General features: G+C 70.3%; 107 protein-coding genes and 1 pseudogene (2 of these 108 cut by a window edge). 53 read left to right on the top strand and 55 right to left on the bottom strand.

Annotation, left to right across the window (positions count from 1 at the left end):
• The 4 genes in view from J3P44_RS03335 to J3P44_RS03350 are tightly spaced (each overlapping or abutting the next) and all read right to left on the bottom strand, a layout consistent with a single transcriptional unit that may run on beyond the window.
• Positions 1–115, bottom strand: the start of a protein-coding gene (locus J3P44_RS03335; RefSeq protein ID WP_255888810.1) for a sulfate/molybdate ABC transporter ATP-binding protein. The gene continues 857 nt to the left of window position 1, outside the view; the window shows 115 of its 972 coding nt (coding positions 1–115); it begins with the start codon at positions 113–115; its stop codon lies off the left edge, out of view.
• Complete coding sequence (gene modB, locus J3P44_RS03340; RefSeq protein WP_255888811.1) at positions 115–897, bottom strand: molybdate ABC transporter permease subunit; 783 nt, start codon at positions 895–897, stop codon at positions 115–117. Before modB ends, J3P44_RS03335 begins: the two co-directional genes overlap by 1 nt.
• Positions 894–1649 (bottom strand): molybdate ABC transporter substrate-binding protein, encoded by a 756-nt coding sequence (modA, locus tag J3P44_RS03345; RefSeq protein WP_255888812.1) that lies wholly within the window; start codon positions 1647–1649, stop codon positions 894–896. Before modA ends, modB begins: the two co-directional genes overlap by 4 nt.
• Complete coding sequence (locus tag J3P44_RS03350; RefSeq protein ID WP_255888813.1) at positions 1646–2050, bottom strand: TOBE domain-containing protein; 405 nt, start codon at positions 2048–2050, stop codon at positions 1646–1648. The genes modA and J3P44_RS03350 overlap by 4 nt, the downstream gene beginning before the upstream one ends.
• A 163-nt stretch (positions 2051–2213) precedes the next feature.
• Here J3P44_RS03350 and J3P44_RS03355 point away from each other — a divergent pair, with 163 nt between their 5' ends.
• On the top strand, positions 2214–2750 hold the full coding sequence (locus J3P44_RS03355) for a DUF4245 domain-containing protein (protein WP_255888814.1): 537 nt from the start codon (positions 2214–2216) through the stop codon (positions 2748–2750).
• A gap of 22 nt (positions 2751–2772) precedes the next feature.
• On the opposite strand, the gene J3P44_RS03360 is transcribed toward J3P44_RS03355, so the two are convergent.
• The gene (locus tag J3P44_RS03360) at positions 2773–2973 is read right to left on the bottom strand and encodes an exodeoxyribonuclease VII small subunit (RefSeq protein WP_255888815.1); all 201 of its coding nucleotides are present in this window, start codon (positions 2971–2973) and stop codon (positions 2773–2775) included.
• The gene (xseA, locus tag J3P44_RS03365; RefSeq protein ID WP_255888816.1) at positions 2966–4234 is read right to left on the bottom strand and encodes an exodeoxyribonuclease VII large subunit; all 1269 of its coding nucleotides are present in this window, start codon (positions 4232–4234) and stop codon (positions 2966–2968) included. The genes J3P44_RS03360 and xseA overlap by 8 nt, the downstream gene beginning before the upstream one ends.
• A 218-nt stretch (positions 4235–4452) precedes the next feature.
• On the opposite strand from xseA, the gene J3P44_RS03370 reads away from it, so the two are divergent.
• Together J3P44_RS03370 and J3P44_RS03375 are read left to right on the top strand one after the other, a co-directional pair.
• Positions 4453–5451 (top strand): 4-hydroxy-3-methylbut-2-enyl diphosphate reductase, encoded by a 999-nt coding sequence (locus J3P44_RS03370; protein WP_255888817.1) that lies wholly within the window; start codon positions 4453–4455, stop codon positions 5449–5451.
• A 9-nt stretch (positions 5452–5460) separates the two neighbouring features.
• On the top strand, positions 5461–6084 hold the full coding sequence (locus J3P44_RS03375; RefSeq protein WP_255888818.1) for an L-threonylcarbamoyladenylate synthase: 624 nt from the start codon (positions 5461–5463) through the stop codon (positions 6082–6084).
• Positions 6085–6129: 45 nt separating this feature from the next.
• Here the strand turns inward: J3P44_RS03375 and J3P44_RS03380 are convergent, their stop codons facing one another.
• The 3 genes from J3P44_RS03380 to J3P44_RS03390 all read right to left on the bottom strand — a co-directional run bounded on the left by J3P44_RS03380 (position 6130) and on the right by J3P44_RS03390 (position 8809).
• Positions 6130–6573, bottom strand: coding sequence for a DUF6542 domain-containing protein (locus J3P44_RS03380; protein WP_255888819.1), 444 nt, complete (start codon positions 6571–6573; stop codon positions 6130–6132).
• Between the two features lie 22 nt (positions 6574–6595).
• Positions 6596–7762: a DNA recombination protein RmuC gene (locus tag J3P44_RS03385; RefSeq protein ID WP_255888820.1), complete on the bottom strand. Its 1167-nt coding sequence runs from the start codon at positions 7760–7762 to the stop codon at positions 6596–6598.
• Between the two features lie 69 nt (positions 7763–7831).
• Positions 7832–8809: an aldo/keto reductase gene (locus J3P44_RS03390; protein ID WP_255888821.1), complete on the bottom strand. Its 978-nt coding sequence runs from the start codon at positions 8807–8809 to the stop codon at positions 7832–7834.
• A 47-nt stretch (positions 8810–8856) separates the two neighbouring features.
• On the opposite strand from J3P44_RS03390, the gene pdxR reads away from it, so the two are divergent.
• On the top strand, positions 8857–10308 hold the full coding sequence (pdxR, locus tag J3P44_RS03395) for a MocR-like pyridoxine biosynthesis transcription factor PdxR (protein WP_255888822.1): 1452 nt from the start codon (positions 8857–8859) through the stop codon (positions 10306–10308).
• Here pdxR and J3P44_RS03400 read toward each other — a convergent pair.
• The gene (locus J3P44_RS03400; protein WP_255888823.1) at positions 10200–11243 is read right to left on the bottom strand and encodes a GlxA family transcriptional regulator; all 1044 of its coding nucleotides are present in this window, start codon (positions 11241–11243) and stop codon (positions 10200–10202) included. The two genes, pdxR and J3P44_RS03400, sit on opposite strands and share 109 nt — an antisense overlap.
• 70 nt (positions 11244–11313) lie before the next feature.
• On the opposite strand from J3P44_RS03400, the gene J3P44_RS03405 reads away from it, so the two are divergent.
• Positions 11314–12657: an MFS transporter gene (locus tag J3P44_RS03405; protein ID WP_308212213.1), complete on the top strand. Its 1344-nt coding sequence runs from the start codon at positions 11314–11316 to the stop codon at positions 12655–12657.
• Here J3P44_RS03405 and J3P44_RS03410 read toward each other — a convergent pair.
• Complete coding sequence (locus J3P44_RS03410) at positions 12650–13429, bottom strand: exodeoxyribonuclease III (protein WP_255888824.1); 780 nt, start codon at positions 13427–13429, stop codon at positions 12650–12652. The genes J3P44_RS03405 and J3P44_RS03410 overlap by 8 nt on opposite strands.
• A gap of 158 nt (positions 13430–13587) precedes the next feature.
• Here J3P44_RS03410 and J3P44_RS25380 point away from each other — a divergent pair, with 158 nt between their 5' ends.
• Positions 13588–14424 (top strand): M57 family metalloprotease, encoded by an 837-nt coding sequence (locus J3P44_RS25380; protein WP_255888825.1) that lies wholly within the window; start codon positions 13588–13590, stop codon positions 14422–14424.
• 99 nt (positions 14425–14523) lie between these two features.
• Positions 14524–16329, top strand: coding sequence for an acyl-CoA dehydrogenase (locus J3P44_RS03420; protein WP_255888826.1), 1806 nt, complete (start codon positions 14524–14526; stop codon positions 16327–16329).
• 8 nt (positions 16330–16337) lie between these two features.
• Here J3P44_RS03420 and J3P44_RS03425 read toward each other — a convergent pair whose 3' ends face one another.
• Both J3P44_RS03425 and J3P44_RS03430 read right to left on the bottom strand, forming a co-directional pair.
• On the bottom strand, positions 16338–17864 hold the full coding sequence (locus tag J3P44_RS03425; protein WP_255888827.1) for a PH domain-containing protein: 1527 nt from the start codon (positions 17862–17864) through the stop codon (positions 16338–16340).
• On the bottom strand, positions 17861–18364 hold the full coding sequence (locus tag J3P44_RS03430; protein ID WP_255888828.1) for a PH domain-containing protein: 504 nt from the start codon (positions 18362–18364) through the stop codon (positions 17861–17863). Before J3P44_RS03430 ends, J3P44_RS03425 begins: the two co-directional genes overlap by 4 nt.
• A gap of 92 nt (positions 18365–18456) precedes the next feature.
• On the opposite strand from J3P44_RS03430, the gene ychF reads away from it, so the two are divergent.
• A complete protein-coding gene (ychF, locus tag J3P44_RS03435) occupies positions 18457–19533 on the top strand; it encodes a redox-regulated ATPase YchF (RefSeq protein ID WP_255888829.1) in 1077 nt (358 codons plus the stop codon).
• A gap of 381 nt (positions 19534–19914) precedes the next feature.
• Here ychF and J3P44_RS03440 read toward each other — a convergent pair whose 3' ends face one another.
• The 3 genes from J3P44_RS03440 to J3P44_RS03450 form a co-directional block, all read right to left on the bottom strand.
• Positions 19915–20577, bottom strand: coding sequence for a hypothetical protein (locus J3P44_RS03440; protein WP_255888830.1), 663 nt, complete (start codon positions 20575–20577; stop codon positions 19915–19917).
• 51 nt (positions 20578–20628) lie between these two features.
• A complete protein-coding gene (locus J3P44_RS03445) occupies positions 20629–21078 on the bottom strand; it encodes a hypothetical protein (RefSeq protein ID WP_255888831.1) in 450 nt (149 codons plus the stop codon).
• Positions 21079–21407: 329 nt separating this feature from the next.
• Positions 21408–22070, bottom strand: a complete 663-nt coding sequence (locus tag J3P44_RS03450) for a hypothetical protein (protein WP_255888832.1) — start codon at positions 22068–22070, stop codon at positions 21408–21410.
• A gap of 733 nt (positions 22071–22803) precedes the next feature.
• Between J3P44_RS03450 and J3P44_RS03455 the strand changes: the two genes are divergently transcribed.
• Entirely contained in the window at positions 22804–23283 is a 480-nt protein-coding gene (locus J3P44_RS03455; protein ID WP_255888833.1) for a TIR domain-containing protein, read from the top strand.
• On the top strand, positions 23280–24140 hold the full coding sequence (locus J3P44_RS25885; RefSeq protein ID WP_504928401.1) for an HIT family protein: 861 nt from the start codon (positions 23280–23282) through the stop codon (positions 24138–24140). Before J3P44_RS03455 ends, J3P44_RS25885 begins: the two co-directional genes overlap by 4 nt.
• A 42-nt stretch (positions 24141–24182) precedes the next feature.
• Here J3P44_RS25885 and J3P44_RS03465 read toward each other — a convergent pair whose 3' ends face one another.
• The 4 genes from J3P44_RS03465 to J3P44_RS03480 form a co-directional block, all read right to left on the bottom strand.
• Positions 24183–24752: a toll/interleukin-1 receptor domain-containing protein gene (locus J3P44_RS03465; protein ID WP_255888835.1), complete on the bottom strand. Its 570-nt coding sequence runs from the start codon at positions 24750–24752 to the stop codon at positions 24183–24185.
• 1233 nt (positions 24753–25985) lie between these two features.
• Entirely contained in the window at positions 25986–26669 is a 684-nt protein-coding gene (locus J3P44_RS03470; protein WP_255888836.1) for a response regulator, read from the bottom strand.
• Positions 26666–27844 (bottom strand): sensor histidine kinase, encoded by a 1179-nt coding sequence (locus J3P44_RS03475; RefSeq protein WP_255888837.1) that lies wholly within the window; start codon positions 27842–27844, stop codon positions 26666–26668. Before J3P44_RS03475 ends, J3P44_RS03470 begins: the two co-directional genes overlap by 4 nt.
• Complete coding sequence (locus tag J3P44_RS03480) at positions 27841–29976, bottom strand: MMPL family transporter (protein WP_255888838.1); 2136 nt, start codon at positions 29974–29976, stop codon at positions 27841–27843. Before J3P44_RS03480 ends, J3P44_RS03475 begins: the two co-directional genes overlap by 4 nt.
• Before the next feature lie 293 nt (positions 29977–30269).
• Between J3P44_RS03480 and J3P44_RS03485 the strand changes: the two genes are divergently transcribed.
• Positions 30270–30662: a RidA family protein gene (locus tag J3P44_RS03485; RefSeq protein ID WP_255888839.1), complete on the top strand. Its 393-nt coding sequence runs from the start codon at positions 30270–30272 to the stop codon at positions 30660–30662.
• 108 nt (positions 30663–30770) lie between these two features.
• On the opposite strand, the gene J3P44_RS03490 is transcribed toward J3P44_RS03485, so the two are convergent.
• Entirely contained in the window at positions 30771–31004 is a 234-nt protein-coding gene (locus J3P44_RS03490) for a hypothetical protein (protein WP_255888840.1), read from the bottom strand.
• Positions 31005–31161: 157 nt separating this feature from the next.
• Here J3P44_RS03490 and J3P44_RS03495 point away from each other — a divergent pair, with 157 nt between their 5' ends.
• The gene (locus J3P44_RS03495; RefSeq protein WP_255888841.1) at positions 31162–32736 is read left to right on the top strand and encodes a CHAP domain-containing protein; all 1575 of its coding nucleotides are present in this window, start codon (positions 31162–31164) and stop codon (positions 32734–32736) included.
• 142 nt (positions 32737–32878) lie between these two features.
• Here the strand turns inward: J3P44_RS03495 and J3P44_RS03500 are convergent, their stop codons facing one another.
• Positions 32879–34015, bottom strand: coding sequence for a GlxA family transcriptional regulator (locus J3P44_RS03500; RefSeq protein ID WP_255888842.1), 1137 nt, complete (start codon positions 34013–34015; stop codon positions 32879–32881).
• Between J3P44_RS03500 and J3P44_RS03505 the strand changes: the two genes are divergently transcribed.
• Positions 33968–34930 carry an NADP-dependent oxidoreductase gene (locus J3P44_RS03505; RefSeq protein WP_255888843.1) on the top strand — a complete coding sequence of 321 codons (963 nt, stop codon included), beginning with the start codon at positions 33968–33970 and terminating at the stop codon, positions 34928–34930. The genes J3P44_RS03500 and J3P44_RS03505 overlap by 48 nt on opposite strands.
• 292 nt (positions 34931–35222) lie before the next feature.
• On the opposite strand, the gene J3P44_RS03510 is transcribed toward J3P44_RS03505, so the two are convergent.
• Positions 35223–35789, bottom strand: a complete 567-nt coding sequence (locus J3P44_RS03510; RefSeq protein WP_255888844.1) for a TetR/AcrR family transcriptional regulator — start codon at positions 35787–35789, stop codon at positions 35223–35225.
• A gap of 86 nt (positions 35790–35875) precedes the next feature.
• Between J3P44_RS03510 and J3P44_RS03515 the strand changes: the two genes are divergently transcribed.
• Complete coding sequence (locus tag J3P44_RS03515; protein ID WP_255888845.1) at positions 35876–36304, top strand: organic hydroperoxide resistance protein; 429 nt, start codon at positions 35876–35878, stop codon at positions 36302–36304.
• Between the two features lie 232 nt (positions 36305–36536).
• Here the strand turns inward: J3P44_RS03515 and J3P44_RS03520 are convergent, their stop codons facing one another.
• The 4 genes from J3P44_RS03520 to ilvA all read right to left on the bottom strand — a co-directional run bounded on the left by J3P44_RS03520 (position 36537) and on the right by ilvA (position 41753).
• A complete protein-coding gene (locus J3P44_RS03520) occupies positions 36537–37973 on the bottom strand; it encodes a non-reducing end alpha-L-arabinofuranosidase family hydrolase (protein ID WP_255888846.1) in 1437 nt (478 codons plus the stop codon).
• A 309-nt stretch (positions 37974–38282) separates the two neighbouring features.
• Positions 38283–39743, bottom strand: a complete 1461-nt coding sequence (locus J3P44_RS03525; RefSeq protein ID WP_255888847.1) for a non-reducing end alpha-L-arabinofuranosidase family hydrolase — start codon at positions 39741–39743, stop codon at positions 38283–38285.
• Positions 39744–40011: 268 nt separating this feature from the next.
• The gene (locus J3P44_RS03530) at positions 40012–40473 is read right to left on the bottom strand and encodes a PPOX class F420-dependent oxidoreductase (protein WP_255888848.1); all 462 of its coding nucleotides are present in this window, start codon (positions 40471–40473) and stop codon (positions 40012–40014) included.
• A 35-nt stretch (positions 40474–40508) separates the two neighbouring features.
• Entirely contained in the window at positions 40509–41753 is a 1245-nt protein-coding gene (gene ilvA, locus J3P44_RS03535; protein WP_255888849.1) for a threonine ammonia-lyase IlvA, read from the bottom strand.
• 171 nt (positions 41754–41924) lie between these two features.
• Between ilvA and J3P44_RS25385 the strand changes: the two genes are divergently transcribed.
• Positions 41925–42779: a helix-turn-helix transcriptional regulator gene (locus J3P44_RS25385; protein ID WP_255888850.1), complete on the top strand. Its 855-nt coding sequence runs from the start codon at positions 41925–41927 to the stop codon at positions 42777–42779.
• Positions 42780–42789: 10 nt separating this feature from the next.
• On the opposite strand, the gene J3P44_RS03545 is transcribed toward J3P44_RS25385, so the two are convergent.
• The 3 genes from J3P44_RS03545 to J3P44_RS03555 form a co-directional block, all read right to left on the bottom strand.
• Complete coding sequence (locus J3P44_RS03545; protein ID WP_255888851.1) at positions 42790–44400, bottom strand: AMP-binding protein; 1611 nt, start codon at positions 44398–44400, stop codon at positions 42790–42792.
• 38 nt (positions 44401–44438) lie between these two features.
• Entirely contained in the window at positions 44439–45767 is a 1329-nt protein-coding gene (locus tag J3P44_RS03550; protein ID WP_255888852.1) for an MFS transporter, read from the bottom strand.
• A 68-nt stretch (positions 45768–45835) separates the two neighbouring features.
• On the bottom strand, positions 45836–47479 hold the full coding sequence (locus tag J3P44_RS03555) for an ABC-F family ATP-binding cassette domain-containing protein (protein WP_255888853.1): 1644 nt from the start codon (positions 47477–47479) through the stop codon (positions 45836–45838).
• A gap of 77 nt (positions 47480–47556) precedes the next feature.
• On the opposite strand from J3P44_RS03555, the gene J3P44_RS03560 reads away from it, so the two are divergent.
• On the top strand, positions 47557–48345 hold the full coding sequence (locus J3P44_RS03560) for a hypothetical protein (RefSeq protein WP_255888854.1): 789 nt from the start codon (positions 47557–47559) through the stop codon (positions 48343–48345).
• Positions 48346–48352: 7 nt separating this feature from the next.
• On the opposite strand, the gene J3P44_RS03565 is transcribed toward J3P44_RS03560, so the two are convergent.
• A complete protein-coding gene (locus J3P44_RS03565) occupies positions 48353–50584 on the bottom strand; it encodes an MMPL family transporter (protein WP_255888855.1) in 2232 nt (743 codons plus the stop codon).
• A gap of 142 nt (positions 50585–50726) precedes the next feature.
• Here J3P44_RS03565 and J3P44_RS03570 point away from each other — a divergent pair, with 142 nt between their 5' ends.
• The 6 genes from J3P44_RS03570 (at position 50727) to J3P44_RS03595 (ending at position 57647) form a co-directional block, all read left to right on the top strand.
• Positions 50727–51437, top strand: coding sequence for a TetR/AcrR family transcriptional regulator (locus J3P44_RS03570; protein ID WP_255888856.1), 711 nt, complete (start codon positions 50727–50729; stop codon positions 51435–51437).
• A gap of 166 nt (positions 51438–51603) precedes the next feature.
• Entirely contained in the window at positions 51604–52635 is a 1032-nt protein-coding gene (locus J3P44_RS03575) for a LacI family DNA-binding transcriptional regulator (RefSeq protein WP_255888857.1), read from the top strand.
• Between the two features lie 100 nt (positions 52636–52735).
• The gene (locus J3P44_RS03580) at positions 52736–53974 is read left to right on the top strand and encodes a sugar ABC transporter substrate-binding protein (RefSeq protein WP_255888858.1); all 1239 of its coding nucleotides are present in this window, start codon (positions 52736–52738) and stop codon (positions 53972–53974) included.
• Between the two features lie 216 nt (positions 53975–54190).
• Positions 54191–55060 (top strand): carbohydrate ABC transporter permease, encoded by an 870-nt coding sequence (locus tag J3P44_RS03585; protein WP_255888859.1) that lies wholly within the window; start codon positions 54191–54193, stop codon positions 55058–55060.
• A 1-nt stretch (position 55061) separates the two neighbouring features.
• On the top strand, positions 55062–55880 hold the full coding sequence (locus tag J3P44_RS03590; RefSeq protein WP_255888860.1) for a carbohydrate ABC transporter permease: 819 nt from the start codon (positions 55062–55064) through the stop codon (positions 55878–55880).
• Between the two features lie 54 nt (positions 55881–55934).
• Complete coding sequence (locus J3P44_RS03595; RefSeq protein WP_255888861.1) at positions 55935–57647, top strand: amylo-alpha-1,6-glucosidase; 1713 nt, start codon at positions 55935–55937, stop codon at positions 57645–57647.
• A 13-nt stretch (positions 57648–57660) separates the two neighbouring features.
• Here J3P44_RS03595 and J3P44_RS03600 read toward each other — a convergent pair whose 3' ends face one another.
• Positions 57661–58572, bottom strand: coding sequence for an AEC family transporter (locus tag J3P44_RS03600; protein ID WP_255888862.1), 912 nt, complete (start codon positions 58570–58572; stop codon positions 57661–57663).
• 89 nt (positions 58573–58661) lie between these two features.
• Between J3P44_RS03600 and J3P44_RS03605 the strand changes: the two genes are divergently transcribed.
• The 3 genes from J3P44_RS03605 to J3P44_RS03615 all read left to right on the top strand — a co-directional run bounded on the left by J3P44_RS03605 (position 58662) and on the right by J3P44_RS03615 (position 61509).
• Positions 58662–59594: a 2-hydroxyacid dehydrogenase gene (locus J3P44_RS03605; protein ID WP_255888863.1), complete on the top strand. Its 933-nt coding sequence runs from the start codon at positions 58662–58664 to the stop codon at positions 59592–59594.
• Positions 59595–59674: 80 nt separating this feature from the next.
• A complete protein-coding gene (locus tag J3P44_RS03610) occupies positions 59675–60838 on the top strand; it encodes an L-talarate/galactarate dehydratase (RefSeq protein ID WP_255888864.1) in 1164 nt (387 codons plus the stop codon).
• Positions 60835–61509 (top strand): FadR/GntR family transcriptional regulator, encoded by a 675-nt coding sequence (locus J3P44_RS03615; RefSeq protein ID WP_255888865.1) that lies wholly within the window; start codon positions 60835–60837, stop codon positions 61507–61509. The genes J3P44_RS03610 and J3P44_RS03615 overlap by 4 nt, the downstream gene beginning before the upstream one ends.
• A 70-nt stretch (positions 61510–61579) precedes the next feature.
• On the opposite strand, the gene J3P44_RS03620 is transcribed toward J3P44_RS03615, so the two are convergent.
• Genes J3P44_RS03620 through J3P44_RS03640 form a run of 5 tightly spaced genes read right to left on the bottom strand, consistent with a single transcriptional unit; the run spans position 61580 to position 66346 of the window.
• Entirely contained in the window at positions 61580–62845 is a 1266-nt protein-coding gene (locus J3P44_RS03620) for a glucarate dehydratase family protein (RefSeq protein ID WP_255888866.1), read from the bottom strand.
• Between the two features lie 7 nt (positions 62846–62852).
• Complete coding sequence (locus J3P44_RS03625; RefSeq protein ID WP_255888867.1) at positions 62853–63248, bottom strand: universal stress protein; 396 nt, start codon at positions 63246–63248, stop codon at positions 62853–62855.
• On the bottom strand, positions 63245–64765 hold the full coding sequence (locus J3P44_RS03630; RefSeq protein WP_255888868.1) for a tripartite tricarboxylate transporter permease: 1521 nt from the start codon (positions 64763–64765) through the stop codon (positions 63245–63247). Before J3P44_RS03630 ends, J3P44_RS03625 begins: the two co-directional genes overlap by 4 nt.
• Before the next feature lie 12 nt (positions 64766–64777).
• Positions 64778–65314 carry a tripartite tricarboxylate transporter TctB family protein gene (locus tag J3P44_RS03635; RefSeq protein ID WP_255888869.1) on the bottom strand — a complete coding sequence of 179 codons (537 nt, stop codon included), beginning with the start codon at positions 65312–65314 and terminating at the stop codon, positions 64778–64780.
• Positions 65315–65353: 39 nt separating this feature from the next.
• On the bottom strand, positions 65354–66346 hold the full coding sequence (locus J3P44_RS03640) for a Bug family tripartite tricarboxylate transporter substrate binding protein (protein WP_255888870.1): 993 nt from the start codon (positions 66344–66346) through the stop codon (positions 65354–65356).
• A gap of 134 nt (positions 66347–66480) precedes the next feature.
• Between J3P44_RS03640 and J3P44_RS03645 the strand changes: the two genes are divergently transcribed.
• The 5 genes from J3P44_RS03645 to J3P44_RS03665 all read left to right on the top strand — a co-directional run bounded on the left by J3P44_RS03645 (position 66481) and on the right by J3P44_RS03665 (position 71754).
• Positions 66481–67395 carry a LysR substrate-binding domain-containing protein gene (locus tag J3P44_RS03645; RefSeq protein WP_255888871.1) on the top strand — a complete coding sequence of 305 codons (915 nt, stop codon included), beginning with the start codon at positions 66481–66483 and terminating at the stop codon, positions 67393–67395.
• A gap of 142 nt (positions 67396–67537) precedes the next feature.
• Positions 67538–68464 carry a 5-dehydro-4-deoxyglucarate dehydratase gene (kdgD, locus tag J3P44_RS03650; RefSeq protein ID WP_255888872.1) on the top strand — a complete coding sequence of 309 codons (927 nt, stop codon included), beginning with the start codon at positions 67538–67540 and terminating at the stop codon, positions 68462–68464.
• Between the two features lie 39 nt (positions 68465–68503).
• Complete coding sequence (locus tag J3P44_RS03655; protein ID WP_255888873.1) at positions 68504–70018, top strand: aldehyde dehydrogenase (NADP(+)); 1515 nt, start codon at positions 68504–68506, stop codon at positions 70016–70018.
• Positions 70019–70079: 61 nt separating this feature from the next.
• The gene (locus tag J3P44_RS03660; RefSeq protein ID WP_255888874.1) at positions 70080–71402 is read left to right on the top strand and encodes an enolase C-terminal domain-like protein; all 1323 of its coding nucleotides are present in this window, start codon (positions 70080–70082) and stop codon (positions 71400–71402) included.
• An 85-nt stretch (positions 71403–71487) separates the two neighbouring features.
• Positions 71488–71754 carry a helix-turn-helix domain-containing protein gene (locus J3P44_RS03665; RefSeq protein WP_255888875.1) on the top strand — a complete coding sequence of 89 codons (267 nt, stop codon included), beginning with the start codon at positions 71488–71490 and terminating at the stop codon, positions 71752–71754.
• 36 nt (positions 71755–71790) lie between these two features.
• Here the strand turns inward: J3P44_RS03665 and J3P44_RS03670 are convergent, their stop codons facing one another.
• From J3P44_RS03670 to J3P44_RS03685, 4 genes are all read right to left on the bottom strand, one after another.
• Positions 71791–73185, bottom strand: coding sequence for an alkaline phosphatase PhoX (locus tag J3P44_RS03670; protein ID WP_255888876.1), 1395 nt, complete (start codon positions 73183–73185; stop codon positions 71791–71793).
• 93 nt (positions 73186–73278) lie between these two features.
• Entirely contained in the window at positions 73279–74478 is a 1200-nt protein-coding gene (locus J3P44_RS03675; protein WP_255888877.1) for a glycosyltransferase, read from the bottom strand.
• A gap of 113 nt (positions 74479–74591) precedes the next feature.
• A complete protein-coding gene (locus J3P44_RS03680; protein WP_255888878.1) occupies positions 74592–75455 on the bottom strand; it encodes a glycerophosphodiester phosphodiesterase in 864 nt (287 codons plus the stop codon).
• A gap of 153 nt (positions 75456–75608) precedes the next feature.
• Positions 75609–75791, bottom strand: a complete 183-nt coding sequence (locus tag J3P44_RS03685) for a hypothetical protein (protein ID WP_255888879.1) — start codon at positions 75789–75791, stop codon at positions 75609–75611.
• Here J3P44_RS03685 and J3P44_RS03690 point away from each other — a divergent pair.
• The 7 genes from J3P44_RS03690 (at position 75790) to J3P44_RS03720 (ending at position 87941) form a co-directional block, all read left to right on the top strand.
• Positions 75790–77322 (top strand): CYTH and CHAD domain-containing protein, encoded by a 1533-nt coding sequence (locus J3P44_RS03690; protein ID WP_255888880.1) that lies wholly within the window; start codon positions 75790–75792, stop codon positions 77320–77322. The two genes, J3P44_RS03685 and J3P44_RS03690, sit on opposite strands and share 2 nt — an antisense overlap.
• Before the next feature lie 216 nt (positions 77323–77538).
• Positions 77539–81435, top strand: a complete 3897-nt coding sequence (locus tag J3P44_RS03695; protein ID WP_255888881.1) for a Pls/PosA family non-ribosomal peptide synthetase — start codon at positions 77539–77541, stop codon at positions 81433–81435.
• Entirely contained in the window at positions 81432–82718 is a 1287-nt protein-coding gene (locus J3P44_RS03700) for a M1 family metallopeptidase (protein WP_255888882.1), read from the top strand. The genes J3P44_RS03695 and J3P44_RS03700 overlap by 4 nt, the downstream gene beginning before the upstream one ends.
• A 212-nt stretch (positions 82719–82930) precedes the next feature.
• Positions 82931–83173, top strand: a complete 243-nt coding sequence (locus J3P44_RS03705) for a 4'-phosphopantetheinyl transferase superfamily protein (protein WP_255888883.1) — start codon at positions 82931–82933, stop codon at positions 83171–83173.
• A gap of 193 nt (positions 83174–83366) precedes the next feature.
• Positions 83367–84497, top strand: a complete 1131-nt coding sequence (locus J3P44_RS03710; protein WP_255888884.1) for a hypothetical protein — start codon at positions 83367–83369, stop codon at positions 84495–84497.
• Between the two features lie 616 nt (positions 84498–85113).
• A complete protein-coding gene (locus tag J3P44_RS03715) occupies positions 85114–86751 on the top strand; it encodes a metallophosphoesterase (RefSeq protein WP_255889157.1) in 1638 nt (545 codons plus the stop codon).
• The gene (locus J3P44_RS03720) at positions 86748–87941 is read left to right on the top strand and encodes a HupE/UreJ family protein (RefSeq protein WP_255888885.1); all 1194 of its coding nucleotides are present in this window, start codon (positions 86748–86750) and stop codon (positions 87939–87941) included. Before J3P44_RS03715 ends, J3P44_RS03720 begins: the two co-directional genes overlap by 4 nt.
• Before the next feature lie 21 nt (positions 87942–87962).
• On the opposite strand, the gene J3P44_RS03725 is transcribed toward J3P44_RS03720, so the two are convergent.
• Together J3P44_RS03725 and J3P44_RS03730 are read right to left on the bottom strand one after the other, a co-directional pair.
• Positions 87963–88997 carry a hypothetical protein gene (locus J3P44_RS03725; RefSeq protein ID WP_255888886.1) on the bottom strand — a complete coding sequence of 345 codons (1035 nt, stop codon included), beginning with the start codon at positions 88995–88997 and terminating at the stop codon, positions 87963–87965.
• A gap of 93 nt (positions 88998–89090) precedes the next feature.
• Positions 89091–89255 (bottom strand): hypothetical protein, encoded by a 165-nt coding sequence (locus J3P44_RS03730; RefSeq protein ID WP_255888887.1) that lies wholly within the window; start codon positions 89253–89255, stop codon positions 89091–89093.
• Positions 89256–89325: 70 nt separating this feature from the next.
• On the opposite strand from J3P44_RS03730, the gene J3P44_RS03735 reads away from it, so the two are divergent.
• Positions 89326–90333 carry a helix-turn-helix domain-containing protein gene (locus tag J3P44_RS03735; RefSeq protein WP_255888888.1) on the top strand — a complete coding sequence of 336 codons (1008 nt, stop codon included), beginning with the start codon at positions 89326–89328 and terminating at the stop codon, positions 90331–90333.
• Here J3P44_RS03735 and J3P44_RS03740 read toward each other — a convergent pair whose 3' ends face one another.
• Both J3P44_RS03740 and J3P44_RS03745 read right to left on the bottom strand, forming a co-directional pair.
• Positions 90334–90903 (bottom strand): TetR/AcrR family transcriptional regulator, encoded by a 570-nt coding sequence (locus J3P44_RS03740; RefSeq protein WP_255888889.1) that lies wholly within the window; start codon positions 90901–90903, stop codon positions 90334–90336.
• 100 nt (positions 90904–91003) lie between these two features.
• Positions 91004–91369, bottom strand: coding sequence for an SPW repeat protein (locus J3P44_RS03745; protein WP_255888890.1), 366 nt, complete (start codon positions 91367–91369; stop codon positions 91004–91006).
• 245 nt (positions 91370–91614) lie between these two features.
• Between J3P44_RS03745 and J3P44_RS03750 the strand changes: the two genes are divergently transcribed.
• A complete protein-coding gene (locus J3P44_RS03750) occupies positions 91615–92505 on the top strand; it encodes an alpha/beta fold hydrolase (protein WP_255888891.1) in 891 nt (296 codons plus the stop codon).
• 13 nt (positions 92506–92518) lie between these two features.
• Here J3P44_RS03750 and J3P44_RS03755 read toward each other — a convergent pair whose 3' ends face one another.
• Positions 92519–92935 carry a VOC family protein gene (locus J3P44_RS03755; RefSeq protein WP_255888892.1) on the bottom strand — a complete coding sequence of 139 codons (417 nt, stop codon included), beginning with the start codon at positions 92933–92935 and terminating at the stop codon, positions 92519–92521.
• 103 nt (positions 92936–93038) lie between these two features.
• Between J3P44_RS03755 and J3P44_RS03760 the strand changes: the two genes are divergently transcribed.
• On the top strand, positions 93039–93554 hold the full coding sequence (locus J3P44_RS03760) for a hypothetical protein (RefSeq protein ID WP_255888893.1): 516 nt from the start codon (positions 93039–93041) through the stop codon (positions 93552–93554).
• On the opposite strand, the gene J3P44_RS03765 is transcribed toward J3P44_RS03760, so the two are convergent.
• From J3P44_RS03765 to J3P44_RS03775, 3 genes are read right to left on the bottom strand one after another with little or no spacing between them, the layout of a single operon-like run.
• A complete protein-coding gene (locus J3P44_RS03765) occupies positions 93538–94452 on the bottom strand; it encodes a pseudouridine-5'-phosphate glycosidase (protein ID WP_255888894.1) in 915 nt (304 codons plus the stop codon). The genes J3P44_RS03760 and J3P44_RS03765 overlap by 17 nt on opposite strands.
• Complete coding sequence (locus J3P44_RS03770; protein ID WP_255888895.1) at positions 94452–95354, bottom strand: carbohydrate kinase family protein; 903 nt, start codon at positions 95352–95354, stop codon at positions 94452–94454. Before J3P44_RS03770 ends, J3P44_RS03765 begins: the two co-directional genes overlap by 1 nt.
• A 33-nt stretch (positions 95355–95387) precedes the next feature.
• A complete protein-coding gene (locus J3P44_RS03775) occupies positions 95388–95720 on the bottom strand; it encodes a DUF3054 domain-containing protein (RefSeq protein ID WP_255888896.1) in 333 nt (110 codons plus the stop codon).
• 71 nt (positions 95721–95791) lie between these two features.
• On the opposite strand from J3P44_RS03775, the gene J3P44_RS03780 reads away from it, so the two are divergent.
• From J3P44_RS03780 to J3P44_RS03790, 3 genes are all read left to right on the top strand, one after another.
• Entirely contained in the window at positions 95792–96844 is a 1053-nt protein-coding gene (locus tag J3P44_RS03780) for a family 43 glycosylhydrolase (protein WP_255888897.1), read from the top strand.
• A 91-nt stretch (positions 96845–96935) separates the two neighbouring features.
• Positions 96936–98498 carry a peptide ligase PGM1-related protein gene (locus J3P44_RS25390; RefSeq protein ID WP_255888898.1) on the top strand — a complete coding sequence of 521 codons (1563 nt, stop codon included), beginning with the start codon at positions 96936–96938 and terminating at the stop codon, positions 98496–98498.
• The gene (locus J3P44_RS03790) at positions 98495–99103 is read left to right on the top strand and encodes a histone deacetylase (RefSeq protein ID WP_255888899.1); all 609 of its coding nucleotides are present in this window, start codon (positions 98495–98497) and stop codon (positions 99101–99103) included. Before J3P44_RS25390 ends, J3P44_RS03790 begins: the two co-directional genes overlap by 4 nt.
• Before the next feature lie 10 nt (positions 99104–99113).
• Here J3P44_RS03790 and J3P44_RS03795 read toward each other — a convergent pair whose 3' ends face one another.
• Positions 99114–100319: a hypothetical protein gene (locus J3P44_RS03795; protein ID WP_255888900.1), complete on the bottom strand. Its 1206-nt coding sequence runs from the start codon at positions 100317–100319 to the stop codon at positions 99114–99116.
• Positions 100320–100880: 561 nt separating this feature from the next.
• Here J3P44_RS03795 and J3P44_RS03800 point away from each other — a divergent pair.
• From J3P44_RS03800 to J3P44_RS03825, 6 genes and pseudogenes are all read left to right on the top strand, one after another.
• A complete protein-coding gene (locus J3P44_RS03800) occupies positions 100881–101579 on the top strand; it encodes a hypothetical protein (RefSeq protein WP_255888901.1) in 699 nt (232 codons plus the stop codon).
• A gap of 105 nt (positions 101580–101684) precedes the next feature.
• Positions 101685–101966 (top strand): hypothetical protein, encoded by a 282-nt coding sequence (locus J3P44_RS03805; RefSeq protein WP_255888902.1) that lies wholly within the window; start codon positions 101685–101687, stop codon positions 101964–101966.
• 167 nt (positions 101967–102133) lie between these two features.
• A pseudogene (locus J3P44_RS03810) lies at positions 102134–102733 on the top strand (M15 family metallopeptidase).
• Positions 102734–102743: 10 nt separating this feature from the next.
• Positions 102744–103649 (top strand): N-acetyl-1-D-myo-inositol-2-amino-2-deoxy-alpha-D-glucopyranoside deacetylase, encoded by a 906-nt coding sequence (gene mshB, locus J3P44_RS03815; RefSeq protein ID WP_255888903.1) that lies wholly within the window; start codon positions 102744–102746, stop codon positions 103647–103649.
• A gap of 5 nt (positions 103650–103654) precedes the next feature.
• The gene (locus tag J3P44_RS03820; RefSeq protein WP_255888904.1) at positions 103655–104008 is read left to right on the top strand and encodes a hypothetical protein; all 354 of its coding nucleotides are present in this window, start codon (positions 103655–103657) and stop codon (positions 104006–104008) included.
• A gap of 9 nt (positions 104009–104017) precedes the next feature.
• Positions 104018–105772 (top strand): VanW family protein, encoded by a 1755-nt coding sequence (locus J3P44_RS03825; protein WP_255888905.1) that lies wholly within the window; start codon positions 104018–104020, stop codon positions 105770–105772.
• Positions 105773–105815: 43 nt separating this feature from the next.
• On the opposite strand, the gene aspS is transcribed toward J3P44_RS03825, so the two are convergent.
• The gene (aspS, locus tag J3P44_RS03830; protein ID WP_255888906.1) at positions 105816–107126 is read right to left on the bottom strand and encodes an aspartate--tRNA(Asn) ligase; all 1311 of its coding nucleotides are present in this window, start codon (positions 107124–107126) and stop codon (positions 105816–105818) included.
• A 361-nt stretch (positions 107127–107487) separates the two neighbouring features.
• Positions 107488–108420, bottom strand: coding sequence for a GNAT family N-acetyltransferase (locus J3P44_RS25395; RefSeq protein ID WP_255888907.1), 933 nt, complete (start codon positions 108418–108420; stop codon positions 107488–107490).
• Between the two features lie 55 nt (positions 108421–108475).
• Here J3P44_RS25395 and fdxA point away from each other — a divergent pair, with 55 nt between their 5' ends.
• Together fdxA and dapC are read left to right on the top strand one after the other, a co-directional pair.
• Positions 108476–108802, top strand: a complete 327-nt coding sequence (gene fdxA / locus J3P44_RS03840; protein WP_056604759.1) for a ferredoxin — start codon at positions 108476–108478, stop codon at positions 108800–108802.
• Positions 108799–109962, top strand: coding sequence for a succinyldiaminopimelate transaminase (dapC, locus tag J3P44_RS03845; RefSeq protein ID WP_308212214.1), 1164 nt, complete (start codon positions 108799–108801; stop codon positions 109960–109962). Before fdxA ends, dapC begins: the two co-directional genes overlap by 4 nt.
• Before the next feature lie 15 nt (positions 109963–109977).
• Here the strand turns inward: dapC and J3P44_RS25400 are convergent, their stop codons facing one another.
• From J3P44_RS25400 to J3P44_RS03860, 3 genes are read right to left on the bottom strand one after another with little or no spacing between them, the layout of a single operon-like run.
• The gene (locus J3P44_RS25400) at positions 109978–110946 is read right to left on the bottom strand and encodes a VldE C-terminal domain-containing protein (protein WP_372496467.1); all 969 of its coding nucleotides are present in this window, start codon (positions 110944–110946) and stop codon (positions 109978–109980) included.
• A gap of 9 nt (positions 110947–110955) precedes the next feature.
• Complete coding sequence (gene dapD, locus J3P44_RS03855) at positions 110956–111894, bottom strand: 2,3,4,5-tetrahydropyridine-2,6-dicarboxylate N-succinyltransferase (protein WP_255888908.1); 939 nt, start codon at positions 111892–111894, stop codon at positions 110956–110958.
• A gap of 34 nt (positions 111895–111928) precedes the next feature.
• Positions 111929–112474 (bottom strand): DinB family protein, encoded by a 546-nt coding sequence (locus J3P44_RS03860; RefSeq protein ID WP_255888909.1) that lies wholly within the window; start codon positions 112472–112474, stop codon positions 111929–111931.
• Between the two features lie 76 nt (positions 112475–112550).
• Between J3P44_RS03860 and J3P44_RS03865 the strand changes: the two genes are divergently transcribed.
• The gene (locus J3P44_RS03865; RefSeq protein ID WP_255888910.1) at positions 112551–113642 is read left to right on the top strand and encodes a hypothetical protein; all 1092 of its coding nucleotides are present in this window, start codon (positions 112551–112553) and stop codon (positions 113640–113642) included.
• Between the two features lie 7 nt (positions 113643–113649).
• Positions 113650–114218: the 5' portion of an ATP-binding protein gene (locus J3P44_RS03870; protein WP_255888911.1), read on the top strand. Its footprint extends 4 nt past the window's final position; the window shows 569 of its 573 coding nt (coding positions 1–569); it begins with the start codon at positions 113650–113652; its stop codon lies off the right edge, out of view.

A 114218-nucleotide genomic window follows, 5' to 3' on the forward strand; every position in this document is an offset into this window, starting at 1 on the left:
CCTGGAGCAGGGTCGACTTGCCCGCACCGTTGGGGCCGATCACCACGACCACCTCACCTGCCTCGGCGGTGAGGTCGGCGCGGACGCGGCCGGGCAGGTCCACCTCGACGCGCATCATCGTGGCGTCGCCCAACGCTCGCGCAGCAGCACCAGCACCCCGATGGAGAGCGCGAGCAGGATGAGGCTCAGCGTCCGGGCGACGGCGGGGTCGGAGCTGAGGGCGACGTAGATCAGGCTCGGCATCGTCTGGGTGGTGCCGGGGTAGTTGCCCGCGAAGGTGATGGTGGCCCCGAACTCCCCGAGGCTGCGCGCCCAGGCCAGGGCGCATCCCGCGAGGATCCCCGGCAGTGCCAGAGGCAGCGTGACGCGGTGGAAGGTGGTCCACCGGTCCGCGCCGAGGGTGGCCGCCACCAGGTCGTACGACGCGCCGTGGGTGCGCAGCGCCCCCTCGACGGCGAGCACGTAAAACGGCAGGGACACGAACGTGTGGGCCAGCACCACGCCCGTCAGCGTGTAGGGGATGGAGAAGGGGAGGTGCTCGCCGATGAGCCCTCTGCGACCGAGCGCCGTCACCAGGGCGACGCCGGCCACGACCGGCGGCAGCACGAGGGGGACCAGCACGAGGGCTCGTACGACCCGGCGGCCGCGGAAGTCGACCCGCGCCAGCAGCCACGCGAGGGGAGTGCCGAGGACGACGCAGGCGACGACGGTCAGCAGGCTGCTCAGCGCCGTGATGGCGAGTGCTTGGCGCACGACTTCTGACCCGAGGTGCTGCGGCAGGGTGCGCCAGGGGGTGTCGAGGGCCAGGGTGACCAGCGGGACGACCAGCAGGGCCACCGCCACGACCGCGGGGACGAGGAGGACGGCTGGGGCGCGGCCGAGGCGGGGGGTGCTCATTCGGCCTCGTTGAAGTAGCGGGGGGCCTCGAAGCCTGCGTCCCGCAGCACGTCCTGCCCAGGATCGCTCAGGACAAGCTCGACGAAGTCGGATGCGGCAGCGGAGTCGCCCAGTGTGGCGATCTCGTAGACCGTGGACGGGGCGGCCTCCTCCTCCGCCTCGATCGTCTCCACGGCGTCGCCCGCGGCGAGGGCGTCCGTGCGGTAGACCAGGCCGGCGTCGACCTCGCCGCCCACCACGCGAGCCAGGACGGCCTTGACGTCCACCTCCTCGGTGACCGGCTCGGCCTGGCTGGCACGTCGCGCGAGCGCCGTCTCGGCAAGCGCCCCGCACGGCGCGCTGGAGGCGCACTTGGCCCAGTCGACACCGGGCAGCGCGAGGCTGCCAAGACCGCTGATGTCGGCGGGGTTGCCCGGTGGAGTGACGATGACCAGCTCGTTGAGGGCGAACGGCTCCGGCTCCTCCGAGGCGATGTCGGCGTCGACCGCGACCTGCATCGCTCGTGCATCTGCGGTGGCCAGGATGTCGCCCGGTGCACCGTCGGCGGCCTGCTCGGCCAGGGTCGTCGACGACCCGAAGACCAGCTCCACGTCGACCTCGGGGTGCTCGTCCTCGAACCTCTCGGCCAGCTCGGTGAAGGTCTCGGTCAGGCTGGCCGCGGCGAGCACCGTCAGGGTCTGCTCGCCTTCGTCGCCGCCGCACGCCGTCAGGGGGAGCAGCAGCAGGACCGCCACAGCGGTGCGCCCGGTCACGGAACCTCCACGACGACGTTGGTCGACTTCACGCTGGCGATGGCGCGGACGCCGGGCTCGAGGCCGAGCTCGTCGGCCGCCTCGGTGCTCATCAGCGACACGACGCGGTAGGGCCCGCAGATCATCTCGACCTGCGCCATGACCAGGTCGCGCTTGACCCTCGTGACGATCCCGCTCATCCGGTTGCGCGCACTGACGGTGCCTGCCCGCGTGCGGTCGCGCTCGGCGACCTCCCCGGACTCGGCGAGGTGCTCGGCCAGCTCCGCCAGGTCCGGCCCGGTCACGGTCGTACGTCCCTCGGTGCGGCGGGACGGGAGCCGGCCGGCGTCCACCCAGCGACGTACGGTGTCGTCGCTGACGGAGAGGATCTCCGCCGCCTCCGCGATTCGGTAGGTGATCACGGTCACAGTATGCCGCACCTGCGGATGATCTGAGCCTCAATCATCCTCACCTGCGGTCACGCCTCTCGTCCCCTTGGGATAGTCCGCATCAAAAGGCTCGTGAAACAGCGGCGATGACCAGCCGATTGATGCGGACTATCGGGCGGCTGGGAGGATGGGCGCCGTGAGTCAGCAGCCGAGTCGATACACCCGCTCGTTCGGTGGCATGACCGGCGCCCTCATCGTCACCGTCCTCTTCGTGCTGGCCTTCGTGGCGTGGCGCGGGCTGTTCCGCGGCGAGGGCGAGGTCACCCCTGAGCCCGTCGAGTGGCAGGAGAGCGTCGAGCTCGCCGAGCAGGCCGACCTGCAGGTCGTGCACCCGCGCGAGCTGCCGGCTGGGTGGACCGCGACCAGCGTCGAGCTCCGCGCCGGCGACGACCCGCGCTGGGGACTGGGCGTGCTCACCGACGACGACGACTTCATCGGGATCCGCCAGCAGGACGCCTCGGCCGAGGAGCTGGTCAGCCTCTACGTCGACGAGAAGGCCGACCCCGGGGACGACGCGACGGTGCCCTCCGAGGTCACCGACACGTGGCAGACGTGGTCGGACGAGGGAGGCGACCGTGGGTACGCCACCGAGCTCGGGGACGACGCGGTCCTCGTCTACGGCTCGGCGCCGGTGGCGGAGCTCGAGGCCTACCTCGAGCTGCTCACCCGCTGAGACGCCCAGCCCAGCCCAGCCCTCAGTCCGCGCCCTCCGCGCTCATCGCCTCGTCGAGCCGCTTGCGCGCCCCGTCGAGCCACTCCTGGCACACCTTGGCGAGCGCCTCCCCGCGCTCCCACAGGGCCAGGGACTCCTCGAGCGTGGTGCCGCCGGCCTCGAGCGTGCGGACCACCTCGATGAGCTCCTCGCGGGCCTCTTCATAGCTGGGGGCGTCACTCATCGGGGTCCTCCTGCGGCGGGTGGTCGGTCGTGATGGCATCCGGCTCGATGCGGTCGGTGGTGGCGTGGATCCGTCCGTCGGCGACCCGGACGGACACCGCCGTCCCGGTCGTGGCCTGCGCGACGGAGGCAACGACATGGCCGTCGGCGTTCTGCAGGACGGCGTACCCGCGCTGGAGGGTCGCCAGCGGCGAGAGCGCCTGCGCCCGGGCTCGCTGGTGGCCGATGTCGTCGGCTGCGCGGTCGAGACGGTGGGACAGCGTGCGACGGGCCCTTGCGAGCAGCTCGTCGAGCTCGTCGGAGCGGACGGCGAGCAGGTTGCGCGGATCGGCCATCGCCGGACGGGAGCGCACCTGCGCCAGCCACTCCTGCTCCCGGGCGATGCGCTGGGTGATCACCTGGCGCAGCCGGTCGCGCGCCCACGTCACGCCGTGGGCCTCCTCGGCGATGTCGGGGACGACGAGCTTGGCGGCGTCGGTGGGTGTCGACGCTCGTACGTCGGCAACGAGGTCGAGCAGTGGTTGGTCGGGCTCGTGGCCGATCGCCGACACCACGGGCGTGCGCAGGGCGTGGACGGCACGGACCAGCGCCTCGTCGGAGAAGGGGAGCAGGTCCTCGATCGATCCGCCGCCGCGAGCCACCACGATCACGTCGACGGCGGGGTTGCGCTCGAGCCGCTGCAACGCCTCGATCACCTCCGTCGTCGCCCGCTGCCCCTGCATCGCGGCGTAGCAGACCTCGAACTGCACGGCAGGCCAGCGGCGCCGGGCGTTGTCCAGGACGTCGCGCTCGGCGGCGCTGTTGGGGGCGGTGACCAGGCCCACCCGGCCGGGCAGGAACGGCAGGTCACGCTTGAGCTCGGGAGCGAAGAGGCCCTCGGCCGCGAGCAGCTGGCGGCGCCGCTCGAGGCGGGCCAGCAGCTCGCCGAGCCCGACCATCTTGATCTCGCGCGCGGACAGCGAGAAGGAGCCGCGGTTGGCGTAGAAGGTGGGTCGGGCGTGCACGACGACGCTGGCCCCCTCCACCAGGGGCGGGTTCATCGAGTCGAACAGCGACCGCGCGCAGGTGAGGGTGACCGAGATGTCGGCGACGGTGTCGCGCAGCGTCATGAAGACGGTGTTGACCCCGGGGCGGCGGTTGACCTGCGCGATCTGTCCCTCGACCCAGACGCTGCCGAGCTTGTCGATCCACTGCGTGACCGCGTTGACGACGGCCCGGACCGGAGCCGGGGACTCGGCCGTGGCGTCGCGGAGGGAGGGCACGCGGCGAGGATAGGCGAGGGGACCGACGTCCCGCGGCCGCCCCATGGAGACGTGCCGAGGAATCCGCTCTGCTGCGCGCCGCGATACACGCACGCTGGCTGCGTTCTCGTCCCTCGACGGGGAATCCACCCCGCCTTCGCTCCTCGGCCTTGCCAGCGCACGCGTCTCGCGCCGCTCGCGACGACCGGATTCCTCGGCACGTCTCCTAGACTCGCCCCATGACGACCGACCTCGGCCTGCCGCCCGTTCTCGACCCCGAGAGCGCCAAGAGCGTCCTGCTGGCGGCCCCGCGGGGCTACTGCGCCGGCGTGGACCGGGCCGTGATCACCGTCGAGAAGGCGCTCGACCTCTACGGCGCCCCCGTCTACGTCCGCAAGCAGATCGTGCACAACAAGCACGTGGTGGCCAACCTCGAGTCCCGCGGCGCGATCTTCGTCGAGGAGCTCGACGAGGTGCCGGAGGGCCGGACGGTCGTCTTCTCCGCCCACGGCGTGTCACCCGCTGTCCACGCCCAGGCCGCCGACCGCGGCCTCAAGACCATCGACGCGACGTGCCCGCTGGTGACGAAGGTGCACCACGAGGCCAAGCGGTTCGCCAGCGACGACTACGACATCCTCCTCATCGGCCACGAGGGCCACGAGGAGGTCGAGGGCACCGCCGGCGAGGCGCCGGACCACATCCAGCTCGTGCAGAGCCCCGCCGACGTCGCCGGCATCGTCGTACGCGACCCGGCGAAGGTCGCGTGGCTCTCGCAGACCACGCTGAGCGTCGACGAGACGCTCGAGACCGTGGCGGCGATCCGGGAGAGGTTCCCGCTGCTGCTCGACCCGCCGAGCGACGACATCTGCTACGCCACCCAGAACCGCCAGCTCGCGGTCAAGGAGATCTCCCCCAGCGCGGACCTCGTGATCGTGGTCGGCTCACGCAACTCCTCCAACTCGGTGCGTCTGGTGGAGGTCGCCCTCGAGGCCGGCGCGAAGGCGTCCTACCTCGTCGATGACCACACCGAGATCGACGAGGCCTGGCTCGACGGCGTCGAGACCGTGTCGGTGACCTCCGGTGCGTCCGTCCCAGAGGACCTGGTCGAGGGCGTCCTGGCGTTCCTGTCCGAGCGCGGCTTCCCCGACGCCCGGGCCGTCCACTCCGCCGAGGAGTCGCTGATCTTCGCGCTGCCGCCCGAGCTGCGTCGAGACATGCGCGCCGCGCAGCAGGCCTGACCAGCACCGATGGCCCGCTACATTGACATCCACCCCGACAACCCCCAGCCACGGCTGGTGACCCAGGTCGTCGAGGCGCTGCGCAACGACGAGCTGATCGCCTATCCCACCGACTCCGGCTACGCCCTCGGTGCCCAGCTCGGCAACCGCGAGGGGCGCGACCGGATCTTGCGGATCCGCGAGCTCGACGACCGCCACCACTTCACGCTGATGTGCAAGGACTTCTCCCAGCTCGGTCAGTTCGTCCACGTCGACAACTCGGCGTTCCGCGCCATCAAGGCCGCCACCCCGGGGCCCTACACGTTCATCCTGCCCGCGACCGGCGAGGTGCCGAAGCGGCTGATGCACCCCAAGAAGCGGACCGTCGGCGTGCGCATCCCCGACCACCGGCTGGTGTGCGCGTTCCTGGAAGAGCTGGGGGAGCCGATCCTCACGAGCACCCTGATCCTGCCCGGCGAGACCGAGGCGCGGACCATGGGCTGGGAGATCAAGGAGGACCTCGACCACGTCGTCGACGTCGTCGTGGAGTCGGGTGAGGTGACGGCCGAGCCGACGACGGTGATCGACTGGTCCGACGCCGAGCCCGTCGTCGTACGACGGGGGGCGGGCGACGCCGAGCGCTTCGAGGCCTGACCGGGCGCTTCGTGGCGCTGGGATGTGCGCGCGGAACGGGGGAGGTCAGCCGGCCTGGCCGAGCTCGCGGCTCAGCTCGGTGGCCATGTCGGCGTCGCCCTCGCGGTGCAGGCGCCAGGCGAGCCAGCCGAGGCAGAGCGCGTAGCCGACGAAGAGGGCGATGCCGTGGGTGGCGACACCCGAGACGACTGCCTGCAGCACGCTGTCGCTCGCGTCGGCGATGGCGTCGCGGGCGACGAGGGCGATGAAGCCGAAGACGACCGTCAGGAGGATGGGCGGCAGCAGCGCCACCAGGAAGAAGTCGCGCCGGCGCACCAGCGCCGCGAGTCCGATGCACAGCACCACGAAGCACAGGTCGAAGAACAACGTCAGCCGACCGACCAGGAGCACGTCGATGCTCACCGCCGTCAGCGTGACGGCGACGCCGAGGGACACCACCTGGCGGCCTGGCTCGGACCCGACCTCCCAGAACGTGTCGCCCTGTGTCACGGCCCTCAACCTAGGACCGATCTCAGGCGCCCTCGGCGCGGCGCGCCGGGACGTCGTCGGGCTCGTGGAGCTCGTGGGCGACCAGCTCGTCGAGCGTGGGCTCGTCCGTGGCGCTGGGGACACCGTCGAGGGCGGTCATCTCGGGAGCGGCCAGCGAGCGCGGGACGGTCTCGACCTGGCGCGGCTCGGCCAGCGGCTCCGACGTGACGCCGAGCTCGGCGAAACGCCGCGCGGACACCAGCACGCGGCCCTCCAGCGATCCCATCGCCTGGTTGTAGGCGACGACGCTGGCGTTGAGCGAGCGACCCACCCGGTCGAGGTGGCCCGCCATGGACGCCAGCCGCGCATGGAGCTCCTGCCCGAGCCGCTGCACCTCCTGCGCCTGTGCGTTGAGGACCTCGTGCTGCCAGCCCTGGGCGACGGTGCGCAGCAGCGCGATCAGCGTCGACGGCGTCGCCAGGACGACGTTCTTGGCGGCGGCCTGCTCGACCAGGTCGGGCACCGCCTGCAGCGCGGCCTGGAGGATCGCCTCGCCGGGCAGGAAGAGCACGACGAACTCGGGCGTCCCGGGCAGGGCCTCCCAGTAGCGGCGCGAGCCGAGGTCGGTGACGTGCTTGCGGACGTGCTCGCCGAGCCGGGTCAGCGCCCGGTCGTGCTCGGCGGGATCGTCGGAACCGGTCAGGTCGAGGAACGCGGCCAGCGGGGCCTTGGCGTCGACCGCGATCGTGCGCCCGCCGGCCAGCGACACGACCAGGTCGGGACGCAGGCGGCCGTCCTCGACGCGGACCTGCTCGGCGAAGTCGCAGTGGTCGACCAGTCCTGCGAGCTCGACCGTGCGGCGCAGGTGGAGCTCGCCCCACTGGCCACGCACCTGCGGCTTGCGCAGCGCGGTGGCCAAGGTGGTCGTCTCCCTCCGCAGGCTCTCGGTCGACTGCCGCATGTCGGCCACCTGCTGGTGGAGCTGGGCCTGCCAGGCGACCCGGTCGTGCGCGAGGTCGCTCAGCTGGTCCTGCAGGCGCTCGAGCCCGTCCTGCACCACTGCGTGCTCGGCCACCCGCTGCTGGAGCGCGGCGATCGCGGGGTCGTCGGCGGGACGGCTGCGCGCCCACAGCACACCGATCACGCTGCCGAGCACGAGGCCGACGGCAAGGACCAGCGCCAGGGTCAGCAGCAGCGGGAAGGTGTCCATGGATCCAGCATGGACCGGCCCACCGACACTCCGGCGGAGGCGTGGCCCTCGACGTGGCGGTGCCCAGCCTCAGCGGGCCTCGTCGAGCCGCTTGCGGTGCTCGTCATCGAGCTCCAGGTCGAGGGCTGCGAAGTTCTCCTCCAGCTGCGCCACCGAGCTGACACCGACGAGCGGGATCACCTGCGGGTCGTGGCCGAGCAGCCACGCCAGGACCACCTGGTTCGGCGTGGCGCCGAGCTCGGCCGCGACCTCACGCACGGCGGCGAGCCGCCGCGGGGTCCCGGGGTGGTCGTACGCCTCGGCGAGCGGGACGTCCTCGCGCACGTACGAGCCCATCAGCAGCGGCGTGTAGGCGACCAGCCCGAGTCCCTCCGTGCGCACGTAGTCCAGGGTCTCGTCGGTCACGAGCGTGTGCCCGCCGTTGGGCAGGGGGACGTCGTGGCGCGGCTGGAGGTAGCTGTAGCGCTGCTGGATCAGCGACCACCCCGGCACGCCGGCCTGCGCCGCGAGGGCGCGAGCCCGCTCCACCCGCCAGGTCCTGTGGTTGCTGGCCCCGACGGCACGGACCAGGCCCCGGGTGACGCAGGCCCCGAACGCTGCGACGGTCTCCTCGAGCGGGACGCTGCGGTCCTCGACGTGGGCGTAGTAGACATCGACGCGGTCGGTGCCGAGGCGCCGCAGGCTCTCCTCCACCTCCCGCTCGATGACGCGGGCCGAGAGACCCTCGACCGACTCCAGCCCTGCTCCGGGCACGGTGGGACGGGCGCCGACCTTGGTCGCGATGACCATCTCGTCCCGGCAGCCGCGGCTGGTGAGCCAGCGACCGAGCGCCTCCTCGCTCTCGCCGCCCTGGCTCCCGGTGATCCAGAACGCGTAGTTGTTGGACGTGTCGACGAAGGTGCCGCCGAGCTCTCGGTAGCGGTCGAGGACGGCGAAGCCGGTCTCCTCGTCAGTGGTGGTCCCGAACGCCAGCACTCCGAGGCAGAACGGGGGGACGTGGATGGACGTGTCGTGGCCGAGCGTCGCGGCCTGAGCGGTGTGCGTCATGCGCTCAACCGTAGAAGCAAAGTGGTCTGGGCGTACCATCCAATTCCATGGCAGTCGAGCAGACCATTTCGCGCGCCGGCTGGGACGAGCTGGTCGTGGTCGACCGGTCCGACCCGGAGCCGCTGCACACGCAGCTGGCCAGGGGTCTGCGGCAGGCCATCGTGGACGGCCGGGTCCCGGTGGGTGACCGCCTGCCCGCCAGCCGCGCCCTCGCCGCCGAGCTCGAGTGCTCGCGATGGGTGGTGACGGAGGCGTACGCCCAGCTCGCCGCGGAGGGATGGATCGAGGGGCGGACCGGGTCGGCCACACGCGTACGGAACGCCGGGGCCGGGGGTGCGTCCCAGCCCCGGTCCGCCCCACGGCAGGCTCCCGTCGCGGTGCGGTTCGACCTCGCCCCCGGGCTGCCGGACCTCCGCGCCTTCCCGCGGCGGCGCTGGCTCGATGCCGTACGAGTCGAGCTGGCGACCCTGCCCTTCGACGACCTGCGCGAGCTGGATCCTGCCGGCGACCCGCGGCTGCGCAGGGCGGTGTCAGCGCACCTCGGCAGGGTCCGCGGCGCGGTCGTCACCGCGGACGACGTGCTGGTGCTGCCCGGCGTCCGCGCCGGCGTCCACCTCGTCGCCACGGCGCTGCGCGCCTCGGGCGCCGGCGTGATCGCCGTCGAAGACCCCGGCTGGCCACGCCTGCGCGACGCGATCCGCGCGGCGGGGCTGGAGCCGCTCCCGGTCCCGGTCGACGCGGACGGGCTGAGGGTGGACCTGCTCCCTCGGGACGGGTCCGTGCGCGCGGTCGTGACGGCGCCGGCGCACCAGTACCCCACCGGGACCGTCCTGCCCCCGGCCCGACGGGCGCAGCTCGTCTCGTGGGCGCAGTCGGTGGACGGTGTCGTCGTCGAGGACGACTACGACTCGGAGTTCCGCTACGACCGCAGGCCGTACGGCGTCCTGCAGGCGCTGGCCCCCGAGCACGGCGTCCTGCTGGGGTCGGTCAGCAAGACGCTCGCGCCCGCCCTGGCGACGGGGTGGCTCGTGGCCCGGGGCGAGTGGCGTGCCCGCATCGCCTCGGCGTTGGCCTCACCCATCGGCCCGGGCCTGATCGACCAGCTCGCGCTCGCGTCGTTCGTGGAGTCAGGGCAGTACGACCGTCACCTCCGCTCAGCACGTCTGCGGTTCCGCAGACGCCGGGACGCGCTGCTGGCGGCGCTCGCGGTCGCACTGCCGGAGGCCGAGATCTCCGGCTCGGCGGCCGGGCTCCACCTGCTCCTCCGGCTGCCGGGCGGGGCGGACCCCGTGGCGGTCGTCGCGGCCGGAGCCCGGCGCGGCCTGCGGCTCTCGGCGGCGGCGCCGACCGCCGTACGCGCCCGGTCGTACGACGCGTGCCTCATCCTCGGCTACGGCAACCTGGCCGACGCGGCGGTCGGCGAGGCCGTACGCACGCTGGTCGAGTCGGTCAGGGAGGCTGCGGAGGGAGCCGGCGACCCGCGGAAGGCGCGGCGGTAGGCCGAGGGGGAGACCCCGACGCTGGCGCGGAGGTGCTGGCGCAGGGACGCCGACGTGCCCATCCCGGCACGCGCGGCCACCTCGTCGACGGTCAGGTCGGTCGCCTCGAGCAGGTGGAGTGCGTGGCGGACCCGCTGCTGGCTCACCCACGCGCCGGGAGACAGACCGGTCTCCTCGCGGAACCGGCGGGTGAACGTGCGCAGGCTCATGGACGCCCGGCGGGCGAGCGTGGCGAGGTCGAGCGGGGCGTCCAGGTGCGCCTCGGCCCACGCGCGGACCGCCGCGGTCGCCTCGTCCGGCCGGCGCGGCACGCTGCGCTCGATGTACTGCGCCTGACCTCCGTCGCGCCACGGCGGCACGACCATGTGCCGGGCAACGGCGTTGGCGACGGCGGCGCCGTGGTCGCTCCTGACCAGGTGGAGGCACAGGTCGATGCCGGCACTCAGCCCGGCGGAGGTGAGCACCCGCCCGTCGTCGGTGAAGAGCACGTCCTCGTCGAGCGCCGCCCCCGGATAGAGGCGGCGGAAGTCGTCGGCGTACTTCCAGTGGGTCGTAGCCCGGTGGCCGTCGAGGATGCCGGCGGCCGCCAGCACGAACGCGCCCGTGCAGATCGACACCCAGCGCGCGTCGGGGCGCACGGTCGCCAGCGCCGCGCGGAGGTCGTCGGGCAGGCTGCCGTCACGGCGCGGGCCCGCGATCATGGTCCCGGGCACGACCACCGTGTCCGCCGCCGCGAGTGCCTCGGGTCCGGCGGAGGGGGCGATGCCGTAGCCCCGGCTGGCGAGGACGGGTCCGCCGTCCACGGTCACGACGTCCACGTCGTAGAGCGGCTCGCCGTGCGGCCCCCGCGCCTCGCCGAGCACCTGCGGCGGGATGGTCAGGTCGTAGCCGATCACCGGTGGGATGGCTAGGACGACGACGCGGTGCGTGAGCATGGCCGGATTCTTTCACATGTTGGCGTTCGGGCCACTCGTCGTCGCCATCGCCCCACCCGAGACTGGTGCGGTGACGACGACCACGCCGCCCTCGCCTGCGTCCCGCCAGCCCGACGACCCCTCCGGCGACTCCTCCGCCGAGCGCCTGCACTGGGCCTGGGTGGTCGCCGGAGTTGCCTTCGTGACGCTGGTCGGGGCTGCTGCGTTCCGCTCCGTGCCCGGGGTGCTCATCGAGCCGCTTCATGAGGAGTTCGGCTGGTCGCACGGCCTCATCGGATCGGCGGTCTCGCTCAACCTGATGCTCTTCGGCCTGATGTCCCCGTTCGCGGCCGCGCTGATGGACCGCTTCGGCGTACGCCCTGTGGTGACCTTCGCGCTGGCCTTGGTCGCGACCGGCAGCGGCCTGACGGTGTTCATGACGGAGCCGTGGCAGCTCATCCTGTGCTGGGGCCTGCTGGTCGGTCTCGGCACCGGCTCCATGTCGATGGCGTTCGTCGCCACGATCACCAGCCGCTGGTTCGTCGCCCGCCGAGGCCTGGTCAGCGGCATCCTGACCGCCGGCAACGCCACCGGTCAGCTGGTCTTCCTCCCCCTGGTGGCGTGGCTCGCGACCCACCACGGCTGGCGCACGGCGGCGCTGCTGGCCGCCGCCGCCGCACTGTCGGTCATCCCGCTCGTCCTGCTGCTCCTCCGCAACCACCCCGCGGACATGGGTCTACGCGCCCTCGGCGCCACCGATGCCGACCCCGGGCCGCCGCCCCACCAGCACGTGGGCTCGAGCGCCGGGCGGGCGCTCGGGGTGCTGCGCGATGCGGCGCGCAGCCGGACCTTCTGGCTCCTCGCCGGCGGGTTTGCGATCTGCGGCATGACGACCAACGGCCTCATCGCGACGCACTTCGTTCCAGCCGCCCACGACCACGGCATGCCAGCCACCACGGCCGCGTCGCTGCTCGCGGTCGTCGGGATCTTCGACGTCGTGGGCACCATCGCCTCGGGCTGGCTCACCGACAAGTGGGACCCGCGGCTGCTGCTCGTGGGCTACTACGCCCTGCGCGGTGTCGGCCTGATGACGCTGCCGACCCTGATGTCGCCCCACGTCGAGCCCAGCATGTGGGTCTTCATCATCGTTTACGGCCTGGACTGGGTGGCGACGGTGCCGCCCACGGTGGCGCTCTGCCGCGACCGCTTCGGCGCGGCGACCGGCCCCATCGTCTTCGGCTGGGTCTTCGCCAGCCACCAGGTCGGCGCCGCCGTGGCCGCCACGGGCGCCGGCGTCGTGCGTGACGTCACGGGCGGCTACGACCCGGCCTTCTACGCGGCCGCCGGGCTGTGCGCCGTCGCCGCCGTGATGTCGTACGCCATCCGCAGGACGCCGCAGTCGGCCCGGGCTCCGGAGCCGACCGCGGTCATGTGAGGTCGACGACCACCGGCGCGTGGTCGGACGGCGACCCGGTGCCCTGCGCCGGGTCGCGCTCGTCACGGTCGATGAAGGCCCCCGTCACGCGGGCGGCGAGCGGCGGTGACGCGAGCACGAAGTCGATCTTGAGCCCGCGGTCGCGCTCGAAGCGTTGGCGGTAGTAGTCCCAGTAGGTGTAGCCCGGTGCGTGCACACGGGTCGTCTCGGCCCAGCCGTCGTCGAGGAAGCCCTGGAAGGCGGCCCGCTCCGGGGGCGTGACGTGGGTGGAGTTGCGGAACTGCTGCGGGTCGAAGACGTCGTCGTCGGTGGGGCAGATGTTCCAGTCGCCGACCAGTGCGGTGGGCACGTCGAGCCACCCCCGGGCCGAGGCCCGGAGCCGGGCGAGCCAGTCGAGCTTGTAGACGTAGTGCGGGTCGTCGGGCTTGCGACCGTTGGGAACGTAGAGCGACCAGATGCGCACCCCACCACAGGTGGCCGCTATCGCGCGCGCCTCGGAGGCGGCAGGCTCGCCGTACGGCGGCATGTCGGCGAAGCCGACCTCGACGTCCTCCAGCCCGACGCGCGACAGCAGCGCGACGCCGTTCCACTGGTTGAGCCCGGAGACGGCGATCTCGTAGCCGAGCCCGTGCAGACCCATCAGCGGCAGCTGGTCCTCGCGGGCCTTGGTCTCCTGCAGGGCCAGCACGTCGATGTCGTGGCGCTGCACGAAGGCCTCGACGCGGTCGATGCGGGAGCGGAGGGAGTTGACGTTCCAGGTGGCGATGCGCACGACCCCACCCTAAGGAGGGGCGCCACGCGCAAGGTCGTGGGGCGGACGAGCCTTTACGCAGGAAACCCTTTACAGATACGGGGTTGATGGGGGAGGTTCCTCGGCAACGCACTTGTCTCGGGAACTCGTGCTCACCTGCTCGACCTCCGAGATGGCGTGTGTCCACAACCCCCATCAAGGAGAACACCACCATGCAGCGCAGTCGACTCGGGGCGATCGCCCTCGGCGCAACGGCACTCATCGGGACGGCCCTGGCCTCCCCGGCCCTGGCCACCACGGACTCGGAGATCCCGTCCTTCCAGGAGTTCCACGCCTCGACCTTCAAGGACACCGACAACCAGTACATCGTCAACGGTGACGAGCCCGTCACCGACACCGCCGACCTCCGCGAGTTCTACGACTCGATGGTCGCGCCCCGGACCACGCCCGAGGGCCTGGTCGTCAACACCGTCGGCGGCGTCGACGACAAGTGGTCGGCCAGCCAGGTCCGCAACCTGACCTACTGCGTCAGCACCAAGTTCGGCTCCCGCTACACAGACGTCGTCAACGCGATGACCAGCGGCGCCGGACTCTGGGAGGCGGCCTCCGCGGCGGACTTCATCCACGTGCCGTCGCAGGACGCCAGCTGCAACACGCGCAACAAGACGGTCCTGTTCTCGGTCGAGCCCGTGTCGACCACCCAGTACATCGCCCGGGCGTTCTTCCCGAGCACGCCCAAGCGCTCACGCAACGTCCTGATCGACGACTCGATCTGGACCTCGGGCTCCTGGACGCCGACCAACATCATCGGCCACGAGCTGGGTCACACCCTCGGCTTCCGCCACGAGCACACGCGCCCGGAGTCGGGCACCTGCTTCGAGGACAACAACTGGCGCCCGCTGACGCCCTACGACTCGGCCTCGATCATGCACTACCCCCAGTGCAACGGGTCGTCGGACGACCTCAGCATGACCGCCAGCGACCGCGCCGGAGTGGCTGCCCTCTACGGCTCCTGATCGCGTAGGCTGTCAGCAGTCTCGTGCGCCCCCTCCGTCCCGAGCGGAGGGGGCGTTCGTCGTCTCCGGCCGCCTGTCTCCGCGGGGTAGCGTCTGCCCGTGTCCACCTCCACCTCCCTGATCCTCTCCGCACGTGACCTCGAGTTCATGCTCTTCGAGTGGCTCGACGTGGAGCGGCTGAGCGAGCGCCCGCGATTCGCCGAGCACGACCGGGAGTCGTACGACGCGCTCCTGGCGCTCTGCGAACGGCTGGCCACCGACCACTTCGCGACCCACTACCGCAAGAGCGACACGGAGGAGCCGGTCTTCGACGGGGAGAAGGTCCGGCTGATCCCCGAGATCGGCGCCGCGCTCGAGAAGCTCGCCGAGGCCGACCTCCTGACGTTGACCCTCGACGAGGAGCTGGGCGGCCTCCAGGTGCCCCACGTCGTGGCCTCGGCCTGCACGGCGTGGTTCACGGCGGCCAACATCGGCACCGCGGCGTACGCGTTCCTGACGGTGGCCAACGCCAGGCTGCTGCTCGCCCACGGCACCGCCGAGCAGGTCGAGCGGTTCGTGCAGCCCATGCTCGAGGGCCGCTTCTTCGGCACCATGACGCTGTCCGAGCCCCACGCCGGCTCGAGCCTCGGCGACGTGATCACGCGGGCCGTCCCGGCCGACGACGGCACGCACCGGATCTTCGGCAGCAAGATGTGGATCTCCGGCGGTGACCACGAGATGGGCGACAACATCGTCCACCTGGTGCTGGCCAAGCTGCCCGACGCACCCGCAGGGTCCCGCGGCATCTCGCTGTTCATCGTGCCGAAGTTCCTCGTCGGGGACGATGGCTCGATCGGCGAGCGCAACGACGTCGCGCTGGCCGGCATCAACCACAAGCTCGGCAACCGCGGCACGGTCAACACCGCACCGGTCTTCGGTGGCGGCGCCTACACCCCGGGTGGTGCGGCGGGGGCCGTCGGCTACCTCGTCGGGGAGCCCCACAAGGGCCTCTCCTACATGTTCCACATGATGAACGCCGCCCGGCTGGGCGTCGGGATGTCGGCGACCACCACGGCCTACACCGCCTACCTCAAGTCGCTCGACTACGCCCGCACCCGCCCGCAGGGCCGGCCGCTCGCCGCTGCCGACCCGACCTCGCCGCAGGTGCCGATCATCCAGCACGCCGACGTGCGCCGGATGCTGCTGGCGCAGAAGTCGTACGTCGAGGGGGCGATGGCGCTGAACCTCTACTGCGCGCGGCTGCTGGACGAGCAGGCGACCGCCGAGGACGAGGCCGAGCGGCTCGCCGTGGCCCAGCTCCTGGACGTGCTGACGCCGATCGCGAAGTCGTGGCCCTCGCAGTGGGGGCAGGAGAGCAACAGCCTGGCGATCCAGGTGCTCGGGGGCTCCGGCTACACCCGCGACTACGACCTCGAGGCGCACTGGCGCGACCAGCGGCTCAACCCCATCCACGAGGGCACCCACGGCATCCAGGCGCTGGACCTGCTCGGGCGCAAGGTGCTCGGCGGGGGCGGCGCCTCGCTGCTCACCCTCGCGGGCAGGATGGGGGAGACCGTGGCACGCGCGCGTGCCCTCGGCGGCGAGCCGGAGTCGTACGCCGTCGCGCTCCAGGCGATGGTCGACCGGCTCGGCGAGGTCACCCTCGGGCTGGCCGGGCTGGGCGATCCCGAGCGGACCATGGCCAACGCCACCGTCTACCTCGAGGCGGTCGGACACGTCGTCGTCGCCTGGATGTGGCTCGAGCAGCTCGTCGCGGTGGGGGAGCGGGCCGGCGACTTCTACGACGGCAAGAGGGCTGCCGCGCGCTACTTCTTCCGCTGGGAGCTGCCCAAGGTCACCCCGATGCTCGACCTGCTCGCCTCGGGTGACACCACGACGCTCGAGATGCGCGAGGCCTGGTTCTAGGCCCCGTTCTATGCCGGCTCGGCGTCCGACCTCAGGAAGTCCGTCAGGAGCCCGGGAGTCGCGCGGTCGGCCAGTGCCACGGCGACGTCGAGGCGTACGTCGCGCACCAGCACGCTCTCGGCGCCCGCGGCAGTGGTGGCGGTGAGGTCGGCCAGGCCGATCCGGCGCTGCCACCACGACTGGGTGACGACCCAGCCGATGATGCCGTCGGTCTCCAGCACGGTCCGGATGCGGGCCAGTGCGCCCCGGCCGGCGACGAGGTGGTCGCCCGCGAGGGCGTGCCCCAGGTGGCGGTACGACGCCTCGCCGACCGCCGCGGCCACGACGAGCAGGACGACGGCCAGGGCCGCCACCCACACCCACGAGACGTCGAACCACCACGCCGCCGCGGCGGCGACGACGATCACGTCGACCGCCGAGAAGAGCTGGCGGAACCACGCCCGCCGGCGGGCCTTCGGGCCGTGGGCGACGAGGTCCTGCGTGAGCGCCTCGGGCTGCTCCAGCACGACCTCCCCGACACTGGTCGCGACCCCGCGCGGGCAGGGCGGGAGGACCTGCGTGACGCCGTTCTCAACTCCCGTGGCGAGCGTGGAGAGCTCGGCCCCGCCGACGATGCGCAGCAGCACCGGCTCGGTGAGCTCGACACCGCGGACCCGGGCCTCCTCGACCGTGATCGAGCGCGTGGTGAACAGCCCGGTGGTGAGGTGCAGCGAGCCGTGCTCGCGCACGAGGAGGAAGTTCCACCACTGCACGACGTAGCCGGCGACCGAGAGGGCGACCCAGGCAGCGAGGCCGCCGACGGTCAGCACGACCACCACCGCGGCGAGGGCGAACCCGGCGATCCACTCCCAGGCCGACGTGGCGGTCTCCTCGTTCCAGATGGGCAGGTTGTCACCCACCTGGGAGAGCAGTCCGACGGCTCCGGCCAGCAGGACCAGGCGGGCCAGGCTGAAGGGCGCGAAGCGCAGCCACGACCAGTCGATCCGGGCGAGCACCGCGGGAGCCGGCTCGGGGGACGCCGGCGGTGGCGCGGCGGCGGGCTCGGCACCATCGGCCACCTCCACGGGCTGCTCCACCGCGGCGCGGCGGCGCAGCAGCGTCGTACGCAGTGCCTGGGCGTCGGCGGCCGCCAGCGCGTCGAGCGTGATCCGGTCGTCGTCGACGCCGGTGCCGACCTGCACCTTCTGGAGCCCGAGGATCCGGTGGAGCAGGGAGGCCTCGAGGTCGACGCTGCGGACCCGGTCGAGCGGCGCGGTGGAGGTGGTCTTGTTGAGCACGCCGCTGCGCACCTGGATCTGGGTGTCGCTGAGGCGGTAGTGCGTGGTGAGCCAGGGCAGCGCGCCGAGGAGGAGCGGGGCGAGGACCGCCAGCGGGAAGATGAGGGGCCAGTACTTCATGTCGCTCTGGCTGATGCCGACCAGCGCGACCACGACCGGGACGACCGCCTGGCCGACGGCCTTGACCGGGTCGAGCAGGAGCTTCCGGGGGCTGAGCCGGGACCACCCCTCGCCGGGGGAGCCGGGCGAGGGGATCACGTGGCGTCGTCCTCGGTCGCGGCGGTGATCGCCGTCAGCCGTGCCACCACCTGGCGCGCGGTCTCGGCGTCGAGGCAGTCGACGGTGATCGGGCCGGCCGCCGACGCCGTGGTGACGGTGATCGAGGCCAGGCCGAACATCCGCATCAGCGCACCCTGCCGCGAGTCGACGGTCTGCACCCGGCTGATCGGCGCGATCCGGCTCTCCCGCCCGATCCAGCCCTCGCGGGTGTGCACCGCGGTGTCGGTGACCTCCCAGCGGTGCACGCGGAACCGGATGCGCGGCATCAGCACGACGTGGGCGATCGCCAGCACCCCGACCAGCACGACCACCAGCCAGGCCCACCCGGGCACTCCGGGGACGAGGAGGCAGGCGACCAGCACGCCGATCACCAGGAGGGCGTCGCCGATCAGGGCGGACACGGTCCAGAAGGGCACGGCTCTCGGCGAGACCTGGTGTGCAGGCTCGCGCAGGACCGGCGTACCCCCGACGTCACTCATGCGGACGAGTCTTGCAGGTGGGTCCCATGCGTCACCGGCGGCATCCGTCGCCCTTTTCGTACGCCCGTCGCGCGGCCGTAGACTCCCCGCCCGTGGCTCTCACCATCGGCATCGTCGGTCTCCCCAACGCGGGCAAGTCGACCCTCTTCAACGCCCTGACCAAGAACGACGTGCTCGCGGCGAACTATCCCTTCGCGACGATCGAGCCCAACGTGGGTGTGGTCGGAGTCCCCGACGAGCGGCTGCCTCAGCTCGCCGCGGTCTTCGAGTCCGCCAAGGTCCTGCCCGCGACGGTGGAGTTCGTCGACATCGCGGGCATCGTCCGCGGCGCCTCCCAGGGAGAGGGACTGGGCAACAAGTTCCTGGCTCACATCCGCGAGTCCGCCGCGATCTGCCAGGTGACGCGCGTCTTCCGCGACGAGGACGTCACACACGTCGACGGCGAGGTCAACCCCGCCAACGACATCTCGACCATCCAGACCGAGCTGATCTTCGCCGACCTCGAGACGGTCGACCGGGCGATCGCGCGCCTCGAGAAGGAGTCGCGCAAGGTCAAGGACCTCGTCGCCAACCTGGAGGCGGCCAAGGCCGCCAAGGACGCGCTCGAGTCCGGCACGCCGATCATCGCGACAGACATCGACCGCTCGCTGCTGCGCGAGCTGTCGCTGCTGACGGCCAAGCCGCTGATCTACGTCTTCAACTGCGACGCCGACGAGCTCTCCGACGAGCCGCTCAAGGACAGGATGCGCGAGCTCGTCGCGCCGGCCGAGGCGATCTTCCTCGACGCCAAGTTCGAGTCCGAGCTCGTCGAGCTCGACGACGACGAGGAGGCTCACGAGATGCTCGCCGAGATGGGCATCACCGAATCCGGCCTCGACCAGCTCGCCCGCGTCGGCTTCGACACCCTCGGCCTGCAGACCTACCTCACCGCCGGCCCCAAGGAGACGCGGGCCTGGACGATCAGGAAGGGCGCGACCGCGCCCGAGGCCGCGGGAGTCATCCACACCGACTTCCAGAAGGGCTTCATCAAGGCCGAGGTCGTCTCCTTCGACGACTTGATGGCCGCCGGCACCATGCTCAAGGCCAAGGAGGCCGGCAAGGTGCGCATGGAGGGCAAGGACTACGTCATGGCCGACGGTGACGTGGTGGAGTTCCGCTTCAACGTCTGAGCCGCAGTTGACCGTCGCATGCCGGCGGTTGACGCGGCGGAGGCGAGGCACACCATCCCGAGGCACGGCGATGATGGTGATGATCGGCCCGGGCTAGCTCCAGCTGACGAGCGACGAGCCCTGAACAAGCCTGGGGGTCGCGGCTCCCCGCTGAAGTTTGCTGGCACCTGCGGCATTCCGCCCAGAATGGGCTACCCCGCAAGTGCTGATCAGGCAGCCGATCTCACCCGCCCCAAACCCAGCGCTGCACGCCACGGAGAGTGGTTGCTCACGCTCCGCGCGACTTGGGTGTGTCTTAACCTTCAAGGGCATCGCAGAGGCATCTCCAGTTCCGCAGAATCCCAGCTGTTGCGCCACGGCGTGAAAGGAGCGCGCACCCGGTCACGTCGCGGCAGGGTTCTCCCCAGAGGCTCCGCCAGCGGGTTCCTCGAGGTGCCGGTAGCAGAGCTCGATGGCCCTTGCGCCCCAGGCAGTGGTAGTCCAATAGTCCCGCTGAGGGAGGGCCTGCGCGAGCAGCTTGCCGATGTGCTCCGGGCTTGGTGATCCGTTGACTAGGCCGAGTCCCGCCAGTCGCGCGAGAGCACCCGTGATTGGCGCCTCTTCGGTTGCCATTGCGTGCGCGATCGACCACACCGAGATATCGATTCCCGGGTACGGAGCCAGTCCTGAGTACCCGGTGTACGCCTGGCGGAGCACGCGCAGCGCGAACGCATCGAAGGTGACCAGCTGGCCAGCGAGCTGCTCCACCTCGTCGATGCGGGCCTCGTCGCTGAACGCGGCAGCGACTACCCGAGCCAGAGTCTCTCGGTACTCAGGGTCGCTGACACGGGCAGCCTTGTTGATGCCGTCGAGCACCAGATCGTCGAGCCGTTCGTCGTCGATCATCTGAGCCTCGATGGCTTCAGGAGACAGGCCGGCGCTCGCGCAGGTGTCGGTGAGGAATTGCTTGGTCCGGGCCTCCCATCGGCGCTTGTAGCGGACGGAAGCCTTTGCTGTGAACGGCAGGCTGACCTCGGCGCCAACTTCGAACTCGTGCTCCCCCATGGGCGGACAGTAGCCCGCTAGGTCCAGCGGCGGTGGTAGGCGGCCTGGCCGTCACGCGGGGGTGGCTCCAGGCTGCAGGTGCGCGCGGGCGAACGCGGCCAGTCTCTCAGCGTGCCCTTGGTCACTGCCGTGCATCGCGATCACAGTCCCGTCGACCAGCGTGACGCGCCACGTCCGAACGAGCCACGACATCTCGTCCCAACCAAGTTCCTCGAAATCCACAGCCTCAAGCGTGTCGACCGGCGAGCCGTAAGCGGCCGCCTCTACGTGCTCGCCCCTTACCCGCACGTGAACGAGCCGCGACCCCTCCTTCAGGACGCTATTGAAGTCGTCGTCCGGACCGATCCACGAAATGCCCGGTGTGCCGGCGACGGACTCGGGGGCGGCCAGCACCGAGGCGAACCCTTTCGCTAGAAGCCTGCGCGGCACTGTGGGTGCCCCAGTCATCTGAACAGCGGCTGCCTGCAGCGCGTCGCGAGCGAACTCCTGGGTGATCTCCATGGACGTGAAAGTACGCGAACCGCAGACGTCTCGACAGGCCCCAGCCGGTTCGGTTGGCCCCACTTGGCGTGGTGGACGTCCGGTCGCTTCCGGCAGCGAAGGAGACGACGGACCAGTGCGGAAGGACCCAGCCCCGAACAACGAACGGCGCTCCCACCCCGCAATCCGCCGGATGAACGCTCACTGGGAGCGGACCCGAGACTATGCGTCAAAGTCCTGAGCGCCTTTGGACCCGAGGTTGTAGATCGTCCGCGGTCAGACTCGATCGCTCTCCGTCAGCGCCCCGTCGAGGGTGTGAGCAGATTCTGGTCGACGAGACGGCTCGGATGTTAAGAAGCCGCGGACGGGTTTTCGCCGCCGACGTACTCGGCACCGGCACGCGGAAGCTCAGGGCCCGCTACCGCCGCCTCGCCTATCTCGCCAGCCCACCAAAGTAGGGCCCAGCAGAGATGACAAGCCAAGGCAGCAAAACCGATGGCAAGGCACGCAAACCGCGTGGCCCAGGTCTCCATGTCATCAACCGACGTCGTAGCGAGGAACAAGAACGCGACTCCAGCAACGACCAGAGAAAGAGACACAGTTGACAGCGCCAAGTCCAACTCTCGATTACCCGCTTTGCGCACATCCACCGCAAACGCCACCACGCTTAGCAGCGCGCCAGCTGGCGCGATGAAACCAGCAGGTTCATCTGGGAACCTCAGCGGGAGGTCGATAAGTCCAGCGAGACCAGCTGCCACAGCAGTTGCATTCATCACTCGATTGAGATTCTCAACGCGTTGGCTTGAGATGAGGCATGCCTCCCTCAGAATCAGGGTGGCAACGAGAATGCCGAGGCCACTGGAAGCGCCGGCGATCCCTACTGCTGCTACGGCGTCGGTTGTGGAGCCTAGCGCCTTAGAAGCGGTCACCAGCATGAGTAGTAAGGCCCCAGCGAGTAGCACCCACCCCCATATCCCAAGGTCTTTTCTCAGTAGTGCTTGAGACGCAGTCACGGCCCGGAAGTTTGAGGGGAGTCGCGTCAGATCTCAAATCGAGTCTCTGCGACCCCAGTCCCCCACAGTCATCCGCGTCGTCCCGATTCTGGCTACGGGGTGCGGAGACAGGAAGTCGGGATTGCTGGGATCCTTGGAAAGTAGGCAGGTCTCGAAGAGATTCGGTGGCGCCAAGCCGGACTCGTGGTAAGTCAGGCGTGGCTTGACGGCTTTATGCGCACCGTGCGGGGAGGCTTGCCCGTTCGCACCCCTGTCGACATCGCGTCATACCGCTTGACGGCGCATCCTGAATGACTGGATCTGGCACCGGACTGCGTCAGGGCGCGGCCCTGACTCCCAGGCGATGCGCCGACCTTGGCCAGGGCTGGGCCGCTGCGGTCGCGGCCCGAGCTTCTTAGCGTGCTCGTCTCCCCAGACGAGATGGCGGGTGCCGTCAGGTTCCGAAGTATAGCTCCTGCCTTGACTCGCTTTCCGGGAGTCCTTCCGATCTTGCACCCGAACGGTCGCTGCAGGTCGACGTGATCGAAGTGGTCGCTCGGCAGCAACTGCGGCGTTGTTCCGCCGCAATCAACCTGCGTGTGCGTCCGGTGGCTTAGAAGTTCCCGTTGCCGCGTCTTGCAGTTGGCCCTGCTTGAACAGCCGTCCGAATGTGGCGCCGAAGCATGTCTCGCGGGGTGCTGTCGGTGTCTGGCCGTAGGGTCGATACCCCGTCGCCGAATCCTGAGGAACCGCCGTGGCCAAGACCGTCTTTTACAGCTTCCACTACAAGCGCGACGTTCATCGCGTGCAGCTAGTAAAGAACATCAACGCGCTGGAGGGGCAGCCCGTCCTCAGTTCCCAAGCGTGGGAGCAAGTCGAACGAGGCGGATCGAAAGCCATTCAGCAGTGGATCGACGAGCAGATGAAATACAAGCGCGCGGTCGTCGTCCTCATCGGGAGGGAGACCGCCTCCCGTCCGTGGGTCAAGTACGAAGTTCAGAAGGCGTGGCAGGACAAGAAGCCTCTGCTTGGCGTCCGTATCCACGGCTTGTCCTCGATGGGGAGCGTCGATTCCATCGGCGGGAACCCATTCACGAGCGCCGGGCTCGCAGGTGTACCAATTTTCGATCCGACCAAGGTCGATTGGCAGAACAGGATCGACTCACAGGCGACCTACCGTGCCCTCCTTGGCCACATCGAAGCGTGGTCCTCGAAGGGTGCTACGCGGCCGTGACACCGGTAGCATGCGACTTCTGCGCCATCATTCGGGGCACGGACAGCGAAGCCCGAGTGCTATACCGGGACTGCGACGTCACGGCCTTCTTTCCGCTCAACCCGGCCACCCGCGGTCATACGTTGGTCATTCCCAATCGGCACGTCACTGACTTCACCGACCTCACTGAGGCGGAGAGCCGCGTCTTGGGATCTGCCGTTCGGCGTACAGCCCGTGCTGTCCGAGCGGCCGTTTCCCCCGACGGAATGAACATAATTCAGTCCACGGGGAGCGCGGCTACTCAAACTGTTCCCCACGTACATTTCCACGTTGTGCCCCGGTGGAGCCCCGACCCGATGACGCTCGCGTGGCCGGAAGGACCCGCTGAGGATGAGGATGCGCAGGATCAGACGCTCCAGCTAGTTCGATCAACCCTCCCGGCGGCGTCCGAAGAGGCATCTCCGGACGATCGGCGGCAGCACTTGTCCTTCATCCAGGCGATCGTTACCCGAATGTCCCAGGCCTCGTCGTCGGCTAAGACTTGGCTTCTGCCCATCGTTACGCTGACCTTCGGGTACGCGGTCACGAAGGAGCGGGCTTTGATCGCCATGCTGGGCGTCTTTGCCGTTGTTGTCTTCGGAATTCTCGACGCGAATTATCTCAAGCAGGAGCGAGCGTTTCGAAAGCTGTACGACCACGTCGCATCAGGCAGAGACATTCCCACCTTCTCCCTCAACCCAGCGTTAGCAGGTCCCGCTGGGCCCAAAGTGAACTACTGGCCAGACTGGGAAGACATTCGCTCGTGGGCAGTTGCGCCCATATATGGTCCGCTTGTTCTTGTCGGGCTGGCCATAGCCGTTTGGGCGCACTGCAGATAGTCAAGGGAATCGTCAATCGGGTCCTGCGACGGGTTGTATCGGCTACTGCAGTGAAACGTAAGCACCACGTCCCGCAACAAACGAGTCCGGGCGCTCCGCCTGCCGTCCTGACGTCTGGACTATGTATGGACGAAACCCGAGGTTGTCCCGAACCTTCTCTAAAGTCTTGTAGAGCCCCACGTACTCCGCACCCGCGTGGCTACCGAGACCGTCATCGATTGGGCATGTCGCAACACGCTCGGGCCCATGGGTGCCATCGAAGTACCCCAATTCCCACGGCATCCACCGCGAAGTCGATGCGTTCTGGGAGGTCGCGTACACCAGCGATCGGCACGACCGCATCCGCTCCCGCAGTCGCGCGGCCGTTGCCGGACTGACGTTGTTGCGATCAAGATCCGCATCTTCGATCCAGTCCACGTAGACCGTGAGACGTTCGGACTCCAGCAGCCTTTTCAGCCCAAGGACCAACACCGCATCGCGAACACTGTGGCTCAAGAACACGTCAAAGCCGGTTGTTGCCGACTTTGCCGAATGGGAGAGCTCCGATCGCGCTGCGCTAGCGGTGACCCCGCCGGCCCTTTGTCTCAGGTCACCTGCGTTGAAGTAGGTCATTGACACTCCTGTCGCTATTGCGGATTGCCTACCTCGTCGGTGGCGGACTGACTCGTCGAACTCTAGATTGAGCACCGACAGGGGTGAGTAGACCGGAGCGCGCATATCGACGGCGCCCGCGAGTGAGGCCGCTCGCGGGGCGTCCGACGCTTTGAGATGTTGCGTCATTGCGCCGCCTGTCGGTGGACGTCCGGATGTGCCGGATGGGTGCGTCGTGTCCACGGCCGTCGGCGTCGATGACAGGGCACGCGCTCCGTCGTCCATCCGGAGCCGCTGAGTGAAAAGCAGGGGAGAAGATCTGGTAGATCTAGTTTCCGAGCTGGTCCTCCGCGGCGGCGCGGATGCCAAGCCGCACACCGAGGCCGACAACAGCCACCAGCGTGGCCAGCGATCCGCCGCCAATGAGCAGCCACCCGAGCGCTAGGCCGACGCCACTGCCTTCTGCTGATGGTTGGCCCACAGCTTCAAAGTTGATAGCTGGCCACGACAGCCCGAGGGCGATGCCACCTATGAACTGCGCTATCACCCCGCACCAAAGGAGTGTCCAGATAGTGCTAAGGGACCCGCCCTCGACTCCTGAAGCTGCCTTTGCCGTGCGCGGCTTACTCGGTCCGCTGTTACTGGTGCCACCAATGGGCAACAGGCGATCGAGCTCGTCGCTCGGGATCAATCTCTTGAACTGAACGCAATCCGACCTCCCAGCGAATGCGAACTCGAACTGCTCGCCGGACGGTTGCAGAGCGAATGCCACCTTGCTCGGGGTTGGAAACCCGAGCGAGGCCACGCTCGACCATGGCTCGACCAACGCGGTGTCGTTCCCGAAGAGACCCAAGCCAGCCGATCCAACGGCTAGCGCGCGACGCCCGGAACCCGAAACCCAGGCGAAGTCCATATCGGCGGCCTCCAGCTGCTGCCGGGGCCCTGAAGCCAGATTCCAAACCTTGCCTTGAACCGCCACGCCGCACTCCTGCCTTGAGGCCCACCTTTCGCGAGCCGCCGAGTCGAGCGTAAGGACGTCCACAGTTCGCGTCAGGCGAACGGGAGCCTCGCCCTACGAGCAAGCTGAAGTGCTCAATCGAAGCGATCCCGACGGAGGCCGACAGGCCCCGCGTCATTCCGCCGCCAATTGGCGCCCGCCGCGCTACCGGATCTAGCCGACAGACGTGCGACTACTTCCCAACTGGTTCCGTAACCAGACCCGTATCTCGCTCCGGTGCGCGACCGCCATGCCGATCAACCTGCCCCGACGAGCCCCGTCTCGTAGGCCAGCACCACGAGCTGGGGCCGATCGCGGGCATCGAGCTTGAGCAGCAGCCGCGAGACGTGGGTCTTCACCGTGAGGGGGCTCAGCACGAGTCGGGCGGCGATCTCCTGATTGGACATGCCGGTCCCGACCAAGGCGAGGATCTCGCGCTCGCGCGGCGTCAACACATCCAGCCGGGTGGTGTCCCTGACCGGCTCCCGCCCCAAGGTGGATGGATCGTCGGGGGTGGCGGCGACGAAGGCCTCGATGAGCACTCGAGTCACCGCTGGCGCCAGCAAGGACTGGCCGCCGGCGACCAGGCGTACCGCGTCGATCAGGCCCTGCGGCTCGATGTCCTTGAGCAGGAATCCCGATGCCCCCGCGCGCAGGGCACCGAAGACGTAGTCATCGAGCTCGAAGGTGGTCAGCACCACGACCCTCGTCCCGTCGAGGGCGGGATCTGCCACGATCCGTGCGGTCGCGTCGAGGCCATTGAGGCGAGGCATCCGGACGTCCATGAAGATGATGTCCGGACGGGTGCGGGTGGCCAGCTCGATGGCCTCCAGCCCGTCGGCCGCCGTGCCGACGACCTCGATGTCCGCCTCGGAATCGAGCAGCGACCGAAAGCCGGCGCGGACCAGCGGCTGGTCGTCGGCGATCAGGACGGTGATCATGCCCGCTCCTGTGCGAGTGCGGGGGCGTGGTGGACGGAGGCCGCGATCGGCAGCCGCGCGCGGACCAACCAGCCGCCCTCCGGCCGCGGCCCGGCGTCGAGCTGCCCACCGATGGCACGGACGCGTTCGCGTAGCCCCCGCAGTCCGTTCCCCGTCCCGTCGGGAACGGCACCCGACGCCTGGCCACCCTGGTCTTCGACCTCGACCGAGAGGGTGTCGCGGATGCGTACGATCCGCACCCGGGTCGCGCTGCCCGGAGCGTGCCGCAGCACGTTCGTCAGGGCCTCCTGCACGATGCGATAGGCCGTGACGTCAACGGTCGTGGACAGTGGCTCGTCGCCCACGTCCACCTGCAGGTCGAGCTCGAGACCGGTCGCCTGCAGGGTCGAGGCGAGATCGGCGAGGCCGGCGAGCGTGGTGGTCGGCTCGACCGCTGCCTCACCGTCCTCCTCACGGAGGAGACCCAGGATGCCGCGCAGGTCGGTGAGCGTCTCGGCGCTGATCCGGCGGATGTCGAGGAGCGTCTGCCTCGCCGTGGCCGGGTCGGCGTCCATCAGGTGTGAGCCCACCCCGGCCTGGACGATGATGGCGACCATGGAGTGGGAGACCACGTCGTGCACGTCGCGGGCGATCCGCAGCCGTTCCTCGCCCACGCGACGCAGCGCTTCCTGCTCGCGGCCACGCTCGGCCTCCTCGGCACGTTCGACGAGTGCCTGCACGGACTGGCTGCGATAGCGCGCCGCGAGCCCGAGCACGATCGGCAGGGCGATGAAGGCGAGATTCTTGGGCAGGTCGAGGGTGAGCAGCTTGTCGACCCCGCCGCGGCTCATCAGGAACACCACCCACGGCACCAGCAGGACTCCGGCGGTGACCGCGACCCTGGTGCCGCGGGTGCGCGCCAACCAGTAGCCCGCCAGCATCGCGGCGAAGGGCCCGGTGTGGATGACGGGGCACAGGTTCGTGAGCGGCAGCAGGATCGCGGCGCTGGCCGCCAGCGCGATGCCGGGGTGCGTGCGGCGGACCAGAGCCGGCAGCGCAGTGCCGACTACGAGCACCCAGCTCGCCCACGTGAGGGGCGCGTCGTGAAAGGGGAACCACAACGCCTCCGCCGCCATGGCTGCGAGCAGGGCCAGGACGACGGCGGCGTCGCGGAGCGTGATGCGCGGCAGGGTCACACGTGAACCGTAGGTCGCTCCGCGGTGGCTGTCATCGTCTCCTCGGAGTAGGTCCCGCCGTCGGACTCGGTGAACCCGATGCGGTCGTGCAGGCGTCTGAGGGCCATCGGCGCCCACCAGTTCCACCGACCGAGCAGCCCCATCAGGGCGGGCACCAGGAAGGTGCGGACGATGAAGGCATCGACGAGAACACCGAAGGCGACGGCGACCCCGATCTGCTGGATGAACGAGATCGAGCTGGTGCTGAAGACGCCGATCGCGACGGCCAGCAGGATCGACGCCGCGGTGACCACGTGCCCGGTGCGCTGGACGCCCACGGCTACCGCCTCCCGTTCGTCGAGACCGGCGTCGCGCAGCTCCTTGATCCGACCCAGCAGGAAGACGCCGTAGTCGGTGGACAGGGCGAACACCACCGCCGCGGAGATGACGAAGTCGGTGGGCTCGATGCCCCCGTTCGGCGTGTATCCGAGCAGTGACGTGAAGCGTCCGTCCTGGTAGATGAGGGTGAGGACGCCGAGCGCGCTGCCCACGGTCAGCACGTTCATCGCCACCGCCTTGAGTGGCAGCACCACCGACCCGGTCATCAGCCACAGCACCAGCATCGTCAACGCCACCAGCAGGAGCAGGGCCAAGGGTAGTGCGCCTGCGAGAGCCTGCTGCTGGTCGATGAAGGCGGCAGCCGAGCCGCCGACGAGCGCGTCGACATCGCTGTCGATGGCCCTGACGTCGTGCACCAGCTGCTGAGCTGCGTCGTCCTCGGGCGCACCCTCGACCGGCAGATCGAGTCGCCAGGTGTCGGGCCCGACTGCCACGGGCGTCACGGTCGCGCCTACCCGTGCGGCGGCCTCGTCGGCGAACGCCTCGACCGCTCCGTCCGCACCCGGGCCCGTGGCCTCGATCGCGACGGTCACCGAGGTGGTGCCGCTGCCGGCGAAGTCGGCCACGAGCGCGTCGGAGACGGTACGGGCGCTCTGCGACGTCGGGATGACCGACCCGTCGATGGGCGTCCACTGCGTCCGCAGCGCCGGAGCCGCCAGCGCGATCATCACGATGCTCGTGATGATGGCCACCGCGCCGGGGCGCCGCATCACGGCCGTGGCCAGGCGGTGCCAGCCGCCGCCGGTCGTCGACTGCATCGTCGTACGACGGCGTGCGAGCCGACGTCCGAAGAGCATCATCAGGGCCGGGGCGATGACGATCGCCGACAGTGCGGCGACGACCGAGACGACCGCACCGGCCAGTCCCATCGACTTCACAAACCCCTGAGGGAACACGGTGAGCGTGATCATGGCCGCGGCGACGGTCGCGGCCGAGAACAGGACCGTCCGACCAGCGGTGCGCATGGTGACCTCAACGGCCTCCCGGGGTTCGGCGCCGCCCTCCAGCTCGTCGCGGAAGCGGGTCAGCAAAAAGAGCGTGTAGTCGATGGCGAGGCCGAGACCCAGGCCCATGATCAGGTTGAGGGCGAACACGCTCATCGGGTAGACCGTGTTGATCCCGGCGATGACGAGGAAGGTGCCGAGGACGGTCGAGGCGCCCACGACGACGGGCATCACGGCCCCCCGGAGGCCGAAGAAGAGCAGGCAGAGCAGCACCAGGATCGGCAGCGCCAAGAGCTCTGCCCGGGCCAGGTCCTCGCCGACCTGGGCGCCGATCTGCTCGTTGGCGATGAGGGGACCACCTACCGCGAGGTCCGACTCACCCGCGAACGTCGCCAAGACCTCCTCGGTCACCTCCTCGTCGTCGGCCGATGCCGTGAGTGTGCCCGCGATGATCGCGCTCGCACCGTCGGCGGACTCCAGCCCGCCGTCGGGGGCCGAGGACGGCGAAGCCGTCACCCCGATGCCGTCGATGGCGGCGAGCTCGCCCTCGACCTCGGCGATCCGGGGATCGTCTGGACCGTGCGGGGTGTCCAGCAGGAGCACGACGCCTGCTCCTGGCGCGAGCCCGGTCGCCTCGGCCAGTCGCGCGTCCGCCAGCGCCGAGGGCGAGTCGTCGAGCTCGAAGCCGTCGCTGCCCAACGAGCCGGCGACCCCGCCGCCGAGGAACCCGGCGACGACGAGGAAGAAGAGGACCCCGAGCAGGGTCGTGCGGGACCTCGCGGTGATCATGCGAGTGAATGTCGTGGTCATGCGGCCACGCTCCCGTGGCCGACAACGTCCGGGCATCCGGCCCGCGATGTAGAAGAGCCACGGCGACTACTCCACTGGGAGTAGTCGGACCGAGGGCTACGTCGTCGACGAGGCCTGACCGGCTGGGTGAGACTGCCGTCGCTGCTACTTACCGTGTAGGCCGCAAGGAGCCGGCCAACGCTCGTAAGTCCAACGGTAGACGCCGGACGACCCGGCTCGGACCTGCCACAAGCCGCCTTTGAGCGGCGGAAAGTCCTTGGTCATGGTGAGTGACCACGTGACAGGGTGACGCGATGTCGGTTTCCGCGCACAATCCCATCTCTGTCTTCCCGGCCTACCGAAACTACGCGCACGCCGTAGAGGTCCCCGCCGGGGCGCGCACGCTCTACGTCAGCGGCCTGAACGGGTACGAAGCCGACGGTGTGACCATGCCGTCGGACTTCACCGGACAGGCCAAACTCGTCTGGCGTCACCTGGGCACAGTGCTTGCCTCCGCGGGCATGAACTACGCAGACCTCGTCTCGCGTCGGTTCTTCCTCGCGTCTTCCGCGGACGATCCCAGAAACGTCGAGATCCTGAGCGCGCATCTGGAAGACCACGTCTGCGCCCGCACCGTAGTCGTCCAACAGTTGCTCGAGCCCGAGTGGCTGGTCGAGATCGAGGCCGTTGCCGCAAAGCTCGACTGATCGCGCGAAGGCTGCGGCCGGCGAGCCGATGGGCCACCAGCAGCTGCGTCACACCGCCGCCTGTCGGCGCCCTGACCCGCGCCGGTGCGGTCGGGATCAGCGCGGCTCTCAGGCGAGACTGAGATCATCGAGGAGCCCCTTGCCCAGGTTCGTCAGGACGAGGGAGTGCTCCGCGCTCCACGCCGCCGGGTCTGCGAGAAGTGCGCGTGCGTCTGATGCGGCCAATGCGTCCTTGTCTCGGGACGTCATGACCGCGATCAGTCCGTCGTCGAACCATTTGAGCAGGATCGCCGCGCACGCTCCGGCCACCAGCGCCTGACGAATTACACGATTGATCTTCACTCAACGGCGTGGCGGGCTTGACTAACAGCCCATACGATCACTCATCGTGCACCAACAGCCCCATTCGTCACAGGCGTCACAACGCGCCCGCTCGCTTCAGCGAGCGCTCCAACGCGTCGTACGGGGTGCGGGGCGTGCGGCCAAGCTGGTCACCGGCGTGCTTGCGCTCCTTCTGCTCGTCACGCCGACCACCGTCGACAGGATCAACCTGGTCACGTCGACCTACCTGTGCACGGGCTACGCCGGTTGCCAGGATGCCGGGTACGGCAACGCCGGCTACCGGCAGGCGTCGTCCGCGGCGTACTGGCGCATGTACACCGGGCACAACTGCACCAACTACGTCGCCTATCGGCTGGTCCAGTCCGGGATGCCGAACACCCGGCCCTGGGAGGGCAGCGGCAACGCCTCGAACTGGGGTGTGGCGATGGCCAGCATCACGGACCAGACCCCCACGGTCGGATCCATCGCCTGGTACAAGCCGCACGTCACTCCGGCAGGTGCGAACGGCCACGTCGCCTACGTCGAACAGGTCATCTCCGACACCGAGATCATCGTCTCGGAGGACTACTGGGGCGGAGACTTCTACTGGCGGCGCATCACCAAGTCGGGCGGGGGCTGGCCTACGGGGTTCATCCACTTCAACGACCGCGTCGTCGCCCCCACGACCGCTCCTGCCATCGTCGGAACCCCTGCCGTCGGAGCGCCGCTCGAGGTGGTGACCGGCGCGTGGACCCCCACGCCCACCAGCGTCACCGTTCGGTGGCTCGCCGACGGTGCCGCCATCCCAGGCGCAACCGCGCCCGCCTACGTCCCGACGCCCGACGTGAAGGGCAAAGCCCTGACCGCCGAGGTGACGGCCCTGCTGGACGGCTACACCGCCGGGCAAGCGGTCCTCGCCACCGCTCCCGTCGCCCCTGGCAGGTTCCAGCCGTCGGAAGTGCCGGCGATCCAGGGTGTCGCCGAGGTCGGCCAGACGCTGACTCTGACGAACGCGTCGTGGGCGCCGCAACCCGCCAAGGTCAAGACCCAGTGGTACGCCGACGGAGTCGCCATTCCCGAGGCCACAGGGGCGTCCCTCGTCCTGACCCGGGACCACATCGACCGCCGCATCAGCGCACGCGTCACGGCAAGCGCGAGCGGCTACCGGAAGTCGGCCTCGACCGCGCCGGAGACCACCCCCGTGCTCGCCAAGCCCATCACCATCACCAGCCGGTCCCGCGTGAAGGGCACACCTGAGGTGGGCAGCCGGCTCGTCGCCCGGCCCGGGACCTTCAAGCCCGAAGACGCGTCGGTCACGTACGCCTGGCTCAGGGACGGCCGACCGATCGCCAAGGCCACGAACCCCACGTACACGGTCCGCCGGGCCGATCTCGGCCGCGCGCTGTCGGTCCAGATCAGCCTGAGTCGGCGCCACTTCCGCACGACCACGGAATCCGTGGCCGTCGCCCCCGTCACAACCGTTCCCGAGGTGAAGGTGCGCACCGACGCCACGCGGAAGCGCGTCGCACTCGACATCCGCGTCAAGGCGCCAGGGGCGTCAAGGCCGGACGGGGCCATGACGGTCAGCGTGGGCGGACGCACGGTCGAGGTCCAGCTCGTCAGCGGCAGGGTACGGGTCGTCGTGCGCGGCCTCCGGCCGGGCACGAAGCCGGTGGTCGTGCGCTACGCAGGGACAGACGTCGTGCAACCTGCAGTAGCGCGCTCGAGCGTCACGGTGCCGCGCCGCCGCTAGCCGCGATGGTCCGGGCACCTTGGTCGAGGCCGCAGCAGCACTGCAACGTGTGCATAGCCGTCGAGCCCGCGGCGAGGAGACCCGCAGCTTCCTCCCGCGAGACGGTTGGTGGCTTCGGGGCATGTCGCCGGGTTGGATCCGCTCACTGCAGGCTCGGTTGGGCGGATGACAGGGCGCCGCGGAAGGTGCGTCGGTAGGCGAGTGGGGAGACGCCGATGGCTGCTTGCAGGTGTTCGCGTAACGACGTTCCACCGGCGAAGCCGACGTGGCCGGCGATCTGGTCCACGGGTAGGTCGGTGGTTTCCAGGAGATGCCGTGCCCGCTCGACGCGCTGCTTGATCAGCCAGCGTCCCGGGCTCATGCCCACTTCCTCGGTGAAGCGGCGGGCGAACGTGCGAAGGCTCATGTGGGAGTGTCCGGCGAGGTCCGCGAGGGTCGTCGGCTCGTGGAGGTTCTCCAGCGCCCAGTGTCGGGCGGCGGCCGTTCCGCTGTCGGTGGTCTCGGGCACCGGGTGCTCGATGTACTGCGCCTGTCCTCCGTCGCGCCACGGGGGAATGACGCACATACGTGCCACGTGGTTGGCGACTTCGCTGCCGTGGTCCTTGCGGAGGAGGTGCAGGCAGATGTCGAGTCCTGATGCGGCGCCGGCCGAGGTCAGCACGTCTCCGTCGTCGATGAACAGGACATCGGGGTCGAGCGCCACACCCGGATACCACCTGCGGAAGATGTCCGCGACCGCCCAGTGCGTGGTGGCAGGCCGTCCATCCAGGAGACCGGCGGCGGCAAGGACGAAGGCGCCGGTGCAGATCGACACGAGGCGGGTCCCGGGAACAACAAAGGACAGCGCATCGAGCAAGGCCTGCGGCACTTCCCGCGTGAGTGCGGCGGGCATGAAGGAAGGGATGATGACCGTATCGGCTGTGGGGAGCACCTCCGGGCCGTGCTCGACGGTGATCGAGAAGTCGGAGTTGGTACGGACCGGCCGGCCGTCGATGCTGCACGTGAGCACTTCGTAGCGGCCGTCCGCTGCCCCGAAGACGCGGCTGGGTATCCCGAGCTCGAAGGGATAGACCCCGTCGATCGCGAGGACGACGATGCGGTGCGGACGTGCCATGGCGGGATCCCGTCGAAGTCGATAGTTCATGCCAGCATACGCCGTCTGGCCTGATCCCGTCGAAACGTGGCAATCATGCCATTGTCGGCGCAGGCGCGGGCGACGACGCTGGATGACATGACAACGACCACCACGACCATGCGCGCCATCCGCCAAGAGATCCACGGCTCTCCCGAGGTCCTCGAGGAGGTCGAAATTCTCCGGCCCTCTCCGGGCCTCAACGAGATCCTGATCGCCGTCCGCGCGGCCGGCGTCAATCCGACCGACTGGTGGAACCGCGCCCAGGCCATGACGGTCGACCGCCTGCCACTCGTCCTTGGCTGGGACGTCTCCGGAGTCGTCGAGGCGGTCGGCACCGGCGTCACCACTCTCAAGCCGGGCGACGAGGTCTTCGGCATGCTGCCCTACCCCCATGGTGTCGGTTCCCACGCGGAGTACGTGACGGCGCCCGCCCGCGCCTTCGCGCACAAGCCGGCCGGCATCGACCACGTCCAGGCGGGCGCCCTGCCCCTGGCCGCCCTGACCGCCTACCAGGCGCTGGTCGACACTGCCGACGTCCAGCCCGGGCAGCGGGTCCTCATCCACGCCGCAGCCGGCGGGGTCGGCCACCTCGCGGTCCAGATCGCCAAGGCCCGCGGCGCGTACGTCATCGGCACCGCCAGCGAAGCCAAGCACGACTTCCTGCGTTCACTGGGGGTCGACGAGGCGATCGACTACCAGACCGTCGACTTCACCGAGGCCGTCAAGGACATCGACGTGGTCCTTGACCCGATCTCGTCCGACACCGCCGGCCGCGCCCGCTCGCTCGCCGTGATGCGCCCGGGCGGCACGCTCGTCTCGATCATTCCGGTGCCCGTCGACCCGCAGGAGCTGGCCGACATCGCTGAGCGCGGCATCCGCTTCGAGGTCATGTTCGTCGAGGACGACCGTGCCGGCATGCAGGCCATCGCCGAGCTCGCCGAGTCCGGCGCCCTGCGCGCCCACATCGCGGCGACGTTTCCCCTCGCCGAGGCCGCGAAGGCCCACGCCCTGGGTGAGACCGGCCGCACGGTCGGCAAGATCGTGCTGACCGTGCCCTGACGTTGCCTCAGGGTCGTGGTGACCCCACCACGACCCTGGGCCGGGTCTCTCAGGCGCTGATCTACGAACACCGATGCCGGCACGGTCCCTCGACCGGAGCTCCTTCGAGGGAGCCGCTGACTTGCGTTGGAGCTCGGCGTCCGTGGTGACGCCGCCCGCACGTATCCACTGAGGGCGCAAGCCCGTCCCCTGGTGCGCCGGAGCCGTCTGACCCGTGCACTTGCGACCAAGAGATGTGCGTCGTGCAACAAGGTAGCTACGTGGTGCACGCACGAAGCTCTTGGCGCGGCCCTCAGCAGCCGATGACCGAACGGCCGGCGGCGGTCAGCGTCTCGGCCACGGCCTGTGGGGTGCGTCCGACATAGCCCGCGACCATCGCCCCGTCGCGCAGCATCATCAGCTGCTCGGCCTTGGCGCGTACATCGCCGACGCCGAGCTCCATCAGCAGCTCGACGAACTGCCCGACCAGCCAGTCGCGGTGGTCCACGACGACACGGTGGCCGGGGTGGTCAGGCTGGGACAGCTCCGCCGCGGCGTTGATGAACGGGCAACCGCGGAAGCCGGGAGCGCAGGCCAACGCGCCGATCCCTTCGGCGTACGCGCGCAGCACCGCGGCCGGATCGCCCGCGAGCTCGGCTCGCTTCTCGGTGAGCAGCTCCTCCGCGTACGCCACCTGCTGGGAGAGATAGGCGGTGATCAGGTCGTCCTTGGTGGGGAAGTGCCGGTAGAAGGTGACCTTCGAGACGCCCGCCTCGGCGATGAGTCGATCGGCGCTGACCGCGCGGATGCCCTCGGCGTAGTAGTGGCGCGTCGCCGCTTCGAGGATGCGGTCGCGCACGGGGGTCGCGGTGGTCGCCATCGTCACTCCTTCGGTTTGGCATCGTCCCACGACTGTGGTTGTCTATGTAGACGTACTAGTTAGTCTACCTCATTCAGGAGCGTCACATGCCCGAGCAGATCCTCTACACCGCCGTCGCCACCTCCACCGGCGACGCCCGCAACGGGCACGTCCGTTCCACCGACGGTCTGATCGACACCGATGTCCGGTTCCCGGTCGAGCTGGGTGGCGCGGGCGGCGCGACCAACCCCGAGCAGCTGTTCGCTGCCGGCTATGCGGCGTGCTTCCACTCGGCCCTCAAGTCGAGCAAGCAGCAGCACGGAGTCGACGTCAACGACTCCGCCGTCACCGCCGAGGTCGGCATCGGCCCGAATGGTCTGGGCGGGTTCGGCCTTGCGGTCACGCTCCGCGTCGAGATGTCCGGCGTCTCGCAGGAGGACGCCGAGAAGGCTGTGGCGGTGGCGCACGACTGGTGCCCCTACTCCAACGCGACTCGTGGCAATGTCGATGTCGTCCTGGAGGTCGAGGTCGCCTGACCCACCGCGCCCCCACCAGTGAGGCCCCACGTGGGCTGCGTACGAACGCGTCGCCCTCCTCGTGCTGTTGGCCACGCTGCCCGCGCGCGGGCTCGATTCTCCTTGGCGCGGTGACCACGGCTCGCACTGCCTGATCGACTGACTTTCTGGGGGGACGTGCAGCCGGCGCCCCACGAAAGAGAGGAACCCCAGCCGACGCGCGGCTGGGGTTCCTCGAGGCGGTGAGTATCGGTCAGCGTTGCAGGGTGAGCAGGCCCGGCCGGTACGGCAGCGACGTGTAGGGAGCGCCGTCCGAGGAGGGGTTCCTGCCCTGGTAGAGGAGCTGCAGGTTGCAGGGGTCGATGGTCATGGTCTGGTCGGGGTTCTCGCGGATCAGGTCACCGTGGCTGATGTCGTTGGTCCAGGTGGCACCGCTGTTCGCCTTGCCCGCGAAGGGGTTGCTCTCGGTGGCGGCCTGCGGGGTCCACGAGCCGTTCAGGCTGGAGGCCGTGAACGAGCGGAAGAAGCGCTGCTCGTTCACACCCCGAGCCTCGACGATCATGAGGTACTGGTTCTGCCCCTTGACCCTGTAGACCTCCGGCGCCTCGAACAGGTTCTTCTCCGTATCGCTCATGACCGTCGTGAAGGAGGAGCCGAAGCTGCTGGGGAAGTTCCCGATCGGCATGCTCGCCCGATAGATGCTGCCGTTGTCAGCGGCGAAGAACAGGTACATGTTCTGGTCGTCGGCGATCATGGTCGGGTCGATCGGGGCGTCCCTCCGGTTCGGATCGGGGTTCTGGGGGAGGGTGCCGGTGAACAGCGGCTGCTTGGCGGACCAGCCGTTGGGGTTGGTGGGGTCGCTGGACGTGCGGTAGTAGAGCGGCCACTGACTCCACTGGGACACCATCACCCAGACGTTCTTGGGCGCGAAGTAGAACACTTCGGGCGCCACCGCGGACTCGTTCATCGGGGTCTGGGTGGCTGCCCCCATGTCCGACCAGTTCGTGAAGGGGCTGAACACCGTCGAGCCCCAGTCCGTTCCGTTGGAGGTGGTCGCGTAGACCAGGTGCTTGCCGTTGTACGTGGTGGTGCTGAAGTCCTTCAGCGCGACCTGCCCGTTCGCCGGCTGCGCCAGCGGGCCGGTCGAGGTCCAGCGGTAGGTCGACGGCAGGGCGCAGGTGCCGCCCGTGCCGGCCAGGCCGGTCCACTTCTGGTTGGTGCCGCCGTGGCACGACCAGATCTGCACTCCGGTGCCGTTGGTCTTGCCCCAGCCCGCGGCCTCCAGGCACAGCCCGGACTGGACGCCGACGATGGTGCCGTCGGAGTTCACCCGCCATTGCTGGTTCGCGCCGCCGTGGCAGGTCCAGATGTGCACCGGGGAGCCGTTCGTGGTGGCGCCGCCCCGGACATCGAGGCACTTGTTGCCGTACACGGTGATCTGGTTGCTGTCCGTCAAGGTCCACTGCTGGTTGATGCCACCGTGGCAGTCCCAGATGTGCACGTTTGCGCCGTCGGTCTGGCTGAAGCTCGCCACGTCGAGACAGCGGCCGGAATCAACACCGCGCACGTCGCTGGTGGTGGCGGCCTGGGCCGGGTTGGCGACGAGCAGCGCCGCCAGGGCCACGAGGGCCGCAACCGCGGCGGTGAGCGCCGCAGGCAGAGCCCTGGCACCTGACTCTTGTTTGCGCATCTGGGGGTCTCCTTGATAAAGGGACGGAACTGACAGCGGTGGTGTTATCGCTAACATTTGGCACGTCACTGTGACGTGGCTCACATTGAACTGTCAATCACCTGCCGCGCGAACTTCCCATGGTCTCCCGGCAACGGCCGGCACGGAGGGTTCTGTTAGCGCTAACGCCCACAGCGCGCACCGCCCTCCTTGACATGGTCAGGCAAGCTTTGCGCGGCCGGCTCTCGCTGCTGATCCGGAGTGTCACGAGGCGAAGAGAAGAACCCCAGCCGACGCGCGGCTGGGGTTCCCCGAGGTGGAGAGCTCCGGTCAGCGCTGCAGGGTCAGCACACCCGGCCGATAGGGCAGCGTGCCGTACTCGCCGCCGTCAGTGCTGGGGTCGCGTCCCTGGTAGAGGAACTGCAGATTGCAGGGGTCAATGGTCTTGGTCTGGTCGGGGTTGGTGCGAAGCACATCGCCGTGGCTGATGTCCCTGGTCCAGGTCGCGCCGCTGTTGGCACTGCCGGCGAAGGGGTTGTTCACGGTGTCGGCCCCAGCCTGCGGTGTCCACGTGCCGTCGAGGCTGGTGGCCGTGAACGAGCGGAAGTAGCGACCGAACCCTGTGTAGTTCTGGGCCTCGACGATCATGAGGTACTGGTTCTGACCCTGGACCTTGTAGACCTCGACCGCCTCGAACAGGTTGAGCGCCGTGTCGCTCATGATCTTCGTGTACGACGAACCGAAGCTGTTCGGGAAGTTCCCGAGCGGCATGCTGGCCCGGTAGGTACCGCCTTCGCCGTCGACGAAGAACATGTACATGTTCGTGTCGTCGCCGATGAGGGTCACGTCGTACCCGCCCCGGGGTCTCCCGTCGTCCGTGGGGGGGAGGGTTCCGGTGAACAGCTCCTGCTGCGCGGACCAGCCGTTGGGGTTGGTGGGGTCGCTCGAGGTGCGGTAGGAGAAGGTGCCCTGCCCGCCCCCGTTGTAGGCGAGCACCCAGATGTTCTTCGGGGCGAAGTAGAACAGCGTCGGCGCGATGGCACCGAAGGGCATCGTGTGCTGGGTGGCGCCGGCCATGTCGGACCAGTTCGTGAAGGGGCTGAAGGACATCAGTCCCCAGTTGCCGTCGGGATAGGGGCGCGAGCCGTGCGTCGTGGCGTAGACGACCTTCTGGCCGTTGTGGACGACGGCGGTGAAGTCCTTGAGCGCTGCCCACCCCGCCTTCGGTTGTGCCAGGGGGCCGGTCGAGGTCCAGCGGTAGGTCGACGGCAGCGCACACCCGTTGCTCGTCCCGGCCAGGCCGGTCCACTTCTGGTTGGTGCCGCCGTGGCACGACCAGATCTGCACTCCGGTGCCGTTGGTCTTGCCCCAGCCCGCGGCCTCCAGGCACAGCCCGGACTGGACGCCGACGATGGTGCCGTCGGAGTTCACCCGCCATTGCTGGTTCGCGCCGCCGTGGCAGGTCCAGATGTGCACCGGGGAGCCGTTCGTGGTGGCGCCGCCCCGGACATCGAGGCACTTGTTGCCGTACACGGTGATCTGGTTGCTGTCCGTCAAGGTCCACTGCTGGTTGATGCCACCGTGGCAGTCCCAGATGTGCACGTTTGCGCCGTCGGTCTGGCTGAAGCTCGCCACGTCGAGACAGCGGCCGGAATCAACACCGCGCACGTCGCTGGTGGTGGCGGCCTGGGCCGGGTTGGCGACGAGCAGCGCCGCCAGGGCCACGAGGGCCGCAACCGCGGCGGTGAGCGCCGCAGGCAGAGCCCTGGCACCTGACTCTTGTTTGCGCATCTGGGGGTCTCCTTGATGAAGGGACGGAACTGACAGCGGTGGTGTTATCGCTAACATTTGGCACGTCACTGTGACGTGGCTCACATTGAAATGTCAATCACCTGCCGCGCGAACTTCTCGCTCGTTGTTGACCTCGCGGGTCCAGAACGCGCGCATCCAAGCGCGCCGACCACATCGTCGGGCTCAGACGACGCGAGGCGCCGAGGTCGTTGCCGTCGGCGGTTAGCGCTAACATTTCGATGCCACCAACGCGGCGGGCGCGCCTGTCTCAGGCGAGCCGTGCTGGAAAACCCCCAGTGGCGATCGGGCCCCAGTCCGTCGGGGTGACCCTGATCAGGGACTTGCCCTGGTCGAGCATCGCCTGCCGGTACTCGTCCCAGTCCGGGTGCTCTCCCGAGATGTTGCGGAAATACTCGACGAGTCCCTCCACGGCTTCCGGGACGTCGAGCACCTCGGCGCTGCCGTTGACCTGGACCCAGGGGCCGTCCCAGTCGTCCGACAGCACCAGGATGCTGACGCGGGGGTTGCGGCGCGCGTTGCGCGTCTTTGCCCGCTCCGGATAGGTCGACACCACCAGACGGCCCGCATCGTCCACACCGCCGGTCACCGGCGAGGCCTGGCTGGTTCCGTCGGCGCGCTGGGTGATGAGGACGAACCGGTGGCGGGGGCGTACGAAGCCAATGAGCCCTTCGCGATCAGTCCGGGTGTTCGTTGCGACCGTGCGTGGCATCGTCGTCCTCCTCGAGGCGTGGTGGGAAGTTCCGGCTATTGGACGAAGCGGAAAAGGGGGCTGGTGGGTTCGACCAGCTCGACGTGGAGGCGCGAGTGCGACATCCGCTGCATCAGGGGCGCGTAGTCGTCGCGGCGCTGGAGCTCGATTCCGACCAGTGCGGGGCCGGTCTCGCGGTTGGACCGCTTGACGTACTCGAACAGCGTGATGTCGTCGTCGGGCCCGAGGACATCGTCGAGGAAGCGTCTCAGAGCACCGGGCTCCTGCGGGAAGTCGACGAGGAAGTAGTGCTTGAGGCCCTCGTGGACGAGTGCGCGCTCGACCACCTCGGCATAGCGACTCACGTCGTTGTTGCCACCGGAGAGGACGCAGACGACGGTCGAACCCGGGCGCAGCCCGAGGTCCTGTCGCAGCGCCGCCGGAGCGAGGGCGCCCGCCGGCTCCGCGATGATCCCGTCGGTCTGGTAGAGATCGAGCATCTCGACGCAGACCAGACCTTCCGGGACGACCACCATGCGCGGTTCGTGCAGGCGCACTGCGTCGTACGTCGCGGTCCCGACCCGGCGCACGGCTGCGCCGTCGATGAAGCCGTCGATCTCCGGCAGCTCCACCGGCCCGCCATGGTCGAGCGCGGCTGCCATGGAGGCCGCACCCGCCGGTTCGGCGCCGACGATCGTGGTGTCTGGCGATCGCTCCCTGAGGTAGCTGAGAACCCCTGCGAGCAGACCGCCGCCGCCGACGGGTACGACGACCGCGTCCGGCGGCTCCGGCAACTGCGTCAGCACCTCCGCGGCGACCGTGCCCTGGCCCGCGATCGTCCGGAGGTCGTCGAAGGCAGGCACGGGCGTGGCGCCGGTCTCGAGGGCGTACGCCCGAGACAGCGCGGCCGCGTCGTCGTAGGTGTCGCCGTCGACGACGACCTCGACGAAGCTTCCGCCGAGCGTCGCGATCCGCTCGCGCTTCTGCCGCGGAGTGGTGCGGGGCAGGTGGATCCGTGCGTGGACGCCCGTCGTGGCGCACGCGAACGCCACGCCTTGAGCATGGTTGCCGGCGCTCGCACACGTGACGCCTGCCGCCCGTTCGGCTGCGGACAGCTGCGCCACCAGGTTGTAGGCGCCGCGGGCCTTGTAGGACCGGACGTCCTGCAGGTCCTCCCGCTTCAGCCAGATGTCAAGGCCGGTCAGGTCGGACAGGCGCGGAGAGCGGTGCAGGGGGGAGGCGCCGACGATTCCGTCGAGGCGGGCGGAGGCCTCGTCCACGTCCTGCGCGGTGACCGTCATGGAACAAGGGTGGCAGCACGGCCGTGCGCGAGAGTGCTTGACCACCATGCGGGTGCGGTCCGACGCCTGACGCCCTGCCCTCATGCAGCAGCGGCAACGCTTCGAGGCTTGAGGCGTTGCTCCGACGATGCCGCTATCGTGACGGCAATCTTGCGAGGCAGGTGAAGAATCGTGCAAGCAGCGCAGGCCGCGGCCGGCACCGAGACCGCCATGTCGCGCGCGCTGGCCTCGCTACGAGCCAGGGCCCGCATGGACATGGCGTTCGGAGCGAAGGTCGACTCCGACGGCAAGGCGATGACGATCCTGCAGATCAACGGCGGGCTGACCAGGTCGTTGTCCGGGTTGACCATCGCCAACGGCGCCGGCCTGGGCGGCCAGGCCCTGGCGTCGGGGCGACCGGCCCGGGTGCGCGACTACCTGGTGGCCCGCGGGATCACCCACCTCTACGACCACGCGGTCGAGCAGGAGCGGCTGCGTACGGTGGCGGCGCTGCCGGTCCGGGTCGGCAACGCTGTGAGATGCGTCGTCTACCTGGGCAACCGCAGCCCGCTGGACCTCGGCGACCGATGGCTGGATGCGTTGGGTCCGCTGCTCGGCGAGCTCGGGCGCGAGCTGGCCGTGCAGGACGAGGTGCACCGACGGCTACGCCAGCTCGATGCGCCAGGTCGCGGCGAGTCGCCGGGCCTGAGCGCCGCAGAGCTCCGAGAGATCGCCTCGGAGCTGGCCGCACTCGCGGGGGAGGCCGTGGACGAAGCGCTGAGGTCGCGGCTGCACGCCCTGCACCGTCGAATCGCACAGGCACCGATGATGCCGGCGCAGCAGCGGCCAGCGGTCTCGTTGACCGCACGGGAGACCGAGGTGCTGGAGCAAGTCGCCTCTGGGTGCAGCAACGCCGAGGCGGCTGAGCGGCTCGGCCTGCTACCGAACACCGTGAAGTCCTATCTCAAGTCGGCCATGCGCAAGCTCGGCGTCAACAACCGGGTGCAGGCGATCGTCGCGGCCCGTGAGGCCGGACTCATCCGCTGACTGGGAAGACTCACGACAGGCCGAGCTCTCTGGCCGACTGCTCGCGCATCTCGACCTTGCGGACCTTGCCGGTCACCGTCATCGGGAACTCCTCGACGACCATGACGTAGCGCGGGACCTTGTAGTGCGCGAGCTTTCCGGTCGCGAACTCGCGCACGGCTTCGGCGTCGAGCGGCTCGGCGCCGCTGCGCATCCTGATCCAGGCGCACAGCTCCTCGCCGTACTTCTCGTCGGGGACACCGATCACCTGGACGTCCTCGACGTCGGGATGGGTGTAGAGGAACTCCTCGACCTCCCGCGGGTAGATGTTCTCGCCGCCGCGGATCACCATGTCCTTGATGCGGCCGACGATGGTGCAGTAGCCGTCCTCGCGCATCACCGCGAGGTCGCCAGTGTGCATCCACCCGTCGGAGTCGATCGCCTCCGCGGTCTTCTCCGGGTCCTCCCAGTAGCCCAGCATCACGCTGTAGCCGCGGGTGCAGAGCTCACCCGGGGTATCCCGGGGGACGGTCTCTCCGCTGACGGGGTCCACGATCTTGATCTCCACGTGCGGATGCACCCGCCCGATCGTGCTGGTGCGTCTCTCGAGGTCATCGTCGGACCGGGTCTGGCACGAGACGGGCGACGTCTCGGTCATGCCGTAGGCGATCGACACCTCGGACATGTGCATCTCGTCGATGCAGCGCTTCATCACCTCCACCGGGCAGACCGATCCGGCCATGATCCCGGTGCGGAGGGTGCTGAGGTCGTACGACGCGAAGTCAGGGTGGCTCTGCATCGCGATGAACATCGTCGGCACGCCGTAGACCGCCGTGCACATCTCGTCCTGGACCGTCTGCAACGTCACGCCGGGCTCGAACCCCGGACCCGGGATCACCATCGCTGCCCCATGGGTCGTGCAGCCGATGTTCGCCATCACCATGCCGAAGCAGTGGTAGAAGGGCACCGGGATGCAGAGCCGGTCCTGCTCGGTGAGGTGGATCGTCTCGGTGGTGAAGTAGCCGTTGTTGAGGATGTTGCGGTGACTGAGGGTCGCGCCCTTGGGAAAGCCGGTCGTCCCGCTCGTGTACTGGATGTTGATCGGATCGTCGGGATCGAGCTCGTCGACCGCGTAGTCGGCGAGCCGCTCACCGCGGCCGCTCTCCAGGAGTGCGTCCCACTCCGGGTCGTCGAGGAAGACCACCCGCTCCAGGACGGGGCAGTCGTCGCTGACCTCGGCGACCATGGCGCGGTAGTCGCTCGTCTTGAACACCGGGGCGGAGATCAGCAGCCGCACTCCGGCCTGGGTGAGGGCGTACGTCAGCTCGTGGGTCCGGTAGGCCGGGTTGACGTTGACCAGGATGGCCCCGATCTTCGCGGCGGCGTACTGCACCATCGTCCACTCGGCCCGGTTCGGAGCCCAGATCCCGACGCGGTCTCCCTTGCCGATGCCGACCTTGCGGAGTCCGACCGCGAGGGTGTCCAACTCACGGTCGAGCTCGGCGTACGTCCAGCGCCGGCCGGTGGCGACCTCGACGAGCGCCTCCCGGTCGCCGTACCGTGCGACGGTCCGCTCGAAGTTGGCGCCGATGGTCTCCTCGAGCAGAGGAGTGGCGGTCTCGCCGGCGTCGTACGACTCCATGATCAGTCCTCTCTCCGTCTGGGGTGCTTCGACCAGACTCACGCGTTTGCCGGGTCCGTCGTCAGCGGGACGGGCGACTCGTACGTGACGTCGAGCGCGCGGTCCTTGGTCTCCGTCATCATGAGCAGGCACACGGCGCTGATGACGGCGTTGACGGTGAGGAAGTAGCCGATGCCCTCGGGACCCCACTTCGCGATGAGGTCGTCTCCGATGACGAGCGGCAGTGCGCCGCCGAGCACACCGGCGAGGTTGTAGGCCAGGCCGGCGCCGGTGTAGCGGTAGCGGGCCTGGAACTGCTCGGGAAGGTACGCCGCCATCGGGCCGTAGCTGACGCCGAGCACGACCAGCAGCAGGCACATCGCGAGCACGTAGCGGCCGTAAGAGCCCGGCTCCATCGTTGCGAAGGCGATTGGGCCGGCTGCGAGCGCGACCACCATGCCGGTCATCAGCACGGCCTTGCGGCCGATCACGTCTGAGAGGATCGCGGAGCCGATGACCGCGACCGACATGACCGCGCCGGCGATGATCAGGGCGAAGAGGATCTGGTTGAAGGTCAGGCCCACGACCTGGATGCCGTAGCCGGGGAGGAACGCCACACCGGTGTAGAAGGCGGCGAAGACCGTCGACATGATGCCAGCGCCAAGCAGGATCTGGCGCCACTGGTCGCGGATGCAGTCGCCGAAGGGCAGGCGCACCTCGGCCTTCTGCTCCTTGATCTTCGCGAACGACGGGGTCTCGGCGATCTTGATCCGCACCCACATGCCGACGGCGACAAGGACCAGGCTCACCAGGAAGGGCAGCCGCCAGGCCCACGAGACGAAGGCGTCCTGGCCGAAGGTGTTGAGGAAGAGCAGCATGACGCCGGCGGCGAGGATCAGGCCGACGCTCGGCCCGAGCTGGGGGAACATCGCGTAGGCGCCGCGCTTCTTCGCCCCGGCGTGCTCCGTCGTGAGCAGTGCGGCACCAGCCCACTCGCCACCGAGCGCGAAGCCTTGGAGGGCACGGAGGGTGACCAGCAGGGCGACCGCGACGACGCCGATCGAGGTGGCGCTGGGCAGCAGGCCGATCGCAAAGGTCGACAGGCCCATGATCAGCAGCGTGGTCACCAGGGTCACCTTGCGCCCGATCCGGTCACCGAAGTGGCCGAAGACGATCGCGCCGAGCGGACGGAAGACGAACGCGACGCCGAAGGTTGCGATCGAGGCCCAGGTGCCCTCGGCCCCGCCGTACTCGGGGAAGAAGACGGCGTTGAAGACCAGCCCTGCGGCGAGGCCGTAGATCAGGAAGTCATAGAACTCGATGGTGGTGCCTGCCAGGGAGGCAGTGGCGACGCGCGCCATGGAGGTGTTGCTCGTGGGAGTGCTCATGCCGAGGAGTGTGTGGGCGGTCACACGACCCAGATACCCCAGAAAGTGGGTGCTGCCTGTCAACGACGTCAGAGGTGGCGTACGACGACGCGGCCGGCGTCGACCTCCCACCGTTGATCCAGTCGGACGTTCTCCAGCAGGCGGCGATCATGCGAGACCAGCAGCAGCGCCCCGCCGTACGACGCCAGTGCCTGCTCGAGCTGCTCGATGGCCGGCAGATCCAGGTGGTTGGTCGGCTCGTCGAGGACGAGCAGGTTCACGCCGCGCGCCTGGAGCAGCGCCATGGCCGCGCGGGTCCGCTCGCCGGGGGAGAGGCGACCGACCTGGCTGGTGACCTGGTCGGCCTTGAGGCCGAACTTCGCGAGCAGGGTGCGCACCTCTGCCTGCGTCAGCTCCGGCACGACGGCCTCGAAGGCGGCGCCGAGCGGCAGGTCGTCGGCCAGGCCGGTGCGGGCCTGGTCGATCACGCCGATGGCGACGGAGGCACCCAGGGAGGCGGTGCCGGTGTCCGGGGTGGTGCGCCCGAGCAGCAGTCGCAGGAGCGTGGTCTTGCCGGCCCCGTTGGGACCGGTGATGCCGATCCGGTCGCCGGCACTGACCTGCACGGAGACGGGACCGAGGCGGAACTCGCCGAGCCTCCGGGTCGCGTCGTTGAGGGTGGCCACGACCTCGCTCGAGCGCGGTGCGGCGGCGATGTCGAACTGCAGGACCCACTCCTTGCGCGGCTCCTCGACCTCGTCGAGTCGCGCGATCCGCGACTCCATCTGGCGGACCTTCTGCGCCTGCTTCTCGGACGACTCGGTGGCCGCCCGGCGCCGGATCTTGTCGTTGTCGGGGCTCTTGCGCATCGCGTTGCGCACGCCCTGGGAGCTCCATTCCCGCTGGGTGCGCGCGCGCTGGACGAGGTCGGCGCGGGTGTCGGCGTACTGCTCATATGCCTCCCGGGCGTGGCGCCGCGCCACGGCGCGCTCCTCGAGGAACGCGTCGTAGCCGCCGTCGTAGACGGTGACCTTGCCCTGAGCGAGGTCGAGCTCGACGATCCGGGTGACACAGCGCGCAAGGAACTCCCGGTCGTGCGACACCAGGACGACGCCGCCGCGCAGGCCCTGCACGAACGCCTCCAGCCGCGCCAGCCCGTCGAGGTCGAGGTCGTTGGTGGGTTCGTCGAGCAGCACGACGTCGAAGCGGCTGAGCAGCAGAGCGGCCAGCGCCACCCGCGCGGCCTGGCCGCCGGACAGCGCGGTCATCTGCGCGTCGGGGCCGACGGCGATGCCCAGGTCAGCCAGCCCCGGCGCGATCCGGTCCTCGAGGTCAGCCGCCCCGCTCGCCAGCCACCGGTCGAACGCGACCGCGTAGGCGTCGTCCGCCCCGGGCTCGCCCGAGCCGAGCGCGCCGGCCGCGGCCTCCATCGCCGCGGTCGCCTCGGCTGCGCCAGTACGTCGCGCGAGGTAGTGGGCGACCGTCTCCCCGGGCACCCGCTCGTGCTCCTGCGGCAGCCACCCGACGAACGCGTCCCGCGGCGCGCACTCGACGGAGCCGGACACCGGCTGCACCACCCCGCCGAGCAGTGACAGGAGCGTGGACTTGCCTGCCCCGTTGGCGCCGACGACGCCGACCACGTCACCAGGCGCGACCGTGAGGTCGAGCTCCTCGAAGAGGACCCGGTGACCGTGCCCGCCGGACAGGTTCTTCGCGACGAGGGTGGCGTTCACGCGGTGGAGCCTAGCCACGCCCGGGCGGCTCGTCGGTGGCACGGGCTCGGCTTCCTCGCCGGACGTAGGCTCTCGACATGGAGCTGATCCTGCTCGTGCTGGTGCTGGCGGTGCTGGGAGCCGTCGCGCTGGCCGCGTCCCGCCGCAACAAGCACCACGAGCTGGCCCGGCGGGAGGCCGACATCGCTCCGGTGCGGAAGCTGGCCTTCGAGGACGTCACCGCCTTCGGCGAGGACCTCCAGCAGCTCGACGCGGAGGTGAGCGGCCGTGAGCTCGACGCCGGTGCCAGCTCCGACTACCAACGAGCGCTCGATGCCTACGAGTCGGCCAAGGTCGCCGGTGACTCGATCAACCGGCCCGAGGACATCCGGCACATCACGGCGATCGTCGAGGATGGTCGCTACGCCATCGCGTGCGTGCGCGCCCGCGTCGCGGGAGAGCCGTTGCCGACTCGGCGGCCGCCGTGCTTCTTCGATCCCCGTCACGGGCCCTCGGTGGCCGACGTCCCCTACGTCCCACCGGACGGCGTGGAGCGGGACGTACCTGCCTGCGCGCTCGATGTCGAGCGCGTTCGCGCCGGCGCCGAGCCTGACGTGCGCAAGGTGATGGTGGGAGCGCAGCGGGTCCCCTACTGGCAGGGCGGCCGCGCCTACGAGCCGTACGCGATGGGCTACTTCGGTGCCTTCGGCCCCATGACCTGGATGTTCATGGGAGGCATGATGTTCAGCGACTTCGGCGGTGGCTACGACGGCGGCGGCGACAGTGGGGGCGACAGCGGCGACGGCGGAGGCGACGGCGGGGGCTTCGACGGCGGCGGAGGCGACGGCGGGGGCTTCGACGGCGGCGGCTTCGACATGGGCTTCTGAGTCGGCCTCACACGGCCCTCGCCGGCAGGTGGTCCTCCGGGTGCCCCTCGACGTGCAGCTCGGGCAGGACCCGGCCGAGCGAAGCGGGCATCCACCAGTTGGCCCGTCCGAGCAGGTGCATCACAGCCGGGACCAGCAGCAGGCGGACGACCGTCGCGTCGATGAAGATCGCCGCAGCCATGCCCACGCCGATCACCTTGAGCACCACGTCGGGTGAGGGCACGAACGCCGCGAACACCGCGACCATGATCGCTGCCGCAGCGGTGATCACCCGGCCGGTGCCGGCCAGGCCGCCGAGGATGGCCTGCTCGTTGTTGCGCGTGCGCAGCCACACCTCCCGCATCCGGGCGACGAGGAAGACCTCGTAGTCCATCGACAACCCGAAGAGCACTGCGAACATCAGGACCGGCACGAACGCCGGCAGCGGGGTCGGCGTGTCGATCCCGATCAGCTGGCCGGCCCAGCCGCCCTGGAGGACGAGCGCCACGACGCCGTACGCCGCAGCCACGGAGAGCAGGTTCATCACGGCCGCCTTCACTGCCACCGCGATCGAGCGGAACGACGCCACCAGGAGCAGCATCGAGAGCAGCACCACGCCACCGATCAGCAACGGGAGTCGCTTGGCGATGTTGTCGGAGCTGTCGATCGAGGTGGCGGTGACGCCGCCGACATGGACGGTCACGCCCGTGCCGTCAGTGGCACGGGGGAGGACGTCGTCGCGCAACGTGTTGACCAGGTCGACGGTCTCGGCGTCCTGGGGGCCCGTCGTCGGGACGACGGTGACCACCGCGGTGTCACCCTCGGGGTTGAGTGTCGGCGGCGCGACGGCGGCCACTCCGCTGGTCTCGGCGACGGCGGCCGAGATCTGGTCGAGGGCACCGGCCGACGTACCGTCCGGCACCTCGGCCACCAGGAGCAGGGGGCCGTTCATGCCGGCGCCGAAGCCGTCGGCCAGCGTGTCGTAGGCCTGTCGGCTGCTCGTCTCCTCGCGGTTGTTGCCGGCGTCGGGGAACCCGAAGCGGACGTCGAGGAACGGCAGCGCGAGCGCCAGCAGGATGGCGACCCCGACCACCGCGGCCACGATGCGGTGGCGCTCGACGACGCGGCTCCAGCCCAGCCAGGCCGCCGAGGGCTCGACGTGGCCGCCTTCGGCGACGACGACGGTGTGTCCGCGCCCGACAGGCAGGCGGAGCCGGTCGACGTGCTTGCCGAGGTAGCCCAGCAGGGCGGGGAAGAGCGTCACGCTGGCGAGCATCACGATCAGCACGCCGAGGATCGTCACCACGGCCGCGCCGCGCATGAACGACAGGCCCATCGCGAACAGGCCGAGCATGCTGATCACCACCGTGGTGCCTGCGACCATCACCGAGCGGCCGGCGGTGTCGAGGGTGGCCACAGTCGCGGCCTCGGTGTCGAGACCTGCGGCCCGCCACTCGCGGAAGCGAGTGACCATGAGCAGCGCGTAGTCGATGCCGATGCCGATGCCCATCATCGTGGCGAGCGAGGTCGACCAGTCGGGCGCGTCGACGAAGGAGATGACGACGGTGGTCAGGGTGCTGCTCACCGCGAGCCCGGCGACTGCCATGACGATGGGGAGTCCGGCCGCGACGAGCGAGCCGAACATGATCAGCAGGATGATCGCCGCTGCGGCCAGCCCGAGGCCCTCGGAGCCGATCTCACCCTGCTCGGCCTGCACGATGGTCTGTCCGCCCAGGCCGACCTGGAAGCCGTCGCTCGAGGCGTCGTCGGCGATCTCGAGCATCTGCTCGCTGTCCTCGCGCGGCATGTCGACGGGGTTCTCCACGTCGAGGCGCACGTGTGCCAGCGCCGTCGTACCGTCCTGGCTGATGCCGGCCGGGTCCTGGAAGGGGTCGGAGACCGCCTCGACGTGCGCGACTGAGCCGAGGTCTGCGAGCAGGTCCTCGATCGCCTGCTGCTGGTCCTGGACGCCGCCGTCGGCACGTACGACGACATCGACGGTGTCGCCCGCCTGGGACGGGAACCGGTCCTCGAGGAGGGTCTGCGCCTCCTTGGAGTCGGAGCCGGGGGCGGAGTAGTCGGCCTTGAAGTCACCGCCCATCGTCATCGAGAGCAGCACGGCGATCACCAGGGCGGCCAGCCAGGCGAGCACGGTCCGTCCGCGCCGGCGGAAGGTGACTCGGGCGAGCCTGCCGAGCGGGCCGACCCGCGGGGACGAGGTAAGGGAGTCGAGCGGGCGCCCGGGCGACAAGATGGTCATCGGTGATGCTCCTTCGAAAGCGTGATGATGCATAACGAACACTATGCGTGATCACTTGTCAAGCCTTGTTACCTATGTGAAGATACATAACGAATTCCGAGCCTGCCTGCCTGTCTAGACCCTCTCGGGGGAGGAGACCACCGTGACCGTCACCCTCACTCGCCGCGAGCGCCAGCGCGCCGCCACTGTCGAGGAGATCAAGGAGGTGGCGCGCCGGTTGATGCGCGAGCAGGGCACCGTCGACGTCCGGTTCACCGACATCGCCAAGGAGATGGGGATGACCCCGCCGGCGCTGTACCGCTACTTCGCCGACCGGGACGCGCTGCTGACCGAGCTGATCGCCGAGGCCTACCGCGAGCTGGGTCGCCAGGTCGCCGAGGCCCGCGAGCAGTGCGACCCCGACGACATCGGGGGTCGCTGGATCGCGGCCGGGACGGCCTACCGCAACTGGGCGCGACGCGAGTCCGAGCAGTTCGCCCTGATCCTCGGGATGCCGGTGCCCGGCTACGTCGCCCCGGAGGACGGGCCCACCACCGACGCCGCCAAGGACGCGATGGCCCAGATGTCGCTGCTGTTCGTCCGCGCGGCAGAGCTGGGCGTGCTCGGTGAGCCGCTCGTCCGCGACGTCTCCGACGAGATGGCCGCCTGTGCCGCTGACAAGCACCCCGAGCTCGGCGGACTGGTGCCCCCCGAGAGCTTCCAGGCGATGATCCAGGCCTGGGCCACCCTTCACGGCATCACCTGCCTGGACGCCTACGGCCAGTTCGACTGGATGTCGGACGAGGCCCGCGAGGCGTTGTTCGTGAGCACGCTGCGCACCGCCGCCATGGCGGCAGGCATCCCGGCCGACTGACCCGGCGCTCCTGACAGTCCCGCGGCCATGTCGCAGCGTTCCTTCACCGCCAGGTGCGTGTCGGTCGGTACGTTGTGGTGCGGGCGCGCAACGCACGTCACCGGGGGATCGTCTACTCTCCGAGCATGAGAATAGTCGAACCGATTCGACAAGTGGGAGACCCGAAATGGTGAACATCGGCGACGTCGCCCGGGCAGCCGGAGTGTCCCGAAGCACCGCCTCCTATGCGTTGTCCGGCAAGCGAGCCATCTCGGAGGAGGTTCGGCAGCGGGTCGAGGATGCCGTTCGAGACCTCGGCTACACGCCCAATGCCGGGGCTCGCGCGCTGGCGACGTCACAGACGAGGGTGATCGGTCTGCTTGCCCAGTTCCTCCCTGACGAGTTCGCCCCCGCGATGTTGCAATACATCATGGGTGTCTCCAACACGGCTCGTGAGCTCGGCTACGACACCCTCCTCGTCTCGGACGAAGACCACGAGCGTGCGCTCACGCGGATCACCAGGTCCCGCATGGTCGACGGCGTGGTCCTTCTCAACGTCGCGGAGAACGACGACCGCCTGCCCATCCTTCGCGCCGGGACGCATCCGGCCGTCCTGGTCGGTGTGCCCGCCGACTGCACCGGCGTGGATGTGTTCGACCTCGACTTCGAGGAAGCGGGCCGGTTGATGGTGGACCACCTCCATCGACTCGGTCACCGGGAGATCATCCTGATCTCCCCGCCAGAGCACGTGGTTGAGCGTGGAGGTGCCTATGTCTGGCGCCTGCGCAACGCCGCCGTCGAGCACGCCCGACTGCGGGGCATCACGTTCCATGCGGTGTCCGGTCCCGCGCGCCAGCCTGAGATCGGGCGGGAGGTCGCAGCGCTTTTGGATGCGCACCCTGATGCGACCGGGCTGCTCCTCAACAACGAGGCTGCGGTGGCCGCGCTGCCGACCGTGCTCCACGAGCGCGGCCTTCGTTCACCAGCGAACCTGTCCGTCCTGGGTCGCTACTCCGACGAGTTCGCGCGCACGTTCTCGCTCCCGTTCTCCTTCGTGGAGAGCGCGCCGGACCGCCTCGGACGGATGGCTGTGCGCCAGCTGGTTCGACGTATCGAGAACCCCTCAGCGGCCCAGGAGCCGCACGTCATCCGGTTCATCTCACCCGAGATCGTGGACCGCGGCAGCACGGCGGCACCGCACCGCGGCCCGGTTCGCTGACTCCCGTCTGATTCGACGGAACTCCTTGACAAGGTCGGCCCGGGGGGCGAGGGTATGACGCACGTCACTGTCGAACCGGTTCGACAGTAAGGAGGAAAAGATGAACAGCAGACGCCGTTGGGCGATCGCCGCCGGTGCCGTCGTCGCGGTTGCCAGTCTTGCTGCCTGTGGCGGCGGAGACAACGGGGCGGAAGAGGCCCTGACCACCGTCACGTTCTGGGATCCCTATCCGCAGCACGACGAGAACTCGGACTGGGCCACCTACGTCGAGGCGTGCGCTCCCGAGGGCATGTCCCTCGAGCGCACGAGCATCCCGAACGGCGACATCCTCAACGAGCTCACCACCGCCGTGAAGGAGGACACCGCGCCGAGTGTCGTCCTCCTCGACAATCCGGCGGTGCCCGACGCCGCTGTCTCGGGCCTGCTCGCCCCCGCGGAGGACGCGGGCATCGAGACCGAGGGTCCGGACGAGAACCTCGCTGGGCCCGGCACGATCGACGGCACGACCTACGGGGTCCCGATCGGCGCCAACACCCTCGGCCTCTACTACAACGAGACCATCCTCGAGGACGCGGGCGTGGACCCGGCCGGCATCACCTCGTGGGACAGCCTCAACGCGGCTCTGCAGAAGGTGACCGGCGCGGGCCACCAAGGCATCACCTTGGCCGGGATCTCCGGTGAAGAGGGGACTTTCCAGTTCCTGCCGTGGTTCTGGGGCGCCGGCGCGGACCTGAGCGATCCGGGCTCCGACGCCGCTGTCGAGGCCGGCCAGCTCCTGTCGGACTGGATCGGTGCGGGGTACGCACCCAAGTCTGCGATCACTGACAACCAGTCGGCGTCCTGGGACCTGTTCCTGACAGGTGAGTACGCCTTCGCCGAGAACGGCTCGTGGTTCGCCCAGGCTGCCTCCGAGCTCGAGTTCGGGGCGAAGATGATGCCGATCCCGGCCAAGGACGGTGGTGCTGCGCCGGTGCCGACCGGCGGCGAGTTCGCGGTCGCGCCGACTCACAAGGACAACGCCTCGGCCCACTACGCGGCCGCCAACGAGGTGATCGACTGCCTCGTCGGTGCGGGCAACCAGGTCACGACCGATGACATGCTCGGCTACTTCGCGGCCAACGGCGAGGAGCGTCAGCAGCAGATCGACGCGGATCCGATCTGGGAGCCGTGGGCCGACGCCATTACCAGTGCCGAGGGTCGCACGACCGACCTGGGGCCCGACTACACGGCCGCGTCTGGCGCGATCTCCGAGGCCGAGCAGGCTGCGCTCAACGCCGCTGGCGACGAGAAGGCGGTCAGAGCTGCGTTCGAGGAGGCTGCGCAGCAAGTCGCGCAGTAGCGAGCTGGGTGGTGGCGGTCCGCCACTGGCCGCCACCACCCACACCCCGCACCACAACGAGTTCGAGCCGGGAGGTAGCACGTGAGGAACCTGACGGAGCGTAGGCCGACCACCGGGGTCGCCGTTGACCAGCACGACCCGGTGTGGACGGAAGAAGCGGTGGCCGCAGGGAAGCCAGCGAGAAGCGCTCGTCGCACCCGACGATCCCGCTCAGAGATGCTGGCTGGCATCGGATTCATCGCTCCTCTGCTGGCGTACCTGGTGATCTTCTACGCGTATCCCCTGTACGAGAACGTGTCGATGAGTCTTCACCGCTTCACGAGGGCGACGTACGTGACCGGCGAGGCGCCGTACGCCGGCGGAGACATCTACCGAGAGGTGATCTCGTCGGCGCAGTTCTGGCCGACGGTCCTCCAGACCGCGACCTTCGTCGTGGTGTCCTTGGTCTTCCAGTACTCGATCGGCCTCGGGCTGGCGGTGTTCTTCCAGCGGCACTTTCCGCTGTCCGTGGTCATGCGGGGGTTGTTCCTGGTTCCGTGGCTGCTTCCGATCATCGTGTCGGCCACGACCTGGCAGTGGATGATGGACGCCGACTCCGGGATCATCAACCGGCTGATCGGAGTTGTCGGCAGCGACCCGGTCTGGTGGTTGAACAGCGACAACTCGCTGTGGGCGGTCATCATCGCCAACATCTGGCTCGGCATCCCGTTCAACCTCGTCATCCTGTACTCCGGGCTGCAGGGCGTCCCAGTCGAGCTCTACGAGGCTGCCGCGATCGACGGGGCGGGGCGGGGGCGCCAGTTCTGGCACATCACGCTCCCCTTGCTCAAGCCGGTCACGGCGGTCACCCTGCTGCTGGGCTTCGTCTACACCCTCAAGGTCGTCGACATCATCTGGATCATGACGACCGGTACGGGGTCGTCGCAGACGCTCGCGACCTGGGCGTACTCGATGGCGTTCGGCAAGGGCGCCTCCGCGGTGATCAAGTACTCCGAGGCATCGGTGATCGGTTCGATCCTCCTGCTGGTGGCGCTGGTCATGGGCTTCGTCCACCTCTTCGTCCAGCGCCGACAGGAGGCGGTCTGAGATGTCGCGTCTGCGAAGCGCGCCTGGGAAGACCCTGCTGGGGCTGTTCTTCACGGCGCTGATGCTGTTCCCGGTCTACTGGATGGTGAACGTCTCGTTCACCGACCGCGCCGCGATCCGCGACGGCATGCTGTATCCGCACTCGTTCACCTTCGACCACTACCGGGTGGTCATCGCGGATCAGCTGCCCCACCTGCGCACCAGTCTTGTCGTAGGGCTCGGCACGGTGGTTCTCACTCTGCTGGTCGCAGCCCCGGCCGGCTATGCGCTCTCCAAGCTGTTCGTTCCCGGGCGCCGGGTCATCAGCTTCCTGCTGATCGTCGCCCAGATGATTCCGGCCGTCGTGATGGCGTTGGGCTTCTACTCCGTCTACTCCGGCCTCGGCGTGCTCAACACCGTTCCGGGGCTCATCCTGGCCGACTCGACGATCGCGGTGCCGTTCGGCGTCATGCTGTTCTCGGCGTTCATGCGCGGAATCCCGAGGGAGATCCTCGAGGCCGCGCACATGGACGGAGCGTCATACTGGCGGGCGTTCGTCTCGATCGTCCTGCCGATCTCACGCAACTCGGCCGTCACGGTCGGCCTGTTCGCCTTCCTGTGGGCGTGGTCCGACTTCCTGTTCGCCTCGACCCTCAACCGGGATGGCGGAGACCTTCGCCCGATCACGATGGGGCTCTACGACTACATCGGGTCCCAGAACCAGGAATGGGGCAAGCTGATGGCGACAGCAGTGCTCGCGTCGATCCCCACGGCGATCCTCCTCCTGCTCGCTCAGCGCTTCGTGTCGGCCGGACTCACGACCGGCGCCGTCAAGGACTGACATCTGCCGCACGCGCTTCGCCGCTGCTGCACCCTCTGCTCGGAAGGACCGTTGATGCATCCACCCCTCACGTCGTTCGACATCGGTGAGATCCCGTTCTCGATCCGCGGCTCGTGGCTGAACCTCTCGCCGGTGGTCGCGCTGCACACGCGCGCCAGCGACGTGCACCTCGTGTCGCACAAGAACGGGATGCACGCGGTGCTTGCGATGCGGCCCGAGCGAGACGGCGTCGAGGTCGCCACACAGTGGGTGGGCGAACCGTCCCACTTCGAATGGCGAGCGGCCGACGGCGGTGTGGTCACCGCGGCCTTCGACGGCCTCGACGTGGTGCGGCTGCGGGGCACCGGGCTCGGCATGCGCCTGAGTGACGCCGGGGGCGGGCTCACGCCGTTCACCGGTTGCTACCTGTTCACCGACCCCGTCGACGGGGCGCCGGTGTTCACCTCGTACGAGACCGGTCGGCGTTACCGAGTCACGATGCTCAGCGGCTCGAGCCACGTGATCGGAAGCGAGGCTCTGGGCATAGCCGACCGAGGGGTCGTCCTCGGTGGCGCCGGTGACTCCTGGGAGGCCGCAGTCGAGGAGACGACATCAGCCGCGCCGCCGTATCGACGCGAGCGCACGTTCGAGCAGGTGTCAGCGAACGCCGGCGCTGCCTTCCGCAGCTACCTCGAGTCGATCGCACCGTGGCGCACCGACGCCACGCCGGCGGCCGCCCGAGCGGCGTACGTCCTCTGGTCCGCGACGGTCGCACCGGAAGGCCTCGTGAAGCGGGAGTCGATCCTGATGTCCAAGCACTGGATGGACAAGCTCTGGAGCTGGGACCACTGTTTCAACGCGCTCGCTCTGGCTCCCGGGCTCCCGGACGTCGCACTCGACCAGTTCCTGGCGCCCTTCGACCACCAGGACGCCGCCGGAGCGATGCCCGACTCGATCACCCATTCCGAGGTCCTCTACAACTACGTCAAGCCACCGATCCACGGGTGGGCACTCCTTCGGCTGCGGGACAGCCTCGGACGGACGCTGACGACAACAGAGCTCGAGAACATCTACGAGCGCTTGGCGGGGTGGTCCACCTTCTGGCTGGACCGGCGCCGACGACCGGGACACCCGCTCCCGTACTACCAGCACGGCAACGACAGTGGGTGGGACAACGCGACCACCTTCGACCGGGACCGGGTCGTGGAGGCGCCGGACCTTGCGGGATTCCTGATCCTCCAGCTCGAGGTGCTCGACGACCTGGCCATCGAGCTCGGACGGCCCGCGCCACACTGGAAGACCGCGCGGGACGAGCTCCTCGACGCCCTGCTCGGCCAGCTGTGGGACGGGAGCGGCTTCGTCGCCGTGGGAGCCCTCACCGGGCAGCGGAGCTCCAGCACCAGCCTGCTGGCCCTCCTCCCGCTGGTGCTGGGTGACCGGCTTCCCGAGGAGGTGAGGGCGGTGCTCGTCGATCGCCTACGCGACCACCTCACGCCGTACGGACCCGCGACCGAGCCGGTGACATCCGAGCACTACGAGGACGACGGCTATTGGCGAGGACCGATCTGGGCGCCTTCGACCGCGCTCATCGAGGACGGCCTGCGTCAGTCCGGCCATGACGACCTCGCCGACGCCGTCAGAGAGAGGTTCCTGCGGCTCTGTGAACGCTCCGGCTTCGCGGAGAACTTCGATGCCCGGACCGGAGACGGCCTCCGAGACCGCGCATACACCTGGACTGCAGCCGTCTACCTGCTCTTCGCCCGCTCCATCACGGGGAGCACACAGTGACAGCGGACGTGGCTCAGCCGAGCACGACCGCCACGAGCAGCGCCACCGGCAGTGAGGCCAGCGTCGTGATGAGGATGGTCTCCCGGGACACGTCCTCGCCCACGCGGTAGCGGGTGGCGTGCAGGAAGATGTTCTGGGCGGTGGGCAGGGCAGCGGTGATGACGACGCCGAGCAGGACACGCCCGTCCAGGCCGAGCCCGACGCCGACGGCCCACGCGACCACCGGCATGGCGGCCAGCTTGAGGACGCTGGCCAGCAGCACCTCGCCGTTGTGACCCGCCCTGCCGAGTGGCGGGCTGAGCCTCAGCGCTGCGCCGTACGACATCAGCATCAGCGGGATGGCGGCGCCCGCGAGCATCTGGAGCGGGGACTCGACGGCCCGCGGCAGGTCCCACCCGGTGAAGGCGAGCACGACGCCGACGACGGCTGAGATGGTCAGCGGGTTGGTGACCAGCCGGCGCAGCGCGGCGGCCACGCCCTCACCGCGCCCGGTGATCCGGTCGAGCACGATCAGCGCGATCGGCTGGACGAGCATCATCTGCACGAGCAGGGTCGGCACGACGACGGTGATGTCGCCGACGACGTAGGCCGCCATGGCGATGCCGAGGTTGCCGGCGTTGACGTAGGACGACGACAGCGCGCCGATCAGCAGCGGCCCGGTGGACAGCCGCCAGCGCAGGCGCGCCAGCACGACGTACGCCGCGAAGCACGCAGCGAGCGACACCGTCGAGGCCACGAGGTTGTCGGCGGCGGCGTCGAGGTGCACCTGGCTGATCGTGACGACCATCAGCGCCGGGGACGCGACGAAGAAGGCGATCTCGCCGAGGGTGCGCTGCGAGCGGCGATCCAGGACGCCGGCATGCGCCAGTCCCGCGCCGGCCGCGATGACCACCAGGATCGTGGCGAAGCCGATCAGCAGGTCCATGGCGCCGCCCACCCTCTCAGCGATGCATGCCGGCTGCCATGTCCAACGGGCAATGGACGATGCCCGACGGCCGTCCCTAGCGTCGAGGGGTGGGAGACGCGACCGTTGTCATGGTGGGCACGCTGCGAGCCGAGCTCGTGGCCCGGCTCGAGCAGGACTACGACGCGCCCGAGCTGGACGCGCTCGGCCCGGCGGAGGCGGCCGCGGCCCGGGTAGCGGTGACGAGCGGTGTCTGGGGCGTGCGTGCCGAGCACATGGACCGGATGCCCGCGCTGGAGGCGATCGTGAGCTTCGGTGTCGGCTGCGACACCACCGATGTGGACGAGGCCGCCCGCCGCGGCATCGTCGTCGCCAACACGCCGGACGTGCTGTCCGACTGCGTGGCGGACGTGGCGGTCGGCCTCGTCATCGACGTGATGCGCGGCCTGTCGGCCGCGGACCGCTTCGTACGCCGCGGCGAGTGGGCGGGAGGCCATGTGCCGCCGCTCGCCCGCCGGGTCAGCGGGGCGCGCGTGGGCATCGTCGGGCTCGGCCGGATCGGGCTGGCCGTCGCCAAACGCCTCGAGGGCTTCGGCACCACGATCAGCTATCACAACCGCTCTCGCCGCACCGACGTGTCGTACGCCTACGTCGCCGATGTGGTCTCGCTGGCTCATGGGTCCGACGTGCTGGTTCTGGCGGCCGCGGGTGGCGCCACCTCGCGCCACCTCGTCGACGAGCACGTCCTCGACGCGCTCGGTCCGGGCGGCTTCCTGGTCAACGTCGCGCGCGGCTCCGTGGTCGACGAGGCCGCCCTGCTCGCCGCCCTCGCAGAGGGCCGGATCGCGGGTGCCGGGCTGGACGTCTTCGCCGACGAGCCGCACGTCCCCGAAGCAATGCTGGCGCGCGACGACGTGGTGCTGCTGCCGCACGTGGGTAGCGCCACCGTCGAGACCCGGCAGGCGATGACCGACCTGGTGCTGGGCAACGTCGCCACCTACCTGGAGCACGGACGGCTGCTGACACCGGTCGTCCGACACTGAGCGCCTCCCGGGGTTGACTAACTTGTGAAATGAGTTGCACACTCATCATACAAGTTCGCGCTGACCCGAGGAAGCCGCCCATGACGCAGACCGCCACCCCGCCCGCCACGACCGCGGCGGACACGACCGCCGACCGCATCCGGAGCGTCACGCTGTCGCACGTCGTCCTGCCGCTGGCCAACCCGGTGAGCGACGCCAAGGTGCTCACCGGCCGGCAGAAGCCGCTGACCGAGACCGTGCTCCTCTTCGTCGAGCTGACCACGGAGCAGGGTTTCGAGGGCATGGGCTTCAGCTATTCCAAGCGCGCGGGCGGCAAGGCGCAGTACGCCCACCTCAAGGAGGTCGTCGAGGTCGCCGTCGGCCAGGACCCCAGCGACATCGCGAAGATCTACGAGTCGCTGATGTGGGCCGGCGCCTCGGTCGGACGCTCCGGCGTCGCCACGCAGGCCGTCGCGGCCCTCGACGTCGCGCTCTACGACCTCAAGGCCCGCCGCGCCGGACTGCCGCTCGCCAAGATGCTCGGTGCGCACCGCGACTCGTGCCGGGTCTACAACACCTCGGGCGGCTTCCTCCAGGCCTCGGTCGGCGAGATCAAGGAGAAGGCCACCGCGTCGCTGGAGTCGGGTATCGGCGGCATCAAGATCAAGGTCGGCCAGCCCGACTGGGCCGAGGACCTCCGTCGCGTCACCGCCCTGCGCGAGCACTTGGGCGACGGCCCGTTCATGGTCGACGCCAACCAGCAGTGGGACCGCGCCCGCGCCCGCCGGATGTGCCGCGAGCTCGAGCAGTTCGACCTGGTCTGGATCGAGGAGCCCCTCGACGCGTGGGACCACGTCGGCCACGCCGACCTGTCGCAGACCTTCGTCACCCCGATCGCGACCGGCGAGATGCTGACCTCGGTCGCCGAGCACATGGGGCTCGTCGACGCCGGCTACCGCGGGATCGTGCAGCCCGACGCGCCGCGCATCGGCGGCATCACGCCCTTCCTGAAGTTCGCCACCCTCGCTGCGCACCATCGCCTCGACCTGGCGCCGCACTACGCGATGGAGATCCACCTGCACCTCGCGGCGACGTACCCGACCGAGCCGTGGGTGGAGCACTTCGAGTGGCTCAACCCGCTGTTCGAGGAGCGCATCGACATCCGCGACGGCCGCATCTTCGTGCCGGACCGCCCCGGCCTCGGTTTCACGCTCACCGAGAAGATGCGCTCGCTGACCGTGGAGACCGCTACCTTCGGCCGATGAGCTCCACCCTCTCCGCTGCCGTGGTCGCCGGCCTCAAGGACAAGATCCTCGCCGGCGACCTCGCGCCGGGCTCGAAGCTGCCCTCCGAGTCGGAGCTCGTCGAGGAGTACGCCGTCTCGCGGACCGTCGTGCGCGAGGCGGTGACCCGACTGCGAGCCGAGGGGCTGGTCGAGACCCAGCACGGGCGTGGGTCCTTCGTCCTCACGGTCCCGGAGGCGTCGTCGTTCAGCGTCGAGGCCTCGGCCATCCGCACCCATGCCGACGTCATGGCGATGCTCGACTTCCGGATCGGCGTGGAGAGCGAGGCCGCCGCCCTCGCGGCGACCCACCACACCGAGGTGGACGTGGCCCCCATCGAGGAAGCGCTGTCCGGCTTCACCCGTGCCGGGCACGAGGGCGCGGTCGAGGCCGACTTCGCCTTCCACCTCGCGATCGCCCGCGCGACAGGCAACCGCTTCTACGTCGACCTGCTCGGCTCGCTCGGACCGATGATGATCATGCTGCCGCGCACCCGTCTCGGTGAGGCCTACTCCATGACCGACGCCACCCATGTCGAGCGGGTGCAGCGCGAGCACGACAACGTCGCCGCCGCGGTCCTCGCCGGCGACCCGGACACGGCCAGGGCGGCCATGCGGCTGCACCTGGGCAACACTCGCCGCCGCGTCACCTAGTTGATGGCTCGCTCCGCTCGCGTGTCCGCGGCGCTGGAACCCCGGACGTCGCGCGAGTGCCAGCGTCAGCTCACCAGCGGGACGTGTGGGGGGAGAAGTCCGGCCGGATCGAGCGCATGTAGGCCGTGTCCTCGCGCCGGCGTACACCGCAGCCGAGGTACTGCTCGTGCAGGGCGCCGAGCGCGTCGCGGTCGAGCTCGACGCCCAGGCCTGAGGCGGTCGGCACGGCGACAGAGCCGGACTCGAACGACAGCACGTCGGGGGCGATGACGTCCTCGGTCTTCCACGGGTAGTGGGTGTCGCAGGCGTAGGTGAGGTTGGGCGTCGCGGCGGCGAGGTGCACCATCGCGGCGAGCGACACACCGAGGTGGGAGTTGCTGTGCATCGACAGGCCCATGCCCCAGACCTCAGTGATCCCCCCGAGCAGTGCCGACTTCCTCAGCCCGCCCCACAGGTGGTGGTCGGACAGGACGACCTGGACGGCGCCCTGCGCGATCGCCGGCGGCAGGTGCTCCATCGCGATGACGCACATGTTGGTGGCCAGCGGCACGTCGGTGCGCGCCGACACCGCAGCCATGCCCTCGATGCCGGGCGTCGGGTCCTCGAGGTACTCGACCACGCCGGCCAGCCGGTCGGCGACCTTGACCGAGGTGTCGACGGTCCATGCGCCGTTGGGGTCGAGGCGCAGCGGCAGGTCGGGGAACGCGTCGCGCAGCGCCTCGATCGCGGCGCACTCCTCGTCGGGAGGGAGCACGCCGCCCTTGAGCTTGAGGGAGCCGAAGCCCCACCCGTCGACCATCCGGCGGGCCTGGTCGACGACCTGGTCGGGGGTCAGTGCCTCGCCCCAGGCGTCGTCCGCGTGCCCGGGGTGCCCGGCCCACTTGTAGAAGAGGTAGCCGCTGAACGGCACCCGCTCGCGTACGGCGCCGCCGAGCAGGTCGCTGACCGGTACGCCGGCCTCGCGGCCCTGGAGGTCGAGGCAGGCGACCTCGAAGGGGGAGTGGACGGTGTCGACGGCCGAGCTCACGTCGAGCATCCCGCCGAACGACGCACTGGCCCCGCCGGTCTCGCGGCCGAGCACCTCGGTCACCAGGCGGCGCAGGCCGTTGAGGTCGTAGGGGTCGTGGCCGGGGAGGGCGGCGGCGACCGCGTCGAGCCGGCCGAGGTGGGCCTCGTCGGCGTACGTCTCGCCCAGGCCGAGCAGGCCGGAGTCGGTGTGCACCTCGACGATCGCGCGCAGGGCGTAGGGCTGGTGGACCCCGACCACGTTGAGCAGCGGTGGGTCGCCGAACGCGACCGGTGTGACGACGACGCGGGAGATGCGGCTGCGACTCACCCCGGGCTCACCTGGCCGGCTTCACGGCGAGGATCGGCACGTCGAGCTCGAGCAGCAACCGCTGGGCGTCACTGCCCATCACCAGCTTGCCGACGGGGGAGCGGCGGCGTACGCCGATGACGACCATCCGCGCGGACGTGCGCTCGACGACCGTCCGGAACGTGTCCACGAGCTCGGCGCCGTGCTCGGCCTGGTCGACGGTCGCGCTCACGCCCGCTGCCCGCGCGCGGGCGACCAGGTCCGCTGCTGCGGTCTCGTCGATCAGGTCGCCGTCGACGGTGCTGCGGCGACGGGGGCTGTTGAGGATCAGCACGTCGTCGCCGTGTGCCAGCGCCTCGGCCAGGCCGGCCTCGAGCGCGGCATCGCCGACGGGGGTGGGCACGTAGCCGATCACGATGGTCATCGCAGGACGTCCTCTCGCTGGGTGGTCTCGTCCGGGACGGGAGCTCGGCGCCGGTGGCGCACGGCCTGGACGATCGGGAACAGGGCGGCGACCAGGAAGAGCGCCAGGATCGTGCCCGAGATGGGCCGGGTGAGGAAGCCGGTGGGGTCGCCGTCGAAGATCAGCAGGGCGCGGCGCACGTTGTTCTCGAGGAGGGCTCCGAGGACGAACGCCAGCACCATCGGGCCGGGCTCGAAGCCCACCTTCTTCATCAGGTAGCCCAGGATGCCGAAGGCGATCATCACGAAGATGTCGAAGGTCGAGTTGTTGATCGTGTAGACGCCCAGGATCGTGATCAGCGCGGTGATCGGAGCCAGGATCGCCGGCCGCACCCGCAGGATGCGTACGAAGATCCTGACGAGCGGCAGGCTCAGGATGAGCAGCAGCACGTTGCCGATGTACATCGAGTTCACGACGCCCCAGAAGAGGTCCGGGCGCTCCTCGAGGAGCTGGGGGCCGGGCGTGACGCCGAGGACGAGCAGGGCCGCGAACAGCATCGCCATCGAGGCGTTGGCGGGGATGCCGAGGGTGAGCAGCGGGATGAAGGACGAGGTGGCGGCCGCGTTGTTGGCGGTCTCCGGGGCCGCGACGCCCTCGATCGCGCCACGGCCGAAGCGCTCGGGCGTCTTCGAGATGCGCTTCTCGGTGGCGTACGCCGCGAGCGACGACATCACGGCGCCGCCCCCCGGGAGCACGCCGAGGAAGAAGCCGATCACCGAGCCGCGCCCGATCGCCGGCGCGGCCGTGCGCAGCTCCTTGCGGGAGGGCCAGATGTTGTTGACCGCCGCGGGTACGTGCGCCTTGCCGTGCCGCTCCTCGAGGTTGTAGAGGATCTCGCCGACGCCGAAGAGGCCCATGGCGACGACGACGAAGTCGAGGCCGTCGGCGAGCTGCATGCTCTCGAAGCTGAACCGCTGGGCGTTGCTGAAGCTGTCGCGTCCCACGGTGGCGAGGAGCAGGCCGATCGAGGCGGCGATGAGCGCCTTGACGGGATGGCCGCTGCCGATCGTGGCGATGAGCAGCACACCGAGGAGCGCCAGGGCGGCGTACTCGGCCGGACCGAAGTCCAGCGCCCAGCCGGCCACCAGCGGGGCGCTGAGGCTGAGCAGGATGATCGAGAAGGTGGCGCCGACGAAGGATCCGATGGCGGCGACACCGAGGGCGGTGCCGGCCTTGCCCTGCTTGGCCAGGGCGTAGCCGTCGAAGACGGTGACCACCGACGACGCCTCGCCGGGCAGGCGCAGCAGCACCGAGGTGATGGTGCCGCCGTACTGGGCGCCGTAGTAGATGCCGGCCAGCATGATGACCGCCGCCACAGGGTCGACGGTGACGACGACCGGCAACAGGATCGCCATGGTGGCGGCCGGGCCGAGGCCGGGCAGCACGCCGATCAGCATGCCGATGAGCACGCCGATGAGGCAGTAGAGCAGGTTCTCGGGCTGGCTGACGACGGCGAAGCCGTCGAGGAACGCGTCCATCGAGGTCGCCTCTCAGAACAGGTGCGGCAGCGGGATGCCGAGGCCGTAGAGGAACAGGGCGTAGAAGGCGGCGACGGTGCCCACCGACACGGCGGCGGTCGAGCGCCACGACTCGCCGCCGAGGAAACGGAGCCAGACGACGCAGAGCAGCAGGGCCGGGATCTCGAAACCGATCACGGGCAGCAGGAAGGCGAGCCCGACGAACGTGGCCAGCCCGACCAGCGGCAGGACGCTCGAGCGGCTGAACTGCTCGCTGTCGGTGAGCCTGCGGCCGACGACAAGCAGCACGACCGAGAGCGCGATGATCACCGCCGAGATGACGAACGGCCACAGGCCCGGGCCGGGTCGCCGCAGCGACCCGAGCCCGTAGCCGTGGGCGAGGACCGCGCCCAGGACGCCGACGGCAAGGGTGACGAGCCCGGCCACGACCTGGTACGCCGGTCCGCCAGCTGGCGGGCGTTGCTCCTCCAGCTCGTGCGCCACCTCGGCCTCGAGCTCGGCCAGGATGTCCCCCTGGCCGCCGCCGGCGCGGCTGTGCTCGTCACTCATGTCGGCTCCTCGGTCGTGGTCAGGACGTGGCGTCGGCGCTCACTCGGCCAGGTTGATGTCGTACTCCTCGACGAGGTCGGCGTAGCGCTGCTTGTCGGTCTCCAGCGCCTCGACGACCTCGTCGCCGGGGATCTCCATCGGCGTCAGGCTGTTCTGCTCGTTGAAGGCCTGGTAGTCCTCGGTCTCGAAGGTCGCCTGCATGCCCTCCCAGATGGCGTCCTTGACGTCCTGGGGGGTGCCCTTCGGCGTGGTCATGAAGCGGTACTGGTAGACCTCGACGTCGACACCCTGCTCGGTGGCGGTCGGCACGTCCGGCAGCGCGTCGATGCGCTCGGGAGCGAAGACCGAGAGGGCGGTCAGCTTGCCGCTCTCGAGGTTCTCCCGGGCCTCGCCGACCTGCAGGCAGGCGGTGTCGACCTGGTTGCCCAGCAGGGCGGTCAGCGCCGGTGCGCCCCCGTCGAAGGGCACGGCCTCGGCGTCGACGTCGGCCGTCGAGTAGGTGAGCGCGCAGGAGAGCTGCGAGCCGGTGCCCACGCCGGTCGTGCCATAGGTGACCTTCTTGCCGGCGCCCTTGAGGTCGTCGATGGTCGCCCAGCCGTTGTCGGCGTTGGTCACCAGGACGTAGTCGTCGCGGGAGACACCGCCGACGACGTCGAAGTCGTCGATGCTGGTGACCTCGCCCTCGGCCACGGCCAGCGGCGTGATCGCGAAGAGGGAGGCGTTCTGCACGGCGATGATGCTGCCATCGGGCTCGGCCTGCTCGAGCTCGGCCGCGGCTAGCGCGCCGTTGGAGCCGGACCGGTTGATCACGGAGAAGGTCTCGCCCAGCTCGTCCGACAGGCCGGTGGCGACCTGGCGGGAGATCAGGTCGCTCGAGCCGCCGGGGTCCGCGCCGACGTACATCTCGACCGCGCCGGACGGGTAGTCGCCGCCGTCGTCGCTGCCGGTGCTCGTCTCGACTCCGCCGCAGGCGGACAGGACGAGGGCCGCGCCGGTCGCGACGACCGCGAGGCTGAGGGTCTGCTTGCGCATCGTGTGCTCCTTGGTGCTGGCTCGGAACAGCCATCGAGGGTGGTGTGACCACCGACACTAGGTTTGGGCGACGATGCCCGTCCAAGCCCGATTGGGCATGGACTGATCCATCTGGAGCATCGTACTGTCGGCGGGTGATCACCCTCGACCAGGTCCGTTCCTTCGTCGCGGTGGCCGAGGAGCTCCACTTCGGTCGCGCCGCCGAGCGGCTCCGGATGACCCAGCCGCCCCTGTCGCGGCAGATCCAGAAGCTCGAGAAGTCGGTCGGTGCCCGCCTGCTCGAGCGCGACAACCGCCGCGTCGAGCTGACCGGCGCCGGAGCCGCCTTCCTCGACGAGGCCTACCGGCTGCTCAACCTGGTCGAGGGTGCGGGGGACCTGGCCCGCCGGGTGGACGCAGGGGCGGCGGGCGTCGTACGCCTCGGCTTCACCGCCGTCTCGGCGATCTCGATCCTCGGCCCGCTGCTGCGCCGGCTCACCGCCGAGCTGCCCGACGTCGAGGTCGTGCTCTCCGAGCGGGTGACCGGCGCGCAGGTCGACGGGATCCGGCGGGGCGAGCTCGACATCGGCCTGGCCCGTCCGCCCTTCGACACGAGCCTGCTTCGTTCCCGTGTGGTGCTGCGCGAGCCGCTGATGGCGGTCGTGCCGGCGTCGCACGCGCTTGCCGCGGTGGACCGTCCGCTCGCGGCCGGGGACTTCGACGGCGAGGCGGTGATCGGCTACAACCCCGACCAGTCGCGCTACTTCCACGAGCTCTCGGTCCGCTTCTTCGCCAACGCGCACCCACGCGTCGACCAGCGGGTGCACCAGGTGCTCACCGCGATGCTGCTGGTGTCGGCCGAGCGGGGCGTGACGCTCGCCCCCGCCTCGGCCGCCTCGCTGCACGTGGACGGCGTGGTGTTCAAGGAGCTGTCCCACCATGGCGGCGACACGCGCGTCGACGCCGACCCCGACCGGCCCGTCGAGCTGCACGCCATCTGGTCGCGCGAGGCGGTCACCCCCGTCGTACGACGGGTGCTGGACGTCGTCACGACGCGAGAGGGCACCTAGTCACGTCCCGGCGAGCATTCCATGCCGTGATTCCTCAGGAGCATCACCGGATACAAAATGGGGCTTGGACAGGCATCGTCACGTCTTCCTAGGTTGGTGAGCACCGCCACACCACGACCCGCCTCGACCAAAAGGACGCAGCGTGACGAAGTACAGCCCCACCGAGCTCGTCGAGACCCTGGGGAGCGGCCTGCTGTCGTTCCCCGTCACCCACTTCGACGCTGACCTGCAGTTCGACGAGCCTGCCTACCGGGCGCACCTCGAGTGGCTCAGCGGGTACCCGGTCGCCGGGCTGTTCGCCGCCGGCGGCACGGGTGAGGGCTTCTCGCTCACCGCCGAGGAGACCGACCGCGTCGTCCGCGCGGCCATCTCGGGCGCCGGTGGCAAGGTCCCGGTGCTGGCCCCCGCGACCGGCTCGACGGTCAACGCCATCGCGCAGGTCAAGGCCGCCGAGGACGCGGGTGCCGACGGCATCCTGCTCATGCCGCCCTACCTCACCGAGGCCGGCCAGCGCGGACTCGTGGAGCACATCAGCGCCGTGTGCGCCGCCACCGGCCTCGGCGTCATCTACTACTCGCGAGCCAACGCGGTGCTGGGCACCGACGCCCTCGAGCAGGCCTGCCGGCGCAACGCCAACCTCGTCGGCTTCAAGGACGGCGTCGGCTCGATCGAGCAGATGACCCGCACCTACGCCCAGCTCGGGGACCGCCTCGTCTACGTCGGCGGTCTCCCCACGGCGGAGATGTTCGCGCTCCCGCTGCTCCAGCTCGGGGTGACGACCTACAGCTCGGCGATCTTCAACTTCGTCCCCCAGTTCGCCCTCGACTTCTACGACGCCGTACGCCGCCAGGACCAGGCGGTTGTCTACGCGATGCTCAACGACTTCGTCATCCCCTACACCAAGATCCGCGACCGCGAGTCGGGCTACGCCGTGTCGATCGTCAAGGCCGGTCTGACCGCTGTCGGCCGGCCCGCCGGCCCGGTGCGTCCGCCGCTGTCGGACCTCACCGCCGCCGAGCTCGACGAGCTGCGCGCCCTCGTGGACAAGGTGGCAGGCTCGAAGGCTTGATCGACCACCCGCCCCCGCAGGAACATCCGAGAGGACCCCATGACCGACCAGGCCACGTCCATCACCGCTAGCTCGATCGTGGCGGGCACCGACTCCGACCGGGCCGACGTCGCCGCCGCCACCACGGCCGCCGCCGAGGCGTTCGGTGCCTACCGCGCCACCAGCCCCGAGGAGCGCTCTGCGTTCCTGGAGGCGGTCGCCGGGGAGATCGAGGCCGACAAGGACGCGATCATCCGCGAGGCCGTCCGCGAGAGCGGGCTGCCCGAGGGGCGGATCACCGGCGAGGTCGGCCGCACGACGGGCCAGCTGCGCATGTTCGCGGCCGTCGTGCGGCAGGGCGACCACCTCGGCGTCCGCATCGACCCTGCGATGCCGGACCGTGCGCCCCTGCCTCGCGCGGACATCCGCCAGCGGATGGTGCCGCTCGGCCCGGTCGCCGTCTTCGGTGCCAGCAACTTCCCGCTCGCCTTCTCCACGGCGGGCGGCGACACCGCCTCGGCGCTCGCCGCGGGCTGCCCGGTCGTGGTGAAGGGCCACCCCGCCCACCCGGTCACCGGCACGCTCGTGGCCCGGGCGATCACCCGCGCGGTCGAGAAGTCCGGTCTGCCCGCCGGCACGTTCTCGTTCGTGCTCGGCGGCATCGAAACGGGCCAGGAGCTGGTCCGCGACCCGCGGATCGCCGCGGTCGGCTTCACCGGCTCCCGGGGCGGCGGGCACGCCCTCGTCGAGGCCGCGGCTGCCCGTCAGGTGCCGATCCCGGTCTACGCGGAGATGTCCTCGATCAACCCGGTCGTGGTCCTGCCCGGCGCGCTCGACGGTGACGTCGACGCGCTCGCCACGGCGTACGTCGGCAGTCTCACGCTGGGCGCGGGCCAGTTCTGCACCAACCCCGGCCTGCTGTTCCTGCCGTCCGGCGAGCAGGGTGACGCGTTCCTCCGCGCGGCCGGCACGGCCATCGGTGCCGCGTCCGGGCAGCCGATGCTCACCCCCGGGATCGCCGAGGCGTACGCCAGCGGCACCGCCAGCCTGAGCGGCACGGAGGGCATCCGGCTCGTCGGTCAGGGGACCGCGGCCGGCGAGCACGCTCCGGCGCCGGCCATCTGGGAGGCGCCCGCCGAGCTGCTCGCGCTCGACGACAGCACCGTCACCGACGAGGTGTTCGGCGCCTCGGGAGTGGTCGTGCGCTTCGACGGCGTGGCCGACCTGCTGCCGCGCCTCGAGGACCTCGAGGGCCAGCTCACCGCGACCGTCCACGCCACCGACGCCGACACCCAGGACGCAGCCGCGCTGCTCCCGGTGCTGGAGCTCAAGGCCGGCCGGATCCTCGTCAACGGCTGGCCGACCGGGGTCGAGGTCGGTCATGCGATGGTCCACGGCGGCCCGTTCCCGGCCACCTCCGACTCGCGCACCACCAGCGTCGGCAGCCTCGCGATCGAGCGGTTCCAGCGCCCGGTCGCCTACCAGGACGTACCGGCCGCCCTGCTGCCCCTTGCCGTCCGTGACGACAACCCGTGGGGTCTCCTCCGTCGCATCGACGGGACCCTCGAGCCATGAGCACCCCACAGAGTTCTTCTCCTCCGCTTCGCTCCCCCGAACAACTCTGCGGGGACCCCGAATGACCGTCACCGTCGCCTCCGTGGAGGTCGTGCCGGTCGCCGGCCACGACTCCATGCTGCTCAACCTGAGTGGCGCCCATGGCCCGTTCTTCACCCGCAACATCGCCATCGTCACGGACTCCGAGGGCCGCACCGGACTGGGGGAGGTGCCGGGTGGCGAGGCGATCAAGGCGACCATCGAGGACGCGTCCGAGGTGCTGGTCGGAAGCCCGGTCGCCGCGTACCGCTCGCTGCTGCGCGAGGTCGGTGCCCGCTTCGCCGATCGCGACGCCGGTGGGCGCGGCCTCCAGACCTTCGACCTCCGCACGACCATCCACGCCGTCACCGCGCTCGAGTCGGCGCTCCTCGACCTCTCCGGCCAAGCGCTGGGCGTACCCGTCGCGGAGCTGCTCGGCGAGGGCCAGCAGCGTGGCAGCGTGCCGATGCTCGGCTACCTCTTCTACGTCGGCGATCCCGACCGCACCGACCTCCCCTACCTCCGCGAGCCCGACGGCGCGGACGACTGGGAGAGGGTCCGGCGCGAGGAGGCGATGACTCCCGAGGGGGTCGTACGCCTGGCCGAGGCCGCGCAAGCCCGCTACGGCTTCAGCGACTTCAAGCTCAAGGGCGGCGTGCTGCCCGGGGAGGAGGAGGTCGCTGCCGTGACGGCGCTGCACGAGCGCTTCCCCGACGCGCGGATCACCCTCGATCCCAACGGCGGCTGGCTGCTCGCCGACGCGGTCCGACTGCTGAAGGGCAAGGACGGCGTCCTGGCCTACGCCGAGGACCCGTGCGGCGCCGAGGGCGGCTACTCCGGGCGGGAGGTGATGGCGGAGTTCAAGCGCCGCACCGGCCTGCGCACCGCCACCAACATGGTCGCGACCGACTGGCGGCAGATGGCCGACGCGGTCCGCACCAACGCGGTCGACATCCCGCTCGCCGATCCCCACTTCTGGACGATGGCGGGCTCGGTCCGGGTCGCCCAGCTGTGCCACGACTTCGGCCTGACCTGGGGCTCGCACTCCAACAACCACTTCGACGTCTCGCTGGCGATGTTCACCCAGGTCGGCGCCGCGGCACCGGGGGCGATCACCGCCCTCGACACGCACTGGATCTGGCAGGACGGCCAGGGCCTGACCACCGAGCCTCTGCAGATCCGCGACGGCGCGATCAAGGTGCCCGATGCTCCGGGTCTCGGCGTCACGCTCGACCGCGACCGGGTGGCCGAGGCGCACGAGCTCTACCTCGAGCACGGCCTCGGCGCGCGCGACGACGCGATCGCCATGCAGCACCTCGTGCCGGGCTGGAGCTTCGATCCGAAGCGCCCATGCCTGGTGCGCTGAGCGCCGGACATCAGGAAGCCCGACGACGCCACCGTCGAGAAGCGAATCTGGTTGCACGTTCATCTTCAACTCGTACTCTGTCCGGGTGACCATCCCGGACGAGGTCTTGCTGAACAACGCGATCTCCTTCGCAACCTCCGGTGAGGGTCGCCGGTTGCGCGAGAAGGCGGACGCGTCGTTGTTCGAGGTGGCCGCCGCGATCGGGCTCGACGCGCTCACGCTGGTGCGGTGGGAGACGGGCGAGCTCGTCCCCGCCGGACCGCAAGCCGCAGACTGGGCGCGAATGTTGCGCGTCCTGCGGCACCGCGACGAAACGAGCTTCGCCGACGCGGCGTACGACCCGTTGCGGTGATGTCGCGACGGGTCGTACGTCACCCATCCCGGTCGGTCAGAGCCCGCCCTTGCGCCACGGGCCGGTGATCGCGAGCGTGATCCCGGGACTTTGCAGGTTCACGAAGAGCCAGTCGCCGTTCTTGGGCTCGAACACCGATCCGGCCCACTCGGAGCCGCGGTAGTCCGACGCGGCGACGAGCTTGCCGGCCGTGCCACCACGCAGGTCCGCCAGGTTCTGGGCGAAGCGGAAGATCTCACCGTCGGTGGTCAGGCCGTGGACGTACTCGATGCCGCCGCCGTCCTCGCACAGCACCAGTCCTCCCCGAGGGCTGACGCACATGTTGTCGGGAGCGTTGAGGACATCGGCCCCGGGAGAGGCGTAGAGGACCCGGAAAGTGTCGGTGGCCGGGTCGAGCTCGAACACCTGGCCCTCGCCGGCCGGTCCGCCGTTGGTGGTGATGACGTAGATCCGGTCGTTGCCGTACCACGCGCCCTCCAGGCGACCGAAGATCGCAGCGCCCTTGCCCTGCGCCTCCACCCGAACCGTGTCCAGCGCGGGATCCGGCTCATCGATCGTGACCCATGAGACCTTGCCGTAGACCCGGCCATACCCGTCGGCACGGGTGTCCGTCGTGCTGCCGCCGATGACCATCGCCTGCAGCTCGCCGCCGCGTCCGAGGTCACCGGGCACGTTCGGCACGAACCGGTAGAGGCAGGCATCGCCGCGGTCCTCGGTCTCGTAGACGTACCCGGTCACCGGGTCGATCGCCGCGGCCTCGTGGTTGAAGCGGCCCATCGCGGTGTATGGCGTCGGGTTCCCCGGCCCCTCCGAGGGCACCTCGAAGACGTAGCCGTGCCGCATGCCGCCGGTCTCGCTGAAGGTCTCCTCACAGGTCAGCCAGGTTCCCCACGGCGTGGGACCTCCGGCACAGTTTCGGAGCGTCCCGCCGAGGCTGCCGTAGGACTCGCGGAACTCGCCGGCCCCGGGGTCGAACACCATCGTGGTGGTCCCGCCACCGCCTGCAGGGTTGTACGCCGGCGATGCGAACGCCGGTCCCGGATTGCGCTCGTGGTTGCGGACCACGTGCACCAGGTCGCCGTGACGGAACGCAGCCATCCCGTCGTGGGCGTTCGGGGTGGGCACACCGTCCGACATGGCGTCGTTCGTCCAGCCGTAGGAGAGGTACTCGAAGCCCTTCGGCAGTGCCAGCAGCGCCAGGCCTGTGGACTGGTCGCGCACCGGACGCAGCTCGCCGTACCCGGGACCCGCCTGGAGCTTCGACGGGAGAGCGGCTTCGTGCCGCGCCGCAAGTGCCTCGAACGGGATGCTGGCGGCGGCCAGACCGCCTGCCGCGCCCCCCAGGAAGGCGCGTCGGGCCATGCCGATCTTTTCGCTGCTGCGCTGTTCGGTGGTCATCTCGATGCCCTTCGTGGTGGCGGAAGCGGTCACCGTCCATCCGAGTCACCTCGAGGGACGCCCCGATGAACCTCAGGCCACCGAGACGTGGGAAGTGGCTGAACAGGTGGCAGGAGGCGGACGGGGTCAGACAGCGACGCCGAGCCGGCCGGGTTCCGCGTGCGCGGCTATGAGAGCGGCGTAGGCGTCGAAGCAGCGTTGGTCGCTGAGCCGCTGCCGATGGCGTCGGATGCGCTCGGCGTGCTCCTCGCGCTGCTCGAAGGCGGCTACCCACGCCGCGGCCATCTCCTTGGGGTCGCGTCCCACCACGAGGCGCGGGTCAGCCACGATGTCGGCCGCGTCCCCCACGTCGGTGGTCACCGGGACGGCCCCGCAGGCCATGCCCTCCAGCAGCGAGAGGGGCGCGGCCTCTCCGTAGGCACTGCTCAGGGCGACGACGTCAGCGCCGTTGTACAGGCGAGGCATGTCCTCGCGGATGCCCAGAAGGTGCACGCGAGAATGTGCGGCATCCCACGGGCCGAGGATGTCGGCCAGCAGCGCGGTCAGCGCCGGGTTGGCTGGCGACATCCCGGCTCCGCACAGGACCACGTGCGCGTCGCGCCGGGTCCTGGCGAGGACCGCGGAGGCTCTGAGGAACAGCGGGACGTCCTTCATCGGATCGAAGCGAGCCGAGAGCATCACCACGGGTGCATCTCCCTCGATCCCGAGCTCGTTCCGCACGTCGGCCCGGTCTGATGCCGAGGGACGAAATCGGTGCAGGTCGACCCCGTTGGGTATGACCGGCAGCTGCGCCAGCGGGATCCCGGTGGCGGCGTGGTATGCCGACTGAGTCGAGTGGGCGCAGCACACCGCCTGAACCACGATCCCCTGGTCCACCAGAGACACGAGGTCTGCCAGTGAGGGGCCCTGGTGCTGGGGATCGGAGCGGTGCAGGCAGGTGATCACAGGCCGACCGGCGGAGCCGGCCCGTGCGAGCGCCGCCAGAGGCTGCTCCTTGAGGGTCAGCACGAGGTCGGAAGCGGACACGAGTCGCCTCATCGAGGACAGGTGGTGCTCCGTGACGGGCTGCTCGGTAGTCCGCCGCAGGAGGGTCACCGGAACGCCGGCCGCCCTCAATCGCCGGTAGCTGGGATCGTTGCGCGCCCGCTGTCGCGTCGCCTCGCGTCGCGACCGGTTGGTGAGGCCCAGCACCGAGTGTCGCTGCCCGGTGGTCCCTTCGAGGCCGCGCACGAGGGAGGTGTGAAGGATCCGGGCGCCGCCAGAGAAGAAGCCCTCGTAGATCGAGAGCACTCGGGGTCCGTCCTCGAGGAACGCCACACTGTTCATGTCATCTCCCTTCCCGGGGCCGCGACCATAGGTCTCGAACACCAGCGAGGTGGATACCAGCGTCGAGCGTCCGATGAACCTCAGGCGACGGGCTGATGACGGGTGGACCCGGATCAGGCGCGTCGAAGGATGTCGCGCAGCACCTGCGGATAGTTGGTGATGATGCCGTCGACCTGCCAGTTGATCGCGCGGCGCATGTCACTGCCGGCATTGACGGTCCAGACGTGGATCTCCATGGCGTGTGCATGGACCTGATCGACGGTGGCCTGGTCGATCGCGCCGAGTGCTGGGTTGATCTGCTGCGCCCAGGTCGCGGCGGCTGCGATGTCGAGCGGAGTGGGCTTGCTGCCGTAGAGCAGCCCGACCGGGACGTCGGGGGCCAGGTCCTTGTAGCTGCGCAGCCAGAGGTGGTTGAAGGACTGGACGACGACGCGGTCCGCCTTGAGTGCACGGTTGAACGCGGGCAGCGAACGAAGCTCCTTGTCGAGGTCTGTTTCGATGCCCGGGTAGAGCTCTGGCATCTTAGGCTCGAGCAGCATGCCGGCCTGTTGTCCGACGGCGTCGACCCACTCGGCCAGTGTCGGCACCCGCTCGCCGGCGAACTCCGGTGCGAACCACGAACCGGCGTCCAGTTGTTTGATCTCGGCCAGGGTGAAGTCGCGGACGTTCCAGGGAGCTCGGTTCGGGAAGATCTGCTCGACGTCGGTGGTGCGAGCAAGGGTGGGGTCGTGCATGATGACCAGCTCGCCGTCAACGGTGCGCTGGATGTCGTTCTCCACGACGTCGGACTTCTGCGCGATGGCCAACCGGACAGCTGCGATGGTGTTCTCGGGGGCTGCTCCGGACGAGCCTCGGTGCGCGCTGACCTCGACAGTTGGCGACGCCTTGGCTGAAGCGCTGGCGGTCGTTGCGTGTACGGCGGTGAGAGTGACGAGTGTGGAAACAAGGATGCCGAGGACTCGCGTGGTGCGATGCATGTGATTCTCCCGAGGATGACGGGCTCGGCCGGTCGGCGGAGCCTTTCACCCCACACGCTGGGGGGCATCTGCCAACGGCTGGTGACGCATGGGCCAACCGGTCGTGACGGCTGCGGGGACGTCGCATGCCAGAGCTCGCCACCCCTGACGCGATCAGGTCGAGCGGGCATAGACGGCCGGCGTGACGCCGAGCAGCCGCCTGAAGTGCCTGGTCAGGTGCGCTTGGTCGTAGAACTCGACCTCGGCGGCGACGAAGCTCGGCCGCTTGCGCCGCGAACAGCTGTGGGGAGCGACGAAGGGTGCCGGAGAGGCAGCGGTTGCGAGATGATGGTGCATGGCGCCTGAACGACATCGAGAGGTCGAGCGCAAGTACGACGTCGATCCGCGTACGCCTCTGCCGCCGCTGTCCGACGAGGGCCGGGTGGCGTCGGTGGGAGAGGCCGTGGAGCTGGCGCTCGAGGCGACGTACTTCGACACGGCGGACCTGGCGCTCGCGCGAGGCGGGGTGACGCTGCGGCGTCGCACCGGCGGGACCGACGACGGGTGGCACGTCAAGCTGCCGAGATCCGGGGACTCCCGCACCGAGCTGCATGCGCCGTTGGGCAGTGCCGACGAGACCGTGCCGAAGGACCTCCTGGCGTCGGTGCGTGCGCTGGTCCGCGATCGCCCCCTCGTCCCAGTCGTACGCCTGAGCACGCGCCGCACCGAGCATGCCCTGCGCGACGAGGCCGGGGCGGTGCTGGCGCTGGTCTGCGACGACCAGGTGCGCGCCGAGCAGCTGCCGGGCGCGGACGAGGTGCACGAGTGGCGCGAGTGGGAGGTCGAGCTCGTTGCCGGCGACGAGCTGCTCCTCGACGAGATCGAGGAGCGCCTCCGCGAGGCGGGCGCCGAGCCGGCGGCCACCGCATCCAAGCTGGCACGCGCGCTGGCCGGACGTCTGCGACCGCCCCGGCCGGAGCCGTCGGCGAAGTCGCTACGGCGCGGGACAGCGGCGGAGGTCCTGCGCGCGCACCTGACCGAGCACATCACCAGGCTGCACACGCAGGATGGTCGCGTCCGTTCGGGCGAACCCGGCGCCGTCCACAAGATGCGCATCGAGGCACGACGACTTCGTACGGCGCTCAAGACGTGCCGGCCGTTGTTCCACGACGGCGCCACCGACACCCTCGACGACGAGCTCCGTCGGCTCGGACGCGTCTTGAGCGGTGCCCGCGATGCGCAGGTCCTTCGCGAGCGGCTCCGAGGCCTCGTGGCGACCCAACCACCTGAGCTCGTCATGGGTCCGGTCGGTGTCCTGATCGACGACGAGCTGAGCGCTGCCGAGCAAGTGGGCCGCGCGAAGGCGCTCGAGGCGATGGCGGACACCCGATACCTCCGCCTGCTCGACGACCTCGACGCGTTCGTTGTCGACCTCCCGGTGACGGAGAGGGGCGACGGGCCGGCACGCGACGTGCTTCCCCGTCTGCTGCGCCGCGACGCGAAGCGCCTCGAGCGTGCCGTCCAGCGCGTACGTCAGGTCGAGGCCGGTGAGGCCCGCGACGCCGCTCTGCACGAAGCCCGCAAGAAGGCGAAACGACTGCGGTACGCCGCCGAGCTGGCGGTCCCGGTGTCGGGGAAGCGGGCAACGAAGCTGGCCTCCTCGGCCAAGGAGGTGCAGCGGGTCCTGGGCGAGCACCAGGACACCGTGATGTCCCGCGCGTTCCTGCGCGAGCACGGGGCGCGCTGCCACGCCGACGGACTGAACGGGTTCACCCTGGGCCGGTTGCACGCAATCGAGGAAGCTCGTGCCGAGGACGCCACGAAGGACTTCGCGGAGGCGTGGGCGGACCTGGACATCTCGCAGGTGCGCAAGCGCCTCGGAGGCTAGGGCCTGGTCGAGGCGCTCGCTGCCGAGAGCGCGATGGTGAGACGGACGGGCTGCTGTTCAAGCACCGTTCACCCGCGGCTGCCACGGTGCCTGCTCCACCCCGGGCCCCGACCAGAGGATGAGCGTGCTTCAAGACGTTCGCGACTACATCGACCGCTTCCGCGACCCCGCCCCGTTGCTCGTCGTCCGCGGCATCAGACGCGGCGGGCGACTGACGTGACGGCGGACACGCAAGCGTCGGGGCTGCTACCCGCTCTCCTGGCGAGTGACCGTGCCCCTGCGCCACGCACGTTGGTCGACATCTTCCGCGAGGTGGTGGACTTCGCTCCACAGAGTCCCGCCGTGGACAACGGCGTCGAGGTGCTCACCTATGCCGAGCTGGCCGAGGCCGCCGACCGGCTCGCCGCCGAGCTCCGGGAGACGGGCGTCCGCCGCGGCGACAAGGTCGGCGTGCGCATCAAGTCCGGCACGACGGACCTCTACGTCGCCATCCTCGCCATCCTGTGCGCCGGCGCCGCCTACGTCCCGGTCGATGCCGACGACCCCGACGAGCGCGCCCGCGTGGTCTTCGAGGAGTCCGGGGCGGCGGCCGTCATCGGCAACGACCTGCGGATAGAGGGCCGTCGTCCTGTGGCGAACGCAGGGGACTCGAGCGCCGCAGGTGACGGAGGGCCGAGCGTCGAGGACGACGCCTGGGTCATCTTCACCAGCGGTTCGACGGGCAGGCCAAAGGGCGTCGCCGTCACGCACCGCAACGCCGCCGCCTTCGTCGACGCCGAGTCGCGGATGTTCCTCCCGGAAGAGCCGCTCGGCCCCGGTGATCGCGTCATGGCCGGTCTCTCCGTGGCCTTCGATGCCAGCTGCGAGGAGATGTGGCTCGCCTGGGCGTACGGCGCCTGCCTGGTCCCGGCGCCGCGCTCGCTGGTGCGCAGCGGTGTCGATGTGGGGCCGTGGCTGGTCGCCAACGCCATCACCGTGGTCTCCACGGTGCCCACCCTGGTCGCACTCTGGCCGCCGTCCTCGCTCGAGCAGGTGCGGCTGCTGATCATGGGAGGCGAGGCGTGCCCGCCCGAGCTGGCCCAACGCCTGCAACGTGCGGGCCGCGAGGTCTGGAACACGTACGGCCCCACCGAGGCGACCGTCGTGGCGTGCGGGGCGCTGCTCGACGGCTCCGACCCGGTCCGCATCGGACTGCCTCTCGACGGATGGGACCTCGCCGTCGTCGACGCCGACGGCAACCCGGTCGCCGAGGGCGCCACTGGCGAGCTCATCATCGGAGGCGTCGGCCTCGCTCGCTATCTGGATCCCGCGAAGGACGCCGAGAAGTACGCCCCCATGCCGAGCCTGGGCTGGGAGCGCGCTTACCGCTCCGGCGACGTGGTCCGCAACGACCCACAAGGACTCGTGTTCGCCGGTCGCGCAGACGACCAGGTCAAGCTCGGCGGCCGCCGCATCGAGCTCGGTGAGATCGACGAGCAGCTGCTGCGCCTGCCGGGCGTCATCCAGGCCGCCGCCGCGGTGAGGTCGACCCGCAGCGGCAACCGGCTGCTGGTGGGCTACCTCACCGTCGACCCCTCTTACGACGCCGGCACCGCCCAGGAGCTGCTCCGAGGACGACTCCCCGCCGCCCTCGTCCCACGACTCGCGGTCGTCGACACGTTGCCGACCCGCACCAGCGGCAAGATCGACCGCGACGCCCTTCCGTGGCCGCTTCCTCGAGCCGCGCCGCCGGCGGTCCGGCTGGACGCGACCCAGCAGTGGCTGGCCACGATCTGGTCCGACGTCCTCGGCGCCGACGTGACCACCCCTCGCGACGACTTCTTCGACTTCGGCGGCGGCTCGCTGACAGCAGCGCAGGTCGTGAGCCGGATCCGTGAGCGCTACCCCGAGATCGTCGTCGGTGACGTCTACGCACACTCCAGCATCGCTGCGCTCGCCGCCGCGCTGCCCGCCCTGGCAGGCACCCAGCCGGCCAGCAACCGCGACGTCCGGCCCCTATCGCTGAAGAGCCAGGCCGGCCAGCTGCTTGCCCTCGTGCCGCTGCGCGGCCTCGCCGGCCTGCGCTGGCTCAGCTGGCTCCTGCTCGGATCCACCATTGCTCGCTCGACCCTCGGCCTGGGCGGACTGCCGAGCACGCCGGCCTGGGTCCTCATCCTGACGACCTGGTTCTTCCTCGTGCCACCGGGACGCATGACCCTCGCCGCCCTCCTCGCGCGCGCGGTGCTCCGCCCGGTCACGCCCGGGACGCACCCGCGCGGGGGGAAGGCGCACCTGCGCATCTGGCTCGCCGAGCGCATCCAGGACGAGCTCGCCGCCACCTCCCTTGCGGGCGCTCCATGGTTCCCGTTGTACGCCCGCCTGCTCGGCAACACGATCGGTCCGGGCGCCGACCTGCACACGCTGCCGCCCGTCACGGGGATGCTGAGTCTCGGCAAGGGTGCCGCCATCGAGCCCGAGGTCGACCTCGCCGGCTACTGGATCGACGGAGACGTCATCCACGTGGGGCCGATCACCGTCGGCGCCAGGGCCCGGGTCGGAGCCCGCTGCACGCTCAGCCCCGGCGCACGTGTCGGCAAGGACGCAGAGGTGGCGCCGGGTTCGCTGGTCGACGGCGACGTCCCCAGTGGGGAGTTCTGGGCCGGCTCTCCGGCCGAGCGGCGGCGAGCCGACGCCCGCGGCCCCTGGCACGACCCGCCCAGCGGCCGGACAGCCACGACGGGGAGCGCCTGGCTCGGCCTCTACGGAGCGATGGCGGTCCTCATCGCCGCGCTGCCCGGCATCGCGGTGCTCGTCGGGGCGCTGGTGCTGCTCCCGGTGCTGCGCGGCGCCGACGGCCTCGGTGACGCGGTGGGCCGGGGTCTGCCCTGGCTGCCGCTCGCGGCGCTGACTGGCTATGCCTCGCTGGTCGTGATGATCTGGGCCCTGGTCCGACTGCTCGGCCTCGGCATGCATGCAGGGGTCCACCGGGTCCGGTCCGGCACCGGTGTGCGGATCTGGAGCACGCTGCGGGTGCTCGACGAAGCCCGCACCTGGCTCTTCCCCCTGTACGCCAGTGCGCTGACCCCGACCTGGCTGCGCATGCTGGGGGCTCGCATCGGTTCGGGCGTGGAGGCTTCGACGGTGCTGCTGATCCCGAAGTTCACCACCGTCGGCGAGGACGCCTTCCTGGCCGACGACACCCTGGTCGGGTGCTATGAGCTCGGCGGCGGCTGGATCCGCGTCGACAACGTCAAGATCGGCAAACGCGCCTTCGTCGGCAACTCCGGCATGGCGGCACCGGGCCGGAAGGTGCCCAAGGAGTCCCTCGTCGCCGTGCTCTCCGCCGCCCCTGCTCGCCAGGTCGCCAAGGCCGGCTCGAGCTGGGTGGGGAGCCCCCCGACCAGGCTGAGGCGCACGAGCGGCGAGGCCGACGACACCCGGACCTACACCCCGTCCACGGGGCTGAAGGTGGCGCGCGCGGCCGTCGAGACGGCTCGCGTCGTGCCGCTCATGCTGCTGGTGCTCCTCAACGTCGGGGTGGGCGTGACCCTGCTTGCGCTCGTTGACGTGCACCCCATCGCTGCCCCCGTCCTCGCTGGACCTGTGCTGATCGCGGCAGGTCTGGGGGCCGCGATGGTGACCGTCTGCGCCAAGGTGGTCCTCGTCGGCCGGCACCAGGCCTTGGACCACCCGCTCTGGTCGTCGTTCGTGTGGCGCAACGAGCTGGCCGACACGTTCACGGAGGTGCTGGCCGCACCCTGGTTCGCAGCGCCCGCCCGAGGCACGGCGGCCCTCAACGCCTGGTTGCGGCTGCTGGGCGCCCGGATCGGTCGCGGCGTGTGGTGTGAGACCTACTGGCTGCCCGAGACCGACCTCGTCACCCTGAAGGACGGATCCACCGTCAACCGGGGTTGCGTCGTGCAGACGCATCTCTTCCACGACCGGGTGTTGAGCATGGACACCGTGACCCTCGAGGCCGGTGCGACCCTGGGTCCCAACAGCGTTATCCTTCCCGCTGCGACGATTGGTCGGCACACCACCGTGGGCCCGGTTTCTCTCGTGATGCGCGGGGAGGTTGTTCCTCCTCGGACCTGCTGGATCGGCAACCCGATCGGCCCTTGGGAGGCACCGTGAGTCTTGAGCCGTACATCCCCGACCACGGCGACGACTCGTTCGACGTCGCCCACTACTCGTTGGGGCTCGGCTACAAGCTCATCGGCAACCGTCTCGACGGCGACGCGGTGCTGTCCTGCGTGGCGCGCGCCGACACCACGGCCGTCACCCTCGACCTCGCCGGCCTGCGCGTCGCGAAGGTGTTCGTCGACGGGACCCCCGCGCGGTTCACCCACCGCGGGAGCCGGCTCCGGATCCCGGCCCGGCTCGCTGCGGGCCAGGAGTTCGAGCTACGCGTGAAGTACGCCGGCTCGCCGTGCACTCTCAAGGCGCCGCACCTCGACGACGCGGGCTGGGAGGAGCTCACTGACGGCGTCATCGTGGCGGCCCAGCCGCACGGTGCTCCGACGTGGTTCCCGTGCAACGACCGTCCGAGCAACAAGGCGACGTACGCCATCACCATGGCCGCCCCGAGCGACTACTACGTCGCGATGAGCGGCAGTCTCACCGACACCCGTCGCCGTGGCTCGGTCACCGAGTGGACGTGGGAGATGCCGCAGCCGATGGCGCCCTATCTCGCCACCGTCCAGATCGGCCGTTACGAGGTGCGCGACCTGGCGGAGGGCGTGACCGTGATCGCGCCGCCGGACCTCAAGGGCGAGGGCTACGACGCGTCGTTCGGCCGGCAGCCGGCGATGATGGAGTTCTTCGAGTCGGTCTTCGGGACCTACCCCTTCGACGACTACACGGTCGTGGTGACCGACGACCCGCTCGAGATCCCACTGGAGTCGCAGTCGCTGTCGACGTTCGGCCGCAACTACGCGTCCGCCGACTGGCACGCCGTCCGGCTCGTCGCGCACGAGCTCGCGCACCAGTGGTTCGGCAACGCCGTCACGCTGCGTGAGTGGCACGACATCTGGCTGCACGAGGGCTTCGCCTGCTACGCCGAGTGGCTCTGGTCCGAGGAGTCCGGGGGGGAGAGCGCAGCGTGGTGGGCGGCCCACTACCAGGCGAAGCTGGCCGAGCTCGACCAGGACCTGCTGCTCGCCGACCCGGGCCCGGCGCTGATGTTCGACGACCGGGTCTACAAGCGCGGCGCGTTGACCCTGCACGCGCTCCGCTCGGTCGTGGGCGATCACGACTTCTTCGACATCCTGCGCGAATGGGTCGAGCGGTTCGGCGGCGGCAACGCGACGACCGCCGACTTCGAGGCGCTGGCTGCCGAGATCAGTGGGGAGTCGCTCGGCGGGCTCTTCGACGCCTGGCTCCGCTCACCCGAGCTTCCCGACCTGCCGGAGCGATGAACCGCACGCACGTCGCATGGCACGACGCCAGGACTCATCCGGACACCGCGCTGGCCAGGCATGCCACGTCCCTGCTCGGAGCAGGCGTCATCGCGTCGGGCCGCCTCTGCCCAGAGTGTGGCAGCGACCGTCACGGGCGTCCGTGGCTGCGCCACGAAAGTAGGTCCGTCCACGTCTCCCTCGCGCGCTCCGGCGCGCACCTCGTGACCGCCATGTCCGGGACGCCGGTCGGCGTCGACGTCGAGGTCGAGGTGATCGACGTGCTGCCAGAGCTGGTGCTCGCGCCGGGTGAGACCGCTGATCTTGCGCGCGCCTGGACGCGCAAGGAAGCGGTCCTCAAGGCGCGAGGAACCGGCCTGACGACACCGATGGTCGACGTCGTACTTGCACACGAGTGCTGGGAAGACATCGAGGCCCCCGAGGGGTACGTCGCTGCGGTGTCCCTCCTGCCGTAGCTGCCCGGTCGGCGGCTCGTCGTCCCGTGCCGTCGCAGCGGGAGCCCGGCCGTACCGGGACGTTCGCCGGGCCGTCACCGGCGGCCGTCTCCGCGTTCACCCGGCGCCGCGAGGGTTCGCCGTGGCCTGCCTCGGGGCCTGTCCGCGGGGCGAGGAGGCCGTCACTCCTTGCCTCTCGAAAGGACCGCACCCCATGCGACTCCACCCCCGCCGACCTGCGCCGCACAGGCGAGCCGGCAACCGGATCACGACCGTGGCGGCCGCGCTGACCAGCGGCGCCCTCCTGGCATCGGGTTGGTACGCGGCGCCGGCCGCGGCCGAGCCCGGCGGCGTACGACCGGGCGGCACGCAGGGGACCGAGCCGCTGCTGACCCCTGCTGACGGCGCCTGGCTCGAGCGCACCGTGGCTGTCGCCGCCGAACCCACGACCGTCGACGACAGCGTCTCGAGCCTGACGGTCGACGGCCAGGAGCTCGCGGGCGAGAGGACGGTCGGTGCGTCTCGGCTGAGCTTCGACGTGGGCAGCAACTCCATCGAGGCGCGATACCGCAACTACGTGCTGGTCAACGGCGAGCACCGCATCCACCTCCCCGACCTGGTCGAGGAGCGTGCCACGGTCGAGGTCCCCAATGAGCACCTGCAGGCGGGGGAGAACACGATCGAGGTGGTTACAGGCGCGGTCGCCAGCGACTGCGGGCAGAACCACGACGACTTCGTCCTCTCCAACATCGGGCTGGAGCTGCTGGGCGAGGTCGCCGACGGCGAGGAGAACGAGTACTCCTACTCCTTCGGCGACGGCAGCTGCGGGTCCAACACGTCGCTGCTCAAGAGCGCTGTGCTCACCTTCTTCATCCTCTCCGACCCGCAGGGCACGACCGGGCTGCACGCCGAGCTCGACACCGCCACTCTCGCGAACGGCGAGCACGAGCTGCGCGCCACCACAGAGTCGGGCGCCACGGTGACCCACCGCGTCACCGTCAACAACGCACCGGCCGGCGCAGGCGCGACCGGTGCTGGGCTCGGGCGAGGCCACGCTCGCCTTCACCGTCGGCAGCAACTCCGTCGAGGCACGCTACGACAGCCGCCTCCTGGTCAACGGGATGAGCGTGCCGCTCGGCGGCGACTACGTCAGCCAGCGAGCGCAGGTGACCTTCCCCAACGAGTACCTCGTGCCCGGAGCAAACACGTTACGTGTGGTGACCGGCGCGGTTGCGGCGTCGTGCGGGTCCAACCGCGACGACTTCACGCTCTCCAACCTCGTCCTTACCCCCGCCGTCGGCGGGGCCGCAGGGCAGGGGTTGCGGGCGTCGTACTCGATGGGTGACGGCAACTGCGGCTCGTCGACGACCGCGCTGCGCGAGGTCGACCTGGGCTTCCAGGTGGACGCACCTGCGGGGGGCCTCCGCGCCGACGTCGACACGGCGACCCTGCCCGACGGCCGGCACGTCCTCGCGGCGACCTCTGCCACCGGAGAGGTGTCGACCCGTGCGCTCTTCACCGACAACACCGCCCCCGTCGTCGTGGCGAGCACGCCGGCCGAGAGATCGACCCTCACGTCCTCAGCACCCCTCGACGTCACGCTGGAGGACGCTTCCGGCGTGATCGGTGACCCGGAGCTGCGGCTGGACGGCAAGCCGATCGCGCCGGGCGAGCTCGTGGGTCCCGGCCTCGGGGCGGGCGAGCACCTCCTCGCCGTGACGGCCAAGGACTCGCTCGGCAACACCGCCACGCGCGAGATCCGCTTCCGCTCCGCCGGCATCCCGGACGAGCCGACCGACCTGGCGCCCGCACCCGGCGCCACCGACGTGCCCACCGACGCGCGTCTCGAGGCCCGGGTGGGCGACCCGGACGGCGGGCCGGTCACGGCGACCTTCTCCCAGGCCGAGATCCTCACCCCGGCCCAGGGATGGCAGGGCTCGGCGGCCACGGTTCCGACCACGATGAGCGTCCCGGGTGAGCGCAACGTCGGCAGCACCCGCGCCCTCGCCCCGGGTGATGCCCGCGTCCTGGAAGCCCCGGCGAGTCGTGACGTGGCCTACCAGCGCTACGACGTCCAGGTGAGGGGCCGGGTCGAGGCGCCGGTGCTCCGCTGGGAGGGCACCATCGACCCCGCCCGCACGGTCACCCTGCGTGCCTGGAACCTCCGCACCCAGCGCTGGGACGCCCTCACCGGTCGCCGTGGCGCCGTGTCGGGCAGCACTGTGCTGACCTCCACCGTCGACGAGCGCTACATCGACGGCCAGCAGGTGCACGTGCTGGTCACCGGCGAGGACCCGTTCACCGACGACATCGAGCCCGGTCCGAAGGACGGCTTCGCCGACCCCGCGGCCTACGACTTCTCGCTGGTGCACTTCACCGACACGCAGTACCTCTCCGAGGGCGCCGTCGAGCAGGAGACCGCCGAGGAGCGCGCGGTGTGGGAGAAGGCGTACGCCGACATCACCCGCTGGGTCGCCGGCAACGCCGCCAACCGCAAGATCGCCTACGTCGCCCACACCGGCGACATCATCGAGAACAACATCCGCCGACCGACGACCCCCGCGATTGAGGAGCAGGTCATCGGCGAGTTCGAGGTCTCCTCGAAGGCGCAGCGGACGCTCGACGACGCAGGCATCCCCAACGGCGTGGTCGCGGGCAACCACGACAACTGGTCGGGCACCGACAACGGTCCCGACGCGCTCTACAACCGCTACTACGGCCCCGACCGCTACTCCACCGCGGCTGGCCGGTGGCGCGACGCGTCGTACGGCGGTCCCTGGAAGCCGGGCGACAACCAGAACCACGTCGACCTGTTCACTGCCGGCGGTCTGGACTTCGTCGTGGTCGGGCTGTCGTACGGCGTGACCCGGGAGGAGGCCGAGTGGGCGGACTCCGTGTTCAAGCAGTACGCGGACCGCAACGGCATCCTGCTCTCGCACGACTACCTCAGGCCGTCCAGCAGCCCCGACGGCCGCGGCGCGACCTTCGCGGCACCGGACGGCTCGCTGCTCTACAACACGATCGTGGCGGACAACCCCAACGTGTTCCTGATCCTCGCCGGTCACGAGCACGGCGTCGGCACCAACGTGAAGCCGGACGTGGGCGAGGTCGGCAACGGCGTGGTGGAGCTGCTCGCCGACTACCAGTTCTACACGGTGTCGGCCGACCGGCTCGGACTCACCGAGGTGGGCGGCTACCAGCCGAGCGACCAGCTCCGGTTCGGCGCGAGCTTCTTCCGGATGCTCCAGTTCGACGTCGACCGCGGGGAGATGATCGTCGACACCTACTCGCCCTTCCTCGACGACTTCGGGGCCACGGAGTTCGACACCGACCTGCGCTACAACGGCCAGGAGGACAACATGGTGCTGCCGGTCGACCTGACCACCCGCACGACCCGCTTCGCCACCGACTCGATCGGGCTCTACAACCCGGTCGCAGTGGTCGGAGACACCGTGGTGGCCTCCGGCGAGGTCGCTCGGGTGACGTGGAGCGGTCGCAGGCCCGGCAGCACCTACGCCTGGATCGTCACCGCCCGGTCGGCCGGTGGTGGCGTGACGTCGTCGCGGCCGAGCGTGTTCACGACCGCCGGGCGGTCGTGAGCCCGATCGCCCGCCTGGGCCTCCTGGTCGGCCTCCTCTCGGGCGTGGTGGTGGTGCTCGGCACGGCGGCTCCGGCCGTAGCGCACGACGCCACCACCACGGCGTACGCCGAGGTGAGCGGTGCAGGCCCTGACGTGCGGGTGGTGCTGGACCTGGAGTACGACCTGTTGATGAAGTCGGCGTGGCTCTACGCCGAGGCGTACGAGGCGACCGATCCCGCCGAGCAGCGGCGCCGGCTCGAGGCGCATGCCGACGCGGTGGCCGCCTACACGCTCGAGCGGTTCCAGGTGGCGTACGACGGCAGCCGGTGTGCCGGCGAGCTCGCTGGCGTCCCGGGCCTGACCCAGCGAGGCGACCGCGCCTTCGCCGTGGTGTCCCTCGAGTACCGCTGTCCCGGTGGCCAGGGCACCCACGAGCTCTTCAGCGCGCTGTTCCCCGACGACGAGAACTTCGTGCACAGCACCAGGACGATCGTGCACTACGAGCTGGACGGCGCCGAGGGTGCCGCCGTCCTCGCCGCGGCAGATCCGACCCACGCGGTCTCCGACGGCGACCCGGGTTCGACGGTGGCGGTCGCGGAGGGCAGCACGTGGCGCAACCTGGGTGGCTTCGTCGTGCTGGGCGGCGAGCACCTGCTGCTCGGCCCCGACCACCTCCTCTTCCTCCTGGCGCTTCTCATCGGGGCCCGAGGCCGCCGCGACGTCGTCCTCACCGCCACGACGTTCACGATCGCCCACAGCGTGACGTTCCTGCTGGCCGCAATCGGCCTCGTGAACGCGCCGTCCGGGATCGTCGAGCCGCTCATCGCCCTGTCGATCGTGTCGGTCGCGACCATCCATCTCCTGCGCCGGCGCGCGGACAGCGCCACCACGCGGTGGCGACTGCCTGTCGTCTTCGCGTTCGGTCTGTTGCACGGGCTCGGTTTCGCTGGCGCGCTCGGCATCGACGAGCGCTGGTCATGGCAGCTGCTCGCGTCGTTGCTTGCCTTCAACGTGGGCCTCGAGCTGGCACAGATTGCGCTGGTCGTCCTGCTCTACCCGATCGTGACGCTGCTCAGACGAAGCGTTGCCGGCGACCAGGTGCTGGTCGCCGCCGCGGCACTCGTCGCGGCCGTGGCCCTCGTCTGGTTCGTCGAGAGGCTGCCGTTCGGCGCCGACCTCGCGGCGCTGGTCCTGCCGGTGGGGCCTTGACGGCTGCCGAGCGGAGGCTGCTCACGGTTGGGAGTCGTAGGGCACCCGCTCCCAGGACAGCACGTCCTGTGCCCCGGGTCGGTTGACCGTGACCTGGAGGAAGTTGGTGTTGTTGGCCTCGCCGTCCACGGTGATCCTGGTCAGGTTGTCGGCACTGCCGTCCACCCCGTAGACGCTCAACCAGTCGGAGCCGGCGGCAACCGGTCGGTCCACGTGGTAGCGGTGGCTGTCGCCGTCGAAGAGGTAGACCTCGCCGTCATAGGCGGAAGCCTCGAGCACCAAGGCATGGACCAGGGGCTCGAAGGCGCTGATGTCCCACGTCGGCTGGTACGACGGGTCGAACATGTCCGCCTGCTGGAAGAGGGCGACCGCGCGGGCGTTCGTCTGTCGCGCGCGGGCGAAGGTGTCCTGGACGAGATCAATGGCTGCCGCCATGCGCGCGGACTCCTCGGCGAGCTGCTCCTCAGTGGGCGTCGCATAGCCGATGCCCGTCCACGGTGCGCGGTCGTTGTTGCTGCCGACCACGTGGAGGGTGGCCATCTCGATGCCTCGTGTGCGGAGGGCTTGGTTCTCCGGGAAGCCGAGGTCCGCTTGGCTGTCGACCTCGATGGGCTGCGCGCCCAGGCTGACCCCGGCAGTCCCGTAGAACGCCGCACGGACGGCCCGGAGTCGCTCGAGCGGGTGGTAGGACCCTGCCGCGGGACGGTGGCAGTCGGTCCACTCGTTGTCTCCGGGGGTGTAGAGCAGCGGCATCTCGAAGCGGTCGAACTGCCCGCGGATCATCGCGTTGTACTCGTCGGTGCACGGCGACGACCCGTTCTTGATGTCGCCGACGTGGAACGCGAGGTCGAGCCCCGGTTGCTGGTTGATGCGGTCGACCCAACCCGGGAAGGCTGCGATCTGAGCAGCCCCGTAGGGGACGTCTCCGATCACGGCGAAGCTGACGGATGAGGGCTTGTCCTGCCCAGTCGCGGCCGGTGACGCGCCGGGAGCGATGAGGGTGAGCATCGCTGCGATCGAAGCTGAGGCCGCGAGTGCGGTTCGAGGAGAAGTCATGGTCCCTTCCTCTCGCGGACCGGTGAATGGCATGCGCGCCCTCGGATGAACGAGACATGGACATTCAGTTGGCGACGCCGACTGTTGCGCCGCTCAGCGCCCGCTCACGCAGGAACTGGCCTGACGGCGAGGTCCCGGGGGCGGCGGAGGCGTCCGGCCGTGCCTGATCGCGGCGCCGGCGTTGACGCCGTACGCGATCTCGACGACGAGCCCGCGTAGAGCGGCGAGGAGGTGTCGGGCGGTGCTGGTGGTCGGCATGGCCCCAGTCTTCGCCGGGCCAAGCGTCGCCGACAGTGGCGCAGGTGACGCTCACCGCTAAGATCGCGCCATGGCGACCACAGCCCAGGCGCGTTCGGTTCCGCGCCTGCCGACGGTGTCCGTGCTGGCCTACGACGGGATGACCGCCTTCGAGACGGGGATCGTCACCGAGGTGTTCGGCCTGCGCTGGCCGGACCTCGAGCAGTCCTGGTACGACCTTCGCATCTGCACCGAGGACGCCGAGCCGGTCGACATGGTCGGTGGTGCCCGGCTGCACACGCCGTACGGCTTGGAGGAGTTCGCCGAGGCCGACACGGTGATCGTTCCGAGCGTCAAGGACGTCACGGCACCGGTCTCGGCCGGGCTGGTGGCCGCGCTGAGGGAGGCGCACCAGCGGGGCGCACGTGTGGTGTCGATCTGCTCCGGCGCCTTCGCGCTGGCAGCGGCCGGCCTGCTCGACGACCGACGAGCCACCACGCACTGGAAGTACGCCGATGCGCTGCAGGCCAGCTACCCGCAGGTCCGCGTCGACTCCGCGCCGCTCTACGTCGACGGCGGTGGGGTCTTCACCAGCGCCGGATGCGCCGCGGGGCTCGACCTCTGCCTCCACCTCGTCCGCGAGGACAAGGGGGCCGCCGTGGCGAACGCCGTCGCCCGCCGGCTCATCGTGCCCCCGCACCGCGAGGGCGGTCAGGCGCAGTACATCGAGTCGCCCGTGGCGGTGGACCGGACCGAGGACCGCATCGCGCTGAGCATGACGTGGGCGCTGGAACACCTCTCGGAGACGCTGTCGGTCGCCCAGCTCGCCGACCAGGCGGCGATGTCTCCGCGCACCTACCTGCGTCACTTCTCGCGTCGCGCCGGCACCAGCCCGATCAGGTGGCTCGTGGCGCAGCGCGTGCAGGCCAGCCTCGAGCTGCTCGAGACGACCGACACCCCGATCGAGGAGATCGCCACCGCTGTCGGGTTCGACACCGCCGTGACCTTCCGCCACCACTTCCGACACGCCATGCACACCTCACCGGCCGCCTACCGGCGGACCTTCCACAGCCGAGCCGGCGAGGGTCCGCCGCCCTGATCACCCCAGTCCCGGCGCCCCCATCGCCAGCGCCACGACGGCGGCGGCCCCCTGCACGTCCGGCAGCGCCCCACCCGCCCGACGCGCATTGGCGTGATCGAGCATCACCGAGACGAACGTCTCGGCGGCCTGTCGGCGCAGTGTCTTCGCCACGGTCCACTCGACGGCCTGCTCCAGCGCCGACTCGGTGAGCTCGACCAGCGAGCTGCGCAGCTGGCGCAGGTGGTCACGCACCTCTGGGTGGGTGCCGCTCTCACGGAAGATGATCGTGCTCAGCACCAGCGAGTCGTGGTCGTCCAGGCCGAGCCGGCGGTGCATGGCCAGCAACGACCCTGCCGGATCGCCGCGTCGTACGACGCCCGCGACGGTCTCCTTCGTCGGCGTCGGCAGCCGCTCCTTCAACAGCGTCAGCAGCAGGTCGATCTTGCGGGGGAAGTAGTAGAACACCAGCCCCTTGGGCACTTTGGCTGCTTCGGCGACACGGGCCGTCGGGGTCGCGTCGAAGCCGTCGACGGCGAAGAGCTCCTCGGCCGCGTCCAGGATGGCGGTGCGGCGGTCGACGGTGGCCATCGGTGCTCCCGGGACGAGTGGTGGTGGATTGACGAGACGAAGGGACAGGCAGGCCGCATTTGGGCACGGCCTGCCCGTCCAGTGTCGCTGGGGCGTGGTCTCAGTGCGCGATCGGCCCGTGGTGCCCCATGTGCATCTTGCTCTCGACCTGGGGCATGCCCAGGACGCCGGCGACGAAGGTGATCGCACCCACGACCCATGCCGTCATGGCCATGGCGTCGAGGCGCTCGAAGCCCATCACCCACGGCGAGGCGATGAACAGCACGCCCATGAGCATGAGCACGTACTCCGAGATCCGGTCCTCCGACATCGCCAACGACCACAGCGCGATCGCCGCGGTCACGACACCGAGAGCCACCATCGTCCAGGTCGCGTCGTCGTTCGTCCGGGTCCACAGGGGTGACAACGCTGCGTAGGCGCCAGCCAGGAGCGCCACCCACGCCTGCCATCGAGTCCACTTCTGCATGACTGATCCTCACTTTTCCTACGCGGGATCCGTCGCCTTCCGGCGGATCGTTCACGCTCCAGCATGCGCTTGATTGACCGCCCGGTCAAGATGCCCCGCAGACACGTTCGCCCGGCGGAGGAGGCGGCACGGTCGACGATCACTCGCGCGAGCCGCGAGTGATCTTCGACCCAGAGCGCCCGGCCGTGTCGCTGCCAGGGCTACCGTGGGGTAACCAGATCCCGGAGCACAGAGGAGGACCACCCATGGTCAGCGTGGCCCCGCACACGGTCGTGCTCCACGGTCACGAGCTGTCGTACATCGACAGCGGCTCGGGGCCCGTCGTGCTCTTCATCCACGGGATCCTGGGGTCCCAGCGGCAATGGGCCCACCTCGTCGACAAGATCGACGACGAACACCGCGTGGTGGTCCCCGACCTCTTCGGGCACGGGGACTCCGCGAAGCCGACGGGTGACTACTCGCTCAGCGCGCACGCCGCGACCCTGCGCGACCTGCTCGACCACCTCGGCATCGAACGGGTCACCCTCGTCGGACACTCACTCGGCGGCGGCGTCGCCATGCAGTTCTACTACCTCTTCCCCGAGCGGGTGGACCGGCTCGTGCTGGTCGCGAGCGGCGGCCTCGGCCGGGAGGTCAACCTGGTCCTGCGCGCCGCGACCCTCCCGCTGGCCGAGCAGGTGCTCGGCGTCATCGCCTCGGCGCCCGTCCTCGAGCGGGTGGAGGCGCTGGGTCGAGGGGTGCAGAAGGTCGGCTGGCGTTCGGGGGCGGACATCGGCGCGATCTGGCACGGGTTCACCTCCCTCGGCGACCGGGAGAGCCGGCGTGCCTTTCTCGCGACCACCCGGGCCGTGATCGACTTCGGCGGGCAGAGCATCAGCGCCCACGACCACCTGGCGGACGTGACCCCGCCGCCGACGTTGATCGTGTGGGGCTCCCGGGACCGGATGATCCCGGCCTGGCACGCGCTCAGCGCACAACGGGCGGTCCCCGGCTGCCGGGTGGAGCTCTTCGAGCGTGCCGGTCACTTCCCCCACCTCGACGACCCCGACCGCTTCGCGAGCGTGCTCCGCGACTTCATGTCGACGGACGCGGAGGAGCCGACCGCCGCGGAGCCGGCCGCCGCGGCGGAGGGCTGAGCCGCTCGCGAGGTCAGAGTGAGAAGTGCCCGGGCGCGAGGCTGCGCAGCACGCAGAACTCGTTGCCCTCAGGATCCGCCAGCACCGTCCACGACTCCTCGCCCGTCTGCCCGACCTCGGCGTGGGTGGCGCCCAGTGCCAGCAGCCGCTCGACCTCCTCGTCCTGGGAGCGATCGATGGGCGAGAGGTCGACGTGCATCCGGTTCTTGACCACCTTGTCCTCCTCGACCGCGGCCAGGAACATCGTGGGTGCCACCGGTCCCGAGCGGACGGCCTCGAGGAGCTCGCCGTCGTCGCGCCCCGCCGGGCCGATCTCCACCAGGCCGGGCTCCCGGTCCAGGACCACCCAGTCGAGGGCGGCGCACCAGAAGGCGGCCAGCGCCTCGGGGTCGTGGCAGTCGAGGGAGAGCTCGGTCATTCGAGAGGCCATGCGGCGATCCAAGCACGACGGTCGACGGTGAGTCGGTCGACACCTCGACCGGCAACCGGGAGCATCGGGTCCAGCGATGAGACGAGTTCGTAGGGGCGGGCAGATGAGCACGTGGGGTGGGGGGAGCCGGGGCCGGGCGCGGGGCCTGGCGCTCGCGCCCCTCCTCCTCGGCGCGTCGCTCCTGGTCCTGCCTGGATGTGCTCCGTCGCCCGAGGATGCCGCCACGGGCGAGCTCACCGGGGTGGTCGTGTCCCGCAACGACCACCCCCTGCCCTTCGGGGGCGGCACCGTCGACTCGTGGTCCCGCGCCCTCGTCCTCACCCGCGACGAGCTCCTGGCCGCGTTCGAGGCCAGCTGGCCGGGGCGTGACGATCCGGCGGACCACGAGATCGCCAGCATCGTGATCAAGGTCGACGTCGCCGAGGTTCGACCCGAGGACATGGCGGAGGTGGACGGTGGACGGTTCCGGCTGTCGTGGTCGGAGGCGGGGCGCTACGTGTGCCTCGGCAACGATCAACGAGGAGTCGTGACGACGGCTGGCTGCGTGCTCGTGGACGTGGACGCCCCGGCGGCGATCACGATCGAGAGCTCGATCGGCGGATTCAGCGTCGAGAGCTGAGGCCCGCGTACTCCCGCGCGATCGCCGCGCCGAGTCGCGCGTTGTGCTCGACCAGCGCGATGTTGGCCTTCAGCGACTCGCCGGACGTGATCTCGACGATGCGTCCGAGGAGGTAGGGGGTCGCGTCCTTGCCGCGGATGCCGAGCCGGTCCATGTCGCCCAGTGCCTGGTCGATGATCGCGCCGATCTCGTCGGCCGGGATCTCCGACTCGGCGGGGATCGGGTTGGCGACGACCACCCCGCCGGACAGCCCGAGCTCCCACTTCGCGGCCATCAGTGCCGCGACCTCGGCGGGGGAGTCCGCCCGCATCGGGGCGGCGAAGCCGGACGAGCGGGAGAAGAACGAGGGGAACTCATCGGTGCCGTAGCCCAGGACCGGGACGCCCAGGGTCTCCAGCTTCTCCAGGGTCAGGCCGATGTCGAGGATGCTCTTCACCCCGGCGCAGACCACGGCCACCGACGTGGTCGACAGCTCGGTGAGGTCCGCCGACACGTCGTACGACGTCTCCGCGCCGCGGTGCACGCCGCCGAGTCCTCCGGTCACGAAGACGCCGATCCCGGCGAGGGCCGCCAGCCGCATCGTCGAGGCGACCGTCGTCGCGCCGTGGAGGCCGCGCGAGACGACGTACGGCAGGTCGCGGATCGAGACCTTGATGACCGACTCGTCGGAGGCGAGCAGCTCGAGGTCGTCGGCCGACAGGCCGATGGTGGGACGGCCGTGCAGGACGGCGATCGTCGCCGGGACCGCGCCGTTGTCGCGGACGATGCCCTCGACGGTGCGGGCCATCTCGACGTTCTGCGGGTAGGGCATGCCGTGGCTGATGATCGTGCTCTCCAGCGCGACCACGGGCTGCCCGGACTCCAGCGCGTCGCGGACCTCGTCGGTGACGGTCAGCATCAGTTCTTCTCCTCGGGTGCGGCCGACATGACGGCGGCCAGGTCGGGCCGGACGGTGTGGTGGCTCTCGATCGTGGCAGCGGCTGCCCGGTGGCCCTCACGCGCGGCGTCCACGGCGTCGGCGCCGCGCAACCACGCCGTGATCCACCCGGCGAGCATCGCGTCGCCGGCCCCGGTGACGTCGACGACAGTTGCGGGCACGGCCGGCAGGTGCACGGGGTCCAGCCCGCGGCTGCAGATCCACGAGCCCTCGGCGCCCTGGCGGAGCCACACGTGCTCGACGCCGCGGTTGTGCAGGTCGCCGACGGACGGGCGCCAGTCGGCGACTGGGCGCCCGGTGAGCGCCGCGAGCTCGTCGGTGTTGGGGGTGACCAGGAACAGGTCGTGCACCAGGTCGGCCAGCCGCGCGGCCTTGGCGACCGACACCGGCTCGAAGGCGAGCGCGACACCCGCAGCGGCGGCGGTCTGCACCACGCGTGCCGCCTGGGTGTGGGCGAGGTTGCCGTCGACCACGACCAGCGCCGCGTCCTCGAGGTGGACCGTGTCGAGCTCGAGCTGGTCGATGATCTCCATGTCAGACACCGCCGCGACCAGCTCACCGCGGTCGTCCAGGACGGCGGTGTAGGTGCCGGTCGCCCCAGGCACACGGCGTACGGCACCGACGTCGGCACCGCACCCGGCGGTCACCCGCAGCGCCTCGTCGCCGAAGGCGTCGTCGCCCACGGCGGAGACGAGCCGCACCGGGGCGCCGAGCAGGCCGAGGCATGCGGCGATGTTGCGGCCGACGCCGCCGGGAGAGATCCGGGTGTGCCCCGGGTTGCTGGTCCCGGGCACGAGCGGCGCCGAGGTCCGCGCGACCACGTCCATGTTGGTGCCGCCGACGACCACCACCCACTGCTTCACGCCGCAGATCCTGACAGAGCGGCGGGGCGGGCTTCAGCCTCGGACACGGGCACCGACCCTGGGCAGGACGAGCAGGGCACCGAGGACGAGCGTGGCCACCACCACGAAGGCCGTCGCGGTGCCCTGTCCACTGGTCTGTCGCAGCACCATTCCGACGACCAGCGCGCCCAGCCACACCACCACACCGGAGCCGATCGCGTCCGGCGGGCGCCGCAGGAGGGCGAGCGCGACCCACGCGACGAGGGTGCCGGCGAGGAACGGCCACGCGGTGGTCCACCAGCCGCCCGGCGTCAGCGTCCCGTAGTGGCTGAGTCGACCGATCACGGCGAAGACGCCGACGAGCAGGAGATCGACCGCGAGCCACATGCCGAGAAGCCTAGAGTGGGCGGACCGGTCGATCTCGGCCGCCTCGCCTCGTGATCCGATACCGTCCACCGGTGCCGAACCGGAGAGCAGCACGCCTGCTCGTGCTGCTGCTGGTCGCGGCTGCGCTGGCCTGGCTCGCCGCGCCCGCCGGAGCCGAGGAACAGGTCCCGCGACCGGTGCTCAACCTCGACTTCCCCGACCCCGCCGTCGTCGCCACTCCCGCCGGGCTGGTCGCCTACGCCACCGGCGACCGGGTGCCGCACGCCTGGTCGCAGCGCGCCGACGGTCCCTGGCAGCGCGGCCCAAGCCTGCTGACGCACCGCCCGTCGTGGTCGCGTGAGGGTGGGGTGTGGGCCGTGGACGTGGCCCGGGTGCGCGGTCGGTGGCTGCTCTACTACGCCACCCCGGTGCGCGGCATGGGCGAGCACGGCCGGTGCATCGGCGTCGCGCGCTCGGCGTCCGCGCGCGGCCCGTTCCGCCCCGTGGGCCGCGCCCCGCTTGTCTGCCCGTCCTACGCCCGGACGCCGACCGCGCAGGACCCGCTGCTGCCCCGGGACCCGACGCTGCCGCGGGCCGGGGTGATCGACCCGTCCTGGTTCCGCGACGCCGACGGGTCGTCGTACCTGCTCTACAAGACCGACCGGATCCCTTCCACCGTCCGGATCGTGGCGCTCACCCGGGACGGGCAGGCGGTGCGCCGTGGGGCGACGAGCCTCGAGCTCGTACGGTCCGCCGGCGTCGTGGAGAACCCCGTCCTGGCCCGGCGCGCGCAGGGCTACGTCTTGCTGGTCTCCGAGGGCGACTGGACCCGCTGTGGCTACCGCACCAGCTGGTTGCTCTCGCCGAACCTGCTGGACTGGACGACCGCACAGACCGGGACGCTGCTCGATGCGGACTCCACGGGCCTGTGCGGACCCGGCGGTGCCGACCTGGTGGAGGGTCTGGGCGGGCGGACGTTGGTCTTCCTCCATGGCTGGACCTGCCGCGGGATGCCGCTGCCCTGTGCCGGAAAGGGTGCGTGGGACCACACGCCTCGCGCCGGTGGCCGACGGGCGTTGTACGCCGCCACGCTGGGCTGGGTCGACGGCGTGCCGGAGGTCAGGGCCTGGCTCCAGACGCGGTGACCACGCGCACGGACATCCCTCGTCCCGGTGTTGCCCGATCGTCGATCGGAGGAGCAGACTCGCACGACGGGGGTGACCGGGAGGTGACCAGGTGACCGCGACGCGCTCCTTGTTCGACCTCGACGAGGCACAGCGCTATGACGCCTACGAGGCGCTCCAGCAGCGGATGCCGGAGGTGTGGGAGGCGATGCGCCACGACCTCCCGCTCGAGTCCGCTGTCGTGGTCCCGTCGATCAGCCTCGAGAGCACCACCGCCGGGAGCGGCACCCTCATGCAGGCGATGGAGGAGCGGGCCCTCTTCCTGCTGCTGCTCCTGCGCCAGCCGATGCTGACGCTCGTCTACGTCACCTCCTCGCCGGTCGAGGAGGACATCGTGGAGTACTACCTGGGGCTGCTGCCGGGCATCATCCCGAGCCAGGCGCGCCGCCGCCTCCGTCTCGTGTCGGTCGGTGACGCATCACCCCGTCCCCTCAGCGCCAAGCTGCTCGCGCGCCCCAGGTTGTTGCGCGAGATCCGTGAGCTGATCCCCGACCAGGGCGTGAGCCACCTGATCCCCTACACGACGACGTCGCTCGAGCGTGACGTCGCGCTCAGCCTCGGCATCCCGATCTATGGCTCGGACCCGCGCCTCGCGCCGCTCGGGAGCAAGTCGGGCTGCCGCGGGCTCTTCGACGAGGTGGGCGTCCAGGCCCCGGTGGGCGCGGAGGACCTCCACACGCTGGACGACCTGGTGGACGCGTTGGCCGGCATGCGCGCCCACCGGCCGTCCCTGGCGGAGGTGATCGTCAAGATCAACGAAGGAGTGTCCGGCTCGGGCAACGCGTCGGTGGACCTGAGCGGCGCCCCGGCGCCCGGCGCCGCCGACGAGGCCGGCGCGCTGCGCGCGTGCCTGCTGGCCATGCGGCCCGAGGCGGACGGCCTCGACGTGGACGCCTTCCTGGCGGCGTTCGAGCGGCTCGGCGGCGTGGTGGAGGAGCGGATCACCGGCGTGGCGTGCGCCAGTCCGAGCGTGCAGATGCGGGTGCTCCCGGACCGCGCAGTCGAGCTGCTCTCGACCCACGACCAGCTGCTCGGCGGGGTGAGCGGACAGCAGTACCTGGGCTGCGTGTTCCCTGCGGACCCGCTCTACTCCCGCAAGATCTCCGAGCCCGCGCTGGCCATCGGCCGGCGCCTCGCCGAGCGCGGCGTGCTCGGCCGCTTCGCGGTCGACTTCGTCACCGTGCAGGACGACTCCGGCGACTGGGACGCCTACGCGATCGAGCTCAACCTCCGCAAAGGCGGCACCACCCACCCCTTCCTGACGCTCCAGTTCCTGACCGACGGCGCGTACGACGGCGATGCCGGGGTCTACCGCACGGCGGCGGGTGCGGCGAAGTACCTCGTGGCCACTGACCACTTCGAGGACGACCGGCTGAGGGCCTTGACGACGCGCGACGTGTTCGACGTCGTGGTTCGGCACCGGCTGCACTTCGACCATGCGCGCCAGACCGGGATCGTCTTCCACATGATCAGCTGCGTCACCGAGTGTGGCCGGCTCGGCATGACGGCGATCGGGGACAGCGCCGACGAGGCGTGGCAGCTCTACCAGGACGCGACCGCCGTGCTGCTGCACGAGGCCGAGCAGGCGGGGATCCCAGGGGCGCTTCCGACGTGAGCGGCACCGCCGATCCCCGCGTCTGGTACGCCGCCTTCGGCTCCAACCTGTCGACGGAACGGCTGGCCTGCTACCTGCGGGGCGGGGTGCCGCGAGGAGCGGTGCGCGAGTACGAGGGGTGCCGAGACCCGACGCCGCCCCGCGAGCACCGGCCCATCACGATCCCGGGGAGCCTGCGGTTCGCGGGCGAGTCCCGGGTGTGGGGAGGAGGCACGGCCTTCTACACCCCGGCGGGCGGGGGAGTTGTCCACGCGCGCGCCTACCTGTTGCGGCTGGAGCAGTTCAGCGACCTCGTCTCCCAGGAGACGCGTCACCCGGTCGGCCGGACCTTGGTGCTCGCCGAGAAGGGGCCGACCCGACACGGGTTGTCACAGGTCTACGACGTGGTGCTCGATCTCGGTGAGCTCGACGGCCACCGGCTCGTCACCCTCAGCTCCACGCGCGATCACCGCGCCAGACCTCCGTCCGCGGCCTACGTGCGGACCATGCTGGACGGCCTCGCCGAGGGCTTCGACCTCGATGCCGAGGCCCGGGTCGCCTACCTGGCCGGGATGGCCGGGATGTCACCCGGCTGGACGGTGGACGACCTTCGCGAGCTGCTGTGATGCTCGGGGGTCAGTCGAACCAGCGGCGGTCCATCGACACGATCCAGCGACGACGCGGATGCTCGGTCACCGACCAGATCCGGTCGGTGGAGGGCCAGTAGCTGAGGTCCTCGGGTCCCATCGGGAGGGCCCACCGTCGTACCTTCATCGAGCCTGGCTGGCCCGAGCACATCGTGCCGGGCATCCACGGTCCGTGCGAGACGGTGACGTGGTAGCGGCCGCCCGCGATCACCGCGCCCTGCATGCGTCGCACCCCGCCCTCGTCGACCGCCAGAGGCCGGGAGAAGCCGTCGTCGCCGGCGGCGAGCTGCCACGTCTGCGGGTCGAGCGGATAGCGCGCGAGCCGGGTGCTGGCCTGCGGGTCGAAGGCGTACTCACCGGCGATCAGGGCCGGCGGCTCGGAGCGCCGGTCCAGCGACATGAAGGAGTAGCGGAGCTTCTGGTGGCCCTCGTCCGTGTAGGCCTGGTAGGTGAATCGCACCGGCAGGACGTAGCGGTGACCGAAGGAGTGGAGCCTCGTGCCGTCGAGGCCGAACCTGTCGGGCTGGGCGTCGTCGCCCGACACCCGCATGATGTCGTCGACGCGGGCCGTCACGAACCCGCGGCTGGTGGCCGCTATGTGCAGGTAGGAGCCGGCCCACACGATGCCTCCGGCGTGGATGCGCATCGGCTTCAGCCTCAGCTTCCCGGACTCGTCGAAGACCGGCACGACGAGCAGCACGTGTCGGTACGTCCCCGAGTCGAGGTCGACGAACGTCACCCGTGACCCCCGCTTGATGCCGTCCCTGCCGGTGGAGTACCAGGTCGTCACCACGACCCTGCGTCCACCGATGACCCCGGTGTCGGAGGCGTCCGCGCTTGTCGAGATGCCCTGGGGATACCAGAGCTCGTCGCGCTCGTCGTGGGCGTCCCAGCGGTAGGCCTCGCGCACCGCCCGGCCGAGCAGCCGCGGCACCACCCGCGCCGGCCGTACGGCGTACTTCAGGTCGCCGAGCAGCCCGTCGAGCCCCGCGGGCTCACCCAGCACGCCGGCGAGCGCCGCGATCTCCCGGACGTTCTCGTCGGTGCGCTGCAGGTGCACGCCCTGGACGTACGGCGACTCCGCGGCCGTGGGCCGCTCGATCGGAAGGGGCTCGGTGGCGGGCCCGGTTGCCGCCGCGTGCCTGGTCGCCGCCTCGGGCTCGTGCTCGGACGGAGGATCCCCGGCAGGACGCATCCCCCGACCCTAGCCAGCCGCGCGGGCTCCACCGTCCCCCCTTCGGGTAGTCCCCATCACACGCCCCCTTCGGGGTAGTCCGCATCAAACGGCTGGCGCTGGTCCCACTTCAGCAAGCCAATTGATGCGGACTACCCCGGCAGGTGGGCCATCATCGGGCCCCGAACCGTGCACACGGGCCCGGTGCACACCGTCGTCCACAGCGGTCAGTCAGGACGGTTCGAGGGTGTCGGACGCCGCGCGTGCCATGGAGGCATGTACGTCGAACGACCGGCTGCCCGGCAGCAACGACCACGTGAGCTCGTGCTCCCTGTACGCGTCGACCCCACCGGCCGCGATGGTCCGACGCGGAACCAGGCGAGCGGCCGTCGTTGGCGGCAGACGTCGCCGGGCCTCTACGTGCCGACGTCGACCACGCGGATGTGCGTCCATCAGCGCATCCTGGAGCAGGGAAGAAGGATCCGGTCCCACGGTGCTGTGACCGCGTGGGCAAGCCTGCGGTTCCAAGGTGCTCGATACTTCGACGGCGGTCCACTGCACAGCGAGGACGAGCAGGCGCCGGTGCCGATCGTGACGGGACCAGCGCTGCTCCGACCAGATCCGCGGGTCACTCTGAGTCGTGAGCAGCTGGCCGCGGACGAACGACAGTCGGTCGGAGGCATCTGGCTGACGACGCCAGCCCGGGCGTTGTTCGACGAGGTACGCCGTCATGGCCGGCTGCGTGAGGCTGTGGCGGACATCGAGGTCGCCGTGGCGGCTGGCCTGTTGTCGTTCCACGACTTTGCTGACTACGTCGCCTCACGCAGCCCGTGGACCGGCATCGGCTTGGCGCGTGACGCGGTGGCGTTGGCGGGACTCGGCTGTTGGTCGAGACCCGAAGCCAACATGGCCCTGACCTGGATGCTTGACGCTGGACTTGGACGCCCACTGTGCAACGTGCCGGTCTTCGACCTGCACGGCAGGCTGATCGCGATCGTCGACCTCCTCGACGCGGAGGCAGGGTGTGTCGGCGAGTATCAAGGCGCGCACCACAAGGGGGTCGACCAGCACCGGAGGGACGTGGCGCGGTTTCAAGCGCTGCGTGACGTGGGACTCGAGTGCTTCGAGGTCGTGGGCGGTGACCTCGCCGATGTAGATCTCGTCGCGAAGCGCATGCACGCCACCCGCGAGCGCTCCCTCTTCCGCCCACCGTCCGAGCGGCTCTGGACGCTGGACCGCCCTGACTGGTGGCCTGCCTGGGCGGCGGCTCGTTGCCTCTGAGGGACCGCCTCCCGGGTTAGTCCGCATCAATCGGCTCCCCGAAGTCTGGCGGCAGGAAGCATATTGATGCGGACTACCCCCGGGGGCCGGAAGGGGAGGTGGAGAATGACCCCTGTGAGGGCGATCTTCTTCGACGAGGACGACGCGCAGGCCGTCGTGGCACGCCTGCGGGCCGACGGCTTCGAGGCCACGATGGAGCGCGAGCGGCTGGCCGGTGAGGACGACGACGAGGACCACCCGTGGGCGGTGGCGAGCGATGCACCCGCCTTCATGCTCGAGGTCCTGGTCGACACCCACGACGGCTGGCTCGACGAGGGCGAGGACGCCGGGGCGACCCTGCCGCCGCTCGACCTGCCGGCAGCCCCGCGTCGCATCAAGCGGACCTGACCGTGCCCCGCGCGGCGTGGGTCGTGGTCCTCCTGCTTGCCTGCGGCGGGTGCACGGCCGAGGGGGAAGCCCCGCGGACCACGACGACCTCGTCGACGGCGTCGACGGCGTCGAGCGACGCGGAGCCCGACATCGAGGGCGCGACGGGCGAGGGCGCGACGGGCGAGGTGAGAACCAGCCCGTTCGACCTGACGCGCCACTCCCGCTCGGACCCGGACAGCGTCTGGGTGCTGGTCGACAAGCGCCGTCCCCTGCGCCCGGCCACCCACACGCCCGAGCTCGACATCGTCGAGGGCTACCTCGTCCACCCGCGCGTCGTACGTCCGCTCACCCGCCTGCTCGCCACCGGCCGCCGTGCCGGGCTGGACCTGCGCGTCTTGAGCGCCTACCGCTCGTACGGCCGGCAGGCCGAGCTGTACGCCGGCGCGGTCGCCAGCCTGGGCCCCGACCGGGCTGCCCTCACCACGGCGCCGGCCGGGCACTCCTAGCACCAGACCGGCCTGGCCGTCGACCTGGGCCGCGCCGCGACGGGGGAGTGCAACGTGGCGCCGTGCTTCGCGCGGACGAGGGAGGGCAGGTGGCTGCGCCGCCATGCGCACCGCTTCGGCTTCATCGTGCGCTACCCGGCCGGCGGCCGAGGAGTCACCGGCTTCGCCCACGAGAGCTGGCACTTCCGGTTCGTCGGCCCACCCCTGGCCCGCCACATGAGGCGGGAGGGGATCGCCACCTTGGAAGAGGCGTTCGGGCGGAGTGTGGGCGGCTCCTAGGCTGGGGGCCATGACGTCCGACCACCGCCTCCTGCTCGTGCACGCCCATCCCGACGACGAGACCATCAACAACGGCGCCACGATGGCCCGCTACGCCGACGACGGCGCGGGCGTGACCCTCGTGACCTGCACCGCGGGCGAGATGGGTGAAGTGCTCGTACCCGACTTGGCGTACCTGGCCTACGAGGAGAAGGGCGGGCTCGGCGAGCACCGGCGCGGCGAGCTCGAGGAGGCGATGAAGGTCCTCGGCGTGACGGACCACCGCTTCTTGGGCGGCTTCGGCCGCTTCCACGACTCGGGCATGGCCTGGCACGAGGACGGCCATGCGGTCGCGGGCGAGTTCGTCCCCGACAACGCCTTCTGGAACGCCGACCTCATCGAGCCCGCCGACGAGCTGGTGAAGGTGATCCGTGAGGTCCGCCCGCACGTGCTGGTGACCTACGACCAGTTCGGCGGCTACGGCCACCCCGACCACATCCAGGCGCACCGGGTGGCGATGTACGGCGCACAGCTGGCGGCAGCCCCGTCCTACCGGCTCGAGCTCGGCGAGCCCCACGACATCGCCAAGATCTACTGGACCGCGATGAGCGAGTCGCGGATGCGTGCGAGCCTCCGCGAGCTGCGCGAGGCCGGCGACACCGAGACGTTCGCCGGCATGGAGCCCGACGGCAAGCTGCCGCCGTTCGTGACCCCCGACGAGCTGATCAGTGCGCGCGTGGACGGCAGGGCGACCGTGGAGCGCAAGATGGACGCGTTGGCCAAGCACGCCACGCAGGTGCAGGCCGACGGGCCGTTCTTCTCCGGAGCGGAGAGCGGCCACTCGTGGTGGGCCGAGGAGTTCTACCGCCTGGTGAAGGGCATCCCGGGCCCCGCTGGTGCCGACGGGTTCGAGGAGGACCTCTTCGCCGGACTGTGAGGACGGTGCTCGGCGCGCTCCGGTCGCCAGCGGCGGGAGTGGTCGGGGTCGTCTCCGGAGTGGCGGGGACGCTGCTGCACCAGCACTGGTGGGGCCTGGCGCTCGCCCTCGCCACGGGCCTCGTCGTGCTCGCGTGGCTGCCGCCGGGTGGTGTCCGGCTGGCCTTCGCGCTCGGCTGGTGCGTGGTGGTGCTGCGAGGTGTGATCGCCCGTCCGGCCGGTGGCTTCCTCATCTCCTCCGACGCCCGGGGGTGGTCGTTCCTCGCCGGCTCGTTCGTGCTGCTGGTCGGGGCGCTGGCGACCCTGGCGTCGCGCCGGGGGCGCGCCGAGGATCGGGGAGTTCGAGGTCCGGCCACCTAAACTCGCGCCGTGGCCAAGAACCCGCAGCGCCCTGCCGAGCAGCCCCGTGACAAGGCGGGCGCCTCGGTCGTCGTGTGGCTGCTGCTCGGGCTCGTGGTGCTGTTCGGCGGGTTGTACGTCGCCGCGCACTACATCGCCGGCGACAAGGTCCCGCGCAACACGACCGTCTCCGGGGTCCGCATCGGCGGCCACCCCCAGGGCGAGGCGGCGCAGCGGCTGCAGGCTGGGCTGGCCGACAAGGTCGCCCGTGACATCGCCACCACCATCGAGGGCACGGCGGTCGCGATCGACCCCGCTGCGGCCGGTCTCCAGGTCGACTACGAGGCGTCGGTGGCCGAGGCAGGTGGCGAGACCAGCTGGGACCCGGTCCGACTCTGGAACTACTTCACCGGCGGTGACACCTTCGAGGCGGAGGTGACCCTCGACGACGCCACTTACCGGGCCTACCTCGCCGGTCTCGATCAGCAGCACGGCACGCCCGCGCGCGACGGCGCGGTGGCCTTCGCCGGCAACCGGGTCGAGAGGACGGAGCCACGCACCGGCAAGGCGCTCGACCCCGCCGACACGCTGGCCGCGCTGCGTGCCGCCTTCCTCGAGGACGCCCCCGGCGAGGTCGCCCTGGAGATGGCCGACGTCGTCCCTGCCATCGACGAGGGTGACGTCCAGGAGGCGCTCGACGGATTCGCGTCGCCCGCCGTGGCCGCTCCGGTCACGCTGGGCTTCGAGGGCTCCACGATCAAGCTCTCGCCCGCCGACTACACCGCGGCCCTCACCCTGGTGCCGACCCAGGGCGAGCTCGTGCCCACCCTCGACGCGGCCAAGCTGGCCGAGGTCGTCGGGTCCAAGGTCACCACCGGGGCTCCTGTCGACGCGACGGTCACGCTGGTCGGCGGCCGCCCGCAGGTGGTGCCCGCCAAGCCTGGCGTGACCTTCGACCCCGCCGAGCTCGAGGCCGGCTTCCTCGACGTCGTCGCCAAGCCGCAGGGCGAACGTACGCTCACGCTGACCGCCAAGGTCGCCCAGCCGGAGTTCACCACCAAGGAGGCCCGCGCCCTCAAGGTCACCGAGCAGGTGTCGACCTTCACGACGTACTTCCCCTACGCCGAATACCGCAACGTCAACATCGGCCGGGCCGCGGAGATCATCGACGGCACGCTCCTCAAGCCCGGCGAGACCTTCTCCCTCAACGACACGGTGGGGGAGCGGACCGTGGAGAACGGCTTCACCAAGGGCTACGTCATCAGCGACGGCATCCTCATCCAGGACCTCGGTGGCGGTGTCTCGCAGATGGCCACGACTCTCTTCAACGCGATGTTCTTCGCGGGCCTCGAGGACGTCGAGCACAAGCCGCACTCGTTCTACATCGACCGCTACCCGATCGGGCGCGAGGCGACGGTGGCATGGGGCGCGGTCGACCTGCGCTTCGCCAACGACACCCCCTACGGCGTGCTCATCGACACCAACGTGACGCCGTCGACGCCGTCGTCCTCGGGCGTGGTCACCGTGACGATGTACTCCACGAAGTACTGGGACATCACGACGAGCACGGGGGAGCGCTACAACCTCACCAAGCCCGAGACCCGCCGCATCGACGACCTCAAGTGCCACCCCAACGAGGGCTTCGGCGGGTTCGACATCGACGTCGTCCGCTACTTCAAGCCGGTCAACGGCAACACCGAGACCCGCGAGGACGAGGTCTTCCACACGACCTACATCCCCAGCGACACGGTGATCTGCACCAATCCCGACGCCGTCGACGAGTAGATGGCGCCTCCGCTTCGCTTCGGCGCCCAGAGGTCGTCGGATCCTAGGGCGCGAGCCGGTGCAGGTCCCTCGGGAAGAGCGTGACCTCGCGGATGTTGGCCGCCTCGACGAGCCGGCCCACCCAGCGCTCCAGCCCGATCGCGAACCCCCCGTGCGGGGGCATCCCGTGGCGGAATGCCTGCAGGTAGGCGTCGTACGTCCTCGGGTCCTCGCCGCGTGCGCGAATGGCCCTGTCGTAGTCCGAGGGGCGGTGCAGCCGCTGGCCGCCGGTCACCAGCTCCACGCCGCGGAAGAGCAGGTCGAAGCTGTTCGAGGATTCTGTCGGCGCCATCGCTTCGCTCTGGCGCGTGTCCGCGGACAAGATCCCGCCGGTCCACGGGTGGGTGTAGAAGGGCCGCTTGAGCAGCGGGTAGCCCTCGACGGCGAGGAAGTCACTGCCGTGCTCGGCGAGCGCCCAGGCGCCGAGGGCGCGCTCGTGCTCTGGCGCGAGGTCGGGCTCGTCCGCCGGAGCCCCCACCAGCTCCAGCGCTTCGGCGAAGTGCACGACCGGGATCTCCTCCGGCACCACCGGCAGCCGCGCGCCGGTGCGGGCCACCGCCGACTCCTCGTCCGCGACCGCCGCCAGCATCCCGGCAAGGACGTCGCGCAGGACCGCGAGCACGTCGCGGTGATCGCGGATGAAGCCCAGCTCGACGTCGAGCGAGCGGTACTCGGCGAGGTGCCGCACGGTGTCGTGCGGCTCGGCGCGGAAGACCGGGCCGACCTCGTAGACCCGCTCGAAGACGCCCACGAGCTGCTGCTTGTAGAACTGGGGGCTCTGCGCGAGGTAGGCGGGGCGGCCGAAGTAGTCGACCGCGAAGACGTTGGCCCCCGACTCGGTCGCCGACTCCACGAACTTCGGGGTCGTCACCTCTGTGAAGTCCAGGGCGTCGAGGGTGGCCCGGAAGCCTCGCAGCGAGGCCGCGGCGAGCTCCCACCGCGCCCGCTGCGCCGGGTGGCGCCAGAGCACCGGCGCGTGGTCGAGCAGCGTCGGCAGCGAGACGTCGAGGGCCGGTCGCCACAGCTCGGCCGGCGGGGTGCTCGCCGGCTCGGTCAGCAGCTCGACGACCGCCTCGGTGACCTCGACGCCGCCGGGTGCCTGGGCACTGGCCGTGGCCGTGCCGGTGACCCGGACGGTGGTCTCCTCGGGTGGCACGGCAGCTCCGGCGGGCAGCACCACCTGGGCCAGGCCGCTGCGGTCGCGCAGCACCAGGAAGGTCACGCGGGCGAGCTCGCGGCGGCGGTGCACCCAGCCCTCCAGCGTCACCGCGGCACCGGGCGTCGTCGTGGTCAGGTCGTGGCAGAGCGTTCTCATGATGTCCTCCAGGTGGATGAGGCCCTGGAGGTGTGGGCGGGGGCTAGGTCGCGGTGCCACCACACCTTCGCCGGTCGAGCTCCGTCATCGGGAGGGCCGGCCTCTCGTCGGTACGCCGTACGCGCGGACGGCCGCTGCTCTGCCGGCGTGCAGGAGGTGTGTCAGGCCCCGCGGTCGTCGTGACGATGATGCGACCTCCGCCCACGACGCGGCAACCGATTTGGCGGGGGCGTGTGACGACGTGGTCATCGGGCCGCTCGAGCGGCCGCGGGGCCTCGGGTCCGCTCGAGTCGGGGTGCGGCACCATCCGACAAACCGGGGCGGATCGTCTTGAGGTGCGGCTCGCCGGGACGACGGGGCCTCACACGTCCCGTGCGACGAGGTAGCGGTTGAGGTGGTGCGCACGGAACCCGAGCCCGGCGTACAGCGCCAGGGCGGGTGCGTTGTCGCTCTCCACGTGCAGCCATGCGGTCCGGGCACCCCGGGAGGCTCCCCAGTCCAGCAGCTCGGCGATGGCGCTCCTGGCCAGGCCGCGACGGCGGTGCTCCGGGTCCACCTGGAGCGAGTGCAGGCAGAGCCAGTCGCCGTCCAGCGAGGCCTCCCCGGTGGCGGCTCCGTCGAGGAGGCGCACCGTGAGCCGGTCGCCGTCCTCGAGGAGCTCGGCATCGGCCTGGGCCGCGACGCTCAGCGCGCGCACGACCGACGCCACACCGGCGAGCATCGTCTCCGAGTCGCCGACGCCGTAGGGCTCCCACCCGAGGTCGCGCAGCCCGCGCTCGACCTCGCCGTCGCGCTCCACCTGAGCCAGCGGCCTACGCCCCAGCTGCTCGTACGCCGCCCGCACCCGCGCCGAGGCCTCCTCGAGCGGCAGCCCGGGGTCACCCATCGCGAGGGCGGAGTTGGCCCGCTTCAGCAGGCGGCCGCCGATCGGCGGGGAGCTGCGGATCACCCACTCGCCCAGTGGCTCCCGCGTGACCTCGGGCCAGTCGGCGAAGGAGTGCAGCTCGATGTCGCGCGCCGCGACCCGCGCCCGGACCGAGGCCCGAGGCGGCACGGGCTTGCCGGTCACCACGTCGGACAGGGCGATCTCGACCGGGCCGGCGTCGTCGGGACGGCCGTCGCGATCGATGGTGAGCGAGGCCTCGCCCCACGACGTGCAGGTGCCGAGGACGTCGGTGGCCGAGCCGTCCGGGAGCAGGTGGCGCACCACGATCCGCCGGCCCACGACGTGCGGTCCGAGGGTGTGCCTGCCCACCGTCGTCTCAGCGGGCTGGGGCTCTGGCGTCTCGACCACGTGACGGATACTAGAGTGGGCCGGAACGATCCCCATCCGTGCTCAGGAGGACCTGGTGACCTACGTCATCGCCCAGCCGTGCGTCGACCTCAAGGACCGCGCGTGCGTCGATGAGTGCCCCGTCGACTGCATCTACGAGGGCAAGCGGATGCTCTACATCCACCCCGACGAGTGCGTCGACTGTGGTGCCTGCGAGCCGGTGTGCCCGGTGGAGGCGATCTTCTACGAGGACGACACCCCGGAGGAGTGGAAGGGCTACTACGACGCCAACGTCCACTTCTTCGACGACCTCGGCTCGCCCGGCGGCGCCGCCAAGATGGGCGTCATCGACAAGGACCACGAGCTCGTCGCCGCGCTGCCCCCGCAGGAGCACGACGAGTGACCGACCTTCCGTTGGTCGAGGAGGTCGCCCAGCGACCGTCCCGAGACCACCGGAACGTGTCGCGCCGGCTCCCGGACTTCCCCTGGGACAAGCTCACCCACCACGCGACGACGGCCCGCGCCCACGCCGACGGGGTCTGTGACCTCTCGATCGGCACGCCGGTCGACCCGACACCGCTGGTCGTGCAGGATGCGCTGCGCGCGGCCGCCGACTCCCCGGGCTATCCCACGACCATCGGGCTCGAGGCGACCCGCCAGGCCGCGATCGACTGGCTGGCCCGCCGCCACGGCGTGACCGGGCTCGGGCTCGACGGCGTGCTGCCGGTCATCGGCTCGAAGGAGCTGATCGGCTCGATGGCGGTCCACCTGGGCATCGGCCCCGGCGACCTCATCGGCTATCCGGCCCTGGCCTATCCGACGTACGAGGTCGGCGCGGCGCTCGCCGGTGCCGACAGCCTGGCGACCGACTCGCTGACCGCGTTCGGCCCGCGCACCCCGCGGCTGCTGTGGATCAACAGCCCGGCCAACCCCAGCGGCAGGGTGCTGCCCATCGACCACCTGCGCAAGGTCGTCGACTGGTCCCGCGAGCGCGGCACGATCCTCGTCTCCGACGAGTGCTACATCGAGTGCGCCTGGTCCGAGGACCCCGCCGCCGACCAGCCGCTCTCGATCCTCCACCCGGACGTCAACGGCGGCTCGCTCGACGGCATCCTCGCCGTCCACTCGCTCTCCAAGCGCTCCAACCTCGCCGGCTACCGCTGCGCCTTCGTGGCGGGCGACCCGGCGCTGGTCGGCGAGCTGCTCGCGGTCCGCAAGAACCTGGGCCTGCAGATGCCCGGCCCCCAGCAGCGCGCCATGGTCGCGGCGCTGGACGACGACGCGCACGTCGCCGAGCAGCACGCCCGCTATGCCTCCCGCCGCGCGGCACTGCGCGGCGCCCTGGAGTCGGCCGGCTTCCGCATCGACCACTCCGAGGCGTCGCTCTACCTGTGGGCCACTCGCGGCGAGGACTGCTGGACGACGGTGGCGGACCTGGCCGAGCAGGGCATCCTCGTCGCGCCGGGCGAGTTCTACGGACCGTCGGGCCGCGAGCACGTCCGAGTTGCGTTCACCGCGACGGACGAGCGGGTCGCGGCCGCGGTGCAGCGGCTGACGGCCTGAGCCGCCCCTCAGCGACTAGTCGATCACGTCGACGTGCACGTGGTCGCGGTGCTCGAGGATCGCCCGGTCGCCACGTGACGACGACGGCACGCGGTAGTCGGTCCAGCCGTCGTCCGAGCGCGAGCCGGCGTGCCAGATCCGGTCGTCGAAGATGATCGTGTTGACGTCGAGGCGGTCGGCGTTGGCGACGAGGTAGGTCGCCAGCGCCCACCCCCGTTGCCGGTTGACCGCGTTGATCGGCCGCACGAAGACGTCGATGGCGCGCCCCTCGTAGTGCGCCGAGCCCTCCATGTGGCCGTTCGAGACACCCTCCGGCTCGAACCCGCCGAGCGCGAGGGCGCCGAATCGCGCCTCCAGGTCGCGTCGTACGACGCTCGCGCGCGCCACCAGCCCGCTCTCGTCCAGCTTGTCCGGAGCCTCGGCCGCGTCGCCAGGCACGTCGCACCACATCGTCCCGGGCGAGTTGCCGGTGAGGGCGGAGGCGAGGGCGCGGGCGTCGTCCTCGTGGTCGGCGTAGGCGTCCGGGAACCCCGAGCGCTGCACCTCCTGGGCCGCGACAGTGATCTCCATTTCGCGGTAGCCGTCGACCTTGGCCAACGCGTCGTAGAAGGCATGGGTGGCGTAGACGGGGTCCATCAGCTGCTCGATGCTGCCCCAGCCCTGCGACGTACGTTGCTGGAAGAGGCCGACCGAGTCCCGGTCGCCGTAGTCGATGTTGTAGAGCTTGGACTCCTGGAAGGCGGTCGCGAGGGCGATGCTGGCAGCGCGGGCGGGCATGCCCCGCTCGATCGAGATCGCCGTGATGAGGGCTGCGTTCTCCGCCTGCTCGAGGTCGATGTCGACGCTGTGCCCGTCCACCTCGGCGGTGCAACCGCTGGTGTCCAGGATCCCAGGACGGACGCCGCGGTCGACCAGCACGAGGGAGGCCGCGACGGCGCCGAGGGCGACGACAGCGCCCACTGCGACCTTGCCGATGGCCCGCACGAGGTTCCGCTAGTTGGCGTGCAGCGCCGCGTTGAGGGCGATGCCGTTGCCCTTCCACGGCACGGCCTCCATCGCGCCGCTGACCGAGTTGCGGCGGAAGAGGATGTTGTCGACCCCGGAGAGGGTCGCGGCCTTGACCACCTGCGGCTTGCCATCGAGGTCGGTGACGGTGAGCTTGGTGCCGGCGGTGACGTAGCAACCGGCCTCGACGACGCAGTCGTCGCCGAGCGAGATGCCGATGCCGGCGTTGGCGCCGATGAGGCAGCGCTCGCCGACCGAGACGACCTCCTTGCCACCGCCCGACAGCGTGCCCATGATCGAGCTGCCACCCCCCACGTCGGTGCCGTCGCCGACGACCACGCCGGCGGAGACCCGGCCCTCGACCATCGAGGTGCCGAGCGTCCCGGCGTTGAAGTTGACGAAGCCCTCGTGCATCACGGTCGTGCCCTCGGCCAGGTGGGCTCCGAGGCGCACACGGTCGGCGTCGGCGATCCGTACGCCGGTGGGCACGACGTAGTCGGTCATCCGGGGGAACTTGTCGACGCCGAACACCTGGACCACGTGACCAGGAACGACGGTGCGGAGCTTGGCCCGGACCTGTTCGAAACCCTCCACCGCGCAGGGCCCGGCGCTGGTCCACACCACGTTGGTCAGCAGGCCGAAGACGCCCTCCATGTTGAGGGCGTGCGGACGCACCAGCCGGTGGGAGAGCAGGTGCAGCCGCAGCCACACCTCCTCCGTGGTGGCGGGCGGCGCGTCGAGGTCGGCGATCTCGACCAGCCGCAGCTCGCGCGTCACCCCGCGCATGTCGTCGACGCCGCCGTCGAGGTACGTCAGCTCCTCCGGAGCATCGCCCTCGGTCGCGCCCAGCACGGGGGAGGGGAACCACGCGTCGAGGACGGTGTCGCCGGAAAGGGTCAGCAGGCCGTAGCCGGAAGCAGCAGTCACCCCCCAAGCCTACGGAAGCGACCCGAGGGCGGTGCTACTGCCCGGCACGCCCGTCGATGCACTCCCGGACCAGGTCGGCGTGCCCGCAGTGGCGGGCGTACTCCTCGATCATGTGGACGACGATGTCGCGCACCTCGGTGGGGTCGCCGTGCACGTCGGCGATCGTGTCGAGGTCGGTGCGGTCGAGGACCTCGCGGGCGTACGAGATCTCGTCCTGCCACAGCGCATGGCTGGCCCGGACGAGGTCGTCGTCGACGTCGGGGAAGGTGAAGCCGGCGTCCTCCGCCTCGTCCTGGAAGAGTCGCGGGATGTCCATCCGTGCCTCGATCACGCGGCGGAACCAGCTCTGCTCGACACGGGCCATGTGCCTCACGAGCCCGAGCAACGAGATGTTGGACGGCGGCACCGCCTTCGTGGCGAGCTGCTCGGCGTCAAGGCCGTCGCACTTGAGGGCAAGGGTCTGGCGGTAGTGCTCGAGGTAGCCGACGAGGCACTCCCGCTCACCGCGCGTGGGCCCCATCTGCATCCGGGGGTCCTGGTCGGCCGGGAGCCACATGCCGTCATATCCGGGGTGCGCCATGGCCCCCACCCAACCGCCCAGCACCGAGAGGTGGCAAACGCATTCCCCGGTGTCGTCGCGCTGCTACGGTCCGCGCATGAGAACCCGGGGGATCTGCCTGTCGTTGCTGGCCGCCGTGATGCTGCTCCCTGCGGCACACGCCCAGGCCGAGCCTGTGGTGGTGGGCTACGAAGGGGTCGTCACCCGGCACGCCGACGGGATGCCGGCCGCCAGCGAGCCGTGGCGCATCCTCGTCCGGGGCAGCCTCACCGTCGACACCCGCGCTGACACGTGGAAGGGCGCGGCCACGCTCGGCGGTCCCATTCCTGCCGGTGAGAGCGTCCTCGTCAGCTGGATCCCCGGCATCCAGCATCCGCAGGGTTGCGAGCCGCTCATCCAGCTCGCCGAGACGGTGAGCGTGGTCGACGCCGGGAACGGCATCTCCTTCACACGTCCGCTGCCGAAGGGGTTCCTGTCCGAGCAGCCCACGTGCCTCAGGGTGACGCTGTACGCCAAGAGCGCCAGCAGCGACGAGCTGGCCGGGCAGATGACGGCCATCTCCTGGCTCGCCGGCGCCCAGGCCCGGCCCGCCGCGCCTCTGCGCGTCGCAGTGGGACGTACGACGCCGGTCCTGCTGCTGGTCACCTCGCACGTACGCGGCACGAGCAACGTCGCGGTCACCGGCAGCGGACCGGGCGTCAGGATGAGGGACATCGCGGTCGGGGGGGTACTCGCCGACCAGACCGTGCCCGTGGTCGCGAAGATCTCCGCGCCGGGGGTCGCCGACTCCGAGCTGGCGCTCACGGCACGTGACGATCTCAGCAGCGACTCCTTCGACCAGCCGTGGGAGATCCGCGCTCGCGAGATCCAGGCCCGGCGCCCCCTCCCGGGGAACTACCGGTCGTCGGGGGACGGGTCGGTGCAGTTCCGGGTCACCGACGACCACCGGGTGGTCCGGCTGCGCACCTCTGCCGCGCTCTGCGAGGGATCCAGGGGAACGCGCGTGACCTATCCCGTCGAGCTCCACCTGCCCAGGAGCGGCGCGACCGCCGAGGTGACCCAGCTCGGCAGCCGCTGGTTCGGCGCCCAGCTGCTGACCCGCAGGCCCGGCCGTGTCCAGGGTGCCTTCGTCTTCACCACGCCGACGTGCCAGATGTCGCTGCGCTTCGTGGCCACCCGAGAGAGCTGACCTGACCGTGTCCGGCGAGCTCCTCGTGCTGTTCGGCCCGCCGGCTGTCGGCAAGATGACAGTGGGCCGGGCCGTGTGCGCGCGATCCGACTTCCGGCTCTTCCACAACCACCACACGATCGAGCCGCTCCACGAGATCTTCGGCCAGGACAGCCCGGCCTTCGCCACGTTGAACGCGGAGTTCCGCCGTCGGGTGATCGAGGAGGCCGCCGCCCAGGACGTACGCCTGGTCTTCACCACCGTCTGGAACCTCGCCGGGGACCGCGACGCGGCCTACATCCGCGGCCTCGTGGCGCCCTACGTCGACCGGGGACTGCCGGTGCGCTTCGTGGAGCTGTACGCCGACCTCGCGACGCGGCTGGACCGCAACGCGGGCGCCGACCGGCTGGCCGCCAAGCCCTCCAAGCGAGACCTCGCGTGGTCGGCGGCGCACATCCGCGAGCGGGAGGCCGCGTTCACGATGAACACCGCCGAGCAGGCGGCCCTTCCGGGCGAGGACCTCCTCGCGGACTTCGGTCACCTCCGCCTCGACACGACCGACCTCGGCCCCGCCGAGGCCGCCGCCCGCATCCTCGG

The organism is Nocardioides astragali, assembly GCF_024436375.1.
GTDB lineage: Bacteria > Actinomycetota > Actinomycetes > Propionibacteriales > Nocardioidaceae > Nocardioides > Nocardioides astragali.

What these genes read in the sequence shown, in the direction of transcription:
- J3P44_RS03545 (WP_255888851.1), bottom strand. Translation starts at nt 44,400, where the DNA reads ATGGAGTCGTACGACGCCGGCGAGACCGCCACTCCTCTGCTCGAGGAG.
- J3P44_RS03580 (WP_255888858.1), top strand. Translation starts at nt 52,736, where the DNA reads ATGAACAGCAGACGCCGTTGGGCGATCGCCGCCGGTGCCGTCGTCGCG.
- J3P44_RS03470 (WP_255888836.1), bottom strand. Translation starts at nt 26,669, where the DNA reads ATGATCACCGTCCTGATCGCCGACGACCAGCCGCTGGTCCGCGCCGGC.
- J3P44_RS03630 (WP_255888868.1), bottom strand. Translation starts at nt 64,765, where the DNA reads ATGGACGCGTTCCTCGACGGCTTCGCCGTCGTCAGCCAGCCCGAGAAC.
- J3P44_RS03370 (WP_255888817.1), top strand. Translation starts at nt 4,453, where the DNA reads ATGACGACCGACCTCGGCCTGCCGCCCGTTCTCGACCCCGAGAGCGCC.
- J3P44_RS03805 (WP_255888902.1), top strand. Translation starts at nt 101,685, where the DNA reads ATGACCCCTGTGAGGGCGATCTTCTTCGACGAGGACGACGCGCAGGCC.
- J3P44_RS03515 (WP_255888845.1), top strand. Translation starts at nt 35,876, where the DNA reads ATGCCCGAGCAGATCCTCTACACCGCCGTCGCCACCTCCACCGGCGAC.
- J3P44_RS03710 (WP_255888884.1), top strand. Translation starts at nt 83,367, where the DNA reads ATGCGACTCCACCCCCGCCGACCTGCGCCGCACAGGCGAGCCGGCAAC.
- pdxR (WP_255888822.1), top strand. Translation starts at nt 8,857, where the DNA reads ATGGCAGTCGAGCAGACCATTTCGCGCGCCGGCTGGGACGAGCTGGTC.
- J3P44_RS03520 (WP_255888846.1), bottom strand. Translation starts at nt 37,973, where the DNA reads ATGCGCAAACAAGAGTCAGGTGCCAGGGCTCTGCCTGCGGCGCTCACC.
- J3P44_RS03735 (WP_255888888.1), top strand. Translation starts at nt 89,326, where the DNA reads ATGGCGACCACAGCCCAGGCGCGTTCGGTTCCGCGCCTGCCGACGGTG.
- J3P44_RS03550 (WP_255888852.1), bottom strand. Translation starts at nt 45,767, where the DNA reads ATGAGCACTCCCACGAGCAACACCTCCATGGCGCGCGTCGCCACTGCC.
- J3P44_RS03660 (WP_255888874.1), top strand. Translation starts at nt 70,080, where the DNA reads ATGACCGTCACCGTCGCCTCCGTGGAGGTCGTGCCGGTCGCCGGCCAC.
- J3P44_RS03430 (WP_255888828.1), bottom strand. Translation starts at nt 18,364, where the DNA reads ATGAGTGACGTCGGGGGTACGCCGGTCCTGCGCGAGCCTGCACACCAG.
- J3P44_RS03585 (WP_255888859.1), top strand. Translation starts at nt 54,191, where the DNA reads ATGCTGGCTGGCATCGGATTCATCGCTCCTCTGCTGGCGTACCTGGTG.
- J3P44_RS03465 (WP_255888835.1), bottom strand. Translation starts at nt 24,752, where the DNA reads ATGACCTACTTCAACGCAGGTGACCTGAGACAAAGGGCCGGCGGGGTC.
- J3P44_RS03705 (WP_255888883.1), top strand. Translation starts at nt 82,931, where the DNA reads ATGTCCGGGACGCCGGTCGGCGTCGACGTCGAGGTCGAGGTGATCGAC.
- J3P44_RS03655 (WP_255888873.1), top strand. Translation starts at nt 68,504, where the DNA reads ATGACCGACCAGGCCACGTCCATCACCGCTAGCTCGATCGTGGCGGGC.
- J3P44_RS03595 (WP_255888861.1), top strand. Translation starts at nt 55,935, where the DNA reads ATGCATCCACCCCTCACGTCGTTCGACATCGGTGAGATCCCGTTCTCG.
- J3P44_RS03590 (WP_255888860.1), top strand. Translation starts at nt 55,062, where the DNA reads ATGTCGCGTCTGCGAAGCGCGCCTGGGAAGACCCTGCTGGGGCTGTTC.
- J3P44_RS03385 (WP_255888820.1), bottom strand. Translation starts at nt 7,762, where the DNA reads ATGGACACCTTCCCGCTGCTGCTGACCCTGGCGCTGGTCCTTGCCGTC.
- J3P44_RS03635 (WP_255888869.1), bottom strand. Translation starts at nt 65,314, where the DNA reads ATGAGTGACGAGCACAGCCGCGCCGGCGGCGGCCAGGGGGACATCCTG.
- J3P44_RS03860 (WP_255888909.1), bottom strand. Translation starts at nt 112,474, where the DNA reads ATGGCGCACCCCGGATATGACGGCATGTGGCTCCCGGCCGACCAGGAC.
- J3P44_RS03560 (WP_255888854.1), top strand. Translation starts at nt 47,557, where the DNA reads ATGGAGCTGATCCTGCTCGTGCTGGTGCTGGCGGTGCTGGGAGCCGTC.
- J3P44_RS03675 (WP_255888877.1), bottom strand. Translation starts at nt 74,478, where the DNA reads ATGAACAGTGTGGCGTTCCTCGAGGACGGACCCCGAGTGCTCTCGATC.
- J3P44_RS03360 (WP_255888815.1), bottom strand. Translation starts at nt 2,973, where the DNA reads ATGAGTGACGCCCCCAGCTATGAAGAGGCCCGCGAGGAGCTCATCGAG.
- J3P44_RS03480 (WP_255888838.1), bottom strand. Translation starts at nt 29,976, where the DNA reads ATGACCACGACATTCACTCGCATGATCACCGCGAGGTCCCGCACGACC.
- J3P44_RS03575 (WP_255888857.1), top strand. Translation starts at nt 51,604, where the DNA reads ATGGTGAACATCGGCGACGTCGCCCGGGCAGCCGGAGTGTCCCGAAGC.
- J3P44_RS03685 (WP_255888879.1), bottom strand. Translation starts at nt 75,791, where the DNA reads ATGCACCATCATCTCGCAACCGCTGCCTCTCCGGCACCCTTCGTCGCT.
- J3P44_RS03375 (WP_255888818.1), top strand. Translation starts at nt 5,461, where the DNA reads ATGGCCCGCTACATTGACATCCACCCCGACAACCCCCAGCCACGGCTG.
- J3P44_RS03510 (WP_255888844.1), bottom strand. Translation starts at nt 35,789, where the DNA reads ATGGCGACCACCGCGACCCCCGTGCGCGACCGCATCCTCGAAGCGGCG.
- J3P44_RS03760 (WP_255888893.1), top strand. Translation starts at nt 93,039, where the DNA reads ATGAGCACGTGGGGTGGGGGGAGCCGGGGCCGGGCGCGGGGCCTGGCG.
- J3P44_RS03600 (WP_255888862.1), bottom strand. Translation starts at nt 58,572, where the DNA reads ATGGACCTGCTGATCGGCTTCGCCACGATCCTGGTGGTCATCGCGGCC.
- J3P44_RS03625 (WP_255888867.1), bottom strand. Translation starts at nt 63,248, where the DNA reads ATGACCATCGTGATCGGCTACGTGCCCACCCCCGTCGGCGATGCCGCG.
- J3P44_RS03690 (WP_255888880.1), top strand. Translation starts at nt 75,790, where the DNA reads ATGGCGCCTGAACGACATCGAGAGGTCGAGCGCAAGTACGACGTCGAT.
- ilvA (WP_255888849.1), bottom strand. Translation starts at nt 41,753, where the DNA reads ATGACGGTCACCGCGCAGGACGTGGACGAGGCCTCCGCCCGCCTCGAC.
- J3P44_RS03865 (WP_255888910.1), top strand. Translation starts at nt 112,551, where the DNA reads ATGAGAACCCGGGGGATCTGCCTGTCGTTGCTGGCCGCCGTGATGCTG.
- J3P44_RS03640 (WP_255888870.1), bottom strand. Translation starts at nt 66,346, where the DNA reads ATGCGCAAGCAGACCCTCAGCCTCGCGGTCGTCGCGACCGGCGCGGCC.
- aspS (WP_255888906.1), bottom strand. Translation starts at nt 107,126, where the DNA reads ATGAGAACGCTCTGCCACGACCTGACCACGACGACGCCCGGTGCCGCG.
- J3P44_RS03505 (WP_255888843.1), top strand. Translation starts at nt 33,968, where the DNA reads ATGACAACGACCACCACGACCATGCGCGCCATCCGCCAAGAGATCCAC.
- J3P44_RS03740 (WP_255888889.1), bottom strand. Translation starts at nt 90,903, where the DNA reads ATGGCCACCGTCGACCGCCGCACCGCCATCCTGGACGCGGCCGAGGAG.
- J3P44_RS03390 (WP_255888821.1), bottom strand. Translation starts at nt 8,809, where the DNA reads ATGACGCACACCGCTCAGGCCGCGACGCTCGGCCACGACACGTCCATC.
- J3P44_RS03400 (WP_255888823.1), bottom strand. Translation starts at nt 11,243, where the DNA reads ATGCTCACGCACCGCGTCGTCGTCCTAGCCATCCCACCGGTGATCGGC.
- J3P44_RS03485 (WP_255888839.1), top strand. Translation starts at nt 30,270, where the DNA reads ATGTCGGTTTCCGCGCACAATCCCATCTCTGTCTTCCCGGCCTACCGA.
- J3P44_RS03530 (WP_255888848.1), bottom strand. Translation starts at nt 40,473, where the DNA reads ATGCCACGCACGGTCGCAACGAACACCCGGACTGATCGCGAAGGGCTC.
- J3P44_RS03565 (WP_255888855.1), bottom strand. Translation starts at nt 50,584, where the DNA reads ATGACCATCTTGTCGCCCGGGCGCCCGCTCGACTCCCTTACCTCGTCC.
- J3P44_RS03680 (WP_255888878.1), bottom strand. Translation starts at nt 75,455, where the DNA reads ATGCATCGCACCACGCGAGTCCTCGGCATCCTTGTTTCCACACTCGTC.
- J3P44_RS03610 (WP_255888864.1), top strand. Translation starts at nt 59,675, where the DNA reads ATGACGCAGACCGCCACCCCGCCCGCCACGACCGCGGCGGACACGACC.
- J3P44_RS03525 (WP_255888847.1), bottom strand. Translation starts at nt 39,743, where the DNA reads ATGCGCAAACAAGAGTCAGGTGCCAGGGCTCTGCCTGCGGCGCTCACC.
- mshB (WP_255888903.1), top strand. Translation starts at nt 102,744, where the DNA reads ATGACGTCCGACCACCGCCTCCTGCTCGTGCACGCCCATCCCGACGAC.
- J3P44_RS03795 (WP_255888900.1), bottom strand. Translation starts at nt 100,319, where the DNA reads ATGCGTCCTGCCGGGGATCCTCCGTCCGAGCACGAGCCCGAGGCGGCG.
- J3P44_RS03730 (WP_255888887.1), bottom strand. Translation starts at nt 89,255, where the DNA reads ATGCCGACCACCAGCACCGCCCGACACCTCCTCGCCGCTCTACGCGGG.
- modB (WP_255888811.1), bottom strand. Translation starts at nt 897, where the DNA reads ATGAGCACCCCCCGCCTCGGCCGCGCCCCAGCCGTCCTCCTCGTCCCC.
- J3P44_RS03755 (WP_255888892.1), bottom strand. Translation starts at nt 92,935, where the DNA reads ATGGCCTCTCGAATGACCGAGCTCTCCCTCGACTGCCACGACCCCGAG.
- J3P44_RS03725 (WP_255888886.1), bottom strand. Translation starts at nt 88,997, where the DNA reads ATGACTTCTCCTCGAACCGCACTCGCGGCCTCAGCTTCGATCGCAGCG.
- J3P44_RS03615 (WP_255888865.1), top strand. Translation starts at nt 60,835, where the DNA reads ATGAGCTCCACCCTCTCCGCTGCCGTGGTCGCCGGCCTCAAGGACAAG.
- J3P44_RS03745 (WP_255888890.1), bottom strand. Translation starts at nt 91,369, where the DNA reads ATGCAGAAGTGGACTCGATGGCAGGCGTGGGTGGCGCTCCTGGCTGGC.
- J3P44_RS03750 (WP_255888891.1), top strand. Translation starts at nt 91,615, where the DNA reads ATGGTCAGCGTGGCCCCGCACACGGTCGTGCTCCACGGTCACGAGCTG.
- J3P44_RS03440 (WP_255888830.1), bottom strand. Translation starts at nt 20,577, where the DNA reads ATGGGGGAGCACGAGTTCGAAGTTGGCGCCGAGGTCAGCCTGCCGTTC.
- J3P44_RS03445 (WP_255888831.1), bottom strand. Translation starts at nt 21,078, where the DNA reads ATGGAGATCACCCAGGAGTTCGCTCGCGACGCGCTGCAGGCAGCCGCT.
- J3P44_RS03715 (WP_255889157.1), top strand. Translation starts at nt 85,114, where the DNA reads ATGAGCGTCCCGGGTGAGCGCAACGTCGGCAGCACCCGCGCCCTCGCC.
- J3P44_RS03775 (WP_255888896.1), bottom strand. Translation starts at nt 95,720, where the DNA reads ATGTGGCTCGCGGTCGATCTCCTGCTCGTCGGCGTCTTCGCCGTGATC.
- J3P44_RS03765 (WP_255888894.1), bottom strand. Translation starts at nt 94,452, where the DNA reads ATGCTGACCGTCACCGACGAGGTCCGCGACGCGCTGGAGTCCGGGCAG.